Consider the following 111,633-nt stretch of genomic DNA (forward strand, 5'->3'; position numbering starts at 1 on the left):
GTGGTGATGTGCAGCGTATCTTCCAGCGTCGGCGCCGCCACGGCGATGGCGTTGCGGGTCAGGTAACCCAGCACGGTGCCGACGGTCACCAGCCCGATCATGTACCAGCGTAACCCTTTAATTTTACGCATCCGAAATGTCTCCCCGTTTGAAGGTATGGCCGACGATGCGGCTGGCGAGACAATAACCTGTCATACAGGTTTAAAAGTTGAGTGATATCACAAAAGGAATTATTCGCCTGAGCGATACTGTCGCCGATGAAATAGCGCATTTATGGCGCAAGTTTGCCGTAAAAACGAGCAGAAAAGGGGTTGAGGGACAGCAAAACGGCAGGCGTCGAGAAAAATATGCTGGACGCTCATTGAAATTGGTGTGATAACTTTTGTGATTCGATCCCCATGCCGCACGGCAAGTAAGGTAAGGAGCCCGAGATGGCGACGTTTTTGAGCGAAGATTTCCTGCTGGACAGCGAATTTGCCCGGCGTTTGTATCATGACTACGCGGCGGACCAGCCGATTTTCGATTACCACTGCCATTTGCCGCCGCAGCAGATCGCGGAGAATACCCGCTTCAGCAACCTGTACGATATCTGGCTGCGGGGCGATCACTATAAATGGCGGGCGATGCGCACCAACGGCGTGGCGGAGCGGCTGTGCACCGGCGATGCGGGCGATCGCGAGAAATTCGACGCCTGGGCCGCCACGGTGCCGCACACCATCGGCAATCCGCTCTATCACTGGACGCATCTGGAGCTGCGTCGGCCGTTCGGCATCACAGGAACGCTGCTGTCGCCGGCCACGGCGGATGAGATCTGGCAGCGCGGCAATGCGCTGCTGGCGCAGGATGAGTTTCGCGCGCGCGGCATCATGCGGCAGATGAACGTGAAAATGGTCGGCACCACCGACGATCCGATCGACGATCTGCGCCATCATCGGGCGATCGCCGACGATCACAGCTTCGATATCAAGGTGTTGCCGAGTTGGCGGCCGGACAAGGCCTTCGCCATCGATGCGCCTGGCTTCAACGACTATCTGCGGCAGCTGGAGGCGGCGGCGGACACCGCCATCGGCCGCTTCAGCGCGCTGTGCGACGCGCTGTACAAGCGCATGGATCACTTCGCCGCCCACGGTTGCAAGGTGGCCGATCATGCGCTGGACGTGGTGGTGTTCGGCGAGGCCGACGAAGCGGCGCTGGATGCGATCCTGCTGCGCCGCCTGAACGGCGAGCTGCCGACCCCGGAACAGAGCGCCCAGTTCAAAAGCGCAGTGCTGCTGTTCCTGGCCGGCGAATACCGGCGCCGCGGCTGGGTGCAGCAGTACCATATCGGCGCGCTGCGCAATAATAACAGCCGCATGCTGGCCGCCGTCGGGCCGGATATCGGCTTCGACTCGATCAACGATCGGCCGCTGGCGGAGCCGCTGTCGCGGCTGCTGGATGCCCAGGCGCGGCAGGGCGGCCTGCCGAAAACCATTCTCTATTGCCTCAACCCGCGCGATAACGAAGTGATCGGCACCATGATCGGCAATTTCCAGGGGGAAGGCACGCCGGGCAAGATGCAGTTCGGCTCTGGCTGGTGGTTCAACGATCAGAAGGACGGCATGCAGCGCCAAATGACGCAGCTGGCGCAGCTCGGGTTGCTGAGCCGCTTCGTCGGCATGCTGACCGACAGTCGCAGCTTCCTGTCATATACGCGGCATGAATACTTCCGCCGCATTCTTTGCCAGATGATCGGCCGCTGGGTGACGGACGGCGAAGCGCCGGCGGATCTCGCGCTGCTGGGTGAGATGGTGAAAAACATCTGTTTCGACAACGCAAAAAACTATTTCGCCATTGAACTGGCGTAGCCGTTATCCGGGACCGGTTTATGCAAAGTACGATAAAGATTCACGAGCAGGATAACGTGGCGGTGGCGCTGCGCGATCTGGCCGCCGGAGAAACGGTTGAGCTGGACGGGGAGCGTGTTCAACTGGCGCAGCCGGTGGCGCGCGGGCACAAGTTTGCGCTCGGCCCGATCGCAAAGGGCGAGGACATCATCAAATATGGCCAGCCGATCGGCCACGCGCTCGCGGCCATCGGGCCTGGGGAACATATCCATTCGCAAAACGCCAAAACCAACCTGAGCGATCTGGACAGCTACCGTTACCAGCCGCAGTTCCCGGCGTTGCCGCCGCAGGCGGCGGATCGCGAGGTGCAGCTGTACCGCCGGGCCGGCGGCGACGTGGGGATCCGTAACGAGCTGTGGATCGTGCCGACCGTCGGCTGCGTCAACGGCATCGCCCGCCAGATCCAGCAGCGCTTTTTGCAGCAAACGCAGGCGGAGGGGATCGACGGCGTGCATCTGTTCAGCCATCCGTTCGGTTGCTCGCAGCTGGGACAGGATCATGCCAACACCCGCATCATGCTGCAAAACATGGCGCGCCATCCCAACGCCGGCGCGGTGCTGGTGATCGGGCTGGGGTGCGAGAACAATCAAGTGGAGGCCTTTCGCGCCACGCTGGGGATGGCGGACGAGCGGCGGCTGCGCTTTATGGTGTGCCAACAGCAGGACGACGAGGTGGAGGCCGGGCTGGGGCTGCTGCACGAGCTGTACCGTGAGATGCGCCACGATCGCCGCGAGCCGGGCCGCCTGAGCGAGCTGAAGTTCGGCCTTGAGTGCGGCGGTTCGGACGGATTGTCGGGCATTACCGCCAACCCGCTGCTGGGACGGTTTTCCGATTATGTGATCGCCAATGGCGGCACCACGGTGCTGACCGAAGTGCCGGAGATGTTCGGCGCCGAGCGCATCCTGATGAGCCGCTGCCGCGATGGGGAGACTTTCGACAAAACCGTCGACATGATCAACGATTTCAAACGCTATTTCATCGCCCATCAACAGCCGATTTATGAGAACCCGTCGCCGGGCAACAAGGCCGGCGGCATTACCACGCTGGAAGAGAAATCGCTCGGCTGCACCCAAAAAGCGGGCCTGAGCCAGGTGGTGGACGTGCTGAAATACGGCGAGCGGCTGCGCGTGCCGGGGTTGAATCTGCTCAGCGCGCCGGGCAACGACGCGGTGGCGACCAGCGCGCTGGCCGGCGCCGGCTGCCATATGGTGCTGTTCAGCACCGGGCGCGGCACGCCGTACGGCGGCTTTGTGCCGACGGTGAAGCTGGCCACCAACAGCGAGCTGGCGGCGAAGAAACCGCACTGGATCGATTTCGACGCCGGCGGTCTGGTTCACGGGGTGGCGATGGAGACCTTGCTCAGCCGCTTCGTCGATCTGATCGTCGAGATCGCCAACGGCCGTCCGGCGCGCAATGAAGCCAACGATTTCCGCGAGCTGGCGATCTTTAAAAGCGGAGTGACGCTGTAAGGCTGACAAAAAAGGCGCTCGAAAGAGCGCCTTTGCAATGCAGCCAGGGTGGGATTAACGCACCTTCAGCGGGTCTTCGTTCGCCAGCCGCTGGTCTTCCGCCTGGCAGGCCGCGGCGGTGAACAGCACGTCGGTGGAGGAGTTGAGGGCCGTTTCCGCCGAATCCTGCAGCACGCCGATGATAAAGCCGACCGCTACCACCTGCATCGCCACGTCGTTCGGAATGCCGAACATGTTGCACGCCAGCGGGATCAGCAGCAGCGAGCCGCCGGCCACGCCGGACGCGCCGCAGGCGCAGAGGGCGGCCACCACGCTCAGCAGCAGGGCGGTCGGAACGTCCACCGCGATGCCCAGCGTGTTTACCGCCGCCAGCGTCAGTACGGTGATGGTGATCGCCGCACCGGCCATATTGATGGTCGCGCCCAACGGGATGGAAACCGAGTAGGTGTCCTCATTCAGGTTCAGCTTCTTGCACAGCTCCATGTTCACCGGGATGTTGGCGGCCGAGCTGCGGGTGAAGAAGGCGGTTACGCCGCTCTCGCGCAGGCAGGCGAACACCAGCGGATACGGATTGCGGCGGATCTTCCAGTAAACGATCAGCGGGTTGAGCACCAGCGCCACCAGCAGCATGCAGCCGATTAACACCATCAGCAATTGGGCGTAGCCCCACAGCGCGCCGAAACCGGTTTCCGCCAGTGTGGAAGCCACCAGGCCGAAGATGCCGAGCGGCGCACAGCGGATCACCGCGCGCACCACCAGCGTGACCGCATGGGACATGTCGTTGATCAGCCCCTTGGTGGTTTCGGAAGCGTGGCGCAGCGCCAGCCCCAGCCCGACGGCCCACGCCAGAATACCGATGTAGTTGGCGTTAATCAGCGCATGGAACGGGTTGGCCACCACGCTCATCAACAGGCCCTTCATCACCTCCACAATGCCGCCCGGCGGGGTAATGTCCGTCGCGCCGGTGCTCAGCGCCAGCGTGGAAGGGAAGATAAAGCTGACGACGACCGCCACCAGCGCCGCGGCGAAGGTACCCAGCAGGTAGAGGAACAGGATCGGGCGAATGTTGGTCTTCTGCCCCTGTTTATGGTTGGCGATCGAGGCCATCACCAGCACCAGCACCAGCACCGGCGCCACCGCCTTCAGCGCGCCGACGAACAGGGAACCGAGCAGGCCAACGGCGGAGGCCGCCGCCGGCGAAACCAGCGCCAACAGAATGCCGGCCACCAGGCCGACCATGATTTGTTTGACCAGGCTACCCTGCGTGATCTTTTGTAGTAGTTTTTGCATAGTGCTTTCTTCCTGATGTTATCTGGCCGCCGCGGCGGGAACGACGCCGGGTGGCTTTATATGATTCTGTAACTAAGTGTGTTTGCCGAATCAGTATTCAGCAATCGAATGATGTTGGAAAGAGGCGAAGGTGAAATTCTAAGCGCGGATCAACACTTGATAACATACTGGTTACATTTGTGTGATCGCAATAACGTTTGGCGTTTTGGGGGAATTGCCAAACAATCACGGGGCGACTAGCGCCCCGGATAACAGATTATGGTTGTTTATTCGCCAGGCGATCGTTGCGACGGTTGACCCAGGCGTTAATCAGCAAGGTGAGCGTCAGGATGCCCGCCACCACGCCCAGCGATACGCCGATCGGGATGTGGAAGAAGTCGATAATCAGCATCTTGATGCCGATAAACACCAGGATCACCGACAGGCCGTATTTCAGCATCGAGAAACGCTCCGCCACGTTGGCCAGCAGGAAGTACATGGCGCGCAGGCCCATGATGGCGAACAGGTTGGAGGTCAGGACGATGAACGGGTCAGTGGTCACGGCGAAGATCGCCGGAATGCTGTCCACCGCGAAGATCACGTCGCTCAGCTCTACCAGGATCAGCACCAGCACCAGCGGGGTGGCGAACAGGATGCCGTTGCGGCGCACGAAGAAGCGCTCGCCTTCCAGGTTGTCGGTCATGCGCAGGTGGCTGCGCAGCCATTTCACCAGCGGCTTGTCGCCGATCGCCGAGTCATCTTCCTTCGCCAGCGCCATTTTGATACCGGTGAACAGCAGGAAGGCGCCAAACAGGTACAGCAGCCACTGGAACTGGCTGACCAGCCAGCTGCCGGCGAAGATCATGATGGTACGCAGCACGATCGCCCCCAGCACGCCGTAGATCAGCACCCGCCGCTGCAGGTTGGCCGGCACGGCGAAGTAGCTGAACAGCATCAGCCAGACGAACACGTTATCCACCGCCAGCGCTTTTTCGATCAGGTAGCCGGTGAGGAAGGCCAGCGCCTGGGTATCGGCGACGGCGCGCCCGGCGGTTTCATTCAGGTAGTACCAGAAACCGAAATTGAACAGCAGGGAGAGGCTGACCCACACCAGCGACCAGCTGGCGGCCTGCTTCATAGACATGGTGTGCGCGCCTTTACGGCCCTGCAACAGGAGATCGATTGCGAGCATCACGACTATGACGGCGGCGAAGCTGCCCCATAACCACGGTGTGCCAACGGAATTCATCATCAGAGGTATCCTTCAAAAACAAAAACGGCCAACGTCGGAAGTCGCCAGCCGCTCTGTGAACGCTGCAAGCAAACCTCGCCTTCCGGCAAGGTCTCACTTACAACGTTGATGAAGGTGGTTACACCTTTGACATCAGGTTGCCCGGTAACCGGATGCTTGCGCATCGTAATGACGATTGACCGGCAATGAAGTTACTCCCCTTTGCAGAGCAGAAAGTAATGCAAAATGTGTCGGCGGTCAACGTGAATCGCGTTAGCCGGCCATCGCTTTTTGCGCGCCGAGGCTGACGACGAATCCCTGCAGCAGCAGGCGGCTGAACGGCGTGTCGCTAACCTGTTGTTGTTGCTGTTGATAGCGGGCTTGCTGCTCAGGATGCAGTTCGCCGAGCCACTGCAGATACTGGCTCATTACCGCGCCGTTGAATTCCGGGTGGAACTGGGTGGTCAGGGCGTGATCGCCATAGCGCAGGATCTGGTGCGCGTCCTGCTGCGAACGCGCCAGCGTCTGCGCGCCGGCGGGCGGCGTCAGCACGCTCTGCGAGTGGATAAGATTGGCCTTGAATCGCGGCGGCAGCAGGGTGAGCCGCCGATCGTCGGCCGCGGCGGGCAGCAGTTCGATCTCCAGCGTGCCGACCTCCATGCCCTGCGGGTGATAGCCCACTTCGCCGCCGAGCGCGTAGGCCAACAGCTGGTGGCCGTAGCAGACGCCGAACAGCGGCAGTTTGATCGCCATCGCCTGACGCAGCCATTCGGCGGCCGCCTCGCTCCACGGCAGCCGTTCGGTCACCATCGCCGGCGAGCCGGTGATGACCACGCCGCAATAGGCGGCCGGCGGCAACGGCCGGTCGCCGGCGGGCAGATGCACGATGTGCGCGCGTTCGGCGTCGATGTTGCCCTGTTGCAGGAACATGCCTTCAAAGTTGGCCAATTCCTGACGAATGGCCTGCGGCGCGTCGCCGGTTTGCATCACGAGCAGCGGTTTCATCTCATTCTCCGTCGGCGGGGAAGACGACGCCGGTCTGGCGGCGGATGTCGGTCAGCAGGCGGGCGACGATCAGCGAATTCTCCAGCCCCGGATGTTCCACCTGACGCTGCTCAACCAGCTCGGCGAAGGCCAGCGCTTCATACAGCATGGTGTTGATGTGCTGCGTCTGGCTCAGGTCCTGCCGGTTGCCGCCGCGCGGCGTCAGCGCCACGCCCTGACACTCGGAAATCTTGTCGATAATCAGCGTGCCTTCTTCCCCCTGGATTTCGCTGGGGATCGCCGAGTCGCTGACCTTGGAATGGGAAAGCGTGACGTCGAAATCGCCGTAGTTCAGGCAGACGGTGCCGTGGGCGTCCACGCCAGTATCCAGCAGCGTGGCGCTGGCCAGCACCGACTGCGGCGCACCGAACAGCGCTACCGCGCTGGCCAGGCAGTAGTAGCCGATGTCCATGATCGAGCCGTTGGAGAACTGCGGGTTAAAGGTGTTGGGATTCTCGCCGGCGAGATAGCGCGGATAGCGCGAAGAGTATTGGCAATAGTTGATAAAGGCTTTGCGCAGCCGGCCGACTTTAGGCAATGCCTGCTGCAGCGCCAGGAAATTCGGCAGATAGGCGCTTTTGAACGCCTCGAACAGCACCACCTGGTTTTCCCGCGCGCAGGCGACCAGTTGTTCCGCTTCGCGCTGGTTGGAGGCCAGCGGTTTTTCGCAGATCACGTGCTTTTTATGGCGCAGGAACAGCAGCGATTGCGGGCAGTGCAGGGAGTTGGGGCTGGCGATATACACCGCGTCTATGGCGTCAGACTGCGCCATCGCCTCGAGCGAGTCGAAAAACTGCGTGACCTGATAGTTGGCGCCAAACGCCTGCGCCTGTTCCAGCGAGCGTGAATACACGGCGCTCAGCTTGAGTTTGCCGCTTTCATGGGCGGCATCGATAAAACGTTCCGTAATCCAGTTGGTGCCGACGACGGCAAAGCGAATCATGGCGAGCTCCGGTCCAGGCCTAAAACCGCAGATTATCACGCCCTCACTCGCTATGCATACAGCTCGCCGAACAGCGAAAGGTGCGTCAGATACAGCCGGGTGTCGAACTCCAGCTGGTGGTAATCCGGCTCCATATGGCAGCACAGGCTGTAGAACGCCTTGTTGTGATCTTTCTCTTTCAGGTGCGCCAGCTCATGCACCACGATCATGCGCAAAAAGGGTTCGGGCGCGACCTTGAACACCGTCGCCACGCGGATTTCCGCCTTGGCCTTCAGCTTGCCGCCCTGCACGCGCGAGATGGCGGTGTGCAGGCCAAGCGCGTGCTTCATGACGTGGATCTTGCTGTCGTAGGCCACCTTGCTCAGCGGCTGGGCGTTGCGCAGATACTGGTTTTTCAGATCGACGGTAAACTGATACAGCGACTTGTCGGTGGTGCAGCCGTGCACCTGCGGGTAGCGCTGCAGCAGCACGTCTCCCAGCCGATTCTGATGGATCAGTTGCTGCACCTGGCTTTGCAGATGCGTTGGGTAGCCTTGCAGGTAGGTCAATTCAGACATTCTTGTTCCGTATCAACGGCCATTCAGTCGGTCATTCTATGCTGTTTTTTCGCTCAAATCCTGGCATACGCAATTTATCCGAAAAAACATTTTACTGACGGGCGTTTTTAGGGGATAAACAGCCCAAATTTTATCAGTCAGGAGGGGCAATGAGCCAACTCGATCTGGGAACACAGCAACTTGAGCTGGAGCGTTATCCCCAACAAGAAGAATCCACCCAACTGCAGGCGTGGGAAGCGGCGGACGAATATCTGCTGCAACAGCTTGAAAACGTAGATATCGGCGGCCGTCCGGTGCTGATTTTCAACGATAACTTCGGCACCCTGGCCTGTGCGTTGCACGCGCATCGCCCTTACAGCGTCAGCGACTCCTACATGAGCCAGCTGGCGACGCGCCACAACCTCAAGCTCAACGGGCTGGATCCCGAGCAGGTTACGCTGCTGGACAGCCTGGCCGAGCTGCCAGCGGCGCCGGCGGTGGTGTTGATTCGCGTGCCGAAAGCGCTGGCGCTGCTGGAGCAGCAGCTGCGCGCGCTGCGCCACGTCGTGACCGAAGACACGCTGATCGTCGCCGGCGCCAAGGCGCGCGACGTGCACACCTCGACGATGCAGCTGTTTGAAAAGGTGCTGGGCCCGACGCGCACCAGCCTGGCGTGGAAGAAAGCGCGCCTGATCTTCTGCCAGGCGTCGGACATCGTCCCGCCGGCGGCGGCGGAAACCACCGACTGGCCGCTGGACGGCACCGATTGGCTTATCCATAACCACGCCAACGTCTTCTCGCGCGGCAGCCTGGATATCGGCGCGCGCCTGTTTATGGAGCATCTGCCGCGCGGCCTGAACGGCCATATCGTCGATCTGGGCTGCGGCAACGGCGTGATTGGCCTGACGGCGCTGGCGCAAAACCCGGAAGCGCAGGTGACCTTCGTCGATGAATCTTACATGGCGGTGGCCTCCAGCGAACTGAACGTGGAGCACAACCTGCCGCAAGAGCTGGATCGTTGCCAATTTGAGGTGAACAACGCGCTGGCGGGCATCGAGCGCGAAAGCGTGCAGGCGGTGCTGTGCAACCCGCCGTTCCACCAGCAGCACGCCATTACCGATCACACCGCCTGGCAGATGTTCTGCGACGCCAAGCGCTGCCTGCAGGTGGGCGGCGAATTGCGCATCGTCGGCAACCGCCACCTCGACTATCACCAGAAGCTCAAGCGTCTGTTCGGCAACTGCACGCTGGTGGCCTCGAACAAGAAGTTCGTGATCTTGAGAGCGGTGAAATCCGGCGCGCGTCGCTGAGCGTGATGACCAAGGGCGCTCAGCGCCCCTCATGCTGTTGACAAAGGGGGAAAAAGCGTGGTTTTTCCCCCTTTGTGGTTATCAGCCGAAAATCAATAAATTGATTTTCCTTGTTTTCTATTCGCTGCTCTCTGCCACCCGGCATGGGGATGAGGTTTGTCATCAATGTCAGGGGCGCTGTGCGCCCCTTTTTTACAGCGCCATCGCCAGCCGCGTCCCCTGATCGATCGCGCGGCGGGCATCCAGCTCGGCGGCCACGTCGGCGCCGCCGATCAGATGCACGGTTTTCCCCATCGCCAGCAGCGGCTGCTGCAGCTCGCGGCGCGGTTCCTGCCCGGCGCAGATGACCACCGTGTCCACCGGCAGGCAGCTGTCCTGCTCGGCGCGGGTGATGTGCAGCCCTTCGTCGTCGATCAGCCGATAGCTGACGCTGTTGAGCATCTTCACGCCGCGCATCGCCAGGCTGGCGCGATGGATCCAACCGGTGGTTTTCCCCAGGCCTTCACCCACTTTGCTGGTTTTGCGCTGCAACAGGTAGATTTGCCGCGCGGCGCGCGGTGCCTGTGGCCCTTGCGCCGCCAGCCCGCCGCGCTGCTCAAGGCGGCCGTCGATGCCCCATTCGCGGTTGAATTCCGCCTGATCCAGGCTGCTGGACACGCCGTGCTGGCTGAGGTACTCGGCGGTGTCGAAGCCGATGCCGCCGGCGCCGACGATCGCCACTCGCTGGCCGACCGGTTTTTTATCGCGCAGCACGTCCAGATAGCTCAGCACCTTGGCATGGCCGATGCCGGGGATGTCCGGGGTGCGCGGCACGATGCCGCAGGCGAGGATCACTTCGTCGAATTCGCTTAAATCCGCCGCCTCGACCTTGACGCCCAGCCTGACCGTCACTTCACGCAGCGCCAGCTGGCGGCGGAAGTAACGCAGGGTTTCATGGAATTCTTCCTTGCCGGGGATCTGCTTGGCGATGTTGAACTGGCCGCCGATCTGCTCGGCGGCGTCGAACAGCGTCACCTGATGGCCGCGGCTGGCGGCGGTGGTGGCAAAGGCCAGCCCGGCGGGGCCGGCGCCGATCACCGCCAGCTTTTTCGGTTTCTCCGTCATTGTCAGAGGCATTTCGGTTTCGCGGCAGGCGCGCGGGTTGACCAGGCAGGAAGTCAGCTTGCCTTCAAAAATCTGGTCGAGACAGGCCTGGTTGCAGCCGATGCAGGTATTGATCTCGTCGGCGCGCCCCTCGGCGGCTTTCTGCACAAAGGCGGCGTCGGCGAGGAACGGACGCGCCATCGATACCATGTCGGCGCAGCCTTCCGCCAGCACCTGCTCGGCCACCGCCGGATCGTTGATGCGGTTGGTGGTGATCAGCGGGATGCCGACCTTGCCCATCAGCTTGCGGGTCACCCAGCTGAACCCGGCGCGCGGCACCATGGTGGCGATAGTCGGAATACGCGCTTCGTGCCAGCCGATGCCGGTATTGATGATCGTGGCGCCCGCCTGTTCAACCGCCAGCGCCAGCTGTTCGATCTCCTGCCAGCTGGAGCCGTCTTCCACCAGATCGAGCATCGACAGCCGGTAGATCAGAATGAACTCCGCGCCCACCGCCTGGCGCACCGCCCTGATGGTCTCGACGGCGAAGCGCATGCGGTTGGTGAAGCTGCCGCCCCATTGGTCGTCGCGCTGATTGGTGCGCGTCGTCAAGAATTGGTTGATCAGATAGCCTTCGGATCCCATCACTTCTACGCCGTCGTAGCCGGCCTGCTGCGCCAGCGCCGCGCAGCGGGCGAAGTCGGCGATGGTCTGCTCGATCTCCGCTTCGCTGAGCGCGCTCGGCGTAAACGGGTTGATCGGCGCCTGCAGGGCAGAAGGGGCGACCAGCTTGGGTTGATAGCTGTAGCGGCCGGTGTGCAGGATCTGCAGCGCAATTTTGCCGCCCGCCCGGTGGACGGCTTCGGTCACCGGGCGGTGGTGAGGCAATTGCTCCTCGCTGTTGAGGATCGAACCGCCGCGAAAAACCACGCCCTGTTCGTTCGGGGCAATGCCGCCGGTGACGATCAGCGCCACGCCGGCGGCGGCGCGCTCGGCATAGAACGCGGCCAGGCGCTGCGGGCCGTCGGGCAGCTCTTCCAGGCCAGTATGCATCGATCCCATCAGCACCCGGTTTTTCAGGGTAGTGAAGCCGAGATCCAGCGGCGCCAGCAGGTGAGGGTAATTGCTCATTGCACTCTCCATCGGGTGAAATCGGGGCCCGTTGTTATAATTATGTGAACACAAGTGGTCGGATGAGATAAATCTAGCCGTTGTCGCGCCGCTTGGGAATCTGCGTTGCGCCGAATGTGATAGACGTCATGAATCTCAGACACTGTTTGCATAACGAACAAAAGATCGGTTAACCTTTGCGCGTTGCAAATTCCTTCTCTCTGCGGAGCCATAACCGAAAATGAACAACCACACCTGTTGATATCTGGTCCCACGCCGTGCGCTCTCGCGCCCTGTGGGGATGTTTTGATCTCATTCAGGAGTGCTTATGGCTCATTTTGCGCAGTCCCCTTATTTCGTTTTACATCAACTGACCTGCCAATTTGCTGACGGCGAAACGCTGTTCGGCCCGCTGGATCTCGCTTTCGATCGGCAGCGCTGCGGCCTGGTGGGGCGCAACGGCGTCGGCAAAACCCAGCTGCTGCGCCTGATAGCCGGGCGGGATCGGCCGGGCAACGGGCACGTCGAATCCCATGCCGCATTGGCTTACGTTGCGCAGCAGCCGGAGATCGCGGCCGACACCACGCTGGCGCAGCTGCTGGGCTACGGCGAGGTGTTCGCCGCGCTGGCGCGCATCGAGCAGGGGCTGCCGCTGGCGGACGACATCGATCGTCTGGAAGGGCGCTGGGATCTCAACGATCGCCTGCAAAGCGCCTTCGCCGCCGCCGGGCTGCCGGCCTTCGATCCGTTGCGATCCGCATGCGATTTGAGCGGCGGCGAACGGATGCGCGCGGCGCTGTGCGGCGCTTTTCTGGGGGAGGCGGATTATCTGCTGCTGGACGAACCGACCAACCACCTCGACAGCGCCGGGCGCGCCTGGCTGTATCAGCAGCTGGAGCGGTGGCAGGGCGGGCTGCTGATCGCCAGCCATGATCGGCAACTGCTGGGGCGTATGGAGCGCATCGTCGAACTGACGCCCGGCGCGCTGCGCAGCTACGGCGGCAACTACGACGACTACCGCCGCCAGCGCGATATGGAGCAGCAGGCGGCGCGCGCCGATCTGGAGCATGCGCGCGAGGAGCGCCGCCGTACTCACGCGCGTCAGCAGAAAGAGCACGACATGAGCCAGCGGCGCTCGGCGCAAACGCTGCGCGTCGTCGATACGCTGAATATCGCCTCTTTCGAACGGGTGGCCTACAAATCGGCGGCGAAGGAGAGCCTCGGCACGCTGCGCAAACAGCATCAGGACCAGCGCGACAGCCTCGATGCGGCGGTGCGCGAGGCCTATCAGCGGGTGGAAGAGGAACAGCCGGTGTTGCTGGCGCTGCCGGGCAGTGATGTGAGCGCGAACAAGCAGGTGCTGGTGCTCGAACAGTTGCAACTGCCGTTCGTCAGCGCGCCGCCGCTGGATCTGCGGATCGACGGCCCGATGCGCGTGGCGTTGACCGGCCCTAACGGCTGCGGCAAGTCCACCTTGCTGAAGACCGTTCTCGGCCAGCTGGCGCCGCTTGCCGGCCATTGTCATTGCCCGCTGTCGACGGCCTATCTCGATCAAACCTTGTCGCAGCTCGACCCGAGCCTGTCGGTGATGGAGCATCTCGGGCTGCAGGATTCGCCGCTGGTGGAAGGCGCGTTGCGCACCCGGCTGGCGCAGTTGCAGCTTGGCGCCGATCGCATCGCGCTGCCGCTGGGCGCGCTGAGCGGTGGCGAACGGCTGAAGGCGGCGCTGGCCTGCGCGCTATGGCGGCGGCAACCGGCGCAGCTGCTGTTGCTGGACGAACCGACCAACCACCTGGATCTGGCGTCGTCGCTGGCGATCGAAACCGCCCTGGCAGATTTCCCCGGCGCGATGCTGGTGGTGTCGCACGACGAAGACTTCCTGCAGGCGCTGCGGCCGACGCACCGTCTGCACCGGCAGGCGGACGGTTGGCGGCTTCAGGCCTGGTAACGCGCGAAGGCGGCCCTAAGGAGCCGCCTTTTTCATTTCGGGCGCGTTGATGCACGCCAGCAGCTGGGTGAAGGCGGCGGCCATCTGCTCTTCCGGCACGCAGGCAAACCCCATCAGCAGGCCGCGCCGGCGGTTGGGCTGCATGTAGTAGCGCGACAGCGGCCGCACCAGCACCCCGCGCGCGCCGGCGGCGGCGGCGATCGCCACGTCGTCGGCCTCGTCCGGCAGGTTGAGGATCAGGTGCAATCCGGCGTTGCTGTTGAACTCGCTGAGCGCCTGTTTGCCAAGGTGCTGTTCGATCAAGCCGGTCAGGAAGGCGCGCCGCCGGGCGTACAGCAACCGCATGCGGCGGATATGCGCGGTGTAATGCCCTGCCTGAATAAACTCTGCCAGCGCGCTCTGGATCAGCAGGTGCCCGCCGCGGTACAGCTCGGCGTGGGCGGTTTTCAGCGCCTGCACCAGCGGCGGCGGCAACACCACATAGCCGAGGCGCAGCGCCGGATAGAGCGTTTTGCTGAAGGTGCCGATATAAATCACCGGCGCGTCGGCCTCCAGCCCTTGCAGCGCCGGGATCGGTTGGCCGGAAAAGCGGAATTCACTGTCGTAATCGTCCTCGACGATCCAGCCGCCGGCGTTGCGCGCCAGCGCCAGCAGCCGTTGGCGCCGCGCCAGGCTCATCACCGAGCCGAGCGGATACTGGTGCGACGGAGTGACGAAAATCAGGCGGGGCGGGGTGGTCGGCTGCTCCGGCGGCACCAGCCCGGCTTCGTCCACCGCCAGCGGGCAGATGTTCAGCGCATTGATGCGCAGGATATTGCGGATCCCCCAATAGCCCGGCTCTTCGATCCAGGCGTCATCCCCCGGATTACACAACATGCGCGTCACCAGATCGATCGCCTGATGAATGCCCTCGGTGATCAGGATCTGTTCCGGCGAACAACGCACCGAGCGCGCCACCCGTAAATACTCCACCAATGCATGCTGCAGCTCCGGGCTGCCGCCCTGATTGCTGTAGGTCAGCCGCTGCGGCGCCGGGCGGCGGCTGAGGCGCGCCTGGATCTTGCTGAACAGCTGATGGGGAAAGGCGTTGACGTCGGGCACGCCGGGAATGAACGCCCCCCACTGTTTGGGGCTGGCGCTGGCGTGGTGCAGCAGCGTGGCGCCGCGCTCGGACAGTTCGACGCGCCGCGGTTGCCCGCTGCCGTCGGCCGGCGCGCCGCCGGTGGAGAGGCAGCTGTCCGGCACCGTGTCGGCGACGAAGGTGCCGCTGCCGGCGCGCGCCGATACGTAGCCTTCCGCCAACAGTTGTTCATAAACGGTTAATACGGTGTTGCGGGACAGGCTGAGCTCCTGCGCCAGATCGCGCGAGGCGGGCAAGCGGCTGGAGGGCGGCAGGCTGCCGTCGAGAATGCTGGTGCGGATCGCGTTGTAAAGCCGCTTGTGCAGCTTGTCATCGGGCTGCTCGCCGAGGCGCTGCAGCAACAGATCACCACTCAATGAGCGCAATTGGATCCCTCAATTATTCGTAACTGGCACTCGATTATAGGGCCACATCCTGTGTAAATAAACGGCATTGTTTCACGAATGTGAACGAAACGTGTAACTGGCACCGACCGGAGAGAACAGCATGAAAAACGCAGAATTGAACCAACGCCGTCAGGACGCCACCCCGCGCGGAGTGGGCGTGATGTGTGGTTTTTACGCCGAGCGCGCAGAGAACGCTACGCTGTGGGATGTGGAAGGCAGAGAAGTGATCGACTTCGCCTCGGGGATCGCCGTGCTGAACACCGGCCACCGCCACCCGAAGGTGATCGCCGCGATTGAAAAGCAGCTGCAGGCTTTCACCCACACCGCCTATCAGATCGTTCCTTACGAAAGCTATGTCTCGCTGGCGGAGCGCATCAACCAGCGCGCGCCGATCGCCGGCCCGTGTAAAACCGCCTTCTTCACCACCGGCGCGGAGGCGGTGGAAAACGCGGTGAAGATCGCCCGTGCTTACACCGGCCGCCCGGGCTTGATCACCTTCGGCGGCGGCTTCCACGGCCGTACCTACATGACCATGGCGCTGACCGGCAAAGTGGCGCCTTACAAACTGGGCTTCGGGCCGTTCCCCGGTTCGGTGTTCCACGGCCAGTACCCGAATGCGCTGTACGGCGTGACCACCGAAGACGCGATGAACAGCCTGGATCGCCTGTTTAAAGCGGATATCGATCCCAAGCAGGTGGCGGCGATCGTGCTGGAGCCGGTGCAGGGCGAAGGCGGTTTCAACGTGGCGCCGGCCGACTTTATGCAGGCGTTGCGCGCGCTGTGCGACCAGCACGGCATTCTTCTCATTGCCGACGAAGTACAGACCGGCTTCGCCCGTACCGGCAAGCTGTTCGCCATGGAGCACTACAGCGTTAAACCGGATCTGATCACCATGGCGAAAAGCCTGGCGGGCGGCATGCCGCTGTCGGCGGTGGCGGGCCGCGCCGAGGTGATGGACGCGCCGGCGCCGGGCGGGCTGGGCGGCACCTACGCCGGTAACCCGCTGGCGGTGGCCGCGGCGCACGCGGTGCTGGACGTGATCGACGAAGAGCAGCTGTGCCAGCGCGCCCAGCGCTTGGGGCAGCACCTGGTGGAAGTGCTGCAGCAGGCGCGCAAAACCAGCCCGGCGATCGCGGATGTGCGGGCGCAAGGTTCGATGGTGGCGGTGGAGTTCAACGATCCGGCCACCGGTAAACCATCTGCCGATATCACCCGTCAGGTTCAGCAGAAGGCGATGGAAGAAGGGCTGCTGCTGCTGAGCTGCGGCGTGAACGGCAACGTGATCCGCTTCCTGTATCCGCTGACCATCCCGGACGATCAGTTCACCAAGGCGATGGGCATCCTGTCCCGCGCGCTGGCTCACTAAGGAGCGAACGGCATGAAATTGAACAATCCCGAGCTGTTGCGCAGCCAGTGTCTGATCAACGGTGAATGGTGCGATGCCCTGAGCGGCAAGCGCGAAGCGGTGATCAACCCGGCCACCGGCGCCGAGCTGGCCAGCATTCCGCTGGTCAGCGAAGAGGAAACCCAGCAGGCGATCGCGGCGGCGCAGCGGGCGCAAAATGACTGGAAACAACTGACCGCCAAGCAGCGTTCCGCGCTGCTGTTGGCCTGGGCCGACAAGGTGCTGGCCGCACAGGAAGATCTGGCGCAGCTGATGACCGCTGAGCAGGGTAAATCGCTGGCGGAAGCGCGCGGCGAAGTGGCCTACGCCGCGTCGTTCATCACCTGGTTCGCCGAAGAGGCCAAGCGGGTGGACGGCGCGGTATTGCAGGCGCCGCAGGCTTCGCAGCGCCTGGTGGTGGTGAAGCAGCCGATCGGCGTGTGCGCGGCCATCACACCGTGGAATTTCCCGGCGGCGATGATCACCCGCAAGGTGGCGCCGGCGCTGGCGGCGGGCTGCACCATCATCGTCAAACCTGCCGAGCAAACGCCGCTGACCGCGCTGGCGCTGGCCAAGCTGGCGCAGGACGCCGGTATTCCCGCCGGCGTGTTGCAGGTGGTGACCGGGGAAGCGGCGCAGGTGGGCAAGGTGCTGTGCGACAGCCCGGTGGTGCGCAAGCTGAGCTTTACCGGTTCGACCGAGGTCGGTCGCATTCTGATGGCGCAGTGCGCGCCGAGCATCAAGAAGCTGTCGCTGGAGCTGGGCGGCAACGCGCCGGTCATCGTGTTCGACGACGCCAATCTGGACGCGGCGGTGGCGGGCATCATGGCCTCCAAGTTCCGCAACAGCGGCCAGACCTGCGTCTGTGCCAACCGCATCTACGTGCAGGACGGCATCTACGAGCGGCTGGCGGAGAAACTGGTGGCGGCGGTCGAGCAGTTGAAAGTCGGCGACGGCAGCCAGGAAGGCACCACCCAGGGGCCGCTGATCGACAGCGATGCGGTAGCGAAGGTGCAGAGCCATATCGACGACGCGCTGATCAAAGGGGCGCAGATCGCCACCGGCGGCCAGCCGCACGCGCTGGGCGGTACCTTCTTCCAGCCGACGGTGGTGACCGGCGTGACGCAGAAAATGCGCTTCGCCAAAGAAGAGACCTTCGGGCCGGTGGCGCCGCTGTTCCGCTTCCATGACGAGGCGGAAGCCATCGCCATGGCCAACGACACCGAATTCGGCCTGGCCGCCTACCTGTTCACGCAGAACGCCGCGCGCCAGTGGCGCGTGCCGGAAGCGCTGGAGTACGGCATGGTCGGCATCAACACCGGGCTGATTTCCAACGAAGTGGCGCCGTTCGGCGGCGTGAAACAGTCAGGGCTCGGGCGTGAAGGATCGCGCTACGGGATAGAAGAATATCTGGAGCTGAAATACCTGTGTATCGATGTGAGCCGTTGAGCGTCAGGACGTTAACCCATCCCGGCGGCCAGCGTCGCCGGGCGATAAAGGATGATGCATGTCTGATAATACCTCTGTTTCTCCGGCGCTTGCCGCCGGGGTGCGAGCACCTGCACCCGCCAAATCGTTAAGTTTCCTTGAAGGGGTGGCGATGATCGTCGGCACCAATATCGGCGCCGGGGTGCTCTCCATCGCCTACGCCTCCAGCAAGGCCGGTTTCCTGCCGCTGCTGTTCTGGCTGGTGCTGGTGGGGAGCCTGACCACCATCACCATGCTGTACGTCGCCGAATCCACGCTGCGCACCCGCGCGCATCTGCAGCTGAGCGGGCTGGCGAAGCGCTACGTCGGCGGCCTGGGCGCCTGGCTGATGTTCGCTTCGGTGTGCGTCAACAGCGTCGGGGCGCTTACCGCCTACATGACCGGCAGCGGCAAGCTGCTGCAATCGCTGTTCGGCATCTCGCCGGCGCTGGGCAGCCTGCTGTTCTTCGTGCCCGCCGCCGGCGTGCTGTATCTCGGTTTGAAAGCGATCGGCCGCGGCGAGAAGTTCATCAGCATCGGCATGGTGGTGATGCTGACCGCGCTGGTGGCGGCGACGCTGCTGAAAGACACCACCCAGATGCGCAACCTGCTGGACGGCGACTGGCGCTATATGGTGCCGGTGTTCAACGTGGTGGTGTTCTGCTTCTCGGCGCAGTACATCGTGCCGGAAATGGCGCGCGGCTTTGCCGACAAGCCGGAGCAGCTGCCGAAGGCGATCATCGTCGGCATGGCGGTGACCTTCATTTTGCTGGCGGCGGTGCCGATGTCGGTGATCGCGCTCAGCGGGCTGGATGGCATCTCCGACGTGGCCACCATCTCCTGGGGCCAGGCGCTGGGGCAGTGGGCGTTCTTTTCCGCCAACATCTTCGCGCTGTGCGCGATGCTGACTTCCTACTGGGGATTGGGCGGCAGTTTCCTGACCAATATTTTCGACAAGTTCCGGCTGGGCAACGACGAGCTGCCGCTGCGCCGCTTCGGCGTGCTGCTGCTGGTGGTGGTGCCGCCGTTCGCGCTGGCCTACAGCGGGCTGGTGTCGTTCGTCAACGCGCTCTACTTCGCCGGGGTGTTCAGCGGGGTGATCCTGTCGATCATGCCGATGCTGATCCTGCGCGGCGCACGCAAACATGGCGACCAGACGCCGCGCTGGCAGTGCAACTGGATCACGCACCCGCTGCTGCAGATCAGCATTGTGCTGCTGTACCTGGCCAGCGCGGTGTACGCCATCGCTTCATTGTTAGGCTATCTGCCCTCTGGATGGTGATTTGCCTTCCCTCAAGCAGTGATGTTGTTTCTCGGCATTGAGAACGGCGGCGTCGTGGCCGCCGATTTTTTTCTTAGGCGCGCCGCTTTGCTGACAGCGCCAGCCAGGCCTGCACTGACGGGCGCTGCCACTGCTTGTGCGCATAGTGGCGCAGGCGCTCCGGCACCGGATCGCCGTGCATCACCAGCCGGTTGAGCATCAGCGCCAGATCGGTGTCGGCGATGCACCACTCCCTGAACAGATTATCCTGCCCATGGCTCAGCAGCTTTTCGACGGCGTCGATCAGCTTGCGTGCGGCCCCCTGTGCGGCTTCGGACAGCGGCGGGAACTTGCCGTTGTTGAACACCACTTCGGTCGAGCGCTCGGCGCGGATCGGCAGCAGATCGCTGCGCAGCCAGGCTTGAATCTCGCGCGCCTTGGCGCGCAGCTTCACGTCGCGCGGGTACACGGCGTGGGCCGGATGGATGTCCTCCAGGTATTCGGCGATCGCCGAAGACTCTGAGAGCTGAAACTCGCCGATGGCCAGCGTCGGCACCCGGCGGGTGAGCGACAGCGCCGCGTAGGCCGCCTCTTTATTCTCTTCTTTCGCCAGATCCACCGTCTTCACGGTGAACGGAATGCCTTTTTCCGTCAGCACGACAAAGGCGGACATGGCGTACGGGCTGAAAAATTCACTGTCGGTGTAAAGCTCGGTGATCGGTTGAGACATCGGCGGTTCCTCGGGGTTAAGGGGAGAACATTCATCATTGTCGAGGGATGGCTAAAAATCAATCTGTTAGGTCAAAAGTTGTTTGATGCCGCGGCCTGCGGCGCCGTGAGTTCCTTCCGGATGATGTGATATATTTGTTGCCAACACGTGAATTGAGCCGTATTGGGTAACATGAAGACGCAGTGGATAGAGCGAGTGAAAGTGGGATGCGCGCGCCTGTGGCCGCACCCGCTGGCGGTGGGCAAGCGAGAGATGCTGATTTCCAGCGTCGGCGCCGGTTTGGGGCTGATGCTCGCCGGCTGGATCAGCCACTTTATTTTGGGCGAGGTGAACCTGTGGTTTATCGCGCCGATGGGCGCCTCGGCGGTGTTGCTGTTCGGCGTGCCCAACAGCCCGCTGGCGCAGCCCTGGTCGATCGTCGGCGGCAATGCGCTGGCGGCGACGGTGGGCGTCAGCGCCGGCCTGCTGATCCCCGATCCGGGGCTGGCCTGCGGCATAGCGGCGGCGGTGGCCATCGGCCTGATGTTCAAGCTGCGCTGCCTGCATCCGCCGGGTGGCGCGGTGGCGCTCACCGCTATCCTCGGCGGCCCCGGCATCCATCAGATGGGCTACCACTTCGTGCTGTACCCGGTGCTGCTGAACTCGGTGCTGCTGGCGGCGCTGGCCATTCTGTTCAATAACCTGGCCGGGCGACGCTACCCGCACGCGCTGGCGCCGGCGGAGGCCAAGCCGGCCAATCTGCCGATCGATGCCGTGTCCATCACCCGCGGCGATCTGCACGAGGCGCTGATGGAGGGGGATCTGTTCGATATCGACGAGGACGATTTGCAGGAGATCCTGCTGCGCGCCGAGCAGCTGGCGCATCAGCGGCAAAGCAAAACTGCCTGATCAGCCCAGCGTTTTGCGGTAAAACACCACCCGCTCCGTTTCGGCAAAGCCCAGCGCCGCATGCAGGCGCTGGGAGTCCAGATTGGCGATATCGGTATCCGACGCCAGCTCGCTGCACCCCTGCTGCTTCGCCCACTCCTGCACCTGCGCGATCAGGCGTGCGGCCCAGCCCTGGCGGCGAGCGCGTTCGGCGGTATAAATTCCTTCCAAAAAAGCCACCGGCGACGATTCGCAGCCGTTGACGTAATCGTAGCGCAGCGCGACCTCGGCAAAGGCAACGAAAGTGCCGTCCAGCCCCCGCGCCATAAACGCGGTGTGGTGCGGCGAAGCCAATATCTCGCGCATTTCCGCGCGGTGCTCTTCAGGCGAGCCGGACGGCCACAGCGCGGTGCGCAACGCCAGCCAGGCGTCGAGGTTGTCGTGGTCGCAGATGACGATCATGCGGGGCCCTTAGCGGTGATTTTTGTTACCCGCGAGCGTAGCAGGTCTCGGCGCGCAAGCTCAATCTCTCCATCGCTATCTCGCCATTTCTCTCACTTATGATAATGATCGTCGTGTTCATGAGGCCGCCGGAGACCGGTGTGGTTATCGAGTAACGAGTGGAGCGCACATTAACGTTCCAAAGTGCATGCTCTCCGGCTCGATAAGGCTAAGGAAGCTTTCGCAATGTGATTGGCCATGCCAACTGGTACAGATGGCCTGCGACTGTGCATAGCTTTCTGCAATGGCCACATCGACGAAAACGTCTCCGTCCAGTTTGAGTAAATACTGATGTAGCCAACCTGGTTGCGCAGACAGATGATGTTGCACCATTTGGCAATAGGCCGCGTACATCTTCTCTTCGGTAACGCCTTTTCTTAGTCTGAAGCGGCCCAGTTCGACGCCATGGCCGGCACTGGCGGGGGAATATGCTGTTATGTGATTAGGGGATGTCATGGTAATTTTTCCAGTAATGGGTGAGTGACTATCATAGGCCGCGACCCTGCCAATTTTTGTCAGGGGTGTCGGAGGCATTCAGTGAGAACCGTCAGGTTATTTTCAATACTCGAGCAACTGCGCGGCAGACAACGCCCGGTTTCGGCGGAGTTTCTGGCCCAGACGCTGGATGTTTCGGTGCGAACCATCTATCGAGATATGAGCACGTTGCAGGCGATGGGTGCTCCGATCCGCGGCGAGTCTGGATTGGGGTACCAACTGGAAAAGGGGTATTTCTTGCCGCCGCTGCATTTTGACGCTAACGAGCTGGAGGCCATAATACTGGGCACTCGTCTGATTGCGGCTCGTGGTGATGCGCAGCTGGGTGAAGCGGCACGTCGCGTTTCAGCCAAAATAGGTGCCATGTTGGATGACGATGCGAAGAAACGTTACGAGGATATGCCATTGCGCGCCGTCTCGCGCAGGACTCTGGAGTATGAACTGGCCGACAGGTATCTGGAGCCATTGCGCATGGCTATTCGAGGCAGAAAGCGGTTGGCCGTCCGTTATCGCGACCTTAAAGGTAATGAAAGCCGAAGAAATATCAGGCCATTAGGATTGACGATGTTTGACGCCGTGTGGCTGCTGACCATATGGTGCGAGACCAAAGCCGATTTCCGCAATCTGCGCGTTGATGGCATTCTATCGTTGACGGACACCGGCGAACGTTTTCGACAGGAAAGAGGTAAACGTTTTGAAGATTATATTAAATCTTTACCGGCAGCATAGGCGCTATGGAGACGAATTTGGCGATAATGGCACGACGAGTCATTGTGTGGGCGGCACATTGATTATCTGATTTTTGGTGTTTATATCCAACTCAGCTAAAGTGCGAAATAAAGTGCTAGGGAAATTGATTGTCATAGTTTCCCCCCGGTAACTCTGCGGAAATATGTGTTTATATCTTTTGATACTTGTTTGTAATCGAAGTCAGTATCCTTATTTTTCTCAGGATGAAAAATGTTAAGATAAAATCTACGAAGTTCTCTTGCTTTCATCACATCCTTAGTGTGAATTCTTTTAATTCCAAGTTCTGAATCAAAAAATGGTTGGTTGATTTCAAAATAAAATACAACTTCATGTTTTCTGCTTTTGAATAAGTGTGTTCGGCTCTTACTGTCAAGAATAAGGTCTTCATCCTTATCCGATGGGGTATCATTTAAATCTATTTGAATTTTCATAAAATTTCCTCTATGAGCTAAAATAGCCTCATTGTTCCGTTATTTTCAAAACAACTTTTCCAATAATTTGAATATCGTCAAGAACGCAGTCAAACGCCATACCAACGCCACTTACCCGAATTTTTTTAATCGGAATGCGGGTTAAGGTGCGAACACTGATCTTACCTTCAATACCTACCAGCCATTCTCCATCGAAAACCTCTGCAAACGTCTGGTCAAGAATGTACTGGGCCTTCTCGTCCTGTACACAGATAGGATCCGTTGGTCGTGGAACTCCTACACGGAATAACACTTTGTCAAACATGACGTAGCCGGAGTCATAAAGCTGGCCGTCTACCAGCTTTTTCCGTGGGACTTTCATTATGTCCAGCTCGTCGCTTTCAAATTTTTTCCACTGCCAGTGACTAGCTATTCCAGGCTCACCCCTGTTTCGGCCATACATTTAACCATGATGTCTGCAGGAAGCCCGCCGCGCTTATAACGCGAAGATAGAGAACTTGCAGCTATATCAAGATGTTCTGCGAGCTGCATCTTTTGTGTGAAGCCGTAAGCCTCAATGACTCTATCCAGAACCGGCGCGCTGTCAGTACTAGGGTCAATTCGAAATCGTGCCATTTGTGATTTTAGGGATTAGAAAAAATCTCAGTGATATTGATGCATTAGAAAATTTCTAAGCAACCTAGCTCCCGTTTTTTGCAATTTGCGAATTTCGATGAACTTTGCCGAGTTCAACTGAAAACAGGAGATTGCCTTATGCGTCCTAACATCCCCATCCCCATCCCCATCCCCATCCCCACGCCTTACCTGCCTATTGATGAGTACTGCCGTATCACCGGGACTCCTATGGGCAGTGCTCGTGACATGGTCCGCGATGGTCGTTTGCCTATTCACGGCAAAGGCGACAAGCCCCGCGCACGTGTTGAAATCAACGTTGGGTGAAGTAACAGGCATTAATCCACAGACACTGCGTAATAAGCTGAACCCAGAGCAACTGCACCAGCTCACTTGTGCGGAGCTATTGGCGCTTACTGATGCTACTGAAGATGCTGGCTTGCTCGATGCCTTGCTGGCACAAATCAACTGCATGCCGTCCGTGCCTGTCAATGAGACTTGCGCCGGGAATATCTGGGTTAAAAATTGTATTGACTCAGACTTAATCTGATATTGTCATAGCACAGAGCTTAACCTAATAGGGCTGCTCTGTGCCAGAAGTGGAAATGGGTCTTTCCGTCAGTCCGCCCTGTGCCAAGTGCGGAAGTTGTGGAATTTTGCTTCACATTTGCTGCACTGTTGCACGGTTCTCTGCAGCTGAGCAACATTACTAGCTATCACTACCCGGCCTGTGACACCTCACGTAACACGCTGGAATGGCCCCTAACAGCGGTAACGAAGCTACCATTACTTATGGTATTAATTTTATTATGTTAATGGCTTTGCAGTGTAAGATGAAGGCTAGTTTTCTCAGTCCAGTCTAAGACCATCATTCACATGCTAGGCTGGTCTCGAGAGTCTTGTTGTAACATCACATCAGGAACACTGACACAGGTTGGCTGTTGGTTGTGATTAACTCATTTTCTGACAGTCATACGCGCAAGATATTACTTAATTCTCTGTCGAATATGCCGTTAATAAATAGATGGATTGAAAGGAACAAAAACTATGAAGCAACTTTGGGAAAAAATGGAAGCCATTCTGCAAGACACCGACCCTGATTTATTAGCTGATCTTGGCCCCCCGGCCACTGATGAGGATATCGCTACGTTAGAGCAGGCTCTGGGTTTGAGTTTGCCTGCTGATTTTGTTGCCTGCATGAAAATTCACAATGGCCAGCACGGTATTAGCCACGGACTGTTTGATGAATGCGAGTTCTTATCCACTTCGCGCATTATACAGGAATGGCGCATCTGGAAAGGGTTACTCGATGGTGGTGATTTTGAGGGTGCTGAGTCGTGTCCGCAAAGCGGTATTCGTCCGGAATGGTGGAGTCCCGCTTGGATCCCGTTTACTTACAACGGGGCGGGAGATCATCTTTGCATTGATCTCGCGCCGACTGACGTTGGGATTCCCGGACAGATTATCACGCTCTGGCATGATGATGGCGTGCGTGAAAAACAAGCTGACAGCTTCATTCAGTGGTTCACACAGTATGTAGAGCAAATGTAGGCCTTTTATAGTTGGTTAGATAAACCTGGAGGGTAAATGGATTTAACATATGAAGAATTAAAACAGCAGCGCCTGCAAAAATTCTTTAACGATTGCCAGCAGCAAGTGTTGTCACAAATTATCGGACCTTTCGGTCTTTCAACGGCCATGTTTGAAGATCGCAACGGCGGAAATGTTACAACGCTGCATAATTTCGAGCGCGAAGAGTCGGATTTCATTGCAGATAAAGACATGTCCAGTCATGCAAAATCACGCCAAGATTACCAGCGCAAAGAGTATGAAAGTAAAGATTTTACAAAAAAAAGCAAGAAACTACGGGCTGGTAGCGTTGATGGTTATACGGGTAAAACGACCAATGCTGCGGATATGGATCTCGACCATGTCACTTCATTAAATACATTGTCCAAAAATAAGAAAGTGCATCTTGCTCTGGAAACCGGGGAAGGTGTTGAAAAAGTTGTTAAAATGGCTAATGCCGACGAAAATTTGGTGACCACACATAAGTCGATTAACCGTTCAAAAGGTGCAGCTGAACTGGATACTTTTGCAGAAAAAAATGGCGAAAGGTTTGAGCTGGATCCTGAGTTAGTCGCAGCAGCGAAGAAACAATCGGATGACCATATTTCGGCAACGCTTAACTCGGCGCTGATTAAAAAACAGGGCAAAGAGTTGTTGCAGACAGGCGGCCAACAGGCGTTGCAGATGGGGCTGAGACAAGCACTTGGTTTACTGCTCACTGAACTGGTGAATGGCTTATTTAATGAATTCAAAGTTCTCATTCAACACGGCGTTGAGATGAGTAAAACGTTGTTTGAGGAGATCCACCAGCGCTTAATGCGGGTAATTGCTTCCGTGGTCAAAAAAATCCCCGATGCGCTGGGGCAAATGTTCCAGGGTGGTGTGAGTGGATTTATGAGTAATTTACTCACTTTCTTGCTTAATAATTTTCTCTCAACCGCAAAGCGTTTCGTGACCATGATTCGGGAAGGGCTGTTGGGGCTTTTCCGGGCGTTCAAAATGATTTTCTTCCCACCGGAACATATGACAGCGCAGCAGGCGTTACAGGAAGGGCTGAAAATTCTCACCACTGTCATCTTGACTTCAGTCGGTATGTTGTTGAACGAAAGCATAGTGACGTTTATGGCGACTGTACCGTTTCTGAAACCGTTTGCAGATATGCTAACGCCAGTGCTTATTGGTATTGCCACCGGGTTACTGTCTGCCTTTCTCGCATATCAGATAGACATGTTTTTTGATCGTTCCCGTTTTACGCCGAGCGAAAAAATGATGGATGAGATGCTCGCAGATAGAAAACGTCGGGAAGCGTTTGCTAATGAACTGGTGACCCTTTCAGAGAGTTCGCTGGGTAATATTGCAAATTACACGAACGCAATAACTAAGTATCAAGCTATTGGGGCAAACCTGGCTACTGCAACGATTTCGACTACAGCAACTCTGGCATGCCTTGAGAGGACAACTAGGGAAACGGCTACGCAGGTGGCACGGAGTAGCGCTGTAATTGCCTTTATTAATGAAAGCCAAGCTGAAATTGATGATTTTTTGAAAAATATTTGAGAACAATAAAATGAGTTTGCTAAACAAGCAGGAACTTCAGGTCATTCAAGCCTTTTCGTCCGCAGATTTGCCGGAACGTATCTTTCGCGACAGCAACATTAAAGAATTAATCAGCGGTATGACGGAGGAGCAACAAAAGGTTCAGAAGAGCGCAAAAGATCTTGATCGCCTGCGTAGGGAACAGAGGGATGGAAACTTTATAACTAACTGGTGGAACGATCGCGACGATGTGTTACAGGATGCACAGATTGATCTTAATAAAGCCATTGGTCGCCTGACGCAAAAATCTTCTCAGTTATTGATTGTCAATACGGCACTATCCAAATTACTGAACCAGCAACAACAGATTTTATTGGAACAGCAAAACATTCTGGAAGGTCAGACACATTCCCTTGCTGAACAAAATGAACAGATCCTGAAACAACAGGTGCTACTGGAAGAGCAGCAAAAAGAGATTACTAAGGCTAACCAGGGATTGATGGATGCAAAAGGAGTAACGCAAGATCAGGCTAAGCAACTGGTTGGCTGCGTAAAACGGGTGACAGAGGCGGAAAACAAAATCGGCGAGGCAAACGCGTCCTTGCTAGCCGAACTTGAACAACGTGTCGCGAAATTTTCCTCGGATCTTGCACAGCAATTGCAAAGTGGCCTAGAGGAGCAGGTAAGGCGGCACAACATTCTCGAACAGATAATGGAGGACAACCACATTGTACAACAGGGGCGTATTGAGACGTTGCAACAGTCGCTGTCGCAGGAACAGCAGTTGTCTCATAATCAACTGCTCGCCAAACTTGAGCAAGACCGTCAGGTTTTGCTTGATTCGGTAAAATCAACCGTAAGCCAGTGTGATGCGCTCCAACAAGAGTTATCCATCGTCGTGAAGCAGCACGACGATAGGCAAATAAGCAATAATAATGCTGTTACAGCGTTACAGGTGGAATTTATCAAATCACGATTTCGTCACCGTTTTGCACTGACAGTGGTGGCCTGTGTTGTTGGGCTTTCTGTCGGTTGGCAAATTGCGCAGCATTTTTTGATGATCTGATTCTGTTAAACCGCATCGCTTATGCAAATACAGTCATTGTTCCGGTCGCGGTAAAAATGTCACAACTTTTTATGGATGTTTAGTAACCATACTCGCCTTTTACTGCCATAAAATTATGTTATAAACTTACGCTTCTCGCTCACAGCGGACCTTCAGCTCAGCCAGCAATGTCCGCTGCGTGCCAGGAGCGGATGCGACCCATCGGCATGTTTTAGTCGTCGCAAGCAAATCATAACGGTTAATTGTTGAGTAGATTTTTCATGTCAATTTATATTATTGTAGATAAGTCTGATAAAAATTTCAGTCACATCCTCTTGGATAATAAGGAAGTTATATGAAAGCTCGTTTAATACCACCGTACGAAAACTACACTGGCAATGTTTTATGGCGAAAAGAGGATTTTATTAATAAAGTCGACGATATCTCAACATCTCTAAAAAATTTAAGAGATATGGGATATTGGGCCAGTGCCTATCCTGAAGGAGATGGCATTACATTTAAATACACCAAGGATAGTTATCAAAAAAGCAGTATCGAAATTCTAGAAGACTTCTCAATATGCTTTGAGTGGGTAGAAATAGAGTTAGCTAAATCAAGAAGCTCTAACCTAGAATTAGCTGAATTAGAGGGGGAAAACAAAAATATGGAGTGCATAGTTATTGTGCCGATTGAGAAGATTTTCATTCAGGAAACCATCGAGGTCGGAAAGTATATTTTTTATTGCGGAAGACAATTTGATGAAGAGTCACATAAGCGATTATCAGAGCAAGATGGTTCGTATATACAGTTTAACTGTGACCTACCATATATTGATTTATTAAAACTTAATTCAAGCATTGATCATAACAGCCATGTTATAAACATGTGTTTGTCTATAGCTGAATATGCGCTTGATTTAGTCAGATTTTCTCACAGCTCATTTACACGTATGGAATATACCCCTAATCCTGCAGGTCAACGCTCTGACGGATTTTATGATGTAGAAATCATTCCTCGTGAGATGACTCATCTTAAACCAATTAAGATAAGTGGAATATCAAGACCCCTTGCCGTGAGTAATAATTGGCTAGGCCCTCAGGTTGACAGCTTGTATTACCCTGGGTTGCAATATTTATCTTCTATCTACGATGGAATCGTTGAAAATGAACTTTCAAAATTAGTTAGCTCCGTAGTTAGGGCATGTAGGCAATCTTTTTATTCAATTGGCGCGGAATCACAATTTCTAAACCTAGTCTTTGCACTTGATGGTCTTGCTAATATTGACCCAAATTGGAAAGGATGGAAGCAAAGGACCTACATTGCAGCACTTACATGTAATAAATCACTAATCAAATTTAAGAAAAACCTAGAAGTTTATGACAAGTTATATACTGACGTAAGAAACAAGCTTGTTCATGATGGTAAAGATTTTTACGAACTTAACGTCAACGCGAACGAATCCTCTGAACAAATCTTTAAGTATATTAAGATAATTATAATACTCATCGAAAGTAACGGCTTTTCCACTTTGCAAGAATTAAGAGATTATGCAGTTTACCTACTTCAGCAGGAGGGTTATAGAACTGCTTCTGTTGAGATAATTGACAAAGTATCTCTTTTAAGAGGAAAAAAACCTAATTATCCTTCATGGTGATTAAATCAACGTGCTAATTAATTTTTAATATAACTTCTGCTCCTCGCTCTCAGCGGACCTTCAGCTCAGTTATATCGTCCGCTCTGTGCCAAAAGCAGACGTCTAAATATCCTATTGTCAGTTATAAAAAGCGATGAGTGTTCTACATATTAAATTTACAGAGACAGAAAGTCTGTGTTTAAATACGGTTCTTTCCACCCAATAAGTGTTAACAACTTAAGGATTCCATAAAAATGCCAATATTAGACTTCAAAGAAATACCAGAGGCTCATAAAGCAACAGGGCTGCAAGATACATTTGAACTTTTTTCTCGCGACTTCTTGGCTTTTCTGGGATATAAAATTATATCTGACCCAGATAGAGGTGCTGACGGTGGGGTTGATATTATAGCGGAAGAAAAAAGGACTGGTGTCGGCGGGGAAACAATTATCCGTTGGTTGGTAAGCTGTAAGCATAAAGCTCATAGTGGAAATTCAGTTAATCCAGTAGATGATGCAAATATTTTTGATCGAGTAATCGCGAATAACTGCCAAGGATTTATCGGGTTCTATTCAACTCTTGCTAGTACAGGTCTGTCTGGAATACTTGACGGGTTGAAGGGACGAATTGAATTTCAGGTTTTCGATAAAGAAAAAATAGAGAGGGAACTTTTACATTCTTCCAGAGGATTGGAGATTGCCGAAAGGTACTTCCCAAAGTCGTTATCTGAGTGGAAAACAGAAAACCCAAAACCCGCAAGAATATTTGCCGATGAACCTAGCTTAAAATGCAAAGTTTGTAAGAAAGAGCTTCTGTCTCAAGACGACAAGGGAGTTATCACTCTATGGCAAAGAATCCGCACCGACTACAAAAATGAACCAGAGTATAATGAACATACTTTTTGGACGTGTCGAGGTAACTGTGACCGAGCACTCCGGCAGTATATTGAAAAACATACAAATAATAGCCTTATTGATAGCTGGGAAGATATCGCTGATGTAATGATGCCAACTGTATTTATAAAATGGGTCATGACAATAATGAATGAGTTAAGATCTGGGACTCTATATTCAGATGAGGCATTTGACGAACTCAAGACATTTTTGATCAATATTTACCCATTTGCATGTCGTCATCTCACCGAAAAAGAAAAAGAAAGGGTTAAATCATTAATGATGATACCGTCGTATCTTGGCGGCATGAACTATGAAGGTTAAGAAAGGGTGGTTGCGTTAGCCATCTTCGAGAGTATTCAGTAAGGATTTGATGAGGGAATACATAAATAGACCATTTATACCTGAACAGAAGTCATACTGAGCTAGACGTTTCTGTTCAGTTTTTTGGTGTATTCATTATCATATATCACTCGAAAAATCTCTCCGAAAACTAGAGTATTTCCTTCATTGAAGTTACTGTTGTCACCGCTGCGCATCTGAAACAGTTTACACGCTGCTTCGCTCTATTTCGGTGCAAAAAAGCAAGGAGTTAATGCCCGCTCCTCGCTCGCAGCGGACCTATAGTAGTTTTAAATGACACCTTATAAAGTGGCCAACCTTTATCGACACTACAATGATGCGTTAGAGATTTCTGGATCGATTGAAGTCTAAGGTTGTCAGGGCTGCAACAGCAGCCCTGTGTCAGAAGCGGAAGTAGCTAACAACAGCCTGTGTTGATTCACGGAGAACAGGTCACTAGGTTAATCTAATTATGTCCCTTTAGAACCTTTTTTCTCAAGTGTATATATTTTCTACTGCCTCAACCATAGGGTTTATTTTTTGGCTTTTGACATCATGAGAAGGAAATATGAAGGGTGGCTCTTTATTTCTGAAGAATGGCTTGTGATATTAAAAACATCTTTTAGAATCGTAAAAGCTCCTGTAGCCAACGACACTGGATTTGGTGCACCAATAAAACCTATCAATGATGGCACACTGTTAAGAAAAAGTTCTTTATTACTTTTCCGCTTATAGGCTTGTATTTTTTGCTCAATATCTGTCAATCCTTCATCCCACACGCGCTCGACAAAATGTTGATTTATCAGTTGTCTCTTATATGGATCACTTTCTGCTTCTATGTCATACGCAGCTTCACGTAGTACAGAGCGGAAGGCATTAAAACTCGGCTCGTAGTCAGTTCTAATTTTGTAGAGCTCGCTTGGAGTCAGTCCCTCTAAGAATGGAACGTCAATAGAGAGTTTAACCCTCTGAACTTCATTCTTTTGATCAAGTTTACGAAGAATCTCTCCATGAAATGGGCAATATGCACCAAGGGATGCTCTACATGAATGCGCTTGGTTAAGGTCAGTAATAAGGTTTTTATAATGAAAGAGAACTGTACGGTTTTTTGCTCCCTGCACCCACCGTTCATAACTTTTTTTTCCGCTATGATTTCCCATGACAAGCTCCATAGACATGGTGCCGTCATCATTATCAATGGCATTTTTTATATGTTGATACATATATCCATTTGTATACGAACTTTCGCAGCCTTTAATTTCCAACATGATTTCATTCGCTAAAGCATTCTTGTTTAAGAACCGAATTTTATTTGTATTGCCCAAGCGTTCTATATTCTTTACGGATAGTCTATTTTCATAAAGACGGGCAACATTAGGGGGAAGATATCGAAATATAAAATTAGCATCAGAGTTGTCGCTAAAAATCCCATCGGCTCTCTCCGAATCATTACTATAAGATTCGCTTCGTACAAAAACGATAAACTCTCCACGGATAAGGTCAAAGTTATCTTTAGCAAACCTGATAAATCTAGCAATTTCCTTCCTGAGATGTTCAACCTTATCTTTTCTATCGCTTACAATAAATTTTTCAAGTGCATTTTCTGCTAGATTCACCCTGTATCGTAGGCTCAATGAATACAGAACGTCATCAAGAATGACTCTGTCCATTGAAAATAATCCACTCTTATATCTTTCAATATTACGATTCCCCGCCATGTAAACATTTAGCCGAGACTCTTGTACAGAATTTGTTTGTTCGATAATCAGTGAATCTATTCTTTTATTATATTCAGCTAACTCAATTAGCAATTCATTCAATCCGATATTTTCATATTCCTGATCTAAAAGTCGATCAACCCAAAAAAGGCTTTCTGTGAGAGCATAGAGGTTGTTGTACATACTAGTTCCTTTTTACTAGACTTCAGTACTGTGTTCCCAAAGTTAGTCAGTGGTTTCACTGAGAGTGCACTATCATTTTACATTTAAATGTACTTCCAAGCATCATGCTGTTAGTGCCAGATTATAACACCTATCAACCGTATGTTTGGAAAACAAACTGCGTTTAATCCTTGTGAGTTGTGATGTCTGCTTCTCGCTCAGAGCGGACTGTCAGATTTCATTGTGCGCTGCTAGGGAATGTTGCCAGCTTCAATGTTGCCAGCTCCAATCTAAATACCCAATGCATGTATTAGGTGCATGAATTCGCATGATGATCCTGTGTGAGTTTTATCCCCGCAGCGCCAGCACTGGCGCGGATCGCGCTGGATCATGCAGCTGCATTAAAAGCGACATATAAAGCGCGCAGGCGAGGTGGGGATAGCATTGCGCGCAAGCCGTGTTGAACCACTTTCAAAATGGCCGCCAGCGTCCTGTCATCGCGATTTATCACTATACCAAGACCAAAGGGGGCAGCTTTGGGCTTTGATGCGGTAGCGGCGCTCTCAAACGTTATGGGAGGGGGGCTTGTTGTGTTGAATTTTTGGGCAAACATGGTATATGGTACAGCCTCATGATTGATAAGAGGCTTTGTATGGATGCTAAAGCTGTAGCGCAGGGAATTCTTGAAGGCATTGAGTCCTTACCCAAAGGAATCGCGTATAGTGCTCGCCGCACATGGCAGGGCGCCGGGTTAGGTAGTAGTGAATTTAAACGCCGCAATGAACTGGAAACGGAAAGATTCATTAGGGTTATTCGCGCTGGTTATGGCATTGAGGCCCCTTTGCGTGAGCTAATAACCGTCATAATTCGTGACTGTTATCAACGGATGGGTGTTCAAACGCAAACAGCATTAGGACAGAAATTAAACCTTGCTGAAGGTTATGTTGCGGGGCGTATGGGGACGCAGTTCATTCTGGTACAACAGATCACGCATCATATTTTGAAAAAAGTTATCAGTAGTACGCTTTTCAGATGGGTTTTTAAAGGTATTACCGTTGCAGGGTTGAACATTATTCTCCTGCAAGGGATTATCGAACAAGCCGCATTGTCATCGCGCCGATTGCGCGAAAAGTACCCCTCGACGTACCACAAACTCACCCCGCGAAATTTGGACATGATCTACTTTCTGGCGGAGGAGTATCTTGAACCCTTTGTTGCCTATACCAGCAAATCGAAAATGTTCTGTGAAGGTGTGAATCATGAGCTATCTAAAGTCTTGGGGCAGTAAGCTCGGTAAAGGATTGTCGCACCTTGTGGAAGCGATTTTGGGCGGGATATTTTCTGTCGCTGCGTTTGGCTCACTGTTCTGGTTCGACGAATGGTGGCAACGAATTCTGAGCGCGGCAATATTCCTGTTGCTGGTGTTTGCCACTATTGCTTTGTGTAGCCTTGTGAGAGGCGAGCGATAGCGGATAGATCAATCAAAAGCCAGCGGTTGGATTTTAACTAATGATCAAGTGATGATGGCTTCCTATCGTTAAGTAAGAAAATCAATGAACTGGCTAAAATCCTTTCTTGTGAAGTTCGTTAAATTTGTTGGCCGGCAAACTGCTGACCTGGCTGAATCCATAATCATTGGCCTGTTCTCTATAGCGGCATTTGTTGCCTTGTTCTGGTTTGATGAGTGGTGGAAATCTATCTCTGCGGCTATCGCGATCTTCTTTGCCGGCTTCCTGGTGAGTCTGGCTATAGGCTGGTTAAGAGGGGAAAGATAGCTGACAGTGCCGGCATACTGCCGCCATTTTGCCGCTACTGTGGGCACGAAATAAAAAAGCCACTTCGAGAAAAGTGGCTTTTTTATATGATTTTAAAGCTAAAATTTGGTGGCCCCTGTTGGGTTTGAACCAACGACCAAGCGATTATGAGTCGCCTGCTCTAACCACTGAGCTAAGGGGCCAAGCCGCGAGATTATAGGGAATCCTTAAGCGGCGGTCTACTGTTACTCGCCCGTATGTTGCTTTTCTGCACAGTTCTAGCCTGTTGTAATTGCTGGCGGATTTTGCGATAACCGCAGTAAATCCCTGCAATGGACTCACGACACTCATGGAACTTCTGGCGCCCAATCTGCGGGTGGTGTTTTGCGGCATCAACCCCGGTCTTTCTTCCGCCCATCAGGGCTATCCTTTCGCCAACGGCAGCAATCGCTTCTGGAAGGTGGTCCATCAGGCCGGCTTTACCGAGAGCCAGCTGGCGCCGGAGCAGTGGCAGCAGCTGAAGGACAACGGCTGCGGCATTACCGCGCTGGTGGCGCGCCCGACGGTGGCGGCCAGCGAGCTGTCGCGCGACGAGCTGCGCAGCGGCGGCGAGGCGCTGCAAGAGAAGATCCTGCGCTACCAGCCGCGCGCGCTGGCGATTTTGGGCAAGCAGGCGTTCACCACCGCCTTCGGGGTGAAAAACGCGCCCTGGGGCAAGCAGACGCTGACGTTGGGGGAAACCGAGGTGTGGGTATTGCCCAACCCCAGCGGATTGAACCGCGCCACCCTGGAGCAGCTTACCGCCAGCTATCGCGAGCTGTTCCTGGCGCTGCAATGATGCGGCGAGGCGTATTCAGGGCATAAAAAAACCCCGGCAGGCCGGGGTTTTTGTTTTTGCTGCGGCAGCCGGACTTAGTCGTCCAGGAAGCTGCGCAGCACTTCGGAGCGGCTTGGGTGACGCAGCTTGCGCAGCGCCTTGGCTTCGATCTGACGAATACGCTCACGGGTAACGTCAAACTGCTTGCCTACCTCTTCCAGCGTGTGGTCGGTGTTCATGTCGATACCGAAACGCATGCGCAGCACTTTCGCTTCGCGCGCGGTCAGGCCGGCCAGCACGTCGTGGGTGGCGGAACGCAGGCTTTCCGAGGTTGCGGAATCCAGCGGCAGCTCGAGGGTGGTGTCCTCGATGAAGTCGCCCAGATGCGAATCTTCGTCGTCGCCGATCGGCGTCTCCATCGAGATTGGCTCTTTGGCGATCTTCAGCACCTTGCGGATCTTGTCTTCCGGCATCAGCATGCGCTCGGCCAGCTCTTCCGGCGTTGGCTCGCGGCCCATCTCTTGCAGCATCTGGCGCGAAATACGGTTGAGCTTGTTGATGGTCTCAATCATATGCACCGGAATACGGATGGTGCGCGCCTGGTCGGCGATGGAGCGGGTGATAGCCTGACGGATCCACCAGGTGGCGTACGTCGAGAACTTGTAGCCGCGGCGGTATTCGAACTTGTCTACCGCTTTCATCAGGCCGATGTTGCCTTCCTGGATCAGATCCAGGAACTGCAGGCCGCGGTTGGTGTATTTCTTGGCGATGGAAATAACCAGACGCAGGTTGGCCTCAACCATCTCTTTCTTCGCGCGGCGGGCTTTCGCTTCACCGATCGACATGCGACGGTTGATGTCTTTGACCTGCTCAATGGTCAGGCCGGTTTCTTCTTCGATCTGACGCAGTTTCTGCAGGCTGCGCTGCACGTCTTCGGCCACGTCTTTCAGTTTTTCCGACCATGGCTTGGCCATCGCCAGCGCGGCTTCGAACCAGGAATCGCTGGTTTCGTTGCCGGCGAACAGGGTGACGAAGTTTTTCTTCGGCATTTTGCACTGTTCAACGCACAGCTTCATGATGATGCGTTCCTGGGTGCGAACGCGATCCATCATGGTGCGCATGCTGTTGACCAGGAAGTCGAACTGTTTCGGCACCAGGCGGAACTGCTTGAACACTTCGGACAGCTTCAGGATCTCGTCCGCGGCGCTGGCGTGGCTGCGGCCGTTCTTCTTGATCACCAAGCGCGTCGCTTCATACTGATCGCGCAGTTCGGCGAACTTCTGACGCGCCAGCTCAGGATCGATGCTGTTGTCGTCTTCGGTGTCGTCCTCTTCGGCATCCTCATCTTCTTCGTCGTCGTCTTGCTCTTCGCTCGACAGTTCGGAACCGATGTGGGTGGCGGTTGGGGCGATGTCCTCTTCCGCGTTAGGATCGACGAAGCCGGTGATCAGGTCGGACAGGCGCGCTTCGCCCGCTTCGACGCGATCGTACTGTTCAAGCAGGTAGGTAATGGCTTCCGGGTATTCGGCAACCGAGCACTGCACCTGGTTGATGCCGTCTTCGATGCGCTTGGCGATGTCGATTTCGCCTTCGCGCGTCAGCAGTTCGACGGTACCCATTTCGCGCATGTACATGCGCACCGGGTCGGTGGTGCGGCCGATTTCGGATTCCACGCTGGACAGAACCTGTGCGGCGGCTTCTTCCGCATCTTCGTCCGTGCTGTTCGAGTTTTCGGCGAGCAGCAGGTCATCGGCGTCCGGTGCTTCTTCCATCACCTGGATGCCCATGTCGTTAATCATCTGGATGATGTCTTCGATCTGATCGGAGTCGACGATATCTTCCGGCAGATGGTCATTGACCTCAGCATAGGTCAGATAGCCTTGCTCCTTACCACGGGTGACAAGTAGCTTCAGCTGTGACTGCGGGTTTTGCTCCATAAGACGGTATCCACACTTCAGAGTATTTAGGTTGGTGTCGGTCGGCGAAACCGCCAACAATAGCATTTGGGGCGTTTTCGTTATCGCCGCGGCCCACTATGGCGGCACTGTGCAGGGCTCTGCCCTCGCAATTATCGGCACTTAAGCCGTTTGGTATTCAGTTTTTCTTCGCTAAAACCTGGTTGAGGGAACGGACTTCTTCACGTTCCTCCGGGCTCAGGCCGCGCGTTCTGGCCTGGGCGATCAGCGTTTCCAGCCGTTGCTCGAGCACCGAGTCGTACAGGCTGGCCAACGTATCCAAAAAGGTCTGCTCGACCATATCCTCAACGATCATATGGTTCCAGGTCGCCAAGGTTTCAAGCTGCTGGCTGAATTTGTTGTCGCGATACAGCTCCAGCAATTGCCCGGTCGTCAGGCCCGGCTGCGCCAAACAGGTCTGCACCAGTTCGACGAACAGCGGCAATCCCGCCTGTTTGGTCTGCTCCAGCCCTTCAAGCGAAGGGATAAGTGTAGCCAACTGCGGATTTTGCACCAGTAGCCCTATCAGTATACGCATGGTTGTGCGTTTTAGCTGGGGCGCCTGATAAGGATTCGCATTTTCCGCCTGCTTGGGCATCAGCTTGTCGAGCTGGCTATCGTCCAGCAGCCCCAGCTTGTTGCCGAGCTCCTGGCGCAGGTACAAGCGCAACGTTTCGCCCGGCACCTGAGTAATCAGCGGCAGCGCCAGCGTGCTCAGCTTGGCGCGCCCGTCCGGGCTGCTCAGATCCACCTGCGGCAGCAGGCTTTCGAACAGGAAAGTGGACAGCGGCTGCGCCTGCTCCATTCGCTGTTCGAAGGCTTCTTTACCTTCCTTGCGCACCAGGGTGTCCGGGTCTTCACCGTCAGGCAAAAACATGAACCGCAGCTGGCGCCCGTCGTTCAGGTACGGCAACGCGGTTTCCAACGCCCGCCATGCCGCTTCGCGGCCGGCGCGGTCGCCGTCGTAACAGCAGACGACGTTGTCGGTGGCGCGGAACAGCAGCTGAATGTGTTCAGCCGTCGTCGAGGTTCCGAGCGAGGCGACGGCATAATCGATGCCGAATTGCGCCAACGCCACCACGTCCATATACCCTTCCACCACCAGCAGCCGCTGCAGGGTAGGGTGGTTCTGCTGTGCTTCATACAGGCCGTAAAGCTGGCGGCCCTTATGGAAAACTTCGGTTTCCGGCGAGTTCAGGTACTTCGGCATGCCATCGCCCAATACGCGGCCGCCGAAGGCGATCACGCGCCCGCGTTTGTCGCGGATGGGGAACATCACCCGTTCGCGGAAACGGTCGTACGAACGCCCCTGATCGTTAGTCACCAGCATGCCGGCATCGTTCAATGCGCGGCGCGAGTCGGCGTCGCGGCCGAAACGCTTCAGGGCGTTGTCCCATCCCGCCGGCGCGAAGCCGATGGCGAAATGGCGAATAACGTCGTCACTTAATCCGCGCTGCTGCAAATAGCTGCGCGCCGGTGCCCCGGAGGACTGCTGCAGTGACTGTTGATAGAACGCGCTGAGCTGCTCCATCAGTTGGTACAGGCTCTGGCGCTGATGGCGTTCGATCTGGGTTGGCCCGGTGCCCGCTTCGTAAGGCACTTCCAGCCCGTGCATGGTCGCCAGCTCTTCGATGGTTTCGACAAACTCGAGTCGGTCGTAATTCATCAAAAAGTCGACGGCGTTGCCGTGCGCACCACACCCAAAACAGTGATAAAACTGCTTTTCGCCATTAACGGTAAATGAAGGCGTCTTTTCGTGGTGGAACGGACAGCACGCGTGGTAGTTCTTGCCTTGCTTCTTGAGCTTCACGCGGGCGTCGATCAGATCGACGATGTCGGTGCGAGCCAGCAAGTCATTGATAAATACGCGCGGAATTCGTCCAGCCATAAGCCCTTACTTCATTAGCCTATAAACGAGAACAAGCCGCGCATTCCTTTCGGAAAGCACGGCCTTCGTATGCAACTACTCGGTCTGCGCGATTTTGAAAATCAGAAATTCACGCGGTGGGGTTGCCCCCGAAGAATTAATACAGACGAGTGCGGCGTGCGTTTTCGCGAGCCAGTTTCTTCGCGTGACGTTTCACAGCAGAAGCTTTAGCGCGTTTACGTTCGGTAGTTGGTTTTTCATAAAACTCACGACGACGAACTTCAGCTAAAACACCCGCTTTTTCGCAAGAGCGTTTGAAACGACGCAGAGCAACGTCAAATGGCTCGTTTTCACGTACTTTAATTACCGGCATGTGCCTCTCACCTCAATAAAATTCGGTTTGCTGCTGGCCAAGCGCCAGCCTTTTCAAAATGGTGCGGAATTTTACTCCAATGGATGCTGCTTTGTAAAGCACCACAGCAAATTGAAACCCGCGTCGCTCTGCCGCAACGTGCGCAATTTTGCACCGGGCGCTGATTATAGACTAATCAGAAAAAAATGCTCGTGTTTAATCGCCTGGGCATTTTCTGGATGAATCATCGACATAGGTGCGAGCCGGTGACAAGATGCGCCGCGCTGGCGGTAAATGCGGCGGAATGTGGTAGACTGGCGGCCGCACGTGAATGATGGGAAATGTAATGCGAGTACTGGGTATAGAAACGTCCTGCGATGAAACCGGAATTGCAGTGTATGACGATCAAACCGGTTTGTTGGCCAACCAATTATACAGCCAGGTGAAGCTGCACGCCGACTACGGCGGCGTGGTGCCGGAACTGGCCTCCCGCGATCACGTGCGCAAAACCGTGCCGCTGATTCAGGCGGCGCTGAAAGAGGCCAACCTGACCCCGGCCGACATCGACGGCGTGGCCTACACCGCCGGGCCGGGTCTGGTGGGGGCGCTGCTGGTCGGCGCGACCGTCGGGCGCGCGCTGGCGTTCGCCTGGAACGTGCCGGCGGTGCCGGTGCACCATATGGAAGGCCACCTGCTGGCACCGATGCTGGAAGACAATCCGCCGGCATTCCCGTTCGTCGCGCTGCTGGTCTCCGGCGGCCACACCCAGCTGATCAGCGTCACCGGCATCGGTGAGTATGAGCTGCTGGGCGAGTCGATCGACGACGCGGCCGGCGAAGCGTTCGACAAGACCGCCAAGCTGCTCGGCCTGGATTATCCCGGCGGGCCGATGCTGTCGAAGATGGCGCAGCAGGGCACGGCGGGGCGCTTCACCTTCCCGCGGCCGATGACCGATCGTCCGGGGCTGGACTTCAGTTTCTCCGGGCTGAAAACCTTCGCCGCCAACACCATCCGCTCCAACGGCAACGACGATCAGACGCGTGCCGACATCGCCCGCGCCTTCGAGGATGCGGTGGTGGATACGCTGGCGATCAAATGCAAACGCGCGCTGGAGCAGACCGGCTTCAAGCGCCTGGTGATGGCCGGCGGCGTAAGCGCCAACCGCACGCTGCGCGCCAAACTGGCGGAGATGATGCATAAACGCGGTGGGGAAGTGTTCTATGCCCGCCCGGAATTTTGCACCGACAACGGCGCGATGATCGCCTATGCCGGCATGGTGCGCCTGAAGAGCGGCGCCAACCCGGAGCTGAGCGTTTCGGTGCGGCCGCGCTGGCCGCTGGCGGAATTGCCTGCGGTATAAAACAAAGGGCCGGATTATTCGGCCCTTCTGCTATTCGTCTTTCGGCTGGTCGCCGTTATCCGCGTCGTTTTTCTTCTTGCGCAGCTTGCCCCAAATCTTGCCTTCCTGGCCGCGCCACAGGCGCTGAATATTGTCGTGATGCCGCATCAGGATCAGGCAGGAGAGCATCGCTACCGGGAAGGTGAACTGCGGTTTGAACCACCAGACGTAGAACGGGGCGATCAGCGCGCTGACGATGGCGCCGAGCGAAGAGTAACCGCTGAGCAGCACCGTCAATAGCCAGGTACCGGTCATCAGGCCGGTCAGATCCCAGCCGATAGGCGCGATGGCGCCAAATGCCGTCGCCACGCCTTTACCGCCACGGAAGTGGAAGAACACCGGATAGATGTGCCCCAGACAGGCGGCGATCGCCGTCAGGCCGAGGTACAGCGGCGGCACATCGAGTTTGTAGGCCAGCCAGACCGGCAGCATCCCTTTCAGAATATCGAACACCAGCACCGCCGCTGCCGCCAGCCGGCCGCCGATGCGCAGGACGTTGGTCGCCCCGGGGTTTCCTGAGCCATGTTCACGCGGATCCGGCAGCCTGGCGATCCGGCAAACCAGGATCGCACTGGAAATCGAGCCGCACAGATACGCGAAGATAATCATGCCAAGCGCGGTAGCACTCATAACGCGGTTCCGTTTAATAATGGTCGTTTTACTCGCAACATCCATGGATAATACGCACATTCCGCTGGAAGTGGTATCCGGCAAGGCCAAAAACAGAGAATGACGTGATGGATATCGTATTTATTGAAGAGCTTACCGTAATTACCACCATTGGCGTTTATGAGTGGGAACAGGGCATTCGTCAGAAGCTGGTGTTCGATATCGAAATGGGCTGGGATAACCGGCCGGCCGCCGCCAGCGACGACGTAACTGACTGTCTGAGCTATGCCGACGTCAGCGACGCCGTGATCCGGCACGTTGAATCGAACCGGTTCGCGCTGGTGGAACGCGTGGCGGAGGAAATATCCGAAATTTTGCTTCAGCGCTTCAATTCCCCGTGGGTCCGTATTAAGGTCAGCAAACCGGGCGCTGTAGCACATGCCAATCGGGTCGGCGTGATCATTGAGCGCGGCACTCGTCCCGCATGATTTTATGTCATCTGCTTGCAACGAAAGACCGTTAAGCTGGTCTTAATCCTGAGAATTGTTTTAGCGGCATTGTCTTTAAGCACTGCCGCTTTTTTATGTTTATGTTAGTCGCAAATTTATGGGGTGAGCGAAGCACATGACGGACATGCATTCACTGTTTATTGCGTTTGTTCTTGGGGTTGTCGAGGGATTAACCGAATTTCTGCCGGTGTCTTCCACCGGGCATATGATCATCGTTGGCGAGTGGCTGGGCTTTACCGGCGACAAAGCCAAGACCTTTGAAGTCATCATCCAACTGGGGTCGATCCTGGCGGTGGTAGTGATGTTCTGGCGCCGGTTGTTCGGCCTGATCGGCATCCATTTCGGCGGCAAGCCGGTGGAGCACGAGGGCAAAACCCGCGGCCGGCTGAAGCTGGGGCACATCCTGTTGGGGATGATCCCGGCAGTGGTGCTGGGGTTGATATTCCACGATGTCATTAAATCGCTGTTCGCGCCGAAAAACGTGATGTACGCGTTGGTGGTCGGCGGCCTGCTGCTGTTGACGGCGGAATGGCTGAAGCCGAAGAAGCCGCGTGCGGAAGGGCTGGATGACATCACCTACCGGCAGGCGTTTTTGATCGGTTGCTTCCAGTGCCTGGCGCTGTGGCCGGGCTTCTCCCGTTCGGGAGCGACCATCGCCGGTGGCATGCTGGTGGGCGTAAACCGCTATGCGGCGTCCGAGTTCTCCTTCATTTTGGCGGTGCCGATGATGATAGGCGCCAGCGGCCTGGATCTGTACAAGAGCCTGCACTTCCTGACCTGGGGCGACCTGCCGATGTTCGCCGTCGGTTTCGTTACTGCCTTCGTGGTGGCGCTGATTGCGATCAAGACCTTCCTGTCGCTGATCAAACGCATCTCGTTCGTGCCGTTCGCCATCTACCGCTTTATCGTGGCGGCCGTGGTTTACATGGTGTTCCTGTAAGCCCGATGCCAGGAAAAAACCCCGCTCTGCGGGGTTTTTTTATGCCTGATCGTTGAGGATGGTTTGATTGAGCTTCCAGTCGGCCAGCGCCTGCTGGCGACGGCGTTTGAGCTCGTCGCGGATCGCGGTGCCCTGCAGCCCGCTGGCTACCACTTCTTTAATAGATACCGCGTTCGCCACCTGATACGCCTGGCGCAGATAGTCGCCCTGCGGATAAGGATTCTCCTCAAAGCCGGTACGGCCGCGCGCATCCGCTTCGCTGGTCAGGATCATCTGCTCCAGCCGTTGCGGTTTGCGCCAGACGTCGATGGCGTCGAACAGCTTCAACAGGGTCTCCGGACGCAGCTTGTTCACGGTGTGGATCAAATCATGGTACTCGGCCACCAGCTTGCTCAAATCCCGTACCGGGTTGGGCACCCGCAGCCGCTGGCACAGCGCTTCGACCAGCCGCACGCCCGCCGGGCCGTGGCCGTGGTGATGCGGCCAGAACTCTTTCGGCGTCAACCCTTTGCCGAGATCGTGGCACAGAGTGGCGAAGCGCACGTCCACCTCCGGCGTGAGGCGGGCGGCAATCGCCAACGCCATCAGCGTGTGTACGCCGGTGTCGATCTCCGGGTGCCACTTGGCGGGAGCCGGCACGCCGAACAGCGCGTCGATTTCCGGGAACAGCACCGCCAGCGCACCGCAATCGCGCAGCACCTGAAAATAGACCTGCGGGCTCTGGCTTTGCAGCGCCTTTTCGGTTTCCTTCCAGACGCGTTCGGCGGTCAGCGCGGCCAGTTCACCGCTGTGCGCCATCTGGCGCATCAGGGCGAGCGTTTCGTCGGCGATGCGAAAACCCAGATGGGCGAAGCGGGCATTGAATCGCGCCACGCGCAATACGCGCAGCGGATCTTCGCCGAACGCGTCGGAAACGTGGCGCAGCACGCGCGCCTGCAGATCGGCCACGCCGCCGTAAGGATCAATCAGCTCTCCTTCGGCGGAGCGGGCGATGGCGTTGATGGTCAGATCGCGCCGCAGCAGATCTTCTTCCAGCGTCACGTCCGGCGCGGCATAGCAGGTAAAACCGGTGTACCCCTGGCCGGATTTGCGCTCGGTGCGCGCCAGCGCGTACTCCTCGTGGGAGTCGGGGTTGAGGAACACCGGAAAATCTTTACCGACCTGCTGGTAGCCCAACGCCAGCAGCTCTGCCGGCGTAGCGCCCACCACCACCCAATCATGATCGACCACCGGAATATTGAGCAGGCTGTCGCGAACGGCGCCGCCGACCAGATAAATCTGCACTGTTGACTCCTGAATATCGTGTAAGGCTCTGTCTATCAGATTACATGAATTGGCCGCGGGATGTCGGCGCCAATGAAAAGGGCGCCCGCAGGCGCCCATACTCAAACTGAACGATACTGAGATCAGTTCATCCAGCGGTTGTTGTTCTTGCGGCGCGGGATCAGGTGCGGCAACAGCAGGCCCAGCAGCAAACCGACGCCGGCGACGCCGCCGCCGTACATGAACCACTGCAGGATAATGGTGCGCTGCTTGTCGTCGAGCTGCAGGTTAACGGCGTTGACCTTCTTCTGCGCGACCACCAGCTGGTTTTTCAGATCCTGGTTTTCCTTCTGCAGGCTGCTGATGGTGCTGTCGCTGCCCGCGACTTTTTCCTGCATTTCCGAGGTACGCTGGTTCCAGGTGTTGTCGATGTTGGCCAGCTTGTCGGTCAGGGTTTTCACCTGCTGTTCCAGCTCGGGCACGCGGGTGCGCAGGCTTGGCGTCTGGCTGAGCTGGTCGAGCGGGATCCAGGTGGTGCGGCCTTTCGGATCGCGGATCTGGCCGTAGTTGGTGCTGTCGTTGACGCTCAGCAGGGTCACTTCTTCACCGGCGTTGAGAGTGCCGACAATACGGTACTGATTACCTGGGCCGCTATGGACGTAAGTGCTTAACTCATCGGAGATATAGCGTTTATCTTCGGCATGTGCGGCCCAAGTGATGCTGAAGCTCAGCGCGGCAAGGCAAATCAGGCGTAATTTCTGCATTAGTTCATCGTTTCTGGGTGAATTTATGGAACGATAGTAGAGGGTTCAGTCTGACGACGCAACGCCAAAACCGGAATGAGAACTATCTTACTGTGGCTGATTCTGTGAGTTGCGCAGTGTTTTATAACGTAACAGGTTTTTTCTACAGTTAGCAGGGTTAAGGTGCCGGGAATCGCGGTAAGATAACGGCAACTGTGCGTCAGTGGGCAGCATACGGCGGGCCGAACGCGCCGCGCTGAAACCGACGTGAATGCATAACTTATTGGTGTTAAAGAATTATGACCGTTGAAATTGAACTGAAATTCATCGCCGCGCCGCAAGCGGTGGCCGCTCTGCCACACTGGCTCGCCGCCTGGCCGCATCAGCATTCCGCGCCGCAAAAACTGACCAACATTTACTTCGAAACGGCCGACAACTTCCTGCGTCGTCACGACATGGGGCTGCGCATTCGCGGTTTCGACGATCGCTATGAGATGACCATCAAAACCGCCGGTAAAGTGGTGGGCGGCCTGCACCAGCGCCCGGAATACAATGTCGCTATCGCCGAGCCGCAGCTGGCGTTGGCGCAGTTTCCTGCCGACATTTGGCCGCAGGATTGCGATATCGCAGCGCTGCAGCTGGCGTTGCAACCGCTGTTCCGTACCGATTTCGTGCGTGAGAAGTGGGTGGTTACTTACGGCCAAAGCGAGATAGAGATTGGCCTGGACCAGGGCGAGGTGCGCGCCGGTGATCTCAGCGAAGCCTTGAGCGAGATCGAGCTGGAGCTGCTGAAAGGCAATACCGCCGATCTGCTGGCGTTGGCCGGTGAGCTGGCGGCGCACGACGGGCTGCGTCAGGGCAGTCTGAGCAAGGCGGCGCGCGGTTACCACCTGGCGCAGGGCAATCCGCCGCGCGAGGTGCGCCCGCTGCAGGTGCTGAAGCCGGCGGCGAAGGCGACCGTCGAACAGGGGATGATCGCCGCCTTCGAACTGGCGCTGAGCCACTGGCAGTACCATGAAGAGCTGTGGCTGCGCGGCGACGCGCAGGCGCGCGCCTCGGTGGTTGAGGCGGTCGGCACGATCCGCCAGGCGCTGGTGATCTTCGGCGGCCTGGTGCCGCGCAAGGCCAGCGCCGATCTGCGCGCCCGCCTGACCGAGCTCGAGCCGCTGTTGGCGGACAAAGCCGCGCAACCAGAGAGCCTGTGCTACAGCGCGGCTTATCTGCAATGTAAGTTGGCGCTCACATCATGGCTGGTGAGCGGCGCCTGGCGGCCGTTTATTGACGCCAAAGGGCAGGCCAAGCTGGACGGTTCTTTCAAACGCTTCAGCGACATCATGCTGGGGCGCAGCGGCGCGGAGCTGAAAGAGGCCTTCAGCCGTACGCTGAACGAAGATGAATATCAGGAACAATTGCCGCGCCTGACGCGTCAGATTTCGGCGCTGGTCCTGCTGTCGGGCGCTTACCCCGACGAGCAGACCGGCCCTTATATCGAGGCCTGGCGCGAACTGCAGGCGGCGCTGAGCGAGCGCCGCCAGGGCTGGTATGAAGCCAGCCGCAAACAGGCCTTATCGCATGCGCCATTCTGGTTAAACGGCGCGCTTCGTTAATCAAGCCGGCCCGCCAGCCGTGGGCCGCAGAACGGGTCATACACTATGTCGCCACTTTCAGCCGCGTTACAGGCTCAGGCACAGCAGGTTGTGCAGCGTTTTCAGGAAGTTCACGGCGCGGACAGCGCCTTTAGCGAGCAGGAGCAGTGGGTGCTGGCGTCGAGCGACTTCGTCAGCGACGCACTGCTCGCCCAGCCGGCCTGGCTGGCGACGCTGCGCGAACAGCCGCCGGCGCCCGGCGAGTGGCAGCACTATGCCGCCTGGCTGCAGGACGAGCTGGAAGAGGTGCGCGATGAGGCGCAGCTGATGCGCACGCTGCGTCTGTTTCGCCGTGAAACGCTGGTGCGCATTGCCTGGGCGCAGGCGCAGGGGCTGTGTTCGACCGAAGAAACGCTGCTGCAGCTGAGCGGGCTGGCGGAGACGCTGATCGTCAGCGCGCGCGACTGGCTGTACCAAACCTGCTGCCGCGAGTGGGGCACGCCGTGCAACGCCGCCGGTGAACCGCAGCCGCTGCTGATCCTCGGCATGGGCAAGCTGGGCGGCGGCGAGCTGAATTTCTCGTCGGATATCGATCTGATCTTCGCCTACCCGGAAAACGGCCAGACCCAGGGCGGGCGGCGCGAGCTGGACAATGCCCAGTTCTTCACCCGCCTGGGCCAGCGGCTGATCAAGGCGCTGGATCAGCAGACCATCGACGGCTTCGTCTATCGCGTCGACATGCGGCTGCGGCCGTTCGGCGACAGCGGCCCATTGGTGATGAGCTTCGCGGCGCTGGAAGACTACTATCAGGAGCAGGGGCGCGACTGGGAGCGCTATGCGATGGTGAAGGCGCGCCTGATGGGCGGGGCGGAAGACGCCTACAGCCAGGAGCTGCGCAAAACGCTGCGGCCGTTCGTGTTCCGCCGCTATATCGATTTCAGCGTCATCCAGTCTTTGCGCAACATGAAGGGCATGATCGCCCGTGAAGTGCGGCGGCGCGGCCTGAAGGACAACATCAAGCTGGGCGCCGGCGGCATTCGCGAAATCGAATTCATCACCCAGGTATTTCAGCTGATCCGCGGCGGCCGTGAGCCGGCGCTGCAGGGGCGTTCGCTGCTGCCGACGCTGCAGGCGGTGGGTGAGCTGGGGCTGCTGGAGGCCGAGCAGGTGCGGGCGCTGAGCGCCGCCTACCTGTTCCTGCGGCGGCTGGAGAATCTGCTGCAGGCGATCGGCGATCAGCAAACCCAGACGCTGCCGCAGGATGCGCTCGACCAGGCGCGGCTGGCCTACGGCATGGGGCTGGCGGATTGGCCGGCGCTGATGGCGACGCTGGAGGTGCACATGCAGGCGGTGCGGGCGGTGTTCGACGATCTGATCGGCGACGATAGCCCGGATGTCGGCGAAGATCCCGACTACCAGCACTATCACAGCCTGTGGCAGGACGCGCTGGAGGAAAATGAGCTGGCGCCGCTGACGCCGCACCTGGACGAAGAGGGGCGCCGACAGATGCTGCGCACCATCGCCGATTTCCGCCATGACGTCGACAAGCGCACCATCGGCCCGCGCGGCCGCGACGTGCTCGATCAGCTGATGCCGCGCCTGCTGGCGGAGGTGTGCCCGCGCCAGGACGCGCCGACCGCGCTGGTGCGGCTGGCGCAGCTGCTGCTCAGCATCGTCACCCGCACCACTTACCTCGAGCTGCTGGTGGAGTACCACGCGGCGCTCAGCCATCTGATCCGTCTGTGCGCCGCTTCGCCGATGGTTGCCAACCAGCTGTCGCGCTACCCGCTGTTGCTGGACGAACTGCTGGATCCGGCCACGCTGTATCAGCCGGTGGCGCTGGACGCCTACCGCAGCGAGCTGCGCCAGTACCTGCTGCGGGTGCCGGAAGACGACGAAGAGCAAAAGCTGGAGGCGCTGCGCCAGTTCAAACAGGCGCAGCAGCTGCGCATCGCCGCAGCGGATATCGCCGGCGCGCTGCCGGTGATGAAAGTGAGCGACCACCTGACTTATCTGGCGGAGGCGATCATCGACGCGGTGGTGCAACAGGCCTGGAGCGACATGGTGGCGCGCTACGGCCAGCCGACCCATCTGCAGGAGCGCGAAGGGCGCGGCTTTGCGGTGATCGGCTACGGCAAGCTGGGCGGCTGGGAGCTGGGTTACAGTTCCGATCTCGATCTGGTGTTCCTGCTGGATTGCCCGCCGGAGGTGATGACCGACGGCGATCGCTGCATCGACGGCCGCCAGTTCTACCTGCGGCTGGCGCAGCGGGTGATGCATCTGTTCAGCACCCGCACTTCCTCCGGCATTCTGTATGAGGTGGACGCGCGTCTGCGGCCTTCCGGCGCCGCGGGGATGCTGGTCAGCACCGTCGAGGCGTTCGCCGATTACCAGCAAAACGAAGCCTGGACCTGGGAGCATCAGGCTCTGGTGCGCGCGCGCATCGTGCATGGCGACCCGGCGCTGCACCAGCAGTTCGACGCGATTCGGCGCGAAATCCTGTGCAAAACGCGTGATGCGGAGACCCTGAAGCGCGAAGTGCGCGAGATGCGCGAAAAGATGCGCAACCATCTCGGCAACAAGCAGCGCGATCTGTTTGATATCAAAACCGATGAGGGCGGCATTACCGACATCGAATTTATCGCCCAATATCTGGTCTTACGCTATGCGCCGGGTGAACCGCGGCTGACGCGTTGGTCGGACAACGTGCGCATCTTCGAGCTGATGGCCAATTACGACATCATGCCGGAAGAGGAAGCGCGCGCGCTGACCCAGGCCTATGTCACCATGCGCGACGAGATCCACCATCTGGCGCTGCAGGAGCATTCCGGTAAGGTCGGCAGCGAGCTGTTCACCGCCGAGCGCGAGCAGGTGCGCGCCAGCTGGGCCAAATGGCTGGATTAATACCTTTTTGCGGGTATTCCGGCGGTCTGTGGTAATATCTGCGCCACTAAAATTTTGTTCTTTTTTGGAGTTATCGGATGAAAGTTACGCTGCCTGATTTTCGCCGCGCCGGTGTGCTGGTGGTCGGTGACGTCATGTTGGATCGCTATTGGTATGGGCCGACCAGCCGCATCTCACCGGAAGCCCCGGTGCCGGTGGTCAAGGTCGACACCATCGAAGAGCGTCCCGGCGGCGCGGCTAACGTGGCGATGAACATCGCTTCGCTGGGCGCCAATTCCCGCCTGGTGGGCCTGACCGGCATCGACGATGCGGCGCGGGCGCTGAGCGCCAAGCTGAATGAAGTCAACGTGCGCTGCGACTTCGTCTCGGTGCCGACCCATCCGACCATCACCAAGCTGCGCGTGCTGTCGCGCAACCAGCAGCTGATCCGTCTCGACTTCGAAGAAGGTTTCTCCAACGTCGATCCGCAGCCGATGCTGGAGCGCATTCAGCAGGCGCTGCCGCAGATCGGCGCGCTGGTGCTGTCCGATTACGCCAAGGGCGCGCTCAGCCAGGTGCAGGGCATGATCCAACTGGCGCGCGCCGCCAAGGTGCCGGTGCTGATCGATCCGAAAGGCTCTGACTTCGAGCGCTATCGCGGCGCGACGCTGCTGACGCCGAACCTGTCCGAGTTCGAAGCGGTGGTGGGCCACTGCAAGGATGAGGCGGAACTGGTGGCGCGCGGCATGAAGCTGGTGGCGGATTTCGAGCTGTCGGCGCTGTTGGTCACCCGTTCCGAACACGGCATGACGCTGCTGCAGCCTGGCGTTGAGCCGCTGCACTTGCCGACCCAGGCGCAGGAAGTGTTCGATGTGACCGGTGCCGGCGACACCGTGATCGGCGTATTGGCCGCTTCGCTGGCCGCCGGCAATTCGCTGGAAGAGTCCTGTTTCCTGGCCAACGCCGCCGCCGGCGTGGTGGTGGGCAAGCTCGGTACCTCTACCGTGTCGCCAATCGAACTGGAAAACGCGGTGCGCGGCCGGGCCGAAACCGGCTTTGGCGTGATGACCGAAGCGCAGTTGAAAACCGCTGTTGCTCAGGCGCGTCAGCGCGGCGAGAAAGTGGTGATGACCAACGGCATTTTCGACATTCTGCACGCCGGCCACGTCTCCTATCTGGCCAACGCCCGCAAGCTGGGCGACCGCCTGATCGTGGCGGTGAACAGCGACGCCTCGACCAAACGCCTGAAAGGGGAAAAACGCCCGGTCAACGCGCTGGAGAATCGCATGATCGTGCTGGGCGCGCTGGAAGCGGTGGATTGGGTGGTGCCGTTCGAAGAGGACACGCCGCAGCGCTTGATCGCCGACATCTTGCCGGATCTGCTGGTGAAGGGCGGCGATTACAAACCGGAAGAGATTGCCGGCAGTGCGGAAGTGTGGGCCAACGGCGGCGATGTCAAAGTGTTGAACTTTGAAGACGGGCTGTCGACCACCAACATCATCAAAGCGATCAAAGACGGGCGCGGCTAACGCCGGGCGACCGAAAGAACAGGGGCGCGCGGTTCAGGTGCGCGCCCTTGGCGGGAATTTATTCGTCTTCCTGCTTGGCGGCCGGCGCCGCGCTCAGCTTGCTTTCCAGCTCGGCCAGGCGCTGTTCCAACAGTGCCAGCTTCTCGCGGGTGCGCAACAGCACCTGAGTCTGCACGTCGAACTCTTCGCGGTTAACCAAATCCAGGCGGGTCAGCTGCGACTGCAGCACCTGACGGATTTTTTTCTCAACGTCTTCCCCGAATTCACGAACGCCTTTAGGCATGGACTCATGAACCTGGCGTGCGATTTGTTCGATTTTTTTCGGGTCAATCATGGCGTATCCCTTTCAGAGTTTAATTGCTGCCGCTTAGTGTAATGCGAGTTGCCCGCCGGATAAACACCATTAAGCGCATTCGCCGCGCGTGGCCGAATTGTGCTTTTGCCAATTGCCCTGTCTACCCATTAGCGTTATAGTCATCCTGCTTATTCTCAGGGCGGGGTGAAAGTCCCCACCGGCGGTAAATCACCTTCTACGGTGAAAGCCCGCGAGCGCTCAGCCAGCCTGTAAAGGCCGGTTAGAGGTCAGCAGATCCGGTGCAATTCCGGGGCCGACGGTTATAGTCCGGATGGGAGAGAGTAACGGTATCTGCCGGGCTTGCGCCCGCTTGCGTTATTTTTTTAGCTATTGCTAGCTACTCCTCAAGATCGCCCTGGTTCTGGTAATCCATAATTTTTAATGAGGTTTTTTACCATGAATCAGACGCTACTTTCAGACTTCGGCACGCCGACAGAACGCGTTGAACGCGCGATTGACGCACTGCGCAACGGGCGCGGCGTAATGGTGCTCGATGATGAAAACCGTGAAAACGAAGGTGACATGATCTTCGCCGCGGAAACCATGACCGTTGAGCAGATGGCGCTGACCATTCGCCACGGCAGCGGTATCGTGTGCCTGTGCATCACCGAAGAACGCCGTCAGCAGCTTGAGCTGCCGATGATGGTGACCAACAACTCCAGCCAGTTCCAGACCGCCTTCACCGTGACCATCGAAGCGGCGCAGGGCGTGACCACCGGGGTTTCCGCTTCCGATCGCCTGACCACCATCCGTGCGGCGGTGGCAGACAGCGCCAAGCCGAGCGATCTGAACCGTCCGGGCCACGTGTTCCCGCTGCGCGCGCAGCCGGGCGGCGTGCTGAGCCGTCGCGGCCACACCGAGGCGACCATCTATCTGGTTTCCATGGCCGGTTTCAAACCTGCCGGCGTGCTGTGTGAACTGACCAACGACGATGGCAGCATGGCGCACGCGCCGGAAGTGATCGCCTTCGCCAAACAGCACGACATGGTGGTGCTGACCATCGAGGATCTGGTGGCCTACCGCCAGGCGCACGAGAAAAAGGCCAGCTGATAGCCGGTCGCTTTCAACGATAAAAAAAGCCGCGTAACGCGGCTTTTTTGTGGCTATCGTTCTGACAGGCGTTCGCCGATGCGGCTGGCGTAATTCATCACGTGGAAGGTGTAGTTCTCTTCCACCGTACCCTGGAACAGATGAGCCCAGGGGCCGATGGCGTAGATGCCGAGATCTTCCCCGCCGTGGGTCTCGCTTTTCAGCGGCACCAGCGCCGGCTGAATAAAGTCGGGCGCGGTGGCCTGTTCCATGGTCAATGTCGGGCGTTCGGTCAGCGGGATCGTGCCGCCGGGGCCATTGGCGAAACCGACGGTGGTATAAGGCTTGCCGTCGCTGCCCAGCCGCGGTTTGCCGTCGACGCCGACGGAAATGCCGAGGATAGGATTACCCCGCTTGGCATAGCCGGCGATGGTCAACGTGTGGCTGTGATCGCCGGTCACGATCACCAGGGTTTCGTCCAGGTTGACCTTGTCGACAATGGTTTTCACCGCCTCGTTCAGGGCGACCGCGTCGCTCAGCGTACGGTAGGCGTTACCGTTGTGGCTACCGTGATCGATGCGTCCACCCTCCACCAACAGCAGGTAGCCTTCGGGATTCCTGGCCAGAATATCGATGGCCTTGCCGGTCATTTCCGCCAGCGAGGGTTCTCCCGCCGCGTCTTGCCGCCGATCGTGCTCGAAGTTCATGTGCGACGGCTCGAACAGGGCCAGCAGATGATCGACCTTACCCGGTTCGATTTTGTCGAACTGCGCCTGATTCCAGACGTATTGCCCACGCTCGCCATAGCGTTGCAGCCAGGCCTGCGTCAGATCGCGGCCATCCTTTCTGGCGCCTTTCTTGCCGGGGTATTCCGGATCGCTCACGCTATCGGGCAGGAAGTTGGTGCGCCCGCCGCCCATCGCCACGTTAAGGCCGTCGCCGTACTTCATTTCCACCAGCTGGCGCGCGATATCGCGGCAGCCTGCGGCCAGAGCCGCTGCCGGCATTTTGGCGTCGGATTCCCAATCGCGGTTGGCGATATGGGCATAGGTGGCGCCCGGCGTGGCGTGGGTGATGGTGGCGGTCGTCACGGCGCCGGTGGCCATGCCGAGCGTTGCGGCCATCTCCCACAGCGTGGTGACGGTCTTGGTTTGCTGATCCTCGCAATTGTTGAGGGTGGCCGTATGGTTGAGGCCCATCAGATCGTTGATGGTTTTGACGCCGGTGGTCATCGCCACCGCGCTGGGCGCGGAGTCGGTGATTTGGGCGTCGGCGGAGTAGGTTTTGGCCGCAGCCAGATAGGGGAAGGCCTCCCAGGCCAGCACGTTGGATTCGCCGTCCACGCCGCGCTGCTGCCCTTCAAAAATGCGGGCGGCGGTCACGGTGGAAAACCCCATGCCGTCGCCGACCACCAGAATGACGTTTTTGGCGCGGTTGGTGTTTGGCGTCTGTTTCAACCGCTGTTGCAGCTGAGCTTGCGCCTGAAGGAAGTAAGGATCTTCGCGCTGCGTCAGCTGCGCGTTGTCCGCCGCGCCGGCGGTGGCCGTCCAGCCGGTGAGCAAGGATATGGAAAGCGCCAGGCGGGTTGCCAGTGTGAGTCTGAACATGAATTCCTCCTTGGTGAGACGTAATTCCCATCGCGCGGCGGGGTTGCCTGCTACCCGTCGGCAGAGGAGGAGTGTATAGATTGCGTTAACAAAAAATACATAAATTATTCACAAATTAGATCTGTGTGGCAGTAATGTCATGGCATTCACTGATCTTATTAATCTATTGAAATATATTAAATTTTTATCTTTCTGTCTGCCGGCGCATTCCTCCGCTTTTAATTCAAATTTATTGAAGATCTTCATCACGGTTATCCGGCTGTGTTGGCGCGGCAAAGCGCGTAATGTAGCGGCATAGCACAATTTGAACTAAGGATCTCCCTATGAACACCTCTCGTATGCCGGCACTGTTTCTTGGCCACGGTAGCCCGATGAACGTGCTGGAAGACAACCGCTACACCCGGGCATGGCGTGCGTTGGGTGAGTCATTGCCGCGCCCGAAGGCGATCGTGGCGGTTTCCGCGCATTGGTATACCCGCGGCACTGCGGTCACCGCGATGGAAAAACCCAAAACCATTCACGACTTCGGCGGGTTCCCGCAGGCGCTGTTTGATACCCGTTATCCGGCGCCGGGCTCTCCCGCGCTGGCTGCGCAGCTGCAGCAAATGCTGGCGCCGGTGCCGGTGACGGCCGATCTCGGCGAGTGGGGGTTGGATCACGGAACCTGGGGCGTCTTGATCAAGATGTACCCCAATGCTGACATCCCGGTGGTGCAGCTCAGCGTCGACGGCACGCAGCCGGCGGCCTATCACTATGAGCTGGGGCGCAAACTGGCGGCGCTGCGCGATGAGGGCGTGATGATCGTCGCCAGCGGCAACGTGGTGCACAACCTGCGCATGGTGAAATGGCAGGGCGATACCAGCGCCTACCCGTGGGCGGAATCGTTCAATAACTTTGTCCGGGATAACCTGCGTTATCGGGGTGAAAACCATCCTCTGGTGGATTTCATGCGCCATGAGGGGGCGGCGCTGTCGAATCCGACGCCGGAACACTATCTGCCGTTGCTGTACGTGCTTGGCGGCTGGGATGGCAAAGAGGCCATCAGCGTGCCGATCGACGGTATCGAAATGGGAGCGCTGAGCATGCTGTCGGTGCAGGTGGGCTAAAGAAAAAACGCCAGTCAGAGACTGGCGTTTTGGTCTCGGCGGGGCTATCAGCCGAGGATGGTGTGCGGATAGAAGCGCGACAGATCCTGCGTGATCAGTTCGCGATCTTCGCGCAGGCCGATGCCGCAAGGTTGATCGTTCACCAGCCAACTGCCGATCAGCGTGTAGCTGTCTTCGAACTTCGGCAGCGGATGGAACTGCTGCACGATCATGCCTTCTTCACCGTACGGCCCATCGACGCGCGCCACTTCCTGACCGTTTTCGACGATCTGGATATTGGCGCCTTCGCGTGAGAACAGCGGCTTGGTGACGTAATGATCCATCGGCGGATGCTCGTCTTGCGCGAAATAAGCCGGCAACAGATTCGGGTGGTTCGGGAACATTTCCCACAGCAGCGGCAGCAGCGCTTTGTTGGAGATGATGCTCTTCCAGGCCGGCTCCAGCCAGCGCACGCCGGCGTCTTCGAGCTTGGTGGAGAACATCTCGCGCAGCATGAATTCCCACGGGTAGAGCTTGAACAGGTTGCCAATCACCTGATCCTGCAGATCGGTAAACTGGCCTTTTTCGCCGAGGCCAATCTCTTCCATGAACAGGAACTCGGTCGGCAGACCGGCTTCCTGCGCGCAGTCCTGCAGATATTGCACCGTGCCGCGATCTTCTTCGCTGTCCTGGCAGCACGCCAGGTGCAACAGGCCGAAGCCGTGATGCGCTTTCAGCTCGGCGAAACGCTCGATCAGCTTCTCCTGCAGGCTGTTGTACTGATCCGATTCAGGATCCAACTTGCCGGCGTTGATCTGGTCTTCCAGCCACAGCCACTGGAAAAAGGCCGCCTCATACAGCGAGGTTGGCGTATCGGCGTTGTTCTCCAGCAGCTTCGGCGGGTTAACGCCGTCGTAGGCCAGATCGAGACGCGAATACAGCGACGGCTGATTGGTGCGCCACGAACTGCGCACGAACTCCCAGGTGTGTTTCGGGATGCAGAACTTGGCCATCAGCTCGTCGCTGCCGACCACTTTTTCCACCACCTGCAGACACATCTGGTGCAGCTCGGCGGTGGCGCTTTCGATCTCTTCAATCTGCGCCAGCGTGAACTGGTAATAGGCGTCTTCACACCAGTACGGCTCGCCGTACATGGTGTGGAAACGGAAACCGAACTCGGTCGCTTTTTCACGCCAGTCCGGGCGCTCGGTAATAGCAATACGTTTCATGCATCAACCGCCCATGCTGCGAGAGCCGGAGTTGGAGGTGGCGCTGCTGCGCTGCATGCTGGTCTGCTTGGCTACGGTCTCGCCGAAGCCGCCGCGGGTCACGGTGTTGGTGACCGCAGGCTTCGGCGCCATGGCGGTTTTCGGTACCGTCATGGTGCGGCCGCCGGCGGTGGCCGGGCCGTAGCTCTTGCCGCTGGCGTCGACAAACTTGCCGTTCGCCGGGCTGGCGGCGTTCTTGGAGGTGAACAGCGGCTGCTGCGCGAAGCCGGAACCGCCCATCAGGCGGCCCATCATGTAGCCCGCCATCAGCGGCATCCAGAAGCTGCCGCTGCTTTGCGATTCCGCCGCCATGCCGGCCTGTGCCGGCGCCTGGGTGCACTGCGCTTCGCCGAACTCGGCGACGCAGTCTTCGCGGGTGGCGTATTTCGGCGCGGTTTTCGCCGCTTCCTTCAGGGCATTGTTGTAGGAGGTGGTGCACTGCTCGCTCATCGAAGGATTGGCGCGCGAACAGTCATCGGCATTCTGATACAGGGAGACCGTTTCATCGCTCTTCTCGCAGCCGGCCAGCATAAAGACGGCGCTGATCGCCAAAGCCACGGGCGCGACACGGTAACTGCGCCAGGATTTGCGGAACGTCTCTTGGTTGATGTTTTTTGTCCGTTTCATCGTTATCAATCCCATCATGCGGGCTGTTTTCGCCCTTTCCCAGTAGTGGCGCTAAGGATAGGGGAAACATGGTCAAAATTAAAGCTGAAACGCCCGCAGAATCGACTCTTTACGCAGTTATACGTTGGGGTGTGCGCCAGTTCGCTTTCGCGGCGAAAAAACGCGCGTTGGCGTTTCATCATGAAACGTTGTCGCTATGATGATGTTCCATAATGGAACAAAAATCGCGAAGCTCGCCAAGCGGGCGGCGGGCGCTCATAGTCGAAGCACAACAACAAGCCGGCGGCGAAGTCGGCGCGTCATCACCTGATATCTGAACGTTACCATCGCCAACTCCCTACAAGGATCCGGTTATGTTGAGAATCATCCAGTCACCAGGCAAATATATTCAGGGCGCCAATGCGCTGGCCGCCGTCGGCGAATACGCCAAATCCCTCGCCGATCACTATCTGGTGATCGCCGACGACTTCGTGATGCAGCTGGCGGGCGACACCCTAATGGGCAGCCTGCAGCAGCACGGCGTGAAATATCATGCGGCCCGCTTCAACGGCGAATGCTGCCGCAAGGAGATAGACCGGCTCGGCCATGAGCTCCAGGCCCACGGCTGCCGCGGCGTGATCGGCGTCGGCGGCGGCAAGACGCTCGACACCGCCAAGGCCGTCGCGCACTACCAACAGCTGCCGGTGGTGCTCATTCCCACTATCGCCTCCACCGATGCGCCGACCAGCGCGCTGTCGGTTCTCTACACCGAACAGGGCGAATTCGCCGAGTACCTGATTTACCCGCGCAACCCGGACATGGTGGTGATGGACAGCGCCATCATCGCCAAAGCGCCGGTGCGTCTGCTGGTGGCCGGCATGGGCGACGCGCTTTCCACCTATTTCGAGGCGCAGGCCTGCTTCGACGCCCAGGCCACCAGCATGGCCGGCGGCAAATCGACGCTGGCGGCGCTCAGCCTGGCGCGGCTGTGTTATGACACGCTGCTGGCGGAAGGGGTGAAAGCCAAACTGGCGGTCGAGGCCGGCGTGGTGACGGAAGCGGTGGAACGCATCATTGAGGCCAATACCTATCTGAGCGGCATCGGCTTCGAGAGCAGTGGGCTGGCGGCGGCGCACGCCATTCACAACGGTTTTACCGTGCTCGAAGAGTGCCACCACCTGTATCACGGTGAGAAAGTGGCGTTCGGCACCCTGGCGCAGCTGGTGCTGCAGAACAGCCCGATGGCGCAGATTGAAACCGTGCTGGCGTTTTGTCATGGCATCGGCCTGCCGATCTCACTGGCGCAGATGGGCGTCACCGGCGATGCGGCGGCGAAGATGATGGCGGTGGCCGAAGCCAGCTGCGCCGCCGGCGAAACCATTCACAACATGCCGTTCAAGGTTACTCCCGCGGGCGTGCAGGCGGCGATCCTGACGGCGGATCGGCTGGGCGCCGCCTGGCTGCAGCATCATTGATATCGTTGGGGCGCGGTGCGCCGCGCCCCTGTTCTTACAGAGGAAACCATCGTGAAAAAACTGATTAATCAGGTCGAGTCGGTGTTGGAAGAGCAGTTGCAGGGGCTGGCGGAGGCCCATCCCGAGTTGCTGGTGCACGCGGATCCGCTGTTCGTGACCCGCGCCGATGCGCCGGTGGCGGGCAAGGTGGCGATCCTGTCCGGCGGCGGCAGCGGCCACGAGCCGATGCACTGCGGTTTCGTCGGCGAAGGGATGCTCGACGGCGCCTGTCCGGGCGAGATTTTCACCTCGCCGACGCCGGATAAAATGTACGAGTGCGGCCAGGCGATCGACGGCGGCGCCGGGGTGCTGCTGCTGATCAAGAACTACACCGGCGACGTGCTCAACTTCGAAACCGCCACCGAGCTGCTGCACGACAGCGGTGTCGCGGTGGCGACGGTGCTGGTGGATGACGACGTGGCGGTCAAAGACAGCCTGTTTACCGCCGGGCGGCGCGGGGTGGCCAACACCGTGCTGATGGAGAAACTGCTGGGCGCCGCCGCGGCGCGCGGCGACGATCTGGACAGCGTGGTGACGTTAGGGCATCGCATCAATAACCACGGGCATTCGATCGGCATCGCGCTGGGCGCTTGTACTGTGCCGGCCGCCGGCAAACCGTCGTTCACCCTGGCGGAGAACGAAATGGAGTTCGGCGTCGGCATTCACGGCGAGCCGGGCATTGCGCGCCGCCCGTTCACCACGCTGAACGCGGCGGTGGACGACATGTTCCATACGCTGATCGACCACGGCCACTATCAGCGCACGATCCGCGTCTGGGATCGTCAGCAGGGCGAGTGGCGCGACGAGATGCAGACCAAGCAGCCGCTGACGCGCGGCGATCGGGCCATCGCGCTGGTCAACAACCTGGGCGCCACGCCGCTGTCTGAGCTGTACGGCGTATACCATCGGCTGGCGGAGCGCTGCGCCGAGGCGGGCATCATCATTGAGCGCAATCTGGTGGGCTCTTACTGCACTTCGCTCGATATGCAGGGCGTGTCCATCACGCTGTTGAACGTGGACGACGAGCTGTTGTCCTTGTGGGATGCGCCGGTGAAAACGCCTGCGCTGCGTTGGGGTTGCTGAGGAGGAATCATGGCGTTGACCAAACAACAGGTTGTCGATTGGCTGATGCGTTGCGGCGAGGTATTCAGCCGGGAGCGCGATTTTCTGACCCGGCTGGACACCGAGATCGGCGATGCCGACCACGGTTTGAACATGAATCGCGGTTTCAACAAGGTGGTGGAAAAGCTGCCGTCGGTGGCGGACAAGGACATCGGCTTCATCCTGAAAAACACCGGCATGACGCTGCTGTCGAGCGTGGGCGGCGCCAGCGGCCCGCTGTTCGGCACCTTCTTCATCCGCGCGGCGCAGGCGGCGAACGCCAAGCAAAGCCTGGATCTGGCGGAGCTGCATCAAATGATGCAAGAGGGGGTTGAAGGCGTGGTGATGCGCGGTAAGGCGGAGCCGGGCGACAAGACCATGTGCGACGTCTGGTGGCCGGTAGTGGAAAGCCTCGGGCAGTCCGCGCAGCAGAACCTGAGCGTGGCGGAGGCGTTGCAGCGCGCCGCCGACAGCGCCGAGCGGGCGGTGGAGAGCACCATTACCATGCAGGCGCGCAAGGGGCGGGCCAGTTACCTGGGCGAGCGCAGCATCGGCCACCAGGATCCCGGTGCCACTTCGGTGATGTTGATGATGAAAACGCTGGCCGAGGTCGCCGGCAGCTAGCAGGAGGCGAGATGATTAATATCGTGGTGGTTTCGCACAGCGCGTTGCTGGCGCGCGGCGTTGAGCAACTGGCGCGGCAGATGATGCGCGGCGACGGCTGCAAACTGGCGCTGGCGGCGGGCGTGGATGACGAGCAGCACCCGATCGGCACGGACGCCGTCAAAGTGATGGAGGCGATCGAAGCGGTCGCCGACGGCGACGGCGTTCTGGTGCTGATGGATCTGGGCAGCGCGCTGCTCAGCGCCGAAACCGCGCTCGATCTGCTGGATCCGGACGTGGCTGTCAAAGTGCGGCTGTGTGCAGCGCCGCTGGTCGAAGGCACGCTGGCGGCGGTGGTGGCCGCCAACTCTGGTGCCGCGCTGGAGCAGGTGGTGGCGGAGGCGCAGGGCGCGCTGCAGGCCAAACAGGCGCAGCTGGGCGAAGGCTCGCCGGCCGCAAAAAGCGCGGCCTTGCCGCTGGCGCAGGGCAAAAGCGCAACCTGGACGGTGCAGAACCCGCATGGGCTGCATGCGCGCCCGGCGGCGCGGCTGGTCGAGACGCTGGCGCCGTTCAAGGCTGAGCTGGTGCTGGAAAAGCAGGGGCAGTGCATCGATCCGCGCAGCCTCAATCAGCTGGCGCTGCTGCAGGTGCGCCACGGCGACACCATTCGCCTGATCGCCGACGGCGCGCAGGCGGACGAAGCGCTGGCGGCGTTTAAAGCGCTGGCGGAACAGCATTTCGGCGAGACGGTTTCCGAGCGGCAGCAGCCTTCGCTGCATGGCATTCCGGTGGCGGAAAGCGTCACCAGCGGGCCGGTGTTCCAGGCCCACAGCTTCTGGCCGCCAACCGTCGATCGACGAATCGGCGCGGACGAGGTGTTGGGCGAACAGCAACGCCTGCGTGAGGCGCTACAGCGCACGCTGAGCGATCTGAACCGGCTGGCAGAGCGCACCGGCACGCTGATCGGCAAGCCGCAGGCGGCGATCTTCGGCGCCCACAGCATGCTGCTGGACGATCCGGATCTGCAGCAGGCGGCGTACACCCGCATCGCGCAGCAGTTGTGCAACGCCGAGCAGGCCTGGCGACAGGTGCTGGAGGCGATCGCCGAAGAGTACCGCGAGCTGGATGACGACTACATGCGGGCGCGCGAACTGGACGTGCGCGACATGCTGCGCCGCACGCTGTGCCATCTGCAGGGGCTGCCGTTACCGACGATTGCGCTGGCAGAGCCGTCGATACTGGTGATGGACGAACTGATGCCTTCGGAGGTGGTGATGCTCGACAGGCGGCTGGTGCTCGGCATCTGCCTGAGCGGCGGCAATGCCCTGTCGCACAGCGCCATTCTGGCGAAGGCGATGGGCATGCCGATGGTGGTCGGCATGCAGGATTGCCTGAGCAAAACCCGCAGCGGGCAGAAGGCGATGCTGGACGCCGCGCGCGGGGTGTTGCAGCTCAGCCACTAGGCGTTCAGGCGCGCAGCTTGAACTGGCGGATGTCGATCCCGTGCTGTTTGATCTTCCGCCACAGGGTGGTGCGGCCGATGCCCAACAGCTGCGCCATTTCCGTCAGCTGGCCGCGGCTGACGGTCGCCGCGCGCAGGATCGCCTGGCGCTCCATGTCCGTCAGCGTCAGCAGCGGCGCGCCGGGCTGCGGATCGCTTTCCAGCAGCGACGGCTGGCCGAGCAGGTGCGCCGGCAGGTCCGCCAGCTGGATGTGGTGGCCGTGGCAGATCATCGCCGCGCGCTCCACCACCCCTTTCAGTTCCAAATCGTTGCCCGGCCACAGGTAGAGCGCCAGCTGGGCCATCACTTCGTCATCCACCCGAAAGCGACACTGAAAATGCTGCTCCAGCGCGCGCAGATGGTGTTTGACCAGCAGCGGAATATCGCTCAGCCGCTGGCGCAGCGGCGGGATCTGGATCTCGAAGGCCTGCAGGCTGTAAAACAGCTGGCGGCGGAAGCGGTTTTGCTGCACCAGCAGCGGCAGATCGGCGGCGCTGCCGGCGATGACTCGGACATCGACCGGGATCACCCGGCTGGAATTGAGGCGGATCACCACGCCGGTTTTCAGCACCTGCAGCAACGCCGACTGCATCTCCGCCGGCAGGTATTCGATCTGTTCGAGGTACAGCGTGCCGCCGTTGGCCAATTCGAATTTACTCAGCTGGCCCGCCTCTTCTTCGTTGGCGTCGCTGCCCAGCAGTTCACGCAGCCCCTGCGCCTGCGGCAACAGCTGGCAGTTGAGGGCGATATACGGCCCGGCGGCGCGTTCGCCGGCGTTGTGGATAGCCTGGCTGAGCCGCTCTTTGCCAACCCCTTCCTCCCCGCGCAGCAGGATTGGATGCTGGCCCTTGGCCGCCTGCTGCCCGTAACGGATCAGCCGCCGCATCTCCAGCGAGGCGGAGGGCATTTGCTCGAAGCTGTGGCTGACGCGCCCCAACTGGCTGCTGACATACTGGCGCAGCCGCTCGAGCGGGTGCAGCAGGGCGATGAAACTGCAGCGATCGCCGTCGAAAATCGGCTTGAGCGTCAGCAAGGCGGCGATAAACTGCCGCTGGCTTTCGAAGGTGACTTCGACGTGTTGCAGCGGCTGCCGGTCGGCGATAGCGCGCTTGAGCAGGGCGGGCAGCGTCAGCAGCTGCGCCAGCGGTTTGCCCTGGCTCTGCTGCTCGTCCAGCTTCAGCAGGGCGGCGGCGCGCTGGTTGATGTATTGCAGATAGCCGCGGTGATCCCAGGCCATCACGCCGTCGTCCACGCCGTCCAGCAGGCCGTAAAGCTGATTCAGATGGCGGTTGGATTCCGCCAGCAGGCCGTCGGCGTTCAGCGAGTTGCCGATTTCGCGGGCGATGGCCAGCGTCAGCGACAGATCGCCGGCGGCGCAGTCGGCCAACAGACAGCCCAGCGCGATCGAACCGCGCTGGCGGCCGCTGTTGTCGTAGACCGGCGTAGCGCAGAACGACCAGCCGTGCAGCGCCCGGCGCACGTGCTCCCCGCCGCTCACCCGCACCGGGTGGCCTTCCGTTGCTGCCAGCGCCGGGGCGTTGGTGCCGATCTGCCCTTCGGCCCAGTAAGCGCCGGGGGCGAACCCCAGTTGCTGTAAATGTTCCCAGGTTTGGGCGTCGCCGCAGCGCCACAGCATGCAGCCGCTCTCGTCGAGGATCATCAACAGACAACGACGTGGCTCCATGTACTCGCAGGCGTCTTCCAGCGCCGCCTGGCCGAGCGTCAGCAGATCGTTCTTGCGGCGGCAAATCGATTCGAAGGTGGCGCCCTGAGCGCGGTGCGGTGCTTGCCAGACGTCGGGCTGCATCAGGCTGCGGCAGCGCAGCCAGGAGGCGTAAACCACCTGTGCCGGGCGCAGCGGCGGCGGCAGTTCGCCGTCGTTAATCAGCCGTTGCCAGCGTGAATCGTTGTCCATCGAACCTCATCCAGACTGCGAAAACGAGAGTGACGATGATACCACCTGACGTGGCGGCGGCTGTGAGACGGCGGGCAGAAGTGGTGAAATCGAGGCAAAAAAAACGGGGCGCGGCGCAGGCCGGACCCCGTGTTTATCAATGTGCGCGCATCAGTTGCGGAATGGGTTGCCGCTGTTGCGAGCCGGTTGGCTGGTGGTCACGGCCGGCGCGGATGCGCGAGTGGCCGCCGGTACCGGCGCCGCGGTTTGCTGCATCGGCGCATTGTCCTGATAGCCGTCTGCATAGGCGTCCTGCGCGCGATTCTGCGGCGCCACGGCGTCAGGTGCGGTCGACACCGGTTTGCCCAACGCGCCGTTCAGCAGCAGCAAATCGTTCTGGTTCAGCGTGCCGAGCGCCGACTTGATGTTCAACTGGTTGATCAGATAGGTATAACGCGCGTCGGACAGCTGACGTTTGGCGTTATACAGCGTGGTGGTGGCGTCCAGCACGTCGACGATGGTGCGGGTACCGACCTGATAACCGGCTTCCATCGCGTCCAGGGAGCTTTGCGCGGAGATCACCGCCTGTTTGTAGGCGTTGATGCTGCTGATCGAGGCGTTAACGTTGTTGAACGACGAACGCACGGTCTGTACCACGCTGCGGTGTGAGCTTTCCAACTGCTCGCTGGCGCCGACGAAGCCGTACTGCGCTTGTTTGACCTGCGAGTTGGTCGCGCCGCCGCTGTACAGCGGCAGGTTGAAGCTGATGCCGACCTTATTTTGGCCCGCATCGGAGTCGCTGTAGCGTGCGGCATTCGCGCCGCCGGTGTTGGAGCCGTTGTATTTGGTATTGCTGATGCCGGTTGATGCGCTGACGTCAATCGTCGGCATATAGCCGGTTTGGGCTGCGCGGATTTGCTCGCGCGCCAGGTCCTGGCTCAGACGGGCGGACAGCAGGCTCAGGTTGCGCGCTTCCGCTTCTTTCAGCAGGTTGTTCACCGCTTCCGGGCGCTGGGTACTGAAGCGATCGGTATTCAACGAGGCCAGCTCCGGGTAGAAGGCCCCGGTCACCTGGCGCAGCGTTTCCAGCGCGTTATCCAGATCGTTGCGGGCGGAGACTTCCGCCGCCAGCACGGTGTCATAGTTCGAGCGGGCGTTCTGCACGTCGGTGATCGCCACCAAGCCCACGTTGAAGCGCTGGGTGGTTTGATCCAGCGTGCGGTATACCGCATCTTTCTGCGCCTGGGTGTAGGACAGCGTGTCGATCGCCTTCAGCACGTTGAAGTAGGCGGTGGCGGTGTTGAGAATCAGCGACTGCTCAGCGGTCTGGAAGGTGACGTCGGAGATGCCGGCGGTCTTTTCCTGCAGCGTCAGCTGGCGCCATTTCGACATGTCGAAAATAGTTTGCGTCAGCGCCAACGAACCGCTGGTCACGTTGCTGTTAACGCCATTGCTGTCACGATAACCGTTGGTGTAATCGTAACCTGCGGTTAAACCGAGCTGCGGCAGCAACGGGCTGCGCGCTTCATTGATCTTTTCGAATGCGGCGTCGCGGTCAGCAGCACTTTTGCGCAGATCCGGGTTACTTTCCCTGGCCTGTTTGTAGACCTGCAGCAGGTTCTCTGCCTGGCTCATTGCACTGAAGCCGCCCAGGCTCAGTCCGATAAGAAGGGGGAGCAGTTTCTTCATTTGCATTCCTTGTTGTGCAGCAATATTGCTATGTTAGCGCTGACGATAGACGAAATAGTTGCCGATTCTAGCAGAGTCTGGGGTTCGCATCAGGTGGCTGAATGTGCCATCTCACGTAACTTTTACCTTTCAGACCGCCCATTTACCTTGGCGTACTGCCCGGGTCGACTGCAGCTGATATTATGGCTGACAATCCGGATTGTTTCCCGCTATTACCTGCGAGCGCACAAACGTGCCGCATCCGGCGGCGGAAAACAGCCTAACATAAAGCCGCGGCGGAGAGTCCCGCTGTTTCTGTCATCAAAACCGATTATTTTATCGGCATACTCAAGCAGGAGAATTCGCGCATGAACCGTTCGCAGCCGTCGCCCGTTACTTTCGAGAAAAAAGATGTAGAAATTATTGCACGCGAGACGCTGTACCGTGGTTTTTTTTCACTCAATTTATACCGGTTTCGCCATCGGTTGTTCAATGGCGAAATGAGCCCTGAAATCACGCGTGAAATTTTCGAACGCGGCCATGCGGCGGTGCTGCTGCCCTACGATCCGGTGCGCGACGAGGTTGTGCTGATTGAACAACTGCGCATCGCCGCGGTTGATACCAGCCATTCGCCCTGGCTGCTGGAAATGGTGGCGGGTATGATCGAGACCGGCGAAAGCGTCGAGGACGTGTGCCGCCGCGAAGCGCAGGAGGAGGCCGGCGTGGTGGTCGGGCGCTGCAAGCCGGTGCTGAGCTACCTGGCCAGCCCCGGCGGCACCAGCGAACGTCTGTCGATCATGGTCGGCGAGGTGGACGCCGGTACCGCTGAGGGCATCCACGGCCTGGCGGAAGAACATGAAGATATCCGCGTCCACGTGGTCAGCCGCGAGCAGGCTTACCGCTGGGTTGAGGAGGGCGCGATCGATAACGCCGCATCAGTGATTGCATTGCAATGGCTGGCGTTGCACCATGAATCGTTGAGAAAAGAGTGGGCCAACTAATGAAACAGCGCTATACCCCTGATTTCCCCGAAATGATGAGATTGTGCGAAACCAACTTCGCGCAATTGCGCCGCTTGCTGCCGCGCAACGACGAAGCGGGCGAAACGGTGACTTATCAGGTGAACGGCGCCGGCTATCGTTTGACCATCGTTGAGTCCACGCGTTACACGTCGCTGGTGGAGATCGAGCAGATCTTTCCGGCGGTCAGCTACTGGAGCCTGCCCGCGATGACGGTGCGGCTGTACCATGACGCCATGGTTGCGGAAGTGTGTTCCAGTCAGCAGATCTATCGCTTTAAAGCGCGTTATGATTATCCTAATAAAAAGTTGCATCAACGCGACGAAAAGCATCAAATTAACCAGTTTCTTGCTGATTGGCTGCGCTACTGTTTGGCGCATGGAGCGATGGCGGTTCCGGTTTGTTAGACAGACTGAAATAACAAAGGACACCATTTGGAAAGCCTGTTTAAACTGCCCGTGGCGAGTGGGGCCGCGGTCAGGATTCTACAAATAACAGATACCCACCTTTTTGCCGGCGAACACGAGACGTTGCTCGGCATCAATACCTATCGCAGCTATCACGCGGTGCTGGACGCCATCCAGGCGCAGCGCCGCGACGTCGATTTGATCGTCGCCACGGGAGATTTGGCGCAGGATCATTCGCAAGAGGCCTACCGCCACTTCGCCGCCGGCATCGCGCAATTGCCGGCTCCCTGCGTGTGGCTGCCGGGCAACCATGATTTTCAACCGGCGATGGTCGATGCGTTGGCCGCCGCCGGCATCGCGCCTTCCAAACAGGTGCTGCTGGGCGACAGCTGGCAGGTGCTGATGCTGGACAGCCAGGTGTTCGGCGTGCCGCACGGCGAATTGAGCGAATACCAGCTGGAGTGGATGGAGCGCTGCCTGCAGGCTCACCCCGAGCGCTATACGCTGTTGCTGCTGCACCATCATCCGCTGCCTTCCGGCTGTACCTGGCTCGATCAGCACAGCCTGCGCAACCCGCATATGCTGGGCGCGATCCTGCTGCGTTATCCGAAAGTGAATACCGTGGTGTGCGGGCACATTCACCAGGATCTGGATCTGGAATGGCAGGGCCGACGCCTGTTGGCGACGCCGTCCACCTGCGTGCAATTCAAGCCGCACTGCACAAACTTCACCATTGACGACGTCTCCCCCGGCTGGCGCTACCTCGATCTGCTGCCGGACGGCGGCGTCGAGACGCAGGTGTTCCGCCTGGAAAACGACGATTTCCGCCCCGATATGGACTCGGATGGATACTGATGCCTTCGACACTGCTCTACCTGCACGGTTTCAACAGTTCGCCGCAGTCGGCAAAGGCGGTGGCCTTCAAGGCCTGGCTGGCCGAGCACCATCCCGATATCGAAATGCTGGTGCCGCAGCTGCCGGCCTTTCCGGCGGAGGCCGCCGAGATGCTGGAGAATATGGTGCTGGAGCGCGCCGGCCAAACGCTCGGGCTGGTCGGTTCATCGCTGGGCGGCTATTACGCCACCTGGCTGTCGCAGTGTTTTTCGCTGCCGGCGGTGGTGGTCAACCCGGCGGTCAAGCCGTTTGAGCTGCTGGTCGACTATCTCGGCGCCAACGAGAACCCCTACACCGGCCAGCAATATGTGTTAGAGTCTCGGCACGTTTACGATCTGAAAGTGATGCAGATCGATCCCTTGGAGTCGCCGGATTTAATCTGGCTGCTGCAGCAAACGGGCGATGAAATTCTCGATTACGGCCAGGCAGTGGCGTATTACACCGCGTGTCGGCAAACGGTGGAGTCGGGTGGAAACCACGCCTTCGTCGGTTTCGAGCACTACTTCCCCCAGATTGTGGATTTTTTAGGGCTAAACGCGGTCTGACGGACCGTTCCGGCACCTCCCTTTAACCACGAAAAAATAATCAACGATGACTCAATCCAGCTATAACGCTGATGCCATTGAAGTACTCAGCGGTCTAGAACCAGTGCGCCGTCGTCCCGGCATGTATACCGACACGACGCGCCCAAATCACCTCGGCCAAGAGGTGATCGATAACAGCGTCGACGAAGCGTTGGCCGGTCACGCCAAGCGCATCGACGTGATTTTGCACGCCGATCAGTCGCTGGAAGTGATCGACGACGGCCGCGGCATGCCGGTGGACATCCACCCGGAAGAGGGCGTGCCGGCGGTTGAGTTGATCCTGTGCCGGCTGCACGCCGGCGGTAAATTCTCGAATAAAAACTACCAGTTCTCCGGCGGCCTGCACGGCGTTGGGATCTCGGTGGTCAACGCCCTGTCGAAGCGGGTGGAAGTCAACGTGCGCCGCGACGGCAACGTCTACGGCATCGCCTTCGAAAACGGCGACAAGGTGCAAGATCTGACGGTGACCGGCACCTGCGGCAAACGCAACACCGGCACCAGCGTGCACTTCTGGCCGGACGAGCAGTTCTTCGACAGCCCGCGCTTCTCGGTATCGCGCCTGACTCACCTGCTGAAAGCCAAAGCGGTGCTGTGCCCCGGCGTCGAGATCTATTTCATCGACAAGGTGAACAACACCGAACAGCGCTGGTGCTATCAGGACGGTCTGACCGACTACCTGATGGAAGCGGTCAACGGCCTGATCACCCTGCCGGAAGCGCCGTTCGTCGGCAATTTCGCCGGGGACACCGAAGCGGTGGACTGGGCGCTGCTGTGGCTGCCGGAAGGCGGCGAGCTGCTGACCGAAAGCTACGTCAACCTGATCCCGACCATGCAGGGCGGCACCCACGTCAACGGCCTGCGTCAGGGGCTGCTGGACGCGATGCGCGAGTTCTGCGAATTCCGCAATATTCTGCCGCGCGGCGTGAAGCTGTCGGCGGAAGATATCTGGGATCGCTGCGCCTACGTGCTGTCGGTGAAGATGCAGGATCCGCAGTTCGCCGGGCAGACCAAAGAGCGTCTCTCCTCGCGCCAGTGCGCGGCCTTCGTTTCCGGCGTGGTGAAAGACGCCTTCAGCCTGTGGCTGAACCAGAACGTTCAGGCGGCGGAACAGCTGGCCGAGCTGGCGATCTCCAGCGCCCAGCGCCGCCTGCGCGCCGCCAAGAAAGTGGTGCGCAAAAAGCTGACCAGCGGGCCGGCGCTGCCGGGCAAGCTGGCGGACTGCACCTCGCAGGATCTGGCCATGACCGAACTGTTCCTGGTGGAAGGGGACTCGGCGGGCGGATCGGCCAAGCAGGCGCGCGATCGTGAATATCAGGCGATCATGCCGCTCAAGGGCAAGATCCTGAACACCTGGGAAGTGTCTTCGGACGAAGTGCTGGCCTCGCAGGAAGTGCACGACATTTCCGTGGCGATCGGCATCGATCCGGACAGCGAAGATCTCAGCCAGCTGCGCTACGGCAAAATCTGCATCCTGGCGGATGCGGACTCCGACGGCCTGCACATCGCCACGCTGCTGTGCGCGCTGTTCGTGCGCCACTTCCGTTCGCTGGTGAAAGGCGGCCACGTCTATGTCGCCATGCCGCCGCTGTACCGTATCGATCTCGGTAAAGAGGTGTTCTACGCGCTGGATGAAGAAGAGAAAGCCGGCGTGCTGGAACAGCTGAAGCGCAAGAAGGGCAAGCCGAACGTACAGCGCTTTAAAGGGCTGGGCGAGATGAACCCGCTGCAGCTGCGCGAAACCACCCTCGATCCGAACACCCGCCGTCTGGTGCAACTGACGGTGGCAGAGGATGACGTCGATCAGACGCTGGCGGTGATGGACATGCTGTTGGCCAAGAAGCGTTCGGAAGATCGCCGCAACTGGCTGCAAGACAAGGGCGACATGGCCGAATTGGCGGTCTGAGCCTGACCCTGGCCCGGTGAAACGCCGGGCCTGCTTTCCCGCAGGGCGTTGCATGCGGCGCCCGTCAACCTGGGGCGAACCGCGTGAAGATCACCCTCGAAGAGCTGCTGGCGTTCACGGCGGTGGTCGACAGCGGTTCGGTCACCGCCGCCGCCGATCGGCTCGGCCAAACCACCTCCGGCGTCAGCCGCGCACTCAGCCGCCTGGAAACGAAACTCGATGCTACGCTCTTGCGCCGCACCACGCGTCGCCTGAGCCTGACCGAAGAAGGGCAGAGCTTCCTGGCGCCTGCGCGCGAAATACTGCGTTCGGTGGATCAGGCCGAAGAACTGATGGCGCTGCGGCGCCAGCTGCCCGCCGGTCGGCTGCGGGTCAACGCCGCCGCCCCTTTCATGGCGCACGTGCTGGTGCCGATGGTGGCGGAGTTCCGCCGTCGTTATCCGCAGATTGAGCTGGAGCTGGACACCGACGATCGCAATATCGACCTGTTGGAGAAACGCGCCGATATCGCGATCCGCATCGGCGCGCTGCGTGACTCCACGCTTCATGCGCGCCTGCTGGGGCACAGCCGGTTGCGCATCCTCGCCAGCCCGGATTACCTGCAACGGCATGGCGAACCGCGCGGCGTGGAAGATCTGCACCGCCATTGCCTGTTGGGATTCACCTACCCGGAATCGCTGAACCAGTGGCCGCTGCGTTACCGGCAGGCGCGGCATTTCGCCATCGAACCGACGATCTCGGCCTCCAGCGGGGAGACGCTGCGTGAGTTGGCGCTGCGCGGAGCGGGCATTGTCCAGCTGGCGGACTTCATGACGCGACGCGATCGGGAAGCGGGCCGGCTGGTGCCGCTGTTGGTGCGGGAGACGCTGGACGTGCGTCAGCCGATCAACGCGGTGTATTACCACGACGCCCAGCTGGCGGCGCGCCTCACCTGTTTTCTCGACTACGTCAGCGCCCGCCTTGAGGGAGAGACGCCAGAGGCCGCAGAGGGCCTCTGAAGGGATTACAGCGCGTTTTCCAGCACGTAGATCTCGGTGCCCAGCACGTAGTCCTTGATGGTTTCGCGGTGCTTGAGCATATGGTCGATCTGCAGGTGTTTTTCCAGATGCGCCTGGCTTTGCCATTTTTCCAGCATAAACACCGAATCCGGCGACAGTTTCTGCCAGGGAGCCTGCGTGTGGCTGTCTACCATCGGCGTGTATTCGCCGCAGCCTTCTTCCGCCAGCACCAGCGGCACCAGTTTTTCAATGGCTTGTAACACGGTGGCGCGGTGGCCGGGTTTGACTTTGATTTCTGCGATTACGGTGATCATCATTACCTCGTTGGTTAAGCCCTTCGCTGCCAGTTAAGCAAAAATTCCCGCCAGATGCTCGCGATAACGTGCGATGTCCGTTTCGATATCCGGTTGTTTTATCACGTCATTGCAGATAAAGGTCGGCAAGGCTTCCATCCCCAGGAACTGGTTGGCCTTGTGGAAGTGCAGGTAAACGCCGTCGACGCCGACGCCGTGGAAGAACTGGTTCGGATCGGTGAAGGCTTCGAGAGGGGCGTTCCAGGTCAGGCTCAGCAGGTATTTTTTGCCCTGAATCAGGCCGCCGGAGCCGTACTTCTTGCCGGCGTCGGAGCGGGTGCGGCCATCGCTGGCGTACAGGCTGCCGTGGCCGGCGGTGAACACTTCGTCGATGTATTTTTTCAGGATCCACGGCTCGCCCATCCACCAACCCGGCATCTGATAGATGACCGCGTCGGCCCACAGGTATTTCTGCACTTCGGCTTCGATGTCATAGCCGTCGTCGACCACCGTGACCTGCACCTCGTGCTGCAGATCGTGCAGGAAGCTTTCCGCCACGTCGCTCAGGGTTTGGTTGAGTTCGCCGTTGGAATGGCCGAATTGCTTTTTAGCGTTGATAATCAGGATATTGCTCATCTTTTGCGTCTCCCGTCAGAGTTAAGATAGATGCCGTTTTCCGCTGCGGTGCGCAAAAACAGCTTGCTGAACGAGAGTGTAATCGCTGGCCAGGCAAGTAAAAACGTGACGACAGACACAACAGTGTTGATTCTTAATCAACAATCGCGATGGAATTTTGCCTAAACGTCCCGGCGGCAGCGCCTTCGGCCGACGATCCTTGCGCCAACTGTGACAGCCACCCCGCAGATGGGTTACTATCGCGGGCAGAATCGACAAGCGATGCCTTATTGTCGTCCAGGGATTGCCAAGCCACGGTCTGAGGATAATTGAGTAATGAGTGATCTGACTCATGATGGTGTAGAGCGTTTACCGCTGCACACATTCACTGAAAACGCCTATCTGAACTATTCCATGTACGTCATCATGGATCGGGCGTTGCCGTACATTGGCGACGGTTTGAAGCCGGTACAACGCCGCATCATCTACGCCATGTCTGAGCTGGGGCTGAACAACAGCGCCAAATTCAAGAAATCCGCCCGCACCGTGGGCGACGTGCTGGGTAAATACCACCCGCATGGCGACAGCGCGTGTTATGAAGCCATGGTGCTGATGGCGCAGCCGTTCTCGTACCGCTATCCGCTGGTGGACGGCCAGGGGAACTGGGGGGCGCCGGACGATCCCAAGTCGTTTGCGGCGATGCGTTATACCGAATCGCGCCTCTCCAAATACGCCGAAGTGCTGCTGGCCGAGCTGGGGCAGGGCACCGTCGACTGGATCCCGAACTTTGACGGCACGCTGCAAGAGCCGAAGATGTTGCCGGCGCGCCTGCCGAACATCCTGCTGAACGGCACCACCGGCATCGCCGTCGGCATGGCGACCGACATTCCGCCGCACAACGTGCGCGAAGTCGCCGCCGCGGCGGTGGCGCTGCTCGACAAGCCGGGCGCCTCGCTCGACGATCTGCTCGAATTCGTGCAGGGGCCGGACTTCCCGACCGAAGCCGAGATCATCACCCCGCGCGACGAAATCCGCAAAATTTACCAGAGCGGCCGCGGCTCGGTGCGCATGCGCGCCGTGTGGAAGAAAGAAGACGGCAGCGCGGTGATCACCGCCTTGCCGCACCAGGTGTCCGGCGCCAAGGTGCTGGAGCAGATCGCCAGCCAGATGCGCGCCAAGAAGCTGCCGATGGTCGAAGATCTGCGCGATGAATCCGACCACGAAAACCCGACGCGCCTGGTGATCGTGCCGCGCTCCAACCGTATCGATCTGGAGCAGGTGATGAACCACCTGTTCGCCACCACCGATCTGGAACGCAGCTACCGCATCAACATGAACATGATCGGTCTGGATAACCGCCCGCAGGTCAAAGGGCTGGTGGAGATCCTCACCGAATGGCTGGCCTACCGTCGCGACACGGTGCGCCGCCGCCTGAACTACCGCCTCGAGAAAGTGCTGAAACGCCTGCATATCCTCGAAGGTTTGCTGGTGGCGTTCCTCAATATCGACGAGGTGATCCACATCATCCGCAGCGAAGATGAGCCGAAGCCGGTGCTGATGCAGCGTTTCGGCATCTCCGACACCCAGGCGGAAGCGATCCTCGAGCTGAAACTGCGTCACCTGGCCAAGCTGGAAGAGGTCAAGATCCGCGGTGAGCAGGATGAGTTGGCGAAAGAGCGCGATCAGCTGCAGGCGCTGCTGGCGTCCGAACGCAAGCTGAACACGCTGATCAAGAAAGAGATCCAGGCCGATGCGCAGACCTACGGCGACGATCGCCGTTCGCCGCTGACCGAGCGTGCGGAAGCCAAGGCGATGAGCGAGCACGACTTCGTGCCGTCCGAGCCGGTGACCATCGTGCTGTCTGAAATGGGCTGGGTGCGCAGCGCCAAGGGCCACGACATCGATCCGGCCGGCCTGAGCTACAAGGCCGGCGACAGCTTCCGCGGCGCGGCGCGCGGCAAGAGCAACCAGCCGGTGGTGTTCATCGACTCCACCGGGCGCAGCTATGCGCTCGATCCGATGACGCTGCCTTCAGCGCGCGGGCAGGGCGAGCCGCTGACCGGCAAGCTGACGCCGCCGCCGGGCGCCACCATTGAGCAAGTGCTGATGGCGGCCGACGATCAGAAGCTGCTGATGGCGTCCGATGCCGGTTACGGCTTCGTTTGCACCTTCAACGATTTGGTGGCGCGCAACCGCGCCGGCAAGGTGATGATCACGCTGCCGGACAACGCCAGGGCGCTGCCGCCGATGGAAATCCACGGCGCAGACGACATGCTGCTGTCGATCACCGCCGCCGGGCGCATGCTGATGTTCCCGGTCGCCGATCTGCCGCAGCTGTCGAAGGGCAAAGGCAACAAGATCGTCTCCATTCCGGCAGCCCAGGCGGCGGCCGGTGACGACAAGCTGGCCTGGCTGTTCGTGCTGCCGCCGCAGGCGTCCGTCACGCTGCACGTCGGCAAACGCAAGCTGACGCTGCGGCCGGAGGATTTGCAGAAGTTCCGCGCCGAGCGCGGGCGCAAGGGCACCCAGCTGCCGCGCGGCCTGCAGCGCATCGATCGCGTCGAAGTGGATGCGCCGGTGCGGGCGTCGGGCGGCGACAGCGAAGAGTAAGCGTTGGCGCCAGCGTTAACGGGCGGTCGCAGCATGCTGTGGCCGCCTTATTTATTTTTACTGGCGTTTATTTTCCAAATAGTTAACATTTCTGCGCATAAAATTATTGTGCGTATTGCCGGCTGGCGGGAAAATAGCGAGAAAGGCAGGCGACATCGGCGTGCTTATCGCCTGGCCGGCAAATAATGAGTAAAGGAATCTGCGCAGCGAAGTAAACTGCGTTGGCAGTGTGCTAATGAGGTTGTTATGTTATTGATTTTGCGTGCCGTTCTCGCCACTCTTTTCTGTATTCTGGTGTGTATTTTCGGTTCTGTTTATTGCTTGTTCAGCCCGCGCAATCCCCGCCATGTGGCGACCTTCGGCCACCTTTTCGGCCGCCTGTCGACGCTGTTCGGCATCAAGGTTGAAACCCGAGTGCCGGCCGATGCGGCCAACAACGGCAACTGCATCTATATCGCCAACCACCAAAATAACTACGACATGGTGACGGCCGCCAATATCGTGCAGCCGCGCACCGTGACCGTCGGTAAAAAAAGTCTGGTGTGGATCCCGTTTTTCGGCCCGCTGTATTGGCTGACCGGTAATCTGCTGATAGATCGTGATAATCGCGCTAAGGCGCACGGCACCATCGCCCAGGTGGCGGAGCAGTTCAAAAAGAAAGACATTTCGATCTGGATGTTCCCGGAAGGGACCCGCAGCCGCGGTCGCGGGCTGATGCCGTTTAAAACCGGCGCGTTCCACGCGGCCATCGCCGCCGGCGTGCCGATTGTGCCGATCTGCGTATCGACCACCAGCGGTAATATAAATCTTAATCGCTGGAATAACGGTCACGTGATCGTCGAGATGTTGGCGCCGGTGGATACCAGCAAATACGGCAAAGAAAACGTGCGCGAGCTGGCGGCGCATTGCCGCGAGCTGATGGAGGCGAAAATCGCCCAATTGGACGCCGAAGTCGCCCAGCGCAACGCCGCCAAAAAATAAGAGTCTACCAGCTTCAAAGAATACGTTTTTAATTGGCGTTCAGCGCCGTTAACGCCTGAGCGCCTGCTAATCTTGATTGGCGGGCGTTTGGGTTTTGCACACGGTTTAGTTATTGCTTTTCATGGAGAAAATATGTCACTCAGTCGACGTCAGTTTATACAGGCATCGGGCCTGGCGCTGTGCGCGAGCGCCGTGCCGCTGAGGGCAGAGGCGAGCGGAACGCAGACCCCATTACCCATTCCTCCACTGCTGGAGTCTCGCCGCGGTCAACCGCTGTTCCTGACCCTGCAGCGCGCCCACTGGGCGTTTATGGATAACCGCAAGGCGGCGGTGTGGGGCATCAACGGCATGTATTTGGGGCCGACGGTGCGGGTTTACAGCGGTGACGACGTCAAACTGATCTACAGCAACCGCCTGCAGGAGCCGGTGGCGATGACCATCAGCGGTCTGCAGGTGCCGGGCACGCTGATGGGCGGCGCGCCGCGCATGATGTCGCCCAACGTCGACTGGTCGCCGGTGCTGCCTATTCGCCAGGCGGCGGCCACCTGCTGGTACCACGCCAATACGCCGAACCGCATGGCGCCGCACGTTTACAACGGGCTGGCCGGGCTGTGGCTGGTGGAGGATGCCGTCAGCAAAGCGCTGCCGCTGCCCAACCACTACGGCGTCGACGATTTCCCACTGATCATTCAGGACAAGCGCTTCGATAACTTCGGCACGCCGCAATACGATGCGCCGTCGCAGGGCGGTTTCGTCGGCGATACGCTGTTGGTCAACGGCGTGCAAAATCCGTATGTCGAGGTGTCGCGCGGCTGGGTGCGTTTGCGCCTGCTCAACGCCTCCAACGCGCGCCGCTATACCCTGCAGCTCAGCGACGGGCGCCCATTCAACGTGATCGCCAGCGATCAGGGCTTCCTGCCCGCGCCGGTCGCGGTGCAGCAGCTGTCGCTGGCGCCGGGCGAACGCCGGGAAGTGCTGATCGACATGTCGAAGGGCGAGGAGGTGACCATCACCGCCGGTGAAGCGGCGGGCATCATGGATCGCCTGCGCGGCCTGTTCGAGCCGTCGAGCATTCTGGTGTCCACCCAGGTGCTGACGCTGCGCCCGACCGGCCTGCTGCCGCTGGTGACCGACAACCTGCCGATGCGCCTGCTGGCGGATCAGCTGTTGGACGGCAGCGCCAGCCGCACCCGCGATTTCCGCCTGGGCGACGGCGGCGTCGGCATCAACGGCGCGATTTGGGACATGAACCGCATCGACGTGCAGGCGCAGCAAGGCACCTGGGAACGCTGGAACATTCATGCGGATACGCCGCAGTCGTTCCATATTCAGGGCGTGCAGTTCCTGATCAAACGTGTCAACGGCGCGCAGCCGATGGCGGAAGATCGCGGCTGGAAGGACACCGTCTGGGTCGATGGCGACGTCGAGCTGCTGGTGTATTTCAACCAACCTACCTCCGAACACTTCCCGTTCCTGTATTACAGCCAGACGTTGGAGATGGCCGATCGCGGCACCGCCGGCCAGCTGATGGTGCAGCCGACGATGTAATCTGCGCTGCGGGCCGCTTACGGCGCCCGCAGCATCTCCAGAAAGGCCTCTACGACCGGCGTGACGCTGTCGGCGCGGTAAACCGCGTACAGATCCGCCGGCGGCGCCTGCTGCAGCGAGCAAAAGCGGACGCCGGGCCACGGGATGCGGCCGTAGCTGTCCGGCAGCAGCGTAATGCCGCAGCCCTCCGCCACCAGCGCCAGCAGGGTTTGCGGTTCGTTGACCTGATAAGCGACGTCCGGCAAAAATCCCTGCTGCAGGCACAGATTGTGCAGATACAGCCCCAGGCTGGCCTCGTGCGGCGGCAGCACGATGAAACTGTCGTTCTGCAGCGCCGCCAGCGGGATGCTTTCCTGCTGCGCCAGCGGATGATCGAGCGGCAGCACCACGGCGATGCTCTCGCTCGCCAAGCGTTGGCAGGTCAACCCCGGCAGCGTCTGTTGCTGCGCCTCTCGCCAGACCCCGATATCGATATGCCGCTTTTGCAGCGCGGCGATTTGCTGGCTGGGCGTCAGCTCGTTCAACGACCAGGTGACGCCGGCGTTTTGCTCGCTGAACCGCCGCAGCGCCGCGATCAGGCCGCCCCAGGCCGAGGTGCCGACCATGCCGACCACCATGTGGCCGCCTTCGCCGCGCCCCATCTGTTGCACCTGATGCAGCGCGCTGTCGGCCTGATCCAGCAGCCGCTCGACGTTGCGCAGCAGCGTGCGGCCGGCTGGCGTCAGCGTCATGGAGCGGGTGGTGCGTTTGAATAGCACCACGCCGAGCTGGCTTTCCAGCTCCTTGATGTGCTTGCTGAGCGGCGGCTGTGACATATTCAGCCGCCGCGCCGCCTGGGTGAAGTTCATCTCTTCCGCCACCACGCGGAAATAGTGCAGCAGGCGGAAGTTAATCCGGCCGGGATCGGGCAGGGCATGGGGCTGATTCATCCGGGGTATCGCCTCCTTGTGACGCAGCTCAACTTATAGGTAAATGGAATAAATCGGCCGCCAAGAATGTATTGGTCTCGGCCGCGCCTCGCTCTCTACTATGGGGATTATTATCCCCCGCTGAAAGAGAGAATACGATGTTTAATCAAGAAGATGCTTTTACCTGCGCCGATGTCGTCCGCGCACGCCTGCCGGGTTTCCAGCCGAAAGCGGCCTTGATTCTCGGCTCTGGACTCGGCGCCCTGGCGGAGGTGATGACCGAAACCGTCACCATCGACTACGCGGAGCTGCCGGGCTTCCCGGTGAGCGGCGTCGCCGGCCATGCCGGGCAGCTGGTCGCCGGCAAGCTGGAAGGCGTGCCGGTATTGTGCATGAAAGGGCGCGGTCATTTCTATGAAGGGCGCGGCATGCAGGTGATGACCACCGCAGTGCGCACCTTCAAACTGCTGGGCTGTGAATTCCTGCTGGCGACCAACGCCGCCGGTTCGCTGCGCCGCTCGGTGGCGCCGGGCAGCCTGGTGGCCATCACCGATCACATCAATTTCATGCCGGAATCGCCGCTGGTCGGCGCCAACGACGAGCGCTTCGGGCCGCGCTTCTTCAGCCTGGCGAACGCCTACGATCGCGATCTGCGCGCCCGGCTGGCGGCGGTGGCCGAAAGCGCGGTCATTCCGCTGGCGGAAGGGGTGTTCGCCGCCTACACCGGGCCGAATTTCGAAACGCCGGCGGAGATCCGCATGATGCAGACCCTGGGCTGCGACGTGGTGGGCATGTCGATCGTGCCGGAAGTCCTGACGGCGCGCCACTGCGGCCTCAAGGTGCTGGTGGTGTCCGCGATGACCAACTACGCCGAAGGGCTGTCGGATACGCCGCTCTCCCATGAACAAACGCTCAGCTGCGCGGCGCTGGCGGCGGACGATTTCATGCGCCTGATCCGCGAGCTGTTCAAAACGCTGTAACACCGCAGGCAAACCGGCGGCGGGCTGCAGGGGGCCCGCCGCACCAATCATCGTTGAAAGCATAATAACAAGGTGATGGCGATGGCGATAAAAGCACGATTGAAGGTCATGATTTTCCTGCAGTTCTTTATCTGGGGCGCCTGGTTGGTGACGCTGGGCTCCTACATGATCAACACGCTGCATTTCAGCGGCATGCAGGTGGGGATGGTTTACAGCGCCAAAGGCATCGCCGCGCTGATCATGCCGGGGCTGGCGGGCATCATCGCCGATCGGTGGATGAAGGCCAACTACCTGTATGCGCTTTGTCACCTGCTCGGGGCGCTGGCGCTGTACTGCGCGGCGCAGGTCGAGCAACCGATGCTGATGTTCTGGGTGATGCTGTTCAACGCCATGGTCTATATGCCGACCATCGCGCTCTCTAACGCCATTTCCTATTTTTGTCTCGAAAAGCACGGCTTTGACACGGTGAAGGACTTTCCGCCGGTGCGGGTGTACGGCACGGTGGGGTTCATTCTGGCGATGTGGCTGGTCGGCTTCAGCCGAATCGAGCTCAGCAATCTGCAGCTGTATCTGGCTTCTGCGGCGTCGCTGCTGCTGTCCGCTTATTCACTGACGCTGCCGCGCTGCCCGACCAACCGCGCGGCCGAGTCGAAGAGTTGGGTGAGCGTGCTGGGGCTGGATGCGCTGGTGCTGTTCCGCCAGCGGCGCATGGCGCTGTTTTTCCTGTTCGCCATGTTACTTGGCGCGGCGCTGCAGATAACCAATACCTTCGGCAACCCGTTCCTGCACGATCTGTCGCTCAACCCGCTGTATCAGGACAGCCTCAGCGTCCGGTATCCGGCGGTGCTGCTGTCGCTGTCGCAGATCTCCGAAGTGTTCTTTATCCTCACCATTCCCTTCTTCCTGCGCCGTTACGGCATCAAGCAGGTGATGCTGATCAGCATGGCGGCCTGGACGCTGCGCTTCCTGTTCCTGGCCTATGGCACGCCGGTCGGCTTTGGTTTCGTTCTGCTGCTGCTGTCGATGATCGTCTACGGCTGTGCGTTCGACTTCTTTAATATCTCCGGCGCCATCTTCGTCGAGAAAGAGGCCGATCGCCGCATCCGCGCCAGCGCGCAGGGGCTGTTCATGACCATGGTGAACGGTTTGGGCGCCTATCTGGGTGCGCTTGCCAGCGGCGAGGTGGTGGACTTCTTCAGCCATGACGGCGTGAAAGACTGGCAGAGCATCTGGCTGGTGTTTGCGCTGTATACGCTGGTGTTGGGGATCGTGTTCGCGTTGAGCTTCAACTATCGCCACCCGCCGCAGGAGAGCGCGGCGGCGGCGCAGTAAGGCAGAAGGCGCCGCGTGACGGCGCCTTGAAATGTCAGGCCTGCGGGAAGCGCTGTTGCAACTGCTGCCGGTCCGGCGGATTGGCGGCGCCGAGGCTGGCCACCACGCAAGCGGCGACCCGGTTGGCCAGATCGACCGCCTGCGGCAGTGGCCAGCCGGCGGACAGGCCCGCCAGCAAACCGGCGCAGTGGGCATCGCCCGCGCCGATGGTGTCGACGACGTCTACCGGATAGGCGGGCACGTGCAGCGGCGGCGTGCGGCCGTCGCAGATCCACGCGCCGTCGCGATCCAGGCGGCAGACCAGCGTCAGGTTACGGGCGGCGGCATAGCGCTGCGCGGCCTCCACGGCGTCGCCGCCGCCGCACAGTGCGGCCACTTCGTCGCGGTTGAGTGTCAATAGGGTGTGGCTGTCGCTGAGCATGGCGAAGAAATCTTCGCTGAGCTGAGCGATGCGCGGGCCGGGATCGATCAGGCGCGGTTGGTCGAACGGCATGCGCGTCAGCCACTCGCGTAGCGCCTCGCCGCTTTCGCCTGCCAGCTCGTAGCCGCTGGCGTAGATCAGGGTGTGCTCCGTCAGCGGCAGCGTCGCCAGCTGCGCTTTATTCCATTGGCTTTCGCAGCCGGAAACCGTGATGAAGGTGCGTTCGCCGTTCGGCTCCACCAGCGCCAGGCACCAGCCGTTGTCCATCTGGCCGTGGCGCAGCAGCACCTCCAGCCCCAGCTCGCCCATGGCGGCTTCGGCAGCCGCGCCCCATTCGCCGTTGCCAACCGGCATGCCGTTAATCACCGGCGTTTCCAGGCGCACCAGCGCGCGCGCCACGTTGAACGCGCAGCCGCCGATTTGCCGCGCCTGCGGCTGGGCTTCGATATCTTCGCCGCTGGTCGGCAGGCGCGGCAGCGTCATCACCAGATCGCCGACCGCGCCCCCAATCACCAGGACAGGTGTTACAGCTTCCCACTCACTCATTGATGTTCTCTGCGTTGGGTCAGGTACAGACCGTAAGCGATCAGACTCACCGCGAACGACACAAACAGCCCCAGGCTGGAATCGGCGAACAGGCCTTTGGCCAGCGGGCCGTCGATAAAACCGGTTTTGGTGACCAGCAGGCCGCACAGGGCGCCGAGGAACCAGCAGAACAGCGGGGCTTTGCGCACGCCGCGGTTCTGGCCATGCAGGCCGTACAAAGCGTTGCCATCATACCCGTGGCGGCGGCGCAGGCACAGGTAATCGAGCAGGAAAATCGCCTCCCAGGCCGCCAGGAAGACGCCGCAGAACACCAGGAAGGAGATGAACGGCCCCATGAAATCACCGGAGATGAACAGCACATACAGGGCGATGCCCAACACCACCACCGCGTCGATCGACACCGCCAGCCACTGCTTGACCTGCACGCCGATAGTCAGCAGGTTAAGGCTGGCGGAATACAGGCTGAGCACCGCGATGGTGACGATGCCGGCGGTGGCGGCCAGCAGATAAGGAATGGCCATCCAGGCGGGCAGCACCGAGCCTATCAGTGCGATGGGGTTGGCGGCGCTGGCCAGATCGGGCAGCTGCACGGAAAGCAGGATGCCGGCCAGCATCAGCAGCATCAGCGGCAAACAGGCGCCGCCCATTACCGCGGCGAAAATGCTTTTGCTCGACGAGCTCGGGCTTTGATAGCGGCTGTAATCGGCGCCGGCGATCGCCCAACTGATGCCGGTACCGGCGGCAATCACCGATACCGCCGGCAGGAAGCCGGTCAACCAGCTGCCGGAAGGCAGCGCCAGCACCTGGCTCCACTCGGTGTTGAACAGGATATAGAGCACCACGATCAGCGTCATGGTGCCGAAGATGCGGCTGAACCAGCTTTGCATCCAGACCACGGTATTTTGCCCCAGCAGGCTGACGATGACAGTGAGCCCGCCGAACAGCAGCAGGCTGAGCGCGGTCAGCAGGTGGCTGCTACCCAACCCGAAGGCCTCGAACAGCGCCGCCAGCGTCAGGGTGCCGGTGATCACGTTGACCGCTTCCCAGCCCATCAGGTTGATCCAACTGAACAGGGTGGGCGCCACGTTGCCCTTCAGGCCGAAAATCACCCGCGAGAGCGTCAGCGTAGAGGTGCGCCCGCGCTTGCCGGCGAAGCTGGTGAGACCGACCAGCACGAAGCTGGCGACGCCGACCAGCGCGGCGAGTACCGATTGCAGGAAGGATAAGCCGAAGCCGACGATAATGGCGCCGTACACCACGCCGAGAATGCCGATATTGGCCGCCGACCAGATCCAAAACAGCTCGATGGGCTTGCCGGTCTGTTCCGCGTCCGGCACCCGATCGATACCGGTGCTTTCTACCTTCCATGCTTCATTGCGATTGATATCGGTCATAGCAAATGATCCCTGTAGCGCAGGGCCGCGAGGGCCGCCGCAGTTGACTGAAAATCGATTCCGTTGGCGCGGTTGACGCCGGCTATTCCGTTGTCGGTGAAGACGCCGATTCCGCGCAGTGTGTAGCGGCTGAGACCGCCGGGTCTGTCAAAGTGAGGGCGGTATCAGCCTTATCGGGTGAGGCACGTCGGCCGCACGGCGCCAATGAGTGTAGTCAAAGAGTGGGTCTGCAGCGGGGTTTGGCGAAGCGGGAACGTTTCTATTTGCCGACATCGATCCGTTGCGCCCACCGCGAGGGGATCCTGTGATGTGGCTATGAGCAGTGAGCAAGCTATCCATTAGCTACGTTGCTTATTCTCGGCCGTTTGTGCTGACAGTATATCCCCGCTGCCGGCCATCAAGGGTATCCTTTAGGGCTGGCAGCGGGTTTTTTATTGTTTTTAAAGTGGGTCCCTGGTGTTGGTGCGATTGATGTATCAACATCAATAAGCACAGATTACGCGCGATCTAGATCCAATGAAAGTCCATTAGGCAAAAATTGTGATGCCACTCTGAAAACATTAGCGATATTTTAGTTAAGGTGAGGGGCTTATCGCCGGATCGGCGATAGGATAAAAAACGAAATCCAGACAAATGGCATAGGTAAGAGGGCGGGCGAATGACGGATTTTATGGCCTGGCTGCGTGGCCATCTGGCGCAGGGGGCGGTAGCGCCGCGTTATATTCAGCTGGCGATGGCGATAGAAACCGCGATCAGGCAGCAGGTGCTGGCGGCGGAGGCGTTTTTGCCGCCCGAACGGCAGATGGCGGAAGGCCTGGCGCTGTCGCGCGTCACCGTCAGCAAGGCGATGAAACTGCTGGAGGAGAAGGGGCTGATTTTGCGACAGCAGGGCGTTGGCACCCGCGTGGCGATGCACATTGGCTATTCCCTCGATAAGGACAGCGGTTTCACCGCTCAGGCGCTGCGTCACGGCAGCAGCGTCAGCAATCGATGGCTGCTGCGCACCCGGGTCGGCGCGCCGGCCAAGGCCGCGGCGGCGCTGGGGCTGACGGAAGGGGATGAGGTGGTCAAACTGCGGCGTTTGCGCTTGCTGAACGGCAGCCCGGTCTCGCTGGAAACCACCTATATTCCGCCGCGCTTCCTGCCCGAACCGGGGCAGCTGGAACATTCGCTGTATGCGTTATGGCAATCGCGCGGCATCGTGCCCGAAGATAAACACTTTCTGCTGAAGGCGGTATCCTGCAGCGACGAGGTTGCCGAGCTGCTCAACGTGCCGTGTGGCGCGCCGTTGTTGCACATCACCCAGACCAGCCGCAATGCCCAGGGTGAGGCGCTGGAGTTCAGCGATATCTTGTGCCGCAGCGACGTTTATGAATTCGAAGTGAACGGTTAGCGAAATAACCATGCTCTTTTTGCAGCTAGTGCGTATAATCGCCGCCCGGCGATTAATTAACCTGTAAAAAGAGCAGCAGAATGTGGGGGAGTGATCAATTTTACATAGGTAAGGTCGCAAGGAAATTCGGCACAAGGCCGCGTGAGAGCTGGCTCAGGAGGGGAATTATTGATTTTGCATAAGCGCCGCAAAAATGATTGAAAAGGTCAAATATTGCGTTTTATTTTGCACAACTTAGATCATTGAGTAGTTCTGATTTGAACAGCTTTTAATACATTTTGATTTCAAGCGATGACCTTGAGCAATAAATTCTTAAAGCTCAAGGTATTAGCCTTTTGAATTCGCTATATTTACAGTGGAGTTTGTTGCGCTTGACGCATCCCCTTGCAAAATCTCTCTAACTTTCTCATCGCTCAAATGTTCGAGCATCAGTGCTGCCTTTTTCTGCCTCTGATTCAGGTTAATCAGATGCAAGTTATCCTCCTCGGTCAGGGCCAACAAGGTCTTAATCCCCTCTCTAATAAGCACATTTCTCAGAGACTCGGTTTCACTCTCACTAAGAACTGACATCATGTCGCAAATGAACTGGACGTTGGCCTTCAATGGAGTAGCTCTAGCGGTTTCTTTCTCTTGGCTCGACACTCCGTAAAGAATCCAATTTGAATCTACCCCCTCTGCATCTGCAATCTGTTTAACAACATTAGGGCGTGGCTGTGATTCCCGAGCTGTTAAATAGTTGTTTAGCGTGGCGTACTTGATTCCCCAATCGTCTGCAGCCTGCCTTCTTGAGCGTGTCCCAATCAGATGTAGCAACCGATCTTTCATGGTTTCTTTGCTCTCACTTCGAAAAGAAATTTCTTCCATAGAGTTGTTCATAACTTACTTTTCCTGTAACTCGCTGATTTTAAGTGATTTATTTTGATTTCTTTTTTATTAAAATTGAATCCAAAAGAAAATTAAATTGTTGACTTGGTTTCTTTTGGACTCTATTCTTTCATCTGACCGGATAACCCACAGGGATTATCTGCGCGGATAACTTTTTAGGGTAATCGAATGATGAAAAGAAATGAAGTGGTCTGTGTTGACTGGCACCGTGCGGACATCGTTGCCGCTATACACAAGCGAGGCAAAACCATGCGTGATCTTTCCATCGGCGCTGGTTTGTCTGCAGATACGTTGAAAAATGCATTGTCCCGGAAATACCCGAAAGCTGAAGGCATTATTGCTGAAGCCATCGGAGAAGAGCCGGCCACCATCTGGCCTAGCCGTTACAACAAACAACAGCAACAGAAGGTGGCGTAATCATGTTTCTCTGCGTGAATGAGCTAATCGGTTTGCCAGGTATGCCTGGCACTGCACCAGGGGTGAGAGCTGCTCTGAATAAGCGCGCTGGCACTTCACCGGAAATGAAACAAAAGCGCACCGGCACCAAGGCTTTTGAATATCACATTGACTGTTTACCGGCGAAAACGCAGGCGGCAGTGCGTGAACAGCACTTTAATCACCTTTTAAAGGCCGATGAAAAGCCCGTTAAGGTTGTTCGTCAGCCATCAATTAGCGCCAATGATCAGTTGCAAATCCTGCGCAGCTGCCCAGCGATTTTGCAGAAAAAAACGGCAGAGCTAACAGCCGAGCAACGTGCCGCCGCTGATGCCCGTTCCCAAATAGTGGATCAAGTACTTCGTTTGGAGCGAGATGGTTTGTCACGTATCAAAGCCATTAACTTCATTTGTGACCGGTCACGTAAAAAAGAACTGCCTAACCATCTGCAATATGCCGTTGATATTGCCAATGCACGTAAGGGCAACCGTGTTGGGATTGGTTCTCGCACCCTCAATGGTTGGGTGGTTGATTATCTGAGAGCTGCCGATGGCGCTGAACGTTTGGCTCTGCTGGCCCCTGGCTACCATCGGCCAAAACCTGTTGAGTCTATTAACTGGATGCCGCTTTTCATGGCCAACTATCGGACGACGAACGGGGTTTCGATGGCTGAGGCGTATGAAGGGTTTTGCGCGGACTGGAAAGCTCAATATGCAGATCAACCGGCCATGCTCGCGGCAGTACCGTCAATTTTTGCAGTGCGCCGCGCCATGGACAAAATGCCGCTGGTTGTTAAACAACGCGGGCGAGTAACCGGTTCGGCTTATCGTGCGCTGCAAACCTATGTTAAGCGTGACTGGTCACAGATGCCGGTTAATGGCGTGTGGATCGGCGATGGCCACAGCATGAAAATGAAGGTAGCCCATCCTGATCACGGCAGACCATTCACTCCGGAGATTACCCTGGTGATTGATGGTCGTACTCGCTACGTGGTTGGCTGGAGCCTGAGTCTCGCAGAGAACGTGATAGCGGTCGCCGATGCACTGCGCCACGGCATGGAACGGCATGGCATTCCATTACTGTATTACTCGGATAATGGCTCTGGTCAAACGGCAAAACTGCTGGATGCTGATATCACCGGTATTCTCCCCCGCCTTGGGGTTGATCACCCAACTGGTATTCCTGGGAATCCACAGGCTCGCGGCATCATCGAACGCCTGAACAAAGAGATACCCGCGAGAATTGCCAGGAAGTTCGCAACCTATAACGGCAAATCTGCCGATAGGGAAACCGTCCGTTTAACCAGCGTCGGCATTAATTCTGCGTTCACTGCGCTGGGGAATAATAAAGAACTCAATGAAGTCCAGAAACGCGCCATCAGCAAGCTGCCTTCATGGAATCAGTTGATTGATGAAATCGAACAAGAAATTGAACGCTACAACACCCAGCACCGCCATAGTGAACTGCCGCGCAAGAACGATGGCCGTCACTATACAGCGGCAGAGTATCGGGCCGAGTTGCTGGTTGAAGAACCTATTGAACGCCTGTCTGAGTTGGAACTACGGGATATGTTCCGCCCAAGTGTGGTGCGTGTGGCTCAGCGTGGATGGATAAGCCTCTATAACAATAACTATTTCTCGGAAGAACTGATTTATGTCGACGGCGAAAATGTTCGCGTCGAATTCGATATTCATAATGCTGAAAGCGTCATTATTCGCCGGCTGGATGGTTCATATGTTTGCACAGCGATATGGAACGGTAACACCCGCGCGGCATTCCCTGTTGAATATATCGAGAAAGTGAAGAAAGACCGCCATAGCCGCCGTATGGCGCTGGTAATGAACAAAGCCGATGAAATCAATGCCGAACTGAACCCACTCCTTACAGCGGACGCAGCGCCTGATTACAGTGCGTTATTGAATGGATATCAGCCTGTTGGTAATGAGCCGGAACCGATGTTCTTTTTTGAGTCAGATAAAGAAGAATATTTGCAGAAGCAATTAAATAAAAAAGCGGCTATTTGACGCCCATCAAAAGCCGCTAATTCATTAACCGGAGAAGATTATGACTATTCAAAACGAACTTGTCGAGTTGATGGAACGTAAAGGCCTGAGTCAAACCCAGGTCGCCCGCGCTATCGGCATGAGTCCAGCCACTGTCAGTACGTGGTTACGGGGCAATTATGCCGGGCGTTCGGACGAGGTTGCAGAACTCGTTTCCGCACTCATTGCACGCATGGCTGAGAAAGATAAACAACAGCGCATTAAGGCGGAGTTTGTCGCGACATCGACCAGTAAAAAAGCAATGGAGTTGATTACCCTGGCCCATGTGGATGGTGAGATCAATGTGCTTTACGGCGAAGCTGGTCTGGGTAAGACAATGACGGTAAAAGCCTATGTGGCCAAGCATCGTGATGCCATCCTCATTGAAGCCGATCCAGGCTATACCGCGCGTGTCGTTCTGGAGGAACTTTCAAACAAGCTGGGTCTGACTGTTCGCGGCAATATGCATGAACTGAGCGAGGCTTGTATCAATAAGTTAATGGACTCGGGGCGAGTGCTGATAATTGATGAGGCAGAAAACCTGCCCTATCGGGCTCTGGAGTCTATTCGCCGTATCCATGATAAAACCGGTATCGGCGTTGTGCTGGTCGGAATGCCGCGCCTTATTATTAACCTCAAAGGTAAACGCGGTGAATTTGTTCAACTCTATAGCCGCGTGGCTTTTGCTCTCAATATCGGCAATGCCTTACCTGCTGGCGATATCGACACCATTGCCGGTAGTTTACTGCCAGAAGATAAACGGGATGAGCTGAGCGACGTGCTTTATCAAGAGTCGAAAGGTAATGCCCGTCGTTTGTTCAAATTGTTGCGCGGTGTTATTCGTACTAGTGCGATCAATGAGATTCCTGTCAATGCCAAAGCAGTGCATCAATTTGCACAAATGCTGATTAACTAAGGGGGAATTATGTGCCAGTTACCGATAAACAATCCTAAGCTGATGGCCCCAATTAATTGCCTGATGCGTGCTGGATTAACCGTCGTTGAGTTTAACGGAAAATATCGTTTGCCGATTATCAAAGTCAATAAACCTCTGGCGTCGTGGGTTAATGACGCCTTCGAAATGACCGAGTGTAAAAACGGTATTTATCGTACCGTCAATATGTACATCTGGCGGGGAGCCCGCATTGTCTGGGAGAACAGCAATGGCAAAGGTAATCATTGAAATAACGGGGAAAGGCAGCAGGTTTAGAATCAGATGTAAAGCAGATTGCACTGACGATGATAATGCCAGGGTGAAGGCCGTAGCGCATTATCTTTCACGAGGCTTGATTGGTTATGTTTTCACAAAACTGAGAAAGTCAATATATAAGCCAGTACGTAGAACAGTAAAGGTGAAATCAAATGTCCATTGAAAACAAACAATTTACCGAAACCACTGCCCCAGAAGGCTATTGGGTTGACGCAAAAGGTGTATTAACCCCCGAAGGTCTTATTAAGGATATTGATAAATCTCGCGATGCCCTGGTAGGTGAAATCATCCTTAAAGCCATTTCGTTAAATAAGGTTATGGCAGAATTCAAACAATCCACTTTTGCAGATATTGCCGCATTTGTTGATTTATCTGCCAATGAATACAACGTCAAACTCGGCGGTAAGAAAGGCAATGTCACGCTGTATACGTTTGATGGTCGCTATAAGATCCAGCGAGCGATGGCAGACCGGCTGGCTTTTGATGAACGTCTGCAGGCGGCAAAGGCATTGATTGACGAATGCCTCACTGACTGGACGGAAGGTGCCAAGCCAGAGCTGCAGGTGTTGATTAACCGTGCGTTCTCGACAGATAAAGAAGGCGAAGTCAGCACCAGCGCCGTTCTGGCACTGCGGCGGTATGATATTGCCGATACCCGTTGGCAGTTGGCAATGAAAGCGATCGGCGAAGCATTACAGGTGATCGGTAGCAGTGCCTATGTTCGCGTCTACGAGCGGATCGGCGACAGTGACCAATACACGCCTATTTCCCTTGATATGTCGGCGGTGTGAGATGGGGTCTAAAGCCAAGTTATTTAACCAGCAATATGCTGTGGGAAGTACGTTTATTCATCAACCCAACCGAACATTACGCGGTGGCCCGGCAGTAAGAACGGTTGATGTTGCCAGGGATCTAAAATCAGCGACGGTAGTGGAAATCAATGTTGCGCCTTACTTTGTCAATATTGAGTCATTAACGCCGGCAGGCTGAATTTAAACGTAAATAAACAACTTTTTAATTATGGCGTAAACCCGCAGGGGGCGCTTACGCCTAAATCATGAGGTTCTGAAATGGAAAAAGAATTTTATGTTTCTCGTCGTTGTGTCTGGAGTGGCGTCTTAATTATTGGTGTGGTGTGGGTGAGCAGCCTGATTTGGCTTGGTTCAATTATCTGGGGGTAATTATGAGTTTTTATAAAATTGATAAGAAAGCGGCTATTCAGGCATGGGATTTTGAATGCCTCAAACGCAAAGAGCTGAACGATAAAGCCAAAGAATTTGCGAATAAGTTCGGTGCTAAACCCGTCTATAACACGGATGCGACCCGCCATCATTTTTATGCTGTAGCGTTCCCTAATGGCGTACCAACGTTCGGCCATCCTTCCCTGTGGACGGCAGCCACGTCGGCCAATCGCTACACCACCACACCGAAACGCAAAGCGCCAACGGGGTTGAGTAAAGAGTCACGGGCACTATGGGCGCTGTGGGATGAAGGCTATCCCGGTGAGGCGGTATCCCGCGAACATTTATGGTCAAGTCTCGGTTTGGATTGGGGAATGCTATTTCTCTGTGGTATTGCGATTTTCCGATTTAAAGACACGATTTATTTTAATACCAGCGCCAAGCCTGACTTGGATTTTGGCGCGGTGGAAATAACCGGCACTGAATATTCTACGGCTGCTGAGGATTATAGAAATGGGAAATAATAAATCTAAAAGCGAGTTAATCCGTTTGGCCCTGGCTAAGCGTGGCCCATCAACAGCAGCAGAATTAGCTGATGGCCTTGACGTTGAGGTTAACAATGTTGGTGCGTTGCTAGCGTGGGATGTCAACCACGGCCGAATTGATCGTGGATGGAAAGGCAAGCTGCGTATTTATGGTTTGCCAGGGACAATCAAAAATCCATCACCTGTTATTCCTCGCGCAGCTCGTAAAAAGATTGAGCCGCTGGAACTGCCTCGACCGGATATCACGTCTGCTGACAGTTTCTGGTCACTGGCAGAAAAAGCCCGCCTTTGTGAGCAGGTTAATCAGTTTGCCGATGCAGCCCCGTTGTGGCTTGTGGCGGCGGATTTAGCCACCAGTGCAATCAATCAGCATTGGTGTCGTAGCCGTTCTGATTTTTGTGTGCGTGGCTGGAAATATCCAGGGGTGGCCGAATGAAACGTTATACCCCGGATTGCTCAGTGCATATGTCGCATGAAATCGCATTTATGCGTGAAATACCCGACGGCGGATATGTGGAATACCAAGACCACGCGGCAATTAAAGTACAGCGAGATAATTTGGCTATTCGAGTAACTGCCCTGGAAAAAGAAAACGAACGGTTACGTATATCGCTGGGAGATATCAATGGCTAATTTTCTTACCGTAACAGACTGTCAGCACCTGGATAGCGGTGTAAAACGCGTTTACAACCTGACGAACAAAGCTTCGGTGATCGAATATCCCCGATTACCTACACGTTCTCGTTTTCAATTTTACGATCCACGAGGCAACAAGGTTCACACCAATGCTGCTCGAGTGGAAATGAAACAAGCCGTTGAGCGTCATAAAAAACTGTGGAGGTTCGAGTGAATACCGATGACAGCATTGAAATCATTGGCCGTATGACCGGTGGCACCTACGTTGCCCGATACCAAGGTAAGCAAGCCTCCAACACGGCCAGCGCCAAAGGTGCGGTAGAACGGCTAGCAGGTAAGATTTTCGGCCCCCTGCAGCGGGTTACGGTAACACGGATCAGTGAAGGCCTGGAATATCAGGCAGGGACATTCCGGGTGACAGTCGATGAAACCCAAAGCTGCTGTATCTGTGGGTGTACCTGGCGCAAAGCCTGCATCGGTGGTTGTCACTGGGTCAGCGGGGATTTGTGCAGCGCATGTGTAAAAGGAAAAATATGAATATCAATCAGATTATTATAGCGATTAAGGAACAACTGCCGGCTGGGCTGGAAGCATGGCAACAATCGAATGGCGCTAAAACTACACTTGGTTTTATACATGCGGCAAATCCTGAGGTTGTAGCAGCCCTTTTGGCTGAATTGGACATTTGTGTGGAAGTGCAAACTCCTGCTGCTTGGGAAAATCGCCTCAGTGGTCGTTTGATTTCCTGCGAAGAATATGAGCGTAGCTACGCAGGTACAATCAACGTTGAACAGGTTTACTTTCCTCTTTATCGATAGTTTCGCGGTCATTACAGCAGGTGCTTTACGGAGTGCCTGCGATAATGGCAATAAAAATCGCGGAGTAAATATTATGGTTTTAACACCATCACAACGTGGCCTTATCGGAGCGATTAAAGCCGGTCAGGCTTTTCTAGGTTGGGACGATACAACTTACCGTCAGGCACTGGCCCGGCTTTGTAATGGTAAAACCTCGTCAACTAAATGCAGTCTTGAAGAATTGCAGACTGTAAGAGAATATATGCATGAACAGGGTTTTCCTCGGCAGGCAGCTAAACATGGGCGTAGGCCGCGAGTTTCCAACTCACACAAGGCTTTATTGTCAAAAATTGAAGCTATGCTTGCAGATGCGAAACGGCCATGGAATTATGCCGAGGAAATGTGCGATCATATGTTCCAGGTTAAACGCATCGAATGGTTGACTACTGAGCAGTTAAGTAAACTCATGCAAGCGCTTATTATCGACGCCAAAAGGCGTGCGAAACGAGAAGGTAAATAGCTATGGAACTTGAGCAGGTGAAGAAATTGCTGCCGGAGTCAGTCTTGCAGATAGCTGATTTGATCGGCTACCCGGCAACCCAGCGCCTGCTTGAGCTTTTTGGCGGTACAACTTTCCCCGTAGGTAAAGGGTTACGTGCTTTGGGTGCCACACGAGCTTCGATGCTGCGCGAGGCTATTGGTGCTGATAATGCACGACTTTTGGTTAAGCACTTTGGCGGGGAGGTTCTTTACCTGCCCCGGTGCGATCGGGCTCTACGCGAGTTGCGAAACCGCTCATTTCTGCATGAGTTTACCGAACTCCGCGATAGCGGAGTTTCATCATTAATGGTTATGACGCGGCTTTGTCCAAAGTATGGATTTAGTGATCGTTTTGCTTGGGGGCTTTTGGCTGAAAATAAAGCAAATACATCATCACAGCAAGACTCTTTATTTTAAGGATGGATGTAATGAAATTAAAATCAATTTCTCTCGGGGTGTTTTTATTTGCTGTATCATCTTCTGTTATGGCAATCGATGGTTATAAAGGCGTTAAATTTGGCGCTAGTTTTAATGAGCTTAACGCAAGTAAGTTATGTACTTGGAAAAAATATGACGGAAATATTGTTAATGGTATAGATTCGTACGTATGCAAAAACTTCAAGTTTTCTGGTGGGAATACGTTTGCTGTGGCATTTTTCATCGATGGAAAGTTTGAAAGGCTTGCGATTCCCATCGGAAATAACACCATGTCGGTCATTGATAGCTTAAAGAAAAAATATGGTGAACCATCGTCAAGTTTTACATCTGAGGAATTTGAACGAGCTCAATCATTTGGTGGTGACATTAACGTGAGATTTGATAAAGATACAATCATCATCAACGTGACCCGTGATCCAGAAACGAAGCAGGATAAAACACACCTGATCTATACATCTCCTCAATACGATGCTATGTATAAAAAACTGCAGGAAAAAAGTATTGAGGGTGACATCTAAATTAAATTACCACTGAACCCTTTCAACTGAATTCATCATCCCCCACTCGTAATACTGGCACCATCTAAATCAATTGGATGGTGCTTTTTTATGTTCACTCCCGAATCTTTTTGCCGTGCTGTCAGCATCACCCCGGCACTATCACAACGGTGGTTTGATCTGCTGGTTTCTACGATGGCGGAATTCGGCATTGATACCCCACAGCGGCAAGCGGCGTTTCTCTCGCAAATCCGCGTTGAGTCTGCCGGATTCAAGCGCACCGTCGAAAACCTCAATTATTCCGTGCCCGGCCTGTTGAACACATTCCCACGCAAACGCATCAGCCGCGTCGATGCTGAACGACTGGGGCGTAAAGCCAGTGAGGTCATCGTTCCGACCGCACGACAGACGGAGATTGCCAACCTGGTTTACGGCGGTCGCTATGGCAATGTGGATGCGGAGGATGGCTGGCGATACCGTGGCCGGGGCCTCAAGCAGATCACCTTTTACGATAACTATTTGCGCTGTGGCCATGCCCTGGAACTGGATTTAATCGCACATCCAGAGTTGCTGGAAATGGATGTTCATGCGGCCAGTTCTGCCGGCTGGTTCTGGTTCGACAATGGCTGTAATGCCTATGCTGACCGCGCCGACATTGCCGGACTCACCAGCGTAATCAATGGCGGCGATAACGGCCTGGCTGAACGCCAGAACTACTTTACCCAGGCAAAGGGCGTCTTATGCCGCTGAGAACCTTTTTTCTGAGCCGCCTCGCTGAGCTTGTGACCAACCCCGCCACCGGACGTCTGTCCACGTCTGATACGACTTTGGTCGGCGCGTTCCTGGTTGCTTCCATCGTGCTGATCTGGGTGACGGCCGCTGGTCATCTTGAAGAGTGGTTGTATGTCGCTTACCTGGGTGCATTTGTATTCCAGTCCCAGGCTTCCAAACACGTGGCCATCAAACGCGATAAAGCCACCGCCGGAGGGACTTCTGATGCCAACTGAGTTCTTCATTCTCCCTTACCTCTGGCAACACGTTAAAACCTACTGGCTTGCCTACCTGTTGGCTTTGGGCTGCGCGGCGTTGGCTTACAAGGTGGGCGCAGGTACACGCGCCAATGAGCTGCAGGCATCACAGACCACCATCAGCCAACTACAGGCGCAACGCGCCCACACCGCCGAGCAGCAAGCGATGGCATTGGCCGAGGCTGTGGCCAAATACCAGCAAGCGGAGCTGAAAGCCCAATTACTCGCCAGGCAATTGCAACAACGTGAGCAACAGTTGCAGCAGACCTCAACCAAGCTGAAAAAGGCAATCAAAGATGCGGTTAAAAATGATGTGGGCTTTACCGGTATTGGCCCTCGCGGGCTGTGTCTCTACACCTCCGCCCTCGGCTATTCCGATTGTGACGAACGTCTGTCCGATGCCGCCCCCGGAGCTGCTGGCCATTCCACCGAAACCGCCAGCGCCGGTGGCGGACTCTCTGCCGGTGGCATCATCAATCACGCCGCCGACTACGGCGAATGGTGCCAAACGCTAGAAGCCAGGCTGCGAGGGCTCAACGCCTGGTACAAGCGGGAGGGGGCCCCATGAACACCGATCTCATCGTCAACACCGTGTTGGGCCTGGCTACGGCCGGACTCATTGGCTTTGTTCGCTCACTCTTTAATGAACTCAAAGAGCTCCGGCGCTCGATAGAGGCCATCCGCGCCGATTACCAGCGCCGTGATGATGCCATGCGTACTGAGAACTCATTTTTTCAATTGCTACAAGACGTTAAACGCACAGTAGAACACATCGACCAAAAATTAGACCGCAAAGCGGATAAAGGAAACCATCATGGTTAAACGCACGACGCGTCATCGTCGGGGGCCGGCAACCACAACAGAGCTGGCGCTGCTGTCCGAGATCAATCAACGCCTGGAACGGATTGAGAACAACATCGACGAGGTGAAATCCGTTGCTACACGCCAGGGCGCGATTGCCGGTGGTGTCGCCGGGACGATTGGTGGTGGTGTTGTCACTACCGGCATCCTCTTTATTAAAGCTCGATTGGGGCTGTAGGTATGGCGTACTCGCCGGAAATAAGGGACAAGCTGCGCAGGGCTTATATCTTCGGGCAGATGTCGCTGGAGATCGCCGCATCGCAGGTAGGCGTGTCTTTCGTCTCCGCTCGCCGCTGGAAGAAAGAGGCGCAGGATAAAGGCGATGATTGGGATGCATTGCGCTCCGCGCATGTGCTTGCAGGCGGCACAGTGGAAGAAACCGGCCGCGCCATTTTAACCAGCATGCTCGTCCAGTATCAGACAACGATGGAGCTGCTGACCAATGACAGCGAGTTGAAAGCCCCTCAGCGTGTCGAACTGCTGGCCAGCCTGGGCGACTCGTTCAACAAGGCCATTTCGGCCAGTAAGAAAATCCTGCCTGAAACGAACCAGTTGGCGATTGCCCTGGATGTGATCAACAAGCTCAGCGCCTTCATTGCCGAAAAGCACCCTCAGCATCTTGTGGCGTTCGTGGAAGTGTTAGAGCCCTTTGGTGAAGAGGTTGAGAAACTGTATGGCTGACAAACTCATTAAAGTCTCGGATGGCCAATACGTGATGGCCAGCCAGGTCATCCGCGTAGAACGCCGTGAGTACAGCGATTATTGCACCGTTGTAACCAGCGACGGCGAGCGGCTTTCGCTGACGCCTGGTTATGGTGAACCCATCTATAAAGCGCAGGCGCGTTTTATCAATACCGTCAACGAGGCGTTGGCCAGCGATGAGGATTAATGCCTCTTTAACAGGCGTTTAAATATGGCTAAAAAATTCTCTGCGCGTGACTTCAAGTTAGAGCTCGCCGAACTTGCCGCCAGCCTGCGCCGTACTATTGAGGCGGAGGATGTCGGCTTTGATCCTTCTGCTACCGCCATCGCGCAACGTCGGGATCATGTGAATGACCCGGCTGGCGGGTATGCGTATTTTGTCGAGAACTATTTCCCGCACTACGTCCGCCACCAGGATAAAAGCGAGCTGCATAAATACCTGTTTAAGCGGTTGCCGGAGATTGTGGCCAGTGATAAAGGCGAGAACGATGCCATAGCGGCTCCGCGTGGCGAAGCCAAATCTACCCTGGTCAGTCAGTTGTTCGTGCTGTGGTGCATCATTCGCGCCATCAAGCATTACCCGGTCATCGTAATGGACTCCATCGACCAAGCCTATCCGATGCTGGAAGCCATCAAAGCTGAACTGGAGTTCAACCCCCGTTTGCTGATGGACTTCCCGGAGGTGTGCGGTCAGGGCCGCGTGTGGCAGATGGGGACTATCCTCACCCGCAACGATATCAAGGTGCAGGTGGCCGGCTCAGGCAAAAAACTGCGTGGCTTGCGGCATGGGCCATACCGTCCCGATCTGTGTGTGCTGGACGATATTGAGAACGATGAGCAGGTACGTAATCCGGATCAGCGTGACAAGGTTGAGAACTGGCTCAAAAAGACCGTGCTGCCGTTAGGCGGTGCTGGCGCGAAATTCGATGTGGTCTACATCGGCACCATCTTGCACTATGACTCGGTGTTATCCCGCACGCTCCGCAATCCGCTATGGCGGTCTGCCCGTTTCAAAGCGTTGATCGCCTGGCCCCACAACATGGAGCTCTGGGACAAGTGGGAGGAAATCCTGCGCAATAACGATCAGGACGGTGAATCGCTGGCCAATGCCTTCTATCTGCTGCACCAGTTGGAGATGGAAGCCGGTGCGGTGGTGTCCTGGCTGGCTCGCCCTCTGCTTACCTTGATGTTGATCCGCGCCAGGGATGGTCACAGTACCTTTGATGCTGAATATCAGAATGACCCAGTCAGCGGCGAAGATGCGCCATTTACTGGCTGCATCAATTTCTGGGTGAACCGTCTGAATGAATGGCTGTTTTACGGTTCCTGTGACCCTTCACTTGGGAAGGCTGGGGCAAGCCGTGACCCGTCAGCGCTACTCGTCGGCGGCTTTAATCGACACACCGGCATTCTGGATGTGGTTGAAGCCCGCATCCGCAAGCGTGTTCCCGATCGGATTATTTCCGACATCATCGAGCTGCAGCGCGAATATGCCTGCCTGGTCTGGGCGATTGAAACCGTCCAGTTTCAGGAGTTTCTGCGCACGGAGCTGGTGAAGCGTTCGGCCATTGCCGGAGTTCCCGTTCCCGCCCGCGCCGTGCAGCCCCATACGGATAAATTGTTGCGCATCGAATCGCTGCAGCCACATATGGCCAACGGCCTGATCCGCCTGCACCCGAGCCAAAACACCTTGATTGACCAACTGCGTCATTTCCCTAAAGCCGATCACGATGATGGCCCGGATGCCCTGCATATGCTCTGGGCGCTGGCGGTGTCGGGTGCCGGCAATTTTAATTTTACCCGCGTTCCGCGCCGTGGCGACAGCCGTGGTAGCCGGTTCGGTTCTGGAGGTTGGTAATGGTACAAATCCTCGACCAGTTTGGTCGCCCGATTAATCGCGAAGTGTTGAAGACGCCCCAGACAACCAAGATGGCGAGTCTCAACCGCATGTGGCCGGAACATCCTTCTAAGGGGATGACCATTCGCCGGCTACCGCGCATCCTGGAAGCGGCTGAGCGCGGTGATTTGGCCGCACAGGCTGACCTGTTCGAGGACATGATCGAACGTGATGGTCACATATTTTCTGAGATGGCCAAGCGCAAAAACGCCTTGCTTACCCTGGACTGGAGTATTGAGCCCCCGGAGAACGCCACGGACGAAGAGAAGAAGATAGCTGAGATGGTGTCCGCCTGGATGAAGGATATCCCGGAGTTTGAAGATATTACCCTCAATGCTGCCGACGCGATCGGGCATGGCTTTGCCGCACAGGAAATTGAAAAGTGGGAGCTGGAAGACAAAATCTGGCTCCCAAGCAAAATCAAGCTGCGCCCACACCGTTGGTTCTGTACCAATCCAGAAGCCGGCGATGAGATCCGCCTCAGTGATGGCAGCATGAACGGTGCCGAGCTCTGGCCTTTCGGCTGGCTGGTGCATACCCATAACGCCAAATCCGGGTATGTGGCCCAATCAGGGCTCTATCGCGTGCTGGTGTGGCCATACCTGTTCAAGAACTACGGCATTCGTGATCTGGCCGAGTTCCTGGAGATCTACGGTTTACCTGCACGCGTCGGCACCTACCTCGCCGGTGCGACGGACGACGACAAAGACCGATTATTAGAAGCCCTGGTGACGTTAGGGCATGATGCCGCTGGCATTATCCCCGAAGGCACCAAGATTGAATTCTTGACGGCGGCCAGCGGTCAGGCAGATCCGTTTGTTGCTATGGTCAACTGGGCCGAACGTACCGCATCAAAAGTCATTCTGGGGGCAACGCTCACCAGTCAGGCCGACGGCAAAAGCTCCACCAATGCCCTCGGCAAGGTGCATAACGATGTCCGTCACGACATTTTGATCGCCGATGCACGTCAAATCGAGGGTTTCTATCGCGGTTTCATCCGTATGTTATTGGCCATCAATGGCTATCAGGTGAGCTCTCGCCGCCAGCCACGACTCGTCTTTGATACCCGCGAACTGGAGAACATCAAGGAGTTTGCCGAGGGGGTGTCTACCCTGGTGACGGCAGGTCTGAAAACTATCCCGGCCTCTTGGGTACATAAGAAAATTGGTATCCCTCTTCCCCAGAAGGGCGACGAGGTATTGTCCCCCCCGGCTACTGCACCGGTATTGCCTGGTGCGCGATTGTCACAGCAACAATCCCGGTTCCGTTCCTTTGCCGCGCTGAGCACGGAAGCGGATATTGACGACCCGTCGCAGGTGGCACTGGATAATGCTCAGACGGTGCCAGAAGCCATCAACAACGCCATGCAACAGTTGATAACCCCGTTGGTTACTGCGCTCAGTCAGGGCAATACCCCGGATGATGCACTGGACATCATCGCAGCCAGCTATCCCGATCTGGATGATAGCCAGCTGCAGCAGTTGCTGAGCCAGGCTATCTTTGTCGCTGATATCTGGGGGCGTCTGAATGCCGACAGCTGATGTGGATCTGGCCTATGCCATCGGGTTGAAACCGGCTGAGGCCATTCGCTACTTCGAGAGTAAGGGCTATACCCTCGGTTTCAACTGGCATGACGTTGAAGCACGAGCGCACGCAACGGCATTCACCGTAGCCGGTGTACTCAAAGTGGACGTGCTGGAGGACATTCGCAAAGGGTTGACGAGCAGCCTGCAGGAAGGCAAGACACTCGCCCAGTTTGAAAAGCAACTGATGCCTTACCTGGTGCAAAAAGGCTGGCTGGGTAAAGGCCTGGTGGCCGATGAAGATGGTGTGTTGGAAGGGAAGCAACTGACGCCGCGCCGGCTACGTACCATCTTTGAAACCAATATGCAGTCCAGCTACAACGCTGGCCGCTATGAAGAACAGTTGGCCAACGCGGAGTTTCGGCCGTTCTGGGAGCGAGTTGCCGTCATGGACAGGCACACACGCCCACGTCATGCGGCCCTCAATGGGTTTACTGCCCGCTATGATGATCCGGTGTGGCAGTTTATGTATCCGCCCGATGGTTATGGATGCCGTTGCCGTGTCCGGGCGCGTTCGGCTGCCGACGTCGAGCGGTATGGCATCCAGGTTCAATCCAGCGAGGGGCGCATTGTCACAGTGCAACAAGCCTGGGGGCCGAGCGATACGCGGGAAGTCCAGGCATTGCGCATCAACAATGAGCTTTATACCCCGGATGCCGGCTTTGGCCATAACCCTGGCCAGGGCAACCTGGCCGCGCTGGGACAACGACTCATGGACAAGTCAGCGACTGCCACGCCACGGTTAGCCTCAACAGCCGTCAACGAAACCCTGGCGGATAAAACCGTGTTAAATGCTGTTTCAGGTGGCGTTAAACGCTGGGTTGATCAGGTGCTTATCCGCCAGAAGCCCAGCGGTGACCTGCACCATCTGGGGGCGGTTTCGCCTGAAACACTCACCGCGCTGGAGAGGCGCGGCCGTACGCCGACATCGGCGATTTTGTCCGTCAGCGATCATGCTGTTGTTTCTTCACCTGGGCCACTGTGGCAAGAGTTGCCAACATTACTGCGTTCGGCAGAAGCGACGCTGTTGGATGGGGATAGCCTGGTGTATGTTTGCCGCCAGGGTAAGCAGCAATTCGGCGTAGTTGCCACACTGGATACTGACGTTTCGGGGCTTGCCGTCACGCTGATGCATCAAGGGGCGGCACTCACGTCGGCACAGATGCAACAACTTGGCCAACTCCCTGTCGTTAATGGAGGGCTGTAATGTCTGCGGTCTATCACATCACGTACAATGTCTCCGACTTTGAGAATGCCCTGGGCGAGCTCATCAAGAAGCTGGAGCATCGCGAACCGCTGATGCGCGAGCTGGCGGCGGCAATGGGTGATGCCGTCGAGGAGAACTTCAAGAATCAGGGCCGTCCTGCCTGGATGGGATGGAGTCCTGCGTATGCCAAGAAACGTGCGGGCGGTAAAATCCTGCAGCGCTCCGGGCGATTGGTCAGCAGCATTAGCCAGCAGAGCAGCAACGATGAGGCATTGGTCGGCACCAATGTTGTTTACGCTCGCATTCACCAGGAAGGCGGCAAGATCAACATCCCGGCACGCAGTCAGCGGGCGTACTACCATCAGCGCAAGGATGGCTCGCTCAACAACCGGTTTGCCAGGAAATCGAAAGCCAACTACAGCGAATGGAATACAATACCAGGCTATCAAATCAAGATGCCGGCGCGGCCATTCCTGCACCTGACCGAAAGCGACGTTGATGACATGGAAGAGACGGCAAAAACCTATCTTCAGCGCGTTATTGATTCATAAGCTAAAACGCCCTGTAACGTCCGTGGCGCACTTTTCTTTCCTCCGCCTACATACGTTCGTCTCTACACCCGTTTGGCGTTTTTAAAAACGGTTTAAAAACGATTGGGCGTCTTGTCATTGCCTACAGGGTAGTGGCAAGATGATCGTCGACCGTTTCCCCCTGATTACCCCACTGAACCCCTTCACCTGAATCCACTTTTCGCCGATGCGTATTCTCGGCGGCATGAAACTAAAAATCGCCGCACTGGCCATCGAAATCACCAAAGCGAATCACGGCACTATCCAGCTTTTCCCTGCTGGTGAATTCCGTGCTCGTGATGGTCGCCCAACGGAATGCGATCACTGGCTGATGACGGCCGACATTGCCAAGCCGCTTATTGCGACTGCGGTGGAACGTGCCACGCCGTATGTCATTGACTACGAACACCAGACTTTGCGTGCAGCAACCAACGGTCAGCCTGCGCCAGCGGCTGGCTGGTTCCATACGCTTGAATGGCGTGAAGAAGGTCTGTTTGCTGTCGATGTTCAGTGGACGGACGCTGCAGCAGAAATGATCGCCAAGGGCGAATACCTCTTTATCTCCCCCGTTTTTACTTACAACGAATCTGGCCACGTGGTGCAAATCATCAATGCCGCGCTGACCAATACACCGGCTCTGGATGGGATGGAGGAAGTGATGCTTGCTGCCGCCTCTCTCCTGGCCGCTGGCTCAACCTCAAAAGGTACTTCCACAATGGATGAACTACTCGAACGCCTTCGCTGGATGTTGAATCTGCCGATCACCGCCACGAAGGAAGACATTGTTGCCGAGCTCAACAAGTTGATTGATCAACTGCTCGGCGCTGATGCCGGCACGGCTGCAGCCTCGTTTCAGACGCTGTCGGCTAATCCCTTCAACCTGATTGACAAGTTGACCCAGGACGCCGCCCAAACGGCTGCATTGAGCGCCCAGGTGGAAAATCCTGATCCGTCCAAATGGGTAGCGGTGGCCGTCATGCAGGAGTCCATCAGCCAGGCAGTGACCCATGCGGGCGTAACGTCTGCAGCGGATTTGGCTACGCGTGAATGTGACACCTTGATCACTGCTGCACTTTCCGATGGCCGCTTGCTACCAGCACAAGAGCCCTGGGCGAAGGGACTGGCGAAAGCCAACCCGGACAGCCTCAAGACGTTCCTGGACAAGGCTCCGAAAATCGCGGCACTCACGACTACCCAGACCGGTGGCCAACCACCTGCAGGGGCAAAACTGGCACCATCGTTGGACGATTCGGATGATGAATTGGCCGCTGCGGTGGCGCTCAGCGCCATGATGGGTACTGACCCGGCAGACATTGCCAAATATGCGGGAGACAAGAAATGACCGATCGCAATACCCCTTATAAAGATGGCGAGCTGTTCCCGGTTCCCATCGCGGCCAGCACCGAAATCTTCGGTGGCCATATTGTCGCAGGCAATGCTGCCGGCTTTGCCGTACTGGCCACCGCTGTGGCTGCGCAGGTGACGCTGGGTGTTTCCGATGGCTATGCCGACAACAGCGCCGGTACAGCAGGTGACGCTGTCGCCCTGGTGCGTCGGGGCAAGTCCTGGTTCTTTGCCAACCTGGGCGGCGATGCCGTCACCCAGGCGGACATTGGCAAAGAGTGTTTTGTTGCCGACAGCCAGACTGTGGCGAAAACCAGCAACAGCGACGTGCGTCCTGTTGCCGGTAAAGTGCTGGGCGTGGAAAACGCCGGCGTTTGGGTTCTGATTTAAAGGAGTAGGCCCGTGATTGTTAACGTAAAAAATATTAAAGCGATCTTCATCAACCTGAAAACCACGTTCCAGAAGGCGTTTGACCAGACGCCGAGTGACTGGCAGAAAGTGGCGATGAAGGTGCCTTCCACAAGCAAGCAGAACGATTACAGCTGGCTTGGGCGTTTCCCCAAAATGCGTAAGTGGATTGGCGACAAGGCGGTAAAAGCCCTGGAAGCCTTCAACTATTCGATCGTCAACGATGACTTTGAAGCTACGGTTGAGGTTGATCGTAATGATATCGAAGACGATCAAATTTTGGGGTTGGCTCAGCAAGCCCAGGCTGCTGGCCAATCGGCTGCAGAACTACCATCAGATATTGTGTTTGCCTTGCTGAGCCAGGGGTTCACCAACCTGTGCTACGACGGCCAGCCGTTCTTTGATATCGACCACCCGGTGAACGGTGTATCTGTTTCCAACAAAGGCACCAAGAAGCTGTCAGCGGCAACCCAGGCAGCGGCGAAAGCCAGTTATGGCGTGGCACGGGCTGCCATGCGCAGCTTCAAGGATGAGGAAGGCGCATCATTGAAAGTCCGTCCGACCATTTTGGTTGTGCCGCCAGCGCTGGAAGATGAAGCCAACTTCCTGATGACTGCCGACCGTTTCCCGGACAACACCCCGAATATCTATAAAGGTACTGCCGAGGTGTTGGTTGTGCCGGAGCTGACTTCTGACACGCAATGGTTCCTGCTGGATACGACGCGTCCGGTGAAACCGCTCATCTATCAGGAGCGTAAAAAACCGGAGTTCGTTGAGCAAACCGACTACAACGCGGACAACGTCTTTATGCGCAAGAAGTTCCTGTTTGGCGCTGAGGCACGTGCTGCAGGTGGGTATGGCTTCTGGCAGATGGCGTATGGCTCGACCGGGGAGGCCGCATAATGCCGATTCAAATCACTGCACGCCGTGAGGGTTTCCGCCGCTGTGGCATCGCCCACAGCGCCAAGACTACCACCTACGAAGATGGCCGCTTTACGCCGAAACAGTTGGCTGAGCTGGAGAACGATCCGCAATTGGTTGTGGTACGCATTGCAGCTGGCGCAGCAACCGATGATCAAGACCTGGACAAGCAGTTGAGCCTGGCCAGGGAAACCATCACCCGCCAGGAGCAGGAGCTGGTCACGCTGAAATCGCAATTTGATGATGCGCAAAAGGCTATCGCTTCCCAGCAGGAAAATATCGCGGCGTTAACCACTGAACGCGATGACGCGATTGCAAACAGCACAGCACTGACGGCAGAGCTGGCGGCCCTGAAAGAACCGCCTCCGGCGAAGAAATAAGGCATTGCTATGTATGCCACTCAAGCAGATATGGTACTGGCGTTCGGTGATAAGGAATGCATCTCTCTTACCGATCGCAAGTACACCGGCCAGATTGATGCTGAGGTCATGGCACAGGCGCTGGAGCAGTCCAGCGCCGAGATCGACGGTTATCTCGCTGGCCGCTATCCAACGCCCTGGCCTGATACACCGCGTGTTCTGGTTGGCCGTTGCTGCGACATCGCCCGCTATAAATTGTGTGGCAGTGGCACGCAGTGTACCGACCTCATTCGGGAGCGGTATGAGGATGCGATCCGCTATCTGGAGCGTGTTGCCGATGGGCGCATTACCCTGGGCCGCCAACCGGATGGCAGCGTGATCCAGGGTGGAACCAGCGCCCGCTTTGTCTCAGCCGGCAGAGCTTTTAGCCGAAAATCGACCAATGGAGGTGCATTTTGATTATCGCCAACACTGAGCTGGCCATCGTGGAACGTCTCCGCCAGGGACTCGGCAAGATGGTTCACAGCGTGGAGTCCTACGGTGGCGAGATGGATGGCGAGCCGGCGGAGATTATCCGTCAACTTCCCGCTGCCTGGGTAACGTTCGGTGGCGTACAAAAGACAGAGAACACCAATCTCACCAAGCGAAAATACACTGTGCATGGACGTTTTGTGGTGATAGTCGGCGATCGCAACCTGCGCAATGAAAACGCCGCTCGGCTCGGTGGGCCGGGATTCGATGAGGTTGGCACGTACCGCCTGGTGATGACCGTGCGTCGCCTGTTGTCCGGGCAAGATATGACGCTGCCCATCAAACACCTTGTCCCTGGTCGGGTTCGGACGCTGTTCAATACGCAGGTGGAAGCAGCAGCGATGTCAGTTTTTGCCTGTGAGTTCGATACCGCCTGGATTGAGTCCGCTCTGGAGGAAGGCAAATTCCCTCTGGTTAACGCGCCGGCAGACCATCCTGACAACCTCTTCAATGGGTTCGAGGGTACGTCCAGCGAGCCCGACGCCGAGTGGTTACGCACCCATTTGAACTATGACATACCGCAGACGGCGCAAAAGCCGGATGCCGTGGACATTATCAATCATGAATGAGATCAGCATTAAAGCGGTGGCCGGTGTGCGTGTTCCCAGGGAAGACAACCCGCGTCGCTACATCACAGCAGATGAAGCTGTGACGGTTCCAGACTCAGCGTATTACCAGCGGCAGATTGCCGCCGGCGATCTGCTGATTATTGAGGGCGAAGCCAACGCGGCCACGCCAGTTAATCAGGGTAAGGCCGTAAAAACGGAGGTTAACCGTGGCGAGTCCTAACATTGCATTCGACAGTATCCCGAGCAGCATTCGCGTGCCTGGCCAGTATCTGGAGTTTAATACCCGGTTGGCCGTTCGCACCTTGCCTGGCAACCCACAGAAGGTGTTGCTGATTGGCCAGATGCTCGCTAGCGGTACTACAGCACCACTGCAGGCCATTGATGTTTTCTCAGATGAACAAGCGGCCGTCTATTTTGGTCGTGGCTCTATCGCACACCTGATGGCCACCGCAGCTATCACCAGCAACAGCTATTTGCAACTGCAGATGATTGGCGTCTCCGATGCTACGGCAGGTAAAGCAGCGACAGGTACAGTTACTGTCGCCGGCTCGGCAACGGGCAGCGGTACCGTTTCTGTCTGGGTTGGTGCAACGCGCGTGGATGTTGCCATTGATGCCGGCGATACCGCCGCAGCTATTGCGACTGCGCTTGCGACTGCGATCACCCAGCAATCCGACCTGCCGGTTACCGCAGCCGCTACCGCAGCCGCCGTGACACTGACAGCGCGTAATAAGGGTGAAGCCGGTAACGGTATTGTCCTGCAGGCGCAGTCAACGGCAACGGGGGCAACAGTCACCGTGGTGGCAATGACCGGCGGTGAAGTTGACCCGGATATCGCGCCGGCACTGGCGGCAGTTTTTGCGGCCGGTCATAACATTGTGGCGACGCCGTTCTCTACCGCTGCAGCGCTGACGGCACTGCGCACGCATCTGGATGAAACCGGTGGCCCGTTGGAAAAACGCGGCGCGGTAGGCGTGGCAGGCTGGTGTAAATCATTGTCGACCGGCACCACGCTGGCCAGCCAGATTAACGCCGGCCGTATCACCCTGGGATGGCATAACGGCTCGGCCAAACTGCCGGCCGAAATCGCAGCCTCCTATGCGGCCGTTATGGCCAGCGAAGAAGACCCGGCCCGTCCGCTCAACACGCTGCAGTTGAAAGCCCTGGACGTCACGGCACTGGCCAGCCGTCCGGGCCGCAATGAGCAGGAGAATGCACTGCATAACGGTTTAACACCGTTCGTCGTGGGTGCAGGTGACAAGGTGCAAATTGTTCGTGCTATCAGCACCTACACCAAAAACGCCCAGGGTGTGGACGATGTGGCATTACTGGATATCACCACCATCCGCACCCTGGACTATGTGCGCAAGGCCTGTGGAGATCGCATCGCGCTGCGTTTCCCGCGTGACAAGTTAAGCAGCCGCACCCCAGCCAAGGTACGCAGCGAACTGTTGGACGTGCTTATCAAGCTGGAAGAGCTGGAGATTGTGGAAAACGTCACGGAGAACCAGGCTGCGCTCATTGTGGAGCGCGACTCTCAGGATGTTAACCGGCTGAATGCGGCTATTCCAACCGATATTGTCAATGGTCTGCATGTGTTTGCCGGCCGTATTGACCTGCTGTTGTAAGGAGTAACAGACGATGGCACTTGAAGAATATGTTGGCTCGATCATCCTCGAGATGGACGGCCAGGAAATTGAGGTGACAGACCTCAAAGAAGACGTAACCACAGGCCGCAAGCTGGTCAAGACCATGAACAAGACCGGGCGAGCTAAAGGCTTTAGCCGTGGGATTGCCGAGTATCAGTTGACAATCTCTGTTGTGGTTCCACTGTCCGGGGATCTCAATTGGGAAGGTATGGAAGGCGCGAAAATTACGCAGTATCCGCTCAGCGGCAGTGGCGGCAAGCGCGTCTCGTTCCTAGACTGCTTCTCTACCCAGGTCGGCGCGAGCTATACCGTGGACAATGAAGCAAAACGTGACATTACTGTGAGCGCACTGCGACGGGTGGAGGAATAATGACGGAATCAGGTTCTTTACTGCTTGGCGTGCCGTTCGGCGACACCTTCCACTTTGCCTTTAAGGTCAAGCTGCCAGTGGTGCGGGACACCATGAACGCCCTGGAAGCGACGATGGAAGAATGCGGCACCACGGAAGGCCCGGTTGCCGGGATGTTTTACCGTGCTGCCGTGATGGCGTCGGCATTGGTTTCCCTGGGCGATATTCCAGCGGAGCAAATCACCCCACAGCTTCTTTGTGACGGGCTAACCGATGATGATTTTGACCTCATCGACGCCCAGATCTCCGCCCTTAAAAAAAAGCGGATGGCATTGAATCCCGCCTTAGCGGATACCGAACAACCGTCCTCGCCCTTGGAAAGTACGGATTTACCGAGTCCCAAATAGGCGCAATGACCCGCGCCGAACTCGACGGCTATATCAATGCGTTATACCGGTTGCACGGCAAAAAGCCCCCCGCAGCCGGTACCTCAACCCAATCCCGCCGCGTTAAGTCCAAACGCCAGAAACGGAGGAAATAATGCGTAATCTTGCCCTGGCGTTAACGCTTTCAGCCAAGGATGCCGCGTCTAAAGTCTTACGTCAGGCGATGCAGGATGCTGTCAAGCAATCCAAAGCCGCCGAGAAGGCTGGCGACGAGCTGGCCAAATCACAGCAGCAGAATGCCACTACCGGCATCCGGGCATCGCGATCCCTGTCGGATGAGTACCGCCGAGCTTCCAGTGCCCGCTCAACCCTGGGGATTCGTTCAGAGCGTGAGATCCAACGCGAAATCCAGCAGACGCAAGCGGCATACATGCGCCTTACCCGCAGTGGCGTCATGTCAGCGAACGAGCAGAGCCGGGCCTTTACGGCAATGACTCAGCGTGTCGGCCGGCTGCGAGACGAGCTCAAAGGGGCAACCACCGAAATGGGCCGTATGGAGCGCGCTCGTGGCTGGAGTTCAAACGCGATGGCTGTCGCTGGGGGAGTCGCTGCAGGTGCTGCCGTGGTGAGCCAACCGGTTAAGAATCAAATGACCTATGAGCAGCGTCTCGCCATGATGGCAAACACTGCTTACGCCGAGCAAGGCGTTGCTGGCCGTAAGACAGGGATGCAAAGCATGGATCAGCTCATTCGCCAAGCGGTAACAAATGGAGGTGGTACAAAAGAAGGCGCTGCAGATACGCTGGATTCCTTGCTGGCATCGGGTGCAGTAGACATGAGTTCGGCAAAAACCTTGTTGCCTATTATTCAACGTTATTCGACGGCCACTGGTGCAGCGCCAACAGACTTAGCGCAGATTGCCATTCGCGCAAAACAGACTTTTGGCATCCAGGATAACGAGATGGTCAAGGCGTTCAATATGGCTATTTCAGCAGGGCAAGATGGCTCCTTTGAACTAGCCGATATGGCGAAATGGTTGCCTCAGCAACTCGCAGCTGGAAGTAACAACGGTATGAGAGGTCTGAATGATTTTGGCGTACTGTTGGGAGCTAACCAAGCTGCAGCCATCACGGCTGGCACCAGCGATGAAGCAGGTAATAACCTGGTCAATCTGTTGGCTAAAATTGGCAGTGCTGATGCCGCAACATCTGCCGCAAAAATCAAGGTCAATGGTAAGGGTATCGACTTGCCTGGTAGCTTGTCGGCTGCCAGGGGGAAAGGTATTAACTCTCTGGATGCCTTTGTCGGCATCGTGGATAAAGTCGTTAGCAATAATCCAGCCTACAAAAAACTGGAGAGTAAGTTAGCCACCGCTAAGGATGGCGAACGCCAGGAAACAGTGGAGTCGATGGCTAAAATACTGGAAGGCTCTGCTGTTGGCCAAATGATTGCTGACCGCCAGGCGTTGATGGCATTAATCGGTTATCGCAGTAACCGAAAATATGCCCAAGACGTTGTCAAAAATGCGAATGCACAGCGTAACCTGCCCGCAGGGCAGACTGCCGGCGATCTTAATTATGCGCTGATATCAGATACAAACGCCTTCAAAGTCCAGCAGTTGGACAATGCGCGTGATTTTGGCCAGATGGACTCAGTAAAGCCCCTGTCAGATGTACTTGGCCGTGTATCGGGGGAACTGGCGGACTATTCAAAACAGTATCCAGGACTTACCAAATCGCTGGCCGGCGCAGAGGTGGCCATCAAAGCGATGACCGCCGCCGCTGTGGTGTTCGCTGGTATCAAGTTCTTCTCGGGCGGTGGCCTGGGCGGCATCAAAGCCCCATCAACACCCGGCGGCGTAACCGGGCCTGGTTCGTTAGGCCGTGCGGCTGGAGCCCTAGGCCGTTGGGCTGGTCGTATTGCGGCACCACTCATGCTCTATCAGGCATCGCAAGATGCCCCCCTGGTGCAAGTTGAGCGTGGCGACAGTGACGCACGCAAGCGCCTGCAGGCGGGACAATACGACGATGAACTGAGCCGGCTAAAAGATTCTGCCCGAGCCGAACCCGGTCTGCTGGATGCCTGGGATGAGGTTAAATCCTGGTGGAGCCCGCCGACGTCGATCGGCAAGGGTGACATGGCCACTGCCGGCGCACCGTCCTACTTGTTCCCGCAACAGAACCAAAAGCCTCAGCCTATCCAAGTGACAACCAAGCTCGAGCTTGATGGCCGCACCATCGCAGAGTCCGTCAACGAGTTTAATGGTAATCAGGCTGAGCGTGGCCCAACAGGAATGACCCCATGAGCTGGAACGACAGTATGTTAGATGCCTCTTTCAGGGGCATTAAATTCGACGTTATCAATACCCGTGACACCTTCTCCAGGGACATGGCGCAGTATGAATATCCGTTCGTGGATGGTGGCGACGTTGACGATTTGGGGCGCAAACCACGTAACCTGCGTATCACTGGGTTACTCTGGGGAGACGATTACGAAAGCCGGCTGCAGACACTGCTGGCCGAATTTGACAAGCGTGGCAACGGCGAGCTGATCCACCCCGTGTTCGGCTCTATGCCGAAGATGCAGCTCATCGAGTGTCAGGTATACCACGAGGCGGAGAACGTCGATTATTGCGTGATTGAGCTGGTATTCCTGGAAGCCGGCACGAACATCCCGTTCTTTACACGCGAGTATCCAACGGCAAAAGCGGACATTATCTTTAACCAGGTTCAGTCCGTTCTTGACGATGCTCAGACGCTGATTGATAACGCCCTGGCACCACTGCGCAATACGCAACGCTTGATGGCCAAAGCCAAGGCGATGGCCTCCACAGCAGCCAACATGGCGACCATTTTCCGCAGCGATATCACTGGTTTCATCAGCAGCACCACGGACTTTATCAATTATCCTGGTGCGTTTATGTCTGACCTGCAGAGTGCGCTTAGCCTGACCTCCAGCCAGTCCAAGTCGAGTGTCAGCAATAACACCGGCACCTATGCGACTGTTGGGGCGACTAATATCGTGATGGCCGATTGGGGGGAGAGCCGTAATCAGCTTGACGCCGTGGCTGCGCTGCCGACAGCGTTGGCATCAGGCAAGCGAACCGCGCCGTTACCGATGCCAATCATCGTTACCGACAGCGATATTGCCGAACTCGTGGTGTTGACCTATCTGCAGATGTCGCTGCAGTTGGCACTGGACGCCGCCAACCTGCTTAGCGACGACGGTTTGATTACCACATTGTCGCCTGCCGAGATTGAACTTGTCACCAATGACACCCGCGAGACGCTGCAGAACGCTATCGACAAGCATCGTGCGCTCTATGAGGCAACGACTCAGGACGTCAGCGCCAGCACAACCGATGTCGGTATTACCTGGCAACCAGTGGTTGATGGTCTGAAAGATATTGCGCTATCGGTGCAGCAGCTGGCGGCCAACATCATCACCACACGCCCGCCGCTGGTGCAACGCCGGGTTGAGAGTGCCGGCAACCTGCATCTTATCGCGCATCTGTGGTATGCCGACTACACCCGAGCAACCGAACTAGCCCGCCTAAACCCTCAAATTCGTAACCCGAACCGGCTGCAGCCTGGAGATGTGCTCTATGCCTACGCCCAATAATGATACCGTCAGCGTGCTGATTGCTGGCCGTGTGCACAGCACCTGGAGCCGCTACCAGATTGACAGCGATTTTCTGATCCCCTCGGATGCCTGGTCTGTCACGCTCGGCCTGCCGGGTGGAACTTTCCCGACCTACGTCGAGCGCGGCGCACCCGTACAGGTAAAAATCGGTAACGATACCGTGATGGTCGGTCGAGTGGCCAAGGTACAGCGTCGTGTATCCCGTCAGCAAATGAGCCTCAGTATCACCGGGTTCGACGGTGCAAAAGTCTTGGTGGACTGTGCATCGCCCATCTTCACATCCCGGATGTTGAGTTTGGAAGAAGTGATCGCCAAGGTTGTGCGGCCGCTCGGCATAACCAATATCCGTATTGAGGCCGAAAGTTCTATACGCAGTGATAAGGTTTCTGTCGAGCCTGGCGAGCGTGCC

The 111,633-nt window shown here is 57.6% G+C and carries 111 protein-coding genes, 1 tRNA gene, 2 pseudogenes and 1 riboswitch (2 of these 115 only partly in view); of the genes and pseudogenes, 82 read left to right on the plus strand and 32 right to left on the minus strand.

All coding sequences use genetic code 11. From position 1 onward, the window contains the following. Positions 1-131, minus strand: partial view of an MFS transporter gene (locus ACJ8IM_RS14425; RefSeq protein WP_033636101.1) — the 5' portion only. The gene continues 1,168 nt to the left of window position 1, outside the view; only the first 131 of its 1,299 coding nucleotides appear in the window; its start codon is at positions 129-131; the stop codon falls past the left edge of the window. 77 nt (positions 132-208) lie between these two features. On the opposite strand from ACJ8IM_RS14425, the gene ACJ8IM_RS14430 reads away from it, so the two are divergent. The 3 genes from ACJ8IM_RS14430 to ACJ8IM_RS14440 are packed head-to-tail and all read left to right on the plus strand — an operon-like array spanning position 209 to position 3,352. Then, positions 209-376, plus strand: coding sequence for a hypothetical protein (locus tag ACJ8IM_RS14430; RefSeq protein ID WP_154067248.1), 168 nt, complete (start codon positions 209-211; stop codon positions 374-376). Between the two features lie 55 nt (positions 377-431). After that, entirely contained in the window at positions 432-1,844 is a 1,413-nt protein-coding gene (gene uxaC / locus ACJ8IM_RS14435) for a glucuronate isomerase (RefSeq protein ID WP_033649010.1), read from the plus strand. A gap of 20 nt (positions 1,845-1,864) precedes the next feature. Then, positions 1,865-3,352, plus strand: a complete 1,488-nt coding sequence (locus ACJ8IM_RS14440) for a UxaA family hydrolase (RefSeq protein WP_033654795.1) — start codon at positions 1,865-1,867, stop codon at positions 3,350-3,352. Positions 3,353-3,406: 54 nt separating this feature from the next. Here the strand turns inward: ACJ8IM_RS14440 and sstT are convergent, their stop codons facing one another. From sstT to ACJ8IM_RS14465, 5 genes are all read right to left on the minus strand, one after another. Further along, on the minus strand, positions 3,407-4,642 hold the full coding sequence (sstT, locus tag ACJ8IM_RS14445; RefSeq protein WP_033649012.1) for a serine/threonine transporter SstT: 1,236 nt from the start codon (positions 4,640-4,642) through the stop codon (positions 3,407-3,409). A 256-nt stretch (positions 4,643-4,898) separates the two neighbouring features. After that, positions 4,899-5,873: a TerC family protein gene (locus ACJ8IM_RS14450; RefSeq protein ID WP_033649013.1), complete on the minus strand. Its 975-nt coding sequence runs from the start codon at positions 5,871-5,873 to the stop codon at positions 4,899-4,901. A 252-nt stretch (positions 5,874-6,125) separates the two neighbouring features. Continuing rightward, positions 6,126-6,857, minus strand: a complete 732-nt coding sequence (locus ACJ8IM_RS14455) for a glutamine amidotransferase (RefSeq protein ID WP_033654793.1) — start codon at positions 6,855-6,857, stop codon at positions 6,126-6,128. A gap of 1 nt (position 6,858) precedes the next feature. Beyond that, entirely contained in the window at positions 6,859-7,839 is a 981-nt protein-coding gene (locus ACJ8IM_RS14460) for a Gfo/Idh/MocA family protein (RefSeq protein ID WP_033654792.1), read from the minus strand. A 50-nt stretch (positions 7,840-7,889) separates the two neighbouring features. Next, entirely contained in the window at positions 7,890-8,396 is a 507-nt protein-coding gene (locus ACJ8IM_RS14465; protein ID WP_033649016.1) for a M48 metallopeptidase family protein, read from the minus strand. Between the two features lie 149 nt (positions 8,397-8,545). Between ACJ8IM_RS14465 and rlmG the strand changes: the two genes are divergently transcribed. After that, entirely contained in the window at positions 8,546-9,685 is a 1,140-nt protein-coding gene (rlmG, locus tag ACJ8IM_RS14470) for a 23S rRNA (guanine(1835)-N(2))-methyltransferase RlmG (RefSeq protein ID WP_033649017.1), read from the plus strand. A 192-nt stretch (positions 9,686-9,877) separates the two neighbouring features. Here the strand turns inward: rlmG and ACJ8IM_RS14475 are convergent, their stop codons facing one another. Continuing rightward, positions 9,878-11,899: an oxidoreductase gene (locus ACJ8IM_RS14475; RefSeq protein WP_101455678.1), complete on the minus strand. Its 2,022-nt coding sequence runs from the start codon at positions 11,897-11,899 to the stop codon at positions 9,878-9,880. A 307-nt stretch (positions 11,900-12,206) separates the two neighbouring features. Between ACJ8IM_RS14475 and ACJ8IM_RS14480 the strand changes: the two genes are divergently transcribed. After that, a complete protein-coding gene (locus ACJ8IM_RS14480; RefSeq protein WP_033654789.1) occupies positions 12,207-13,826 on the plus strand; it encodes an ABC-F family ATP-binding cassette domain-containing protein in 1,620 nt (539 codons plus the stop codon). 15 nt (positions 13,827-13,841) lie between these two features. On the opposite strand, the gene pdxR is transcribed toward ACJ8IM_RS14480, so the two are convergent. Next, entirely contained in the window at positions 13,842-15,332 is a 1,491-nt protein-coding gene (gene pdxR / locus ACJ8IM_RS14485; RefSeq protein ID WP_033654788.1) for a MocR-like pyridoxine biosynthesis transcription factor PdxR, read from the minus strand. 121 nt (positions 15,333-15,453) lie between these two features. On the opposite strand from pdxR, the gene ACJ8IM_RS14490 reads away from it, so the two are divergent. Genes ACJ8IM_RS14490 through ACJ8IM_RS14500 form a run of 3 tightly spaced genes read left to right on the plus strand, consistent with a single transcriptional unit; the run spans position 15,454 to position 19,486 of the window. Next, positions 15,454-16,719: a 4-aminobutyrate--2-oxoglutarate transaminase gene (locus ACJ8IM_RS14490; protein WP_033654787.1), complete on the plus strand. Its 1,266-nt coding sequence runs from the start codon at positions 15,454-15,456 to the stop codon at positions 16,717-16,719. A 12-nt stretch (positions 16,720-16,731) separates the two neighbouring features. Next, the gene (locus ACJ8IM_RS14495) at positions 16,732-18,186 is read left to right on the plus strand and encodes an NAD-dependent succinate-semialdehyde dehydrogenase (RefSeq protein ID WP_033649022.1); all 1,455 of its coding nucleotides are present in this window, start codon (positions 16,732-16,734) and stop codon (positions 18,184-18,186) included. Positions 18,187-18,244: 58 nt separating this feature from the next. Beyond that, positions 18,245-19,486, plus strand: a complete 1,242-nt coding sequence (locus ACJ8IM_RS14500) for an aromatic amino acid transport family protein (RefSeq protein WP_033649023.1) — start codon at positions 18,245-18,247, stop codon at positions 19,484-19,486. Between the two features lie 73 nt (positions 19,487-19,559). Here the strand turns inward: ACJ8IM_RS14500 and yfcF are convergent, their stop codons facing one another. Beyond that, positions 19,560-20,195 carry a glutathione transferase gene (yfcF, locus tag ACJ8IM_RS14505; RefSeq protein ID WP_033636084.1) on the minus strand — a complete coding sequence of 212 codons (636 nt, stop codon included), beginning with the start codon at positions 20,193-20,195 and terminating at the stop codon, positions 19,560-19,562. A gap of 171 nt (positions 20,196-20,366) precedes the next feature. On the opposite strand from yfcF, the gene ACJ8IM_RS14510 reads away from it, so the two are divergent. After that, positions 20,367-21,083: an HPP family protein gene (locus tag ACJ8IM_RS14510; protein ID WP_033654786.1), complete on the plus strand. Its 717-nt coding sequence runs from the start codon at positions 20,367-20,369 to the stop codon at positions 21,081-21,083. On the opposite strand, the gene aac(6') is transcribed toward ACJ8IM_RS14510, so the two are convergent. After that, on the minus strand, positions 21,084-21,524 hold the full coding sequence (gene aac(6'), locus ACJ8IM_RS14515) for an aminoglycoside 6'-N-acetyltransferase (RefSeq protein WP_033654785.1): 441 nt from the start codon (positions 21,522-21,524) through the stop codon (positions 21,084-21,086). A gap of 576 nt (positions 21,525-22,100) precedes the next feature. Here aac(6') and ACJ8IM_RS14520 point away from each other — a divergent pair. Continuing rightward, positions 22,101-22,787 carry a helix-turn-helix transcriptional regulator gene (locus ACJ8IM_RS14520; protein WP_033654784.1) on the plus strand — a complete coding sequence of 229 codons (687 nt, stop codon included), beginning with the start codon at positions 22,101-22,103 and terminating at the stop codon, positions 22,785-22,787. Positions 22,788-22,918: 131 nt separating this feature from the next. Here ACJ8IM_RS14520 and ACJ8IM_RS14525 read toward each other — a convergent pair whose 3' ends face one another. Both ACJ8IM_RS14525 and ACJ8IM_RS14530 read right to left on the minus strand, forming a co-directional pair. Beyond that, entirely contained in the window at positions 22,919-23,239 is a 321-nt protein-coding gene (locus tag ACJ8IM_RS14525) for a hypothetical protein (RefSeq protein WP_033654783.1), read from the minus strand. A 28-nt stretch (positions 23,240-23,267) separates the two neighbouring features. Next, positions 23,268-23,854, minus strand: a pseudogene (locus ACJ8IM_RS14530) (helix-turn-helix domain-containing protein). Positions 23,855-24,110: 256 nt separating this feature from the next. Here ACJ8IM_RS14530 and ACJ8IM_RS14535 point away from each other — a divergent pair. From ACJ8IM_RS14535 to ACJ8IM_RS14560, 6 genes and pseudogenes are all read left to right on the plus strand, one after another. Next, positions 24,111-24,365, plus strand: a pseudogene (locus ACJ8IM_RS14535) (phage regulatory CII family protein); the annotation flags it as partial. A 533-nt stretch (positions 24,366-24,898) separates the two neighbouring features. Beyond that, on the plus strand, positions 24,899-25,402 hold the full coding sequence (locus ACJ8IM_RS14540) for an SMI1/KNR4 family protein (protein ID WP_033654808.1): 504 nt from the start codon (positions 24,899-24,901) through the stop codon (positions 25,400-25,402). A gap of 36 nt (positions 25,403-25,438) precedes the next feature. Next, positions 25,439-26,977 carry a hypothetical protein gene (locus ACJ8IM_RS14545; protein ID WP_033654809.1) on the plus strand — a complete coding sequence of 513 codons (1,539 nt, stop codon included), beginning with the start codon at positions 25,439-25,441 and terminating at the stop codon, positions 26,975-26,977. A 10-nt stretch (positions 26,978-26,987) separates the two neighbouring features. After that, a complete protein-coding gene (locus ACJ8IM_RS14550) occupies positions 26,988-28,022 on the plus strand; it encodes a hypothetical protein (RefSeq protein WP_051917643.1) in 1,035 nt (344 codons plus the stop codon). A 334-nt stretch (positions 28,023-28,356) separates the two neighbouring features. Continuing rightward, the gene (locus ACJ8IM_RS14555) at positions 28,357-29,655 is read left to right on the plus strand and encodes a hypothetical protein (RefSeq protein WP_072008433.1); all 1,299 of its coding nucleotides are present in this window, start codon (positions 28,357-28,359) and stop codon (positions 29,653-29,655) included. Positions 29,656-29,888: 233 nt separating this feature from the next. Beyond that, the gene (locus tag ACJ8IM_RS14560) at positions 29,889-30,851 is read left to right on the plus strand and encodes a restriction endonuclease (protein ID WP_072008434.1); all 963 of its coding nucleotides are present in this window, start codon (positions 29,889-29,891) and stop codon (positions 30,849-30,851) included. A 551-nt stretch (positions 30,852-31,402) separates the two neighbouring features. On the opposite strand, the gene ACJ8IM_RS14565 is transcribed toward ACJ8IM_RS14560, so the two are convergent. Further along, positions 31,403-32,770 carry a hypothetical protein gene (locus tag ACJ8IM_RS14565; protein ID WP_101455675.1) on the minus strand — a complete coding sequence of 456 codons (1,368 nt, stop codon included), beginning with the start codon at positions 32,768-32,770 and terminating at the stop codon, positions 31,403-31,405. 631 nt (positions 32,771-33,401) lie between these two features. Here ACJ8IM_RS14565 and ACJ8IM_RS14570 point away from each other — a divergent pair. The 3 genes from ACJ8IM_RS14570 to ACJ8IM_RS14580 all read left to right on the plus strand — a co-directional run bounded on the left by ACJ8IM_RS14570 (position 33,402) and on the right by ACJ8IM_RS14580 (position 34,524). Further along, the gene (locus tag ACJ8IM_RS14570; protein WP_033654844.1) at positions 33,402-34,037 is read left to right on the plus strand and encodes a hypothetical protein; all 636 of its coding nucleotides are present in this window, start codon (positions 33,402-33,404) and stop codon (positions 34,035-34,037) included. Continuing rightward, positions 34,009-34,218 (plus strand): hypothetical protein, encoded by a 210-nt coding sequence (locus ACJ8IM_RS14575; protein ID WP_110158478.1) that lies wholly within the window; start codon positions 34,009-34,011, stop codon positions 34,216-34,218. The genes ACJ8IM_RS14570 and ACJ8IM_RS14575 overlap by 29 nt, the downstream gene beginning before the upstream one ends. Before the next feature lie 84 nt (positions 34,219-34,302). Continuing rightward, positions 34,303-34,524, plus strand: coding sequence for a hypothetical protein (locus tag ACJ8IM_RS14580; protein WP_033654811.1), 222 nt, complete (start codon positions 34,303-34,305; stop codon positions 34,522-34,524). Positions 34,525-34,630: 106 nt separating this feature from the next. On the opposite strand, the gene ACJ8IM_RS14585 is transcribed toward ACJ8IM_RS14580, so the two are convergent. Beyond that, a tRNA-Ile gene (locus ACJ8IM_RS14585) sits at positions 34,631-34,706 on the minus strand. A 146-nt stretch (positions 34,707-34,852) separates the two neighbouring features. Between ACJ8IM_RS14585 and mug the strand changes: the two genes are divergently transcribed. Continuing rightward, positions 34,853-35,341: a G/U mismatch-specific DNA glycosylase gene (gene mug, locus ACJ8IM_RS14590; RefSeq protein ID WP_033654812.1), complete on the plus strand. Its 489-nt coding sequence runs from the start codon at positions 34,853-34,855 to the stop codon at positions 35,339-35,341. A 74-nt stretch (positions 35,342-35,415) separates the two neighbouring features. On the opposite strand, the gene rpoD is transcribed toward mug, so the two are convergent. From rpoD to rpsU, 3 genes are all read right to left on the minus strand, one after another. Next, positions 35,416-37,257 (minus strand): RNA polymerase sigma factor RpoD, encoded by a 1,842-nt coding sequence (rpoD, locus tag ACJ8IM_RS14595; RefSeq protein ID WP_033636080.1) that lies wholly within the window; start codon positions 37,255-37,257, stop codon positions 35,416-35,418. A 157-nt stretch (positions 37,258-37,414) separates the two neighbouring features. Then, positions 37,415-39,163, minus strand: coding sequence for a DNA primase (gene dnaG, locus ACJ8IM_RS14600; protein ID WP_025304325.1), 1,749 nt, complete (start codon positions 39,161-39,163; stop codon positions 37,415-37,417). 136 nt (positions 39,164-39,299) lie between these two features. Next, positions 39,300-39,515, minus strand: a complete 216-nt coding sequence (gene rpsU, locus ACJ8IM_RS14605; protein ID WP_001144069.1) for a 30S ribosomal protein S21 — start codon at positions 39,513-39,515, stop codon at positions 39,300-39,302. 325 nt (positions 39,516-39,840) lie between these two features. On the opposite strand from rpsU, the gene tsaD reads away from it, so the two are divergent. Beyond that, a complete protein-coding gene (gene tsaD, locus ACJ8IM_RS14610; RefSeq protein ID WP_033654813.1) occupies positions 39,841-40,854 on the plus strand; it encodes a tRNA (adenosine(37)-N6)-threonylcarbamoyltransferase complex transferase subunit TsaD in 1,014 nt (337 codons plus the stop codon). A gap of 30 nt (positions 40,855-40,884) precedes the next feature. On the opposite strand, the gene plsY is transcribed toward tsaD, so the two are convergent. Then, the gene (plsY, locus tag ACJ8IM_RS14615) at positions 40,885-41,523 is read right to left on the minus strand and encodes a glycerol-3-phosphate 1-O-acyltransferase PlsY (RefSeq protein ID WP_033636078.1); all 639 of its coding nucleotides are present in this window, start codon (positions 41,521-41,523) and stop codon (positions 40,885-40,887) included. 107 nt (positions 41,524-41,630) lie between these two features. Between plsY and folB the strand changes: the two genes are divergently transcribed. Together folB and bacA are read left to right on the plus strand one after the other, a co-directional pair. Further along, on the plus strand, positions 41,631-41,990 hold the full coding sequence (folB, locus tag ACJ8IM_RS14620) for a bifunctional dihydroneopterin aldolase/7,8-dihydroneopterin epimerase (RefSeq protein ID WP_033636077.1): 360 nt from the start codon (positions 41,631-41,633) through the stop codon (positions 41,988-41,990). Between the two features lie 136 nt (positions 41,991-42,126). Continuing rightward, the gene (gene bacA, locus ACJ8IM_RS14625; protein WP_033654814.1) at positions 42,127-42,951 is read left to right on the plus strand and encodes an undecaprenyl-diphosphate phosphatase; all 825 of its coding nucleotides are present in this window, start codon (positions 42,127-42,129) and stop codon (positions 42,949-42,951) included. Between the two features lie 39 nt (positions 42,952-42,990). On the opposite strand, the gene ACJ8IM_RS14630 is transcribed toward bacA, so the two are convergent. Beyond that, positions 42,991-44,235, minus strand: coding sequence for a multifunctional CCA addition/repair protein (locus ACJ8IM_RS14630; RefSeq protein ID WP_033649056.1), 1,245 nt, complete (start codon positions 44,233-44,235; stop codon positions 42,991-42,993). A gap of 122 nt (positions 44,236-44,357) precedes the next feature. Beyond that, a complete protein-coding gene (locus ACJ8IM_RS14635; RefSeq protein ID WP_019453078.1) occupies positions 44,358-44,978 on the minus strand; it encodes a TIGR04211 family SH3 domain-containing protein in 621 nt (206 codons plus the stop codon). 278 nt (positions 44,979-45,256) lie between these two features. On the opposite strand from ACJ8IM_RS14635, the gene ACJ8IM_RS14640 reads away from it, so the two are divergent. The 3 genes from ACJ8IM_RS14640 (at position 45,257) to hldE (ending at position 50,955) form a co-directional block, all read left to right on the plus strand. Beyond that, positions 45,257-46,564, plus strand: coding sequence for a CYTH domain-containing protein (locus tag ACJ8IM_RS14640; RefSeq protein WP_033654815.1), 1,308 nt, complete (start codon positions 45,257-45,259; stop codon positions 46,562-46,564). Positions 46,565-46,609: 45 nt separating this feature from the next. After that, positions 46,610-49,447: a bifunctional [glutamate--ammonia ligase]-adenylyl-L-tyrosine phosphorylase/[glutamate--ammonia-ligase] adenylyltransferase gene (gene glnE / locus ACJ8IM_RS14645; protein WP_033654816.1), complete on the plus strand. Its 2,838-nt coding sequence runs from the start codon at positions 46,610-46,612 to the stop codon at positions 49,445-49,447. A 77-nt stretch (positions 49,448-49,524) separates the two neighbouring features. Beyond that, positions 49,525-50,955 carry a bifunctional D-glycero-beta-D-manno-heptose-7-phosphate kinase/D-glycero-beta-D-manno-heptose 1-phosphate adenylyltransferase HldE gene (gene hldE, locus ACJ8IM_RS14650; protein WP_033636072.1) on the plus strand — a complete coding sequence of 477 codons (1,431 nt, stop codon included), beginning with the start codon at positions 49,525-49,527 and terminating at the stop codon, positions 50,953-50,955. 58 nt (positions 50,956-51,013) lie between these two features. On the opposite strand, the gene ubiK is transcribed toward hldE, so the two are convergent. Then, positions 51,014-51,289: a ubiquinone biosynthesis accessory factor UbiK gene (gene ubiK, locus ACJ8IM_RS14655; protein WP_033654817.1), complete on the minus strand. Its 276-nt coding sequence runs from the start codon at positions 51,287-51,289 to the stop codon at positions 51,014-51,016. 147 nt (positions 51,290-51,436) lie between these two features. Next, positions 51,437-51,597: riboswitch (FMN riboswitch) on the plus strand. 109 nt (positions 51,598-51,706) lie between these two features. On the opposite strand from ubiK, the gene ribB reads away from it, so the two are divergent. Then, positions 51,707-52,360, plus strand: coding sequence for a 3,4-dihydroxy-2-butanone-4-phosphate synthase (gene ribB / locus ACJ8IM_RS14660; RefSeq protein ID WP_442516238.1), 654 nt, complete (start codon positions 51,707-51,709; stop codon positions 52,358-52,360). A gap of 53 nt (positions 52,361-52,413) precedes the next feature. On the opposite strand, the gene ACJ8IM_RS14665 is transcribed toward ribB, so the two are convergent. After that, positions 52,414-53,946 carry an alkaline phosphatase gene (locus tag ACJ8IM_RS14665; protein ID WP_101455674.1) on the minus strand — a complete coding sequence of 511 codons (1,533 nt, stop codon included), beginning with the start codon at positions 53,944-53,946 and terminating at the stop codon, positions 52,414-52,416. Positions 53,947-54,269: 323 nt separating this feature from the next. Between ACJ8IM_RS14665 and ygiD the strand changes: the two genes are divergently transcribed. Further along, on the plus strand, positions 54,270-55,052 hold the full coding sequence (gene ygiD, locus ACJ8IM_RS14670; RefSeq protein WP_033654819.1) for a 4,5-DOPA dioxygenase extradiol: 783 nt from the start codon (positions 54,270-54,272) through the stop codon (positions 55,050-55,052). A 47-nt stretch (positions 55,053-55,099) separates the two neighbouring features. Here the strand turns inward: ygiD and ACJ8IM_RS14675 are convergent, their stop codons facing one another. Further along, positions 55,100-56,260 (minus strand): glutathionylspermidine synthase family protein, encoded by a 1,161-nt coding sequence (locus ACJ8IM_RS14675; protein WP_033636068.1) that lies wholly within the window; start codon positions 56,258-56,260, stop codon positions 55,100-55,102. A gap of 3 nt (positions 56,261-56,263) precedes the next feature. Further along, a complete protein-coding gene (locus tag ACJ8IM_RS14680; RefSeq protein WP_015379087.1) occupies positions 56,264-56,926 on the minus strand; it encodes a DUF1190 family protein in 663 nt (220 codons plus the stop codon). 353 nt (positions 56,927-57,279) lie between these two features. Between ACJ8IM_RS14680 and ACJ8IM_RS14685 the strand changes: the two genes are divergently transcribed. Genes ACJ8IM_RS14685 through dhaM form a run of 4 tightly spaced genes read left to right on the plus strand, consistent with a single transcriptional unit; the run spans position 57,280 to position 61,586 of the window. Continuing rightward, positions 57,280-58,380: a glycerol dehydrogenase gene (locus ACJ8IM_RS14685; protein WP_033654820.1), complete on the plus strand. Its 1,101-nt coding sequence runs from the start codon at positions 57,280-57,282 to the stop codon at positions 58,378-58,380. 51 nt (positions 58,381-58,431) lie between these two features. Next, positions 58,432-59,502, plus strand: coding sequence for a dihydroxyacetone kinase subunit DhaK (gene dhaK, locus ACJ8IM_RS14690; RefSeq protein ID WP_033649064.1), 1,071 nt, complete (start codon positions 58,432-58,434; stop codon positions 59,500-59,502). Between the two features lie 9 nt (positions 59,503-59,511). Beyond that, the gene (gene dhaL, locus ACJ8IM_RS14695; RefSeq protein WP_033636066.1) at positions 59,512-60,144 is read left to right on the plus strand and encodes a dihydroxyacetone kinase subunit DhaL; all 633 of its coding nucleotides are present in this window, start codon (positions 59,512-59,514) and stop codon (positions 60,142-60,144) included. Between the two features lie 11 nt (positions 60,145-60,155). Continuing rightward, a complete protein-coding gene (dhaM, locus tag ACJ8IM_RS14700) occupies positions 60,156-61,586 on the plus strand; it encodes a dihydroxyacetone kinase phosphoryl donor subunit DhaM (protein WP_033654821.1) in 1,431 nt (476 codons plus the stop codon). Between the two features lie 4 nt (positions 61,587-61,590). On the opposite strand, the gene dhaR is transcribed toward dhaM, so the two are convergent. Together dhaR and hasF are read right to left on the minus strand one after the other, a co-directional pair. Then, positions 61,591-63,540: a dihydroxyacetone kinase operon transcriptional regulator DhaR gene (dhaR, locus tag ACJ8IM_RS14705; protein WP_033654822.1), complete on the minus strand. Its 1,950-nt coding sequence runs from the start codon at positions 63,538-63,540 to the stop codon at positions 61,591-61,593. Between the two features lie 150 nt (positions 63,541-63,690). Then, positions 63,691-65,208 carry a multidrug efflux transporter outer membrane subunit HasF gene (gene hasF / locus ACJ8IM_RS14710; protein ID WP_033654823.1) on the minus strand — a complete coding sequence of 506 codons (1,518 nt, stop codon included), beginning with the start codon at positions 65,206-65,208 and terminating at the stop codon, positions 63,691-63,693. Positions 65,209-65,555: 347 nt separating this feature from the next. Between hasF and nudF the strand changes: the two genes are divergently transcribed. From nudF to ACJ8IM_RS14740, 6 genes are all read left to right on the plus strand, one after another. Beyond that, positions 65,556-66,188, plus strand: coding sequence for an ADP-ribose diphosphatase (gene nudF, locus ACJ8IM_RS14715; protein ID WP_033649068.1), 633 nt, complete (start codon positions 65,556-65,558; stop codon positions 66,186-66,188). Beyond that, on the plus strand, positions 66,188-66,613 hold the full coding sequence (locus ACJ8IM_RS14720) for a DUF1249 family protein (protein ID WP_004937244.1): 426 nt from the start codon (positions 66,188-66,190) through the stop codon (positions 66,611-66,613). Before nudF ends, ACJ8IM_RS14720 begins: the two co-directional genes overlap by 1 nt. A 27-nt stretch (positions 66,614-66,640) precedes the next feature. Then, positions 66,641-67,468: a 3',5'-cyclic-AMP phosphodiesterase gene (gene cpdA / locus ACJ8IM_RS14725; protein WP_033654824.1), complete on the plus strand. Its 828-nt coding sequence runs from the start codon at positions 66,641-66,643 to the stop codon at positions 67,466-67,468. Next, the gene (yqiA, locus tag ACJ8IM_RS14730; protein WP_025304306.1) at positions 67,468-68,052 is read left to right on the plus strand and encodes an esterase YqiA; all 585 of its coding nucleotides are present in this window, start codon (positions 67,468-67,470) and stop codon (positions 68,050-68,052) included. Before cpdA ends, yqiA begins: the two co-directional genes overlap by 1 nt. Positions 68,053-68,098: 46 nt before the next feature. Continuing rightward, complete coding sequence (gene parE, locus ACJ8IM_RS14735) at positions 68,099-69,994, plus strand: DNA topoisomerase IV subunit B (RefSeq protein ID WP_025304305.1); 1,896 nt, start codon at positions 68,099-68,101, stop codon at positions 69,992-69,994. Positions 69,995-70,077: 83 nt separating this feature from the next. Next, positions 70,078-70,992, plus strand: a complete 915-nt coding sequence (locus ACJ8IM_RS14740; protein ID WP_101455672.1) for a LysR substrate-binding domain-containing protein — start codon at positions 70,078-70,080, stop codon at positions 70,990-70,992. Positions 70,993-70,997: 5 nt separating this feature from the next. Here ACJ8IM_RS14740 and ACJ8IM_RS14745 read toward each other — a convergent pair whose 3' ends face one another. Both ACJ8IM_RS14745 and ACJ8IM_RS14750 read right to left on the minus strand, forming a co-directional pair. Further along, entirely contained in the window at positions 70,998-71,306 is a 309-nt protein-coding gene (locus tag ACJ8IM_RS14745; protein ID WP_033638602.1) for a putative quinol monooxygenase, read from the minus strand. Positions 71,307-71,339: 33 nt separating this feature from the next. Further along, a complete protein-coding gene (locus tag ACJ8IM_RS14750) occupies positions 71,340-71,921 on the minus strand; it encodes an NAD(P)H-dependent oxidoreductase (protein WP_033654826.1) in 582 nt (193 codons plus the stop codon). Positions 71,922-72,236: 315 nt separating this feature from the next. Between ACJ8IM_RS14750 and parC the strand changes: the two genes are divergently transcribed. The 3 genes from parC (at position 72,237) to ftsP (ending at position 77,039) form a co-directional block, all read left to right on the plus strand. Continuing rightward, the gene (gene parC / locus ACJ8IM_RS14755) at positions 72,237-74,510 is read left to right on the plus strand and encodes a DNA topoisomerase IV subunit A (RefSeq protein ID WP_033636058.1); all 2,274 of its coding nucleotides are present in this window, start codon (positions 72,237-72,239) and stop codon (positions 74,508-74,510) included. A gap of 246 nt (positions 74,511-74,756) precedes the next feature. Further along, a complete protein-coding gene (locus ACJ8IM_RS14760; RefSeq protein ID WP_033636057.1) occupies positions 74,757-75,491 on the plus strand; it encodes a 1-acylglycerol-3-phosphate O-acyltransferase in 735 nt (244 codons plus the stop codon). A gap of 132 nt (positions 75,492-75,623) precedes the next feature. Further along, complete coding sequence (gene ftsP / locus ACJ8IM_RS14765) at positions 75,624-77,039, plus strand: cell division protein FtsP (RefSeq protein WP_033654827.1); 1,416 nt, start codon at positions 75,624-75,626, stop codon at positions 77,037-77,039. Positions 77,040-77,056: 17 nt separating this feature from the next. On the opposite strand, the gene ACJ8IM_RS14770 is transcribed toward ftsP, so the two are convergent. Continuing rightward, positions 77,057-77,968 carry a LysR family transcriptional regulator gene (locus tag ACJ8IM_RS14770; protein ID WP_033654828.1) on the minus strand — a complete coding sequence of 304 codons (912 nt, stop codon included), beginning with the start codon at positions 77,966-77,968 and terminating at the stop codon, positions 77,057-77,059. A 137-nt stretch (positions 77,969-78,105) separates the two neighbouring features. On the opposite strand from ACJ8IM_RS14770, the gene xapA reads away from it, so the two are divergent. Both xapA and ACJ8IM_RS14780 read left to right on the plus strand, forming a co-directional pair. Continuing rightward, entirely contained in the window at positions 78,106-78,927 is an 822-nt protein-coding gene (gene xapA, locus ACJ8IM_RS14775; protein ID WP_033654829.1) for a xanthosine phosphorylase, read from the plus strand. A gap of 81 nt (positions 78,928-79,008) precedes the next feature. Beyond that, complete coding sequence (locus ACJ8IM_RS14780) at positions 79,009-80,259, plus strand: nucleoside permease (RefSeq protein WP_033649108.1); 1,251 nt, start codon at positions 79,009-79,011, stop codon at positions 80,257-80,259. 34 nt (positions 80,260-80,293) lie between these two features. Here the strand turns inward: ACJ8IM_RS14780 and ACJ8IM_RS14785 are convergent, their stop codons facing one another. Together ACJ8IM_RS14785 and ACJ8IM_RS14790 are read right to left on the minus strand one after the other, a co-directional pair. Then, positions 80,294-81,226 (minus strand): PfkB family carbohydrate kinase, encoded by a 933-nt coding sequence (locus ACJ8IM_RS14785; protein ID WP_060438204.1) that lies wholly within the window; start codon positions 81,224-81,226, stop codon positions 80,294-80,296. After that, the gene (locus tag ACJ8IM_RS14790; RefSeq protein WP_033649075.1) at positions 81,223-82,620 is read right to left on the minus strand and encodes a purine-cytosine permease family protein; all 1,398 of its coding nucleotides are present in this window, start codon (positions 82,618-82,620) and stop codon (positions 81,223-81,225) included. The genes ACJ8IM_RS14785 and ACJ8IM_RS14790 overlap by 4 nt, the downstream gene beginning before the upstream one ends. 658 nt (positions 82,621-83,278) lie before the next feature. Here ACJ8IM_RS14790 and ACJ8IM_RS14795 point away from each other — a divergent pair. Beyond that, entirely contained in the window at positions 83,279-84,013 is a 735-nt protein-coding gene (locus ACJ8IM_RS14795) for a GntR family transcriptional regulator (RefSeq protein ID WP_033654833.1), read from the plus strand. 327 nt (positions 84,014-84,340) lie between these two features. Here the strand turns inward: ACJ8IM_RS14795 and ACJ8IM_RS14800 are convergent, their stop codons facing one another. Next, on the minus strand, positions 84,341-84,889 hold the full coding sequence (locus ACJ8IM_RS14800; protein WP_308317426.1) for a hypothetical protein: 549 nt from the start codon (positions 84,887-84,889) through the stop codon (positions 84,341-84,343). A gap of 180 nt (positions 84,890-85,069) precedes the next feature. Between ACJ8IM_RS14800 and ACJ8IM_RS14805 the strand changes: the two genes are divergently transcribed. From ACJ8IM_RS14805 to ACJ8IM_RS14990, 38 genes are all read left to right on the plus strand, one after another. Continuing rightward, the gene (locus tag ACJ8IM_RS14805) at positions 85,070-85,315 is read left to right on the plus strand and encodes a helix-turn-helix domain-containing protein (protein ID WP_308317429.1); all 246 of its coding nucleotides are present in this window, start codon (positions 85,070-85,072) and stop codon (positions 85,313-85,315) included. Between the two features lie 2 nt (positions 85,316-85,317). Beyond that, a complete protein-coding gene (locus tag ACJ8IM_RS14810) occupies positions 85,318-87,357 on the plus strand; it encodes a Mu transposase C-terminal domain-containing protein (RefSeq protein WP_308317427.1) in 2,040 nt (679 codons plus the stop codon). A 40-nt stretch (positions 87,358-87,397) separates the two neighbouring features. Next, positions 87,398-88,291 (plus strand): AAA family ATPase, encoded by an 894-nt coding sequence (locus tag ACJ8IM_RS14815; protein WP_442516239.1) that lies wholly within the window; start codon positions 87,398-87,400, stop codon positions 88,289-88,291. Positions 88,292-88,300: 9 nt separating this feature from the next. Beyond that, positions 88,301-88,558: a hypothetical protein gene (locus ACJ8IM_RS14820; protein ID WP_308317547.1), complete on the plus strand. Its 258-nt coding sequence runs from the start codon at positions 88,301-88,303 to the stop codon at positions 88,556-88,558. A gap of 179 nt (positions 88,559-88,737) precedes the next feature. Further along, positions 88,738-89,376, plus strand: coding sequence for a DUF3164 family protein (locus ACJ8IM_RS14825; protein WP_308317546.1), 639 nt, complete (start codon positions 88,738-88,740; stop codon positions 89,374-89,376). Between the two features lie 392 nt (positions 89,377-89,768). Further along, positions 89,769-90,290: a hypothetical protein gene (locus ACJ8IM_RS14830; RefSeq protein WP_308317544.1), complete on the plus strand. Its 522-nt coding sequence runs from the start codon at positions 89,769-89,771 to the stop codon at positions 90,288-90,290. After that, positions 90,280-90,747 carry an ANR family transcriptional regulator gene (locus ACJ8IM_RS14835; protein WP_308317543.1) on the plus strand — a complete coding sequence of 156 codons (468 nt, stop codon included), beginning with the start codon at positions 90,280-90,282 and terminating at the stop codon, positions 90,745-90,747. Before ACJ8IM_RS14830 ends, ACJ8IM_RS14835 begins: the two co-directional genes overlap by 11 nt. Continuing rightward, positions 90,744-90,944 (plus strand): hypothetical protein, encoded by a 201-nt coding sequence (locus ACJ8IM_RS14840; RefSeq protein WP_308317542.1) that lies wholly within the window; start codon positions 90,744-90,746, stop codon positions 90,942-90,944. The genes ACJ8IM_RS14835 and ACJ8IM_RS14840 overlap by 4 nt, the downstream gene beginning before the upstream one ends. Continuing rightward, the gene (locus tag ACJ8IM_RS14845) at positions 90,937-91,161 is read left to right on the plus strand and encodes a hypothetical protein (protein ID WP_308317541.1); all 225 of its coding nucleotides are present in this window, start codon (positions 90,937-90,939) and stop codon (positions 91,159-91,161) included. Before ACJ8IM_RS14840 ends, ACJ8IM_RS14845 begins: the two co-directional genes overlap by 8 nt. After that, on the plus strand, positions 91,158-91,484 hold the full coding sequence (locus ACJ8IM_RS14850) for a hypothetical protein (protein WP_308317540.1): 327 nt from the start codon (positions 91,158-91,160) through the stop codon (positions 91,482-91,484). The genes ACJ8IM_RS14845 and ACJ8IM_RS14850 overlap by 4 nt, the downstream gene beginning before the upstream one ends. Continuing rightward, positions 91,481-91,765, plus strand: coding sequence for a hypothetical protein (locus ACJ8IM_RS14855; RefSeq protein WP_308317539.1), 285 nt, complete (start codon positions 91,481-91,483; stop codon positions 91,763-91,765). Before ACJ8IM_RS14850 ends, ACJ8IM_RS14855 begins: the two co-directional genes overlap by 4 nt. A gap of 73 nt (positions 91,766-91,838) precedes the next feature. Beyond that, positions 91,839-92,264 carry a gp16 family protein gene (locus ACJ8IM_RS14860; RefSeq protein ID WP_308317550.1) on the plus strand — a complete coding sequence of 142 codons (426 nt, stop codon included), beginning with the start codon at positions 91,839-91,841 and terminating at the stop codon, positions 92,262-92,264. A 2-nt stretch (positions 92,265-92,266) separates the two neighbouring features. Beyond that, a complete protein-coding gene (locus tag ACJ8IM_RS14865; RefSeq protein ID WP_308317538.1) occupies positions 92,267-92,701 on the plus strand; it encodes a Mor transcription activator family protein in 435 nt (144 codons plus the stop codon). A gap of 11 nt (positions 92,702-92,712) precedes the next feature. Then, positions 92,713-93,240 carry a hypothetical protein gene (locus ACJ8IM_RS14870; protein ID WP_308317537.1) on the plus strand — a complete coding sequence of 176 codons (528 nt, stop codon included), beginning with the start codon at positions 92,713-92,715 and terminating at the stop codon, positions 93,238-93,240. Between the two features lie 90 nt (positions 93,241-93,330). Next, positions 93,331-93,969: a glycoside hydrolase family 19 protein gene (locus tag ACJ8IM_RS14875; RefSeq protein ID WP_308317536.1), complete on the plus strand. Its 639-nt coding sequence runs from the start codon at positions 93,331-93,333 to the stop codon at positions 93,967-93,969. Beyond that, the gene (locus tag ACJ8IM_RS14880) at positions 93,960-94,226 is read left to right on the plus strand and encodes a hypothetical protein (protein ID WP_308317535.1); all 267 of its coding nucleotides are present in this window, start codon (positions 93,960-93,962) and stop codon (positions 94,224-94,226) included. Before ACJ8IM_RS14875 ends, ACJ8IM_RS14880 begins: the two co-directional genes overlap by 10 nt. Further along, complete coding sequence (locus ACJ8IM_RS14885) at positions 94,216-94,815, plus strand: hypothetical protein (protein ID WP_308317534.1); 600 nt, start codon at positions 94,216-94,218, stop codon at positions 94,813-94,815. The genes ACJ8IM_RS14880 and ACJ8IM_RS14885 overlap by 11 nt, the downstream gene beginning before the upstream one ends. Then, positions 94,812-95,069 (plus strand): hypothetical protein, encoded by a 258-nt coding sequence (locus ACJ8IM_RS14890; protein ID WP_060423590.1) that lies wholly within the window; start codon positions 94,812-94,814, stop codon positions 95,067-95,069. The genes ACJ8IM_RS14885 and ACJ8IM_RS14890 overlap by 4 nt, the downstream gene beginning before the upstream one ends. Continuing rightward, complete coding sequence (locus ACJ8IM_RS14895; protein ID WP_174575208.1) at positions 95,062-95,286, plus strand: hypothetical protein; 225 nt, start codon at positions 95,062-95,064, stop codon at positions 95,284-95,286. The genes ACJ8IM_RS14890 and ACJ8IM_RS14895 overlap by 8 nt, the downstream gene beginning before the upstream one ends. Positions 95,287-95,288: 2 nt before the next feature. Continuing rightward, a complete protein-coding gene (locus ACJ8IM_RS14900) occupies positions 95,289-95,789 on the plus strand; it encodes a DUF1804 family protein (protein WP_308317533.1) in 501 nt (166 codons plus the stop codon). Further along, positions 95,782-95,997, plus strand: coding sequence for a hypothetical protein (locus ACJ8IM_RS14905; RefSeq protein ID WP_308317532.1), 216 nt, complete (start codon positions 95,782-95,784; stop codon positions 95,995-95,997). Before ACJ8IM_RS14900 ends, ACJ8IM_RS14905 begins: the two co-directional genes overlap by 8 nt. A 24-nt stretch (positions 95,998-96,021) precedes the next feature. Continuing rightward, positions 96,022-97,668: a phage terminase large subunit gene (gene terL / locus ACJ8IM_RS14910; RefSeq protein WP_308317531.1), complete on the plus strand. Its 1,647-nt coding sequence runs from the start codon at positions 96,022-96,024 to the stop codon at positions 97,666-97,668. Further along, positions 97,668-99,248: a DUF935 domain-containing protein gene (locus tag ACJ8IM_RS14915; protein WP_308317530.1), complete on the plus strand. Its 1,581-nt coding sequence runs from the start codon at positions 97,668-97,670 to the stop codon at positions 99,246-99,248. The genes terL and ACJ8IM_RS14915 overlap by 1 nt, the downstream gene beginning before the upstream one ends. Then, on the plus strand, positions 99,235-100,497 hold the full coding sequence (locus ACJ8IM_RS14920; protein ID WP_308317529.1) for a phage head morphogenesis protein: 1,263 nt from the start codon (positions 99,235-99,237) through the stop codon (positions 100,495-100,497). The genes ACJ8IM_RS14915 and ACJ8IM_RS14920 overlap by 14 nt, the downstream gene beginning before the upstream one ends. After that, positions 100,497-101,048: a phage virion morphogenesis protein gene (locus ACJ8IM_RS14925; RefSeq protein WP_308317528.1), complete on the plus strand. Its 552-nt coding sequence runs from the start codon at positions 100,497-100,499 to the stop codon at positions 101,046-101,048. The genes ACJ8IM_RS14920 and ACJ8IM_RS14925 overlap by 1 nt, the downstream gene beginning before the upstream one ends. A 223-nt stretch (positions 101,049-101,271) precedes the next feature. Next, positions 101,272-102,408 (plus strand): phage protease, encoded by a 1,137-nt coding sequence (locus ACJ8IM_RS14930; RefSeq protein ID WP_308317549.1) that lies wholly within the window; start codon positions 101,272-101,274, stop codon positions 102,406-102,408. After that, a complete protein-coding gene (locus tag ACJ8IM_RS14935; protein WP_308317527.1) occupies positions 102,405-102,800 on the plus strand; it encodes a hypothetical protein in 396 nt (131 codons plus the stop codon). The genes ACJ8IM_RS14930 and ACJ8IM_RS14935 overlap by 4 nt, the downstream gene beginning before the upstream one ends. A gap of 12 nt (positions 102,801-102,812) precedes the next feature. Further along, positions 102,813-103,721: a Mu-like prophage major head subunit gpT family protein gene (locus tag ACJ8IM_RS14940; protein WP_308317526.1), complete on the plus strand. Its 909-nt coding sequence runs from the start codon at positions 102,813-102,815 to the stop codon at positions 103,719-103,721. Then, entirely contained in the window at positions 103,721-104,119 is a 399-nt protein-coding gene (locus ACJ8IM_RS14945) for an HI1506-related protein (RefSeq protein WP_308317525.1), read from the plus strand. The genes ACJ8IM_RS14940 and ACJ8IM_RS14945 overlap by 1 nt, the downstream gene beginning before the upstream one ends. Positions 104,120-104,128: 9 nt before the next feature. After that, positions 104,129-104,557, plus strand: a complete 429-nt coding sequence (locus ACJ8IM_RS14950; protein WP_060423562.1) for a gp436 family protein — start codon at positions 104,129-104,131, stop codon at positions 104,555-104,557. Further along, entirely contained in the window at positions 104,554-105,198 is a 645-nt protein-coding gene (locus ACJ8IM_RS14955; RefSeq protein WP_308317524.1) for a DUF1834 family protein, read from the plus strand. The genes ACJ8IM_RS14950 and ACJ8IM_RS14955 overlap by 4 nt, the downstream gene beginning before the upstream one ends. After that, positions 105,191-105,418 (plus strand): DUF2635 domain-containing protein, encoded by a 228-nt coding sequence (locus ACJ8IM_RS14960; protein ID WP_308317523.1) that lies wholly within the window; start codon positions 105,191-105,193, stop codon positions 105,416-105,418. The genes ACJ8IM_RS14955 and ACJ8IM_RS14960 overlap by 8 nt, the downstream gene beginning before the upstream one ends. Beyond that, a complete protein-coding gene (locus ACJ8IM_RS14965; RefSeq protein WP_308317522.1) occupies positions 105,405-106,826 on the plus strand; it encodes a phage tail sheath C-terminal domain-containing protein in 1,422 nt (473 codons plus the stop codon). The genes ACJ8IM_RS14960 and ACJ8IM_RS14965 overlap by 14 nt, the downstream gene beginning before the upstream one ends. 13 nt (positions 106,827-106,839) lie before the next feature. Next, positions 106,840-107,217 carry a phage tail protein gene (locus tag ACJ8IM_RS14970; RefSeq protein WP_174575221.1) on the plus strand — a complete coding sequence of 126 codons (378 nt, stop codon included), beginning with the start codon at positions 106,840-106,842 and terminating at the stop codon, positions 107,215-107,217. Next, complete coding sequence (locus tag ACJ8IM_RS14975; protein WP_308317521.1) at positions 107,217-107,603, plus strand: hypothetical protein; 387 nt, start codon at positions 107,217-107,219, stop codon at positions 107,601-107,603. Before ACJ8IM_RS14970 ends, ACJ8IM_RS14975 begins: the two co-directional genes overlap by 1 nt. Positions 107,604-107,736: 133 nt before the next feature. Further along, the gene (locus ACJ8IM_RS14980; protein WP_308317520.1) at positions 107,737-109,887 is read left to right on the plus strand and encodes a phage tail tape measure protein; all 2,151 of its coding nucleotides are present in this window, start codon (positions 107,737-107,739) and stop codon (positions 109,885-109,887) included. After that, positions 109,884-111,203 carry a DNA circularization protein gene (locus tag ACJ8IM_RS14985; protein WP_308317519.1) on the plus strand — a complete coding sequence of 440 codons (1,320 nt, stop codon included), beginning with the start codon at positions 109,884-109,886 and terminating at the stop codon, positions 111,201-111,203. Before ACJ8IM_RS14980 ends, ACJ8IM_RS14985 begins: the two co-directional genes overlap by 4 nt. Further along, on the plus strand, positions 111,187-111,633 hold the beginning of the coding sequence (locus tag ACJ8IM_RS14990) for a phage baseplate assembly protein (RefSeq protein WP_308317518.1). It continues 756 nt past the right edge of the window; the window shows 447 of its 1,203 coding nt (coding positions 1-447); it begins with the start codon at positions 111,187-111,189; its stop codon lies off the right edge, out of view. The genes ACJ8IM_RS14985 and ACJ8IM_RS14990 overlap by 17 nt, the downstream gene beginning before the upstream one ends.

Source organism: Serratia sp. CY33525, assembly GCF_052169115.1.
GTDB lineage: Bacteria > Pseudomonadota > Gammaproteobacteria > Enterobacterales > Enterobacteriaceae > Serratia > Serratia sarumanii.

What these genes read in the sequence shown, in the direction of transcription:
- ygiD (WP_033654819.1), top strand. Translation starts at nt 54,270, where the DNA reads ATGAACACCTCTCGTATGCCGGCACTGTTTCTTGGCCACGGTAGCCCG.
- tsaD (WP_033654813.1), top strand. Translation starts at nt 39,841, where the DNA reads ATGCGAGTACTGGGTATAGAAACGTCCTGCGATGAAACCGGAATTGCA.
- ACJ8IM_RS14550 (WP_051917643.1), top strand. Translation starts at nt 26,988, where the DNA reads ATGAGTTTGCTAAACAAGCAGGAACTTCAGGTCATTCAAGCCTTTTCG.
- ACJ8IM_RS14845 (WP_308317541.1), top strand. Translation starts at nt 90,937, where the DNA reads ATGGCTAATTTTCTTACCGTAACAGACTGTCAGCACCTGGATAGCGGT.
- ACJ8IM_RS14840 (WP_308317542.1), top strand. Translation starts at nt 90,744, where the DNA reads ATGAAACGTTATACCCCGGATTGCTCAGTGCATATGTCGCATGAAATC.
- ACJ8IM_RS14820 (WP_308317547.1), top strand. Translation starts at nt 88,301, where the DNA reads ATGTGCCAGTTACCGATAAACAATCCTAAGCTGATGGCCCCAATTAAT.
- ACJ8IM_RS14795 (WP_033654833.1), top strand. Translation starts at nt 83,279, where the DNA reads ATGACGGATTTTATGGCCTGGCTGCGTGGCCATCTGGCGCAGGGGGCG.
- ACJ8IM_RS14905 (WP_308317532.1), top strand. Translation starts at nt 95,782, where the DNA reads ATGGCTGACAAACTCATTAAAGTCTCGGATGGCCAATACGTGATGGCC.
- ACJ8IM_RS14825 (WP_308317546.1), top strand. Translation starts at nt 88,738, where the DNA reads ATGTCCATTGAAAACAAACAATTTACCGAAACCACTGCCCCAGAAGGC.
- ACJ8IM_RS14800 (WP_308317426.1), bottom strand. Translation starts at nt 84,889, where the DNA reads ATGAACAACTCTATGGAAGAAATTTCTTTTCGAAGTGAGAGCAAAGAA.
- ubiK (WP_033654817.1), bottom strand. Translation starts at nt 51,289, where the DNA reads ATGATTGACCCGAAAAAAATCGAACAAATCGCACGCCAGGTTCATGAG.
- ACJ8IM_RS14875 (WP_308317536.1), top strand. Translation starts at nt 93,331, where the DNA reads ATGTTCACTCCCGAATCTTTTTGCCGTGCTGTCAGCATCACCCCGGCA.
- ACJ8IM_RS14460 (WP_033654792.1), bottom strand. Translation starts at nt 7,839, where the DNA reads ATGATTCGCTTTGCCGTCGTCGGCACCAACTGGATTACGGAACGTTTT.
- ACJ8IM_RS14560 (WP_072008434.1), top strand. Translation starts at nt 29,889, where the DNA reads ATGCCAATATTAGACTTCAAAGAAATACCAGAGGCTCATAAAGCAACA.
- ACJ8IM_RS14450 (WP_033649013.1), bottom strand. Translation starts at nt 5,873, where the DNA reads ATGATGAATTCCGTTGGCACACCGTGGTTATGGGGCAGCTTCGCCGCC.
- ACJ8IM_RS14945 (WP_308317525.1), top strand. Translation starts at nt 103,721, where the DNA reads ATGCCGATTCAAATCACTGCACGCCGTGAGGGTTTCCGCCGCTGTGGC.
- nudF (WP_033649068.1), top strand. Translation starts at nt 65,556, where the DNA reads ATGAACCGTTCGCAGCCGTCGCCCGTTACTTTCGAGAAAAAAGATGTA.
- ACJ8IM_RS14890 (WP_060423590.1), top strand. Translation starts at nt 94,812, where the DNA reads ATGAACACCGATCTCATCGTCAACACCGTGTTGGGCCTGGCTACGGCC.
- ACJ8IM_RS14900 (WP_308317533.1), top strand. Translation starts at nt 95,289, where the DNA reads ATGGCGTACTCGCCGGAAATAAGGGACAAGCTGCGCAGGGCTTATATC.
- ACJ8IM_RS14545 (WP_033654809.1), top strand. Translation starts at nt 25,439, where the DNA reads ATGGATTTAACATATGAAGAATTAAAACAGCAGCGCCTGCAAAAATTC.
- bacA (WP_033654814.1), top strand. Translation starts at nt 42,127, where the DNA reads ATGACGGACATGCATTCACTGTTTATTGCGTTTGTTCTTGGGGTTGTC.
- ACJ8IM_RS14895 (WP_174575208.1), top strand. Translation starts at nt 95,062, where the DNA reads ATGGTTAAACGCACGACGCGTCATCGTCGGGGGCCGGCAACCACAACA.
- ACJ8IM_RS14930 (WP_308317549.1), top strand. Translation starts at nt 101,272, where the DNA reads ATGAAACTAAAAATCGCCGCACTGGCCATCGAAATCACCAAAGCGAAT.
- ACJ8IM_RS14640 (WP_033654815.1), top strand. Translation starts at nt 45,257, where the DNA reads ATGACCGTTGAAATTGAACTGAAATTCATCGCCGCGCCGCAAGCGGTG.
- ACJ8IM_RS14915 (WP_308317530.1), top strand. Translation starts at nt 97,668, where the DNA reads ATGGTACAAATCCTCGACCAGTTTGGTCGCCCGATTAATCGCGAAGTG.
- ACJ8IM_RS14760 (WP_033636057.1), top strand. Translation starts at nt 74,757, where the DNA reads ATGTTATTGATTTTGCGTGCCGTTCTCGCCACTCTTTTCTGTATTCTG.
- ACJ8IM_RS14810 (WP_308317427.1), top strand. Translation starts at nt 85,318, where the DNA reads ATGTTTCTCTGCGTGAATGAGCTAATCGGTTTGCCAGGTATGCCTGGC.
- mug (WP_033654812.1), top strand. Translation starts at nt 34,853, where the DNA reads ATGGAACTTCTGGCGCCCAATCTGCGGGTGGTGTTTTGCGGCATCAAC.
- ribB (WP_442516238.1), top strand. Translation starts at nt 51,707, where the DNA reads ATGAATCAGACGCTACTTTCAGACTTCGGCACGCCGACAGAACGCGTT.
- yfcF (WP_033636084.1), bottom strand. Translation starts at nt 20,195, where the DNA reads ATGTCTCAACCGATCACCGAGCTTTACACCGACAGTGAATTTTTCAGC.
- dhaL (WP_033636066.1), top strand. Translation starts at nt 59,512, where the DNA reads ATGGCGTTGACCAAACAACAGGTTGTCGATTGGCTGATGCGTTGCGGC.
- ACJ8IM_RS14555 (WP_072008433.1), top strand. Translation starts at nt 28,357, where the DNA reads ATGAAAGCTCGTTTAATACCACCGTACGAAAACTACACTGGCAATGTT.
- plsY (WP_033636078.1), bottom strand. Translation starts at nt 41,523, where the DNA reads ATGAGTGCTACCGCGCTTGGCATGATTATCTTCGCGTATCTGTGCGGC.
- ACJ8IM_RS14975 (WP_308317521.1), top strand. Translation starts at nt 107,217, where the DNA reads ATGACGGAATCAGGTTCTTTACTGCTTGGCGTGCCGTTCGGCGACACC.
- ACJ8IM_RS14440 (WP_033654795.1), top strand. Translation starts at nt 1,865, where the DNA reads ATGCAAAGTACGATAAAGATTCACGAGCAGGATAACGTGGCGGTGGCG.
- ACJ8IM_RS14720 (WP_004937244.1), top strand. Translation starts at nt 66,188, where the DNA reads ATGAAACAGCGCTATACCCCTGATTTCCCCGAAATGATGAGATTGTGC.
- ACJ8IM_RS14885 (WP_308317534.1), top strand. Translation starts at nt 94,216, where the DNA reads ATGCCAACTGAGTTCTTCATTCTCCCTTACCTCTGGCAACACGTTAAA.
- rlmG (WP_033649017.1), top strand. Translation starts at nt 8,546, where the DNA reads ATGAGCCAACTCGATCTGGGAACACAGCAACTTGAGCTGGAGCGTTAT.
- ACJ8IM_RS14490 (WP_033654787.1), top strand. Translation starts at nt 15,454, where the DNA reads ATGAAAAACGCAGAATTGAACCAACGCCGTCAGGACGCCACCCCGCGC.
- yqiA (WP_025304306.1), top strand. Translation starts at nt 67,468, where the DNA reads ATGCCTTCGACACTGCTCTACCTGCACGGTTTCAACAGTTCGCCGCAG.
- ACJ8IM_RS14855 (WP_308317539.1), top strand. Translation starts at nt 91,481, where the DNA reads ATGAATATCAATCAGATTATTATAGCGATTAAGGAACAACTGCCGGCT.
- dhaR (WP_033654822.1), bottom strand. Translation starts at nt 63,540, where the DNA reads ATGGACAACGATTCACGCTGGCAACGGCTGATTAACGACGGCGAACTG.
- ACJ8IM_RS14455 (WP_033654793.1), bottom strand. Translation starts at nt 6,857, where the DNA reads ATGAAACCGCTGCTCGTGATGCAAACCGGCGACGCGCCGCAGGCCATT.
- ACJ8IM_RS14790 (WP_033649075.1), bottom strand. Translation starts at nt 82,620, where the DNA reads ATGACCGATATCAATCGCAATGAAGCATGGAAGGTAGAAAGCACCGGT.
- ACJ8IM_RS14475 (WP_101455678.1), bottom strand. Translation starts at nt 11,899, where the DNA reads ATGAGCAATTACCCTCACCTGCTGGCGCCGCTGGATCTCGGCTTCACT.
- ACJ8IM_RS14980 (WP_308317520.1), top strand. Translation starts at nt 107,737, where the DNA reads ATGCGTAATCTTGCCCTGGCGTTAACGCTTTCAGCCAAGGATGCCGCG.
- ACJ8IM_RS14480 (WP_033654789.1), top strand. Translation starts at nt 12,207, where the DNA reads ATGGCTCATTTTGCGCAGTCCCCTTATTTCGTTTTACATCAACTGACC.
- ACJ8IM_RS14570 (WP_033654844.1), top strand. Translation starts at nt 33,402, where the DNA reads ATGGATGCTAAAGCTGTAGCGCAGGGAATTCTTGAAGGCATTGAGTCC.
- ACJ8IM_RS14540 (WP_033654808.1), top strand. Translation starts at nt 24,899, where the DNA reads ATGAAGCAACTTTGGGAAAAAATGGAAGCCATTCTGCAAGACACCGAC.
- hasF (WP_033654823.1), bottom strand. Translation starts at nt 65,208, where the DNA reads ATGAAGAAACTGCTCCCCCTTCTTATCGGACTGAGCCTGGGCGGCTTC.
- ACJ8IM_RS14685 (WP_033654820.1), top strand. Translation starts at nt 57,280, where the DNA reads ATGTTGAGAATCATCCAGTCACCAGGCAAATATATTCAGGGCGCCAAT.
- ACJ8IM_RS14865 (WP_308317538.1), top strand. Translation starts at nt 92,267, where the DNA reads ATGGAACTTGAGCAGGTGAAGAAATTGCTGCCGGAGTCAGTCTTGCAG.
- xapA (WP_033654829.1), top strand. Translation starts at nt 78,106, where the DNA reads ATGTTTAATCAAGAAGATGCTTTTACCTGCGCCGATGTCGTCCGCGCA.
- ACJ8IM_RS14870 (WP_308317537.1), top strand. Translation starts at nt 92,713, where the DNA reads ATGAAATTAAAATCAATTTCTCTCGGGGTGTTTTTATTTGCTGTATCA.
- ACJ8IM_RS14960 (WP_308317523.1), top strand. Translation starts at nt 105,191, where the DNA reads ATGAATGAGATCAGCATTAAAGCGGTGGCCGGTGTGCGTGTTCCCAGG.
- ACJ8IM_RS14880 (WP_308317535.1), top strand. Translation starts at nt 93,960, where the DNA reads ATGCCGCTGAGAACCTTTTTTCTGAGCCGCCTCGCTGAGCTTGTGACC.
- ACJ8IM_RS14675 (WP_033636068.1), bottom strand. Translation starts at nt 56,260, where the DNA reads ATGAAACGTATTGCTATTACCGAGCGCCCGGACTGGCGTGAAAAAGCG.
- ACJ8IM_RS14525 (WP_033654783.1), bottom strand. Translation starts at nt 23,239, where the DNA reads ATGAAAATTCAAATAGATTTAAATGATACCCCATCGGATAAGGATGAA.
- ACJ8IM_RS14770 (WP_033654828.1), bottom strand. Translation starts at nt 77,968, where the DNA reads ATGAATCAGCCCCATGCCCTGCCCGATCCCGGCCGGATTAACTTCCGC.
- ACJ8IM_RS14785 (WP_060438204.1), bottom strand. Translation starts at nt 81,226, where the DNA reads ATGAGTGAGTGGGAAGCTGTAACACCTGTCCTGGTGATTGGGGGCGCG.
- parC (WP_033636058.1), top strand. Translation starts at nt 72,237, where the DNA reads ATGAGTGATCTGACTCATGATGGTGTAGAGCGTTTACCGCTGCACACA.
- ACJ8IM_RS14860 (WP_308317550.1), top strand. Translation starts at nt 91,839, where the DNA reads ATGGTTTTAACACCATCACAACGTGGCCTTATCGGAGCGATTAAAGCC.
- ACJ8IM_RS14635 (WP_019453078.1), bottom strand. Translation starts at nt 44,978, where the DNA reads ATGCAGAAATTACGCCTGATTTGCCTTGCCGCGCTGAGCTTCAGCATC.
- ACJ8IM_RS14750 (WP_033654826.1), bottom strand. Translation starts at nt 71,921, where the DNA reads ATGAGCAATATCCTGATTATCAACGCTAAAAAGCAATTCGGCCATTCC.
- ACJ8IM_RS14815 (WP_442516239.1), top strand. Translation starts at nt 87,398, where the DNA reads ATGACTATTCAAAACGAACTTGTCGAGTTGATGGAACGTAAAGGCCTG.
- uxaC (WP_033649010.1), top strand. Translation starts at nt 432, where the DNA reads ATGGCGACGTTTTTGAGCGAAGATTTCCTGCTGGACAGCGAATTTGCC.
- ACJ8IM_RS14985 (WP_308317519.1), top strand. Translation starts at nt 109,884, where the DNA reads ATGAGCTGGAACGACAGTATGTTAGATGCCTCTTTCAGGGGCATTAAA.
- ACJ8IM_RS14925 (WP_308317528.1), top strand. Translation starts at nt 100,497, where the DNA reads ATGTCTGCGGTCTATCACATCACGTACAATGTCTCCGACTTTGAGAAT.
- ACJ8IM_RS14495 (WP_033649022.1), top strand. Translation starts at nt 16,732, where the DNA reads ATGAAATTGAACAATCCCGAGCTGTTGCGCAGCCAGTGTCTGATCAAC.
- ACJ8IM_RS14920 (WP_308317529.1), top strand. Translation starts at nt 99,235, where the DNA reads ATGCCGACAGCTGATGTGGATCTGGCCTATGCCATCGGGTTGAAACCG.
- dhaM (WP_033654821.1), top strand. Translation starts at nt 60,156, where the DNA reads ATGATTAATATCGTGGTGGTTTCGCACAGCGCGTTGCTGGCGCGCGGC.
- ftsP (WP_033654827.1), top strand. Translation starts at nt 75,624, where the DNA reads ATGTCACTCAGTCGACGTCAGTTTATACAGGCATCGGGCCTGGCGCTG.
- parE (WP_025304305.1), top strand. Translation starts at nt 68,099, where the DNA reads ATGACTCAATCCAGCTATAACGCTGATGCCATTGAAGTACTCAGCGGT.
- ACJ8IM_RS14575 (WP_110158478.1), top strand. Translation starts at nt 34,009, where the DNA reads ATGAGCTATCTAAAGTCTTGGGGCAGTAAGCTCGGTAAAGGATTGTCG.
- folB (WP_033636077.1), top strand. Translation starts at nt 41,631, where the DNA reads ATGGATATCGTATTTATTGAAGAGCTTACCGTAATTACCACCATTGGC.
- ACJ8IM_RS14565 (WP_101455675.1), bottom strand. Translation starts at nt 32,770, where the DNA reads ATGTACAACAACCTCTATGCTCTCACAGAAAGCCTTTTTTGGGTTGAT.
- ACJ8IM_RS14465 (WP_033649016.1), bottom strand. Translation starts at nt 8,396, where the DNA reads ATGTCTGAATTGACCTACCTGCAAGGCTACCCAACGCATCTGCAAAGC.
- glnE (WP_033654816.1), top strand. Translation starts at nt 46,610, where the DNA reads ATGTCGCCACTTTCAGCCGCGTTACAGGCTCAGGCACAGCAGGTTGTG.
- hldE (WP_033636072.1), top strand. Translation starts at nt 49,525, where the DNA reads ATGAAAGTTACGCTGCCTGATTTTCGCCGCGCCGGTGTGCTGGTGGTC.
- ACJ8IM_RS14580 (WP_033654811.1), top strand. Translation starts at nt 34,303, where the DNA reads ATGAACTGGCTAAAATCCTTTCTTGTGAAGTTCGTTAAATTTGTTGGC.
- ACJ8IM_RS14830 (WP_308317544.1), top strand. Translation starts at nt 89,769, where the DNA reads ATGAGTTTTTATAAAATTGATAAGAAAGCGGCTATTCAGGCATGGGAT.
- rpsU (WP_001144069.1), bottom strand. Translation starts at nt 39,515, where the DNA reads ATGCCGGTAATTAAAGTACGTGAAAACGAGCCATTTGACGTTGCTCTG.
- ACJ8IM_RS14780 (WP_033649108.1), top strand. Translation starts at nt 79,009, where the DNA reads ATGGCGATAAAAGCACGATTGAAGGTCATGATTTTCCTGCAGTTCTTT.
- ACJ8IM_RS14665 (WP_101455674.1), bottom strand. Translation starts at nt 53,946, where the DNA reads ATGTTCAGACTCACACTGGCAACCCGCCTGGCGCTTTCCATATCCTTG.
- ACJ8IM_RS14510 (WP_033654786.1), top strand. Translation starts at nt 20,367, where the DNA reads ATGAAGACGCAGTGGATAGAGCGAGTGAAAGTGGGATGCGCGCGCCTG.
- ACJ8IM_RS14500 (WP_033649023.1), top strand. Translation starts at nt 18,245, where the DNA reads ATGTCTGATAATACCTCTGTTTCTCCGGCGCTTGCCGCCGGGGTGCGA.
- ACJ8IM_RS14935 (WP_308317527.1), top strand. Translation starts at nt 102,405, where the DNA reads ATGACCGATCGCAATACCCCTTATAAAGATGGCGAGCTGTTCCCGGTT.
- ACJ8IM_RS14950 (WP_060423562.1), top strand. Translation starts at nt 104,129, where the DNA reads ATGTATGCCACTCAAGCAGATATGGTACTGGCGTTCGGTGATAAGGAA.
- ACJ8IM_RS14835 (WP_308317543.1), top strand. Translation starts at nt 90,280, where the DNA reads ATGGGAAATAATAAATCTAAAAGCGAGTTAATCCGTTTGGCCCTGGCT.
- dnaG (WP_025304325.1), bottom strand. Translation starts at nt 39,163, where the DNA reads ATGGCTGGACGAATTCCGCGCGTATTTATCAATGACTTGCTGGCTCGC.
- ACJ8IM_RS14745 (WP_033638602.1), bottom strand. Translation starts at nt 71,306, where the DNA reads ATGATCACCGTAATCGCAGAAATCAAAGTCAAACCCGGCCACCGCGCC.
- ACJ8IM_RS14805 (WP_308317429.1), top strand. Translation starts at nt 85,070, where the DNA reads ATGAAAAGAAATGAAGTGGTCTGTGTTGACTGGCACCGTGCGGACATC.
- ACJ8IM_RS14680 (WP_015379087.1), bottom strand. Translation starts at nt 56,926, where the DNA reads ATGAAACGGACAAAAAACATCAACCAAGAGACGTTCCGCAAATCCTGG.
- ACJ8IM_RS14970 (WP_174575221.1), top strand. Translation starts at nt 106,840, where the DNA reads ATGGCACTTGAAGAATATGTTGGCTCGATCATCCTCGAGATGGACGGC.
- sstT (WP_033649012.1), bottom strand. Translation starts at nt 4,642, where the DNA reads ATGCAAAAACTACTACAAAAGATCACGCAGGGTAGCCTGGTCAAACAA.
- rpoD (WP_033636080.1), bottom strand. Translation starts at nt 37,257, where the DNA reads ATGGAGCAAAACCCGCAGTCACAGCTGAAGCTACTTGTCACCCGTGGT.
- terL (WP_308317531.1), top strand. Translation starts at nt 96,022, where the DNA reads ATGGCTAAAAAATTCTCTGCGCGTGACTTCAAGTTAGAGCTCGCCGAA.